103 protein-coding genes and 1 pseudogene (2 of these 104 running past the window's edge) are annotated in these 113,529 nt (G+C 71.4%); 52 read left to right on the top strand and 52 right to left on the bottom strand.

The genetic code is table 11. The features are described 5' to 3' along the window. From ACZ6NZ_RS08900 to ACZ6NZ_RS08915, 4 genes are all read right to left on the bottom strand, one after another. Positions 1–606: the 5' portion of an RNA polymerase sigma factor gene (locus ACZ6NZ_RS08900; RefSeq protein ID WP_465857196.1), read on the bottom strand. It extends 318 nt beyond the left edge of the window; the window shows 606 of its 924 coding nt (coding positions 1–606); it begins with the start codon at positions 604–606; its stop codon lies off the left edge, out of view. Positions 607–645: 39 nt separating this feature from the next. Next, on the bottom strand, positions 646–1,278 hold the full coding sequence (locus tag ACZ6NZ_RS08905; RefSeq protein WP_465857198.1) for a TetR/AcrR family transcriptional regulator: 633 nt from the start codon (positions 1,276–1,278) through the stop codon (positions 646–648). A gap of 144 nt (positions 1,279–1,422) precedes the next feature. Then, positions 1,423–2,916: a DHA2 family efflux MFS transporter permease subunit gene (locus ACZ6NZ_RS08910; RefSeq protein ID WP_465857200.1), complete on the bottom strand. Its 1,494-nt coding sequence runs from the start codon at positions 2,914–2,916 to the stop codon at positions 1,423–1,425. Between the two features lie 37 nt (positions 2,917–2,953). Beyond that, the gene (locus ACZ6NZ_RS08915) at positions 2,954–3,718 is read right to left on the bottom strand and encodes an SDR family NAD(P)-dependent oxidoreductase (RefSeq protein WP_465857202.1); all 765 of its coding nucleotides are present in this window, start codon (positions 3,716–3,718) and stop codon (positions 2,954–2,956) included. A gap of 467 nt (positions 3,719–4,185) precedes the next feature. Here ACZ6NZ_RS08915 and ACZ6NZ_RS08920 point away from each other — a divergent pair, with 467 nt between their 5' ends. Continuing rightward, positions 4,186–5,340 (top strand): winged helix DNA-binding domain-containing protein, encoded by a 1,155-nt coding sequence (locus tag ACZ6NZ_RS08920; RefSeq protein ID WP_465857204.1) that lies wholly within the window; start codon positions 4,186–4,188, stop codon positions 5,338–5,340. 100 nt (positions 5,341–5,440) lie between these two features. Here the strand turns inward: ACZ6NZ_RS08920 and ACZ6NZ_RS08925 are convergent, their stop codons facing one another. After that, positions 5,441–6,418, bottom strand: a complete 978-nt coding sequence (locus ACZ6NZ_RS08925) for an aldo/keto reductase (protein ID WP_465857206.1) — start codon at positions 6,416–6,418, stop codon at positions 5,441–5,443. 172 nt (positions 6,419–6,590) lie between these two features. Between ACZ6NZ_RS08925 and ACZ6NZ_RS08930 the strand changes: the two genes are divergently transcribed. The 10 genes from ACZ6NZ_RS08930 to ACZ6NZ_RS08975 all read left to right on the top strand — a co-directional run bounded on the left by ACZ6NZ_RS08930 (position 6,591) and on the right by ACZ6NZ_RS08975 (position 18,187). After that, entirely contained in the window at positions 6,591–6,950 is a 360-nt protein-coding gene (locus tag ACZ6NZ_RS08930; protein WP_465857208.1) for a hypothetical protein, read from the top strand. A 31-nt stretch (positions 6,951–6,981) separates the two neighbouring features. Then, positions 6,982–7,542 carry a carboxymuconolactone decarboxylase family protein gene (locus ACZ6NZ_RS08935; protein WP_465857210.1) on the top strand — a complete coding sequence of 187 codons (561 nt, stop codon included), beginning with the start codon at positions 6,982–6,984 and terminating at the stop codon, positions 7,540–7,542. Between the two features lie 4 nt (positions 7,543–7,546). Continuing rightward, positions 7,547–8,113, top strand: a complete 567-nt coding sequence (locus tag ACZ6NZ_RS08940; protein WP_465857212.1) for a TetR/AcrR family transcriptional regulator — start codon at positions 7,547–7,549, stop codon at positions 8,111–8,113. Between the two features lie 133 nt (positions 8,114–8,246). Further along, positions 8,247–8,849, top strand: coding sequence for a dihydrofolate reductase family protein (locus ACZ6NZ_RS08945; protein ID WP_465857214.1), 603 nt, complete (start codon positions 8,247–8,249; stop codon positions 8,847–8,849). Positions 8,850–9,003: 154 nt separating this feature from the next. Beyond that, positions 9,004–10,371, top strand: coding sequence for a cellulase family glycosylhydrolase (locus ACZ6NZ_RS08950; RefSeq protein ID WP_465857216.1), 1,368 nt, complete (start codon positions 9,004–9,006; stop codon positions 10,369–10,371). 210 nt (positions 10,372–10,581) lie between these two features. Further along, positions 10,582–13,251, top strand: a complete 2,670-nt coding sequence (locus ACZ6NZ_RS08955; RefSeq protein WP_465857218.1) for a glutamate--cysteine ligase — start codon at positions 10,582–10,584, stop codon at positions 13,249–13,251. A gap of 97 nt (positions 13,252–13,348) precedes the next feature. Next, on the top strand, positions 13,349–15,127 hold the full coding sequence (locus tag ACZ6NZ_RS08960; RefSeq protein WP_465857220.1) for an N-acetylglutaminylglutamine amidotransferase: 1,779 nt from the start codon (positions 13,349–13,351) through the stop codon (positions 15,125–15,127). Next, entirely contained in the window at positions 15,128–16,975 is a 1,848-nt protein-coding gene (locus ACZ6NZ_RS08965) for a S9 family peptidase (protein ID WP_465857222.1), read from the top strand. A gap of 17 nt (positions 16,976–16,992) precedes the next feature. Then, positions 16,993–17,559 carry a hypothetical protein gene (locus tag ACZ6NZ_RS08970; RefSeq protein WP_465857224.1) on the top strand — a complete coding sequence of 189 codons (567 nt, stop codon included), beginning with the start codon at positions 16,993–16,995 and terminating at the stop codon, positions 17,557–17,559. A gap of 73 nt (positions 17,560–17,632) precedes the next feature. Beyond that, positions 17,633–18,187, top strand: coding sequence for a dihydrofolate reductase family protein (locus ACZ6NZ_RS08975; RefSeq protein ID WP_465857226.1), 555 nt, complete (start codon positions 17,633–17,635; stop codon positions 18,185–18,187). A gap of 4 nt (positions 18,188–18,191) precedes the next feature. Here ACZ6NZ_RS08975 and ACZ6NZ_RS08980 read toward each other — a convergent pair whose 3' ends face one another. Beyond that, the gene (locus tag ACZ6NZ_RS08980) at positions 18,192–21,269 is read right to left on the bottom strand and encodes an AfsR/SARP family transcriptional regulator (protein WP_465857228.1); all 3,078 of its coding nucleotides are present in this window, start codon (positions 21,267–21,269) and stop codon (positions 18,192–18,194) included. Between the two features lie 392 nt (positions 21,270–21,661). Between ACZ6NZ_RS08980 and ACZ6NZ_RS08985 the strand changes: the two genes are divergently transcribed. The 5 genes from ACZ6NZ_RS08985 (at position 21,662) to ACZ6NZ_RS09005 (ending at position 26,024) form a co-directional block, all read left to right on the top strand. Then, complete coding sequence (locus tag ACZ6NZ_RS08985; protein ID WP_366606424.1) at positions 21,662–21,934, top strand: GlsB/YeaQ/YmgE family stress response membrane protein; 273 nt, start codon at positions 21,662–21,664, stop codon at positions 21,932–21,934. A gap of 532 nt (positions 21,935–22,466) precedes the next feature. After that, the gene (locus ACZ6NZ_RS08990; RefSeq protein ID WP_465857408.1) at positions 22,467–24,260 is read left to right on the top strand and encodes an adenylyl cyclase; all 1,794 of its coding nucleotides are present in this window, start codon (positions 22,467–22,469) and stop codon (positions 24,258–24,260) included. Positions 24,261–24,419: 159 nt separating this feature from the next. Beyond that, positions 24,420–24,500, top strand: coding sequence for a putative leader peptide (locus tag ACZ6NZ_RS08995; RefSeq protein ID WP_465857410.1), 81 nt, complete (start codon positions 24,420–24,422; stop codon positions 24,498–24,500). A gap of 175 nt (positions 24,501–24,675) precedes the next feature. Then, positions 24,676–24,822: a hypothetical protein gene (locus tag ACZ6NZ_RS09000; RefSeq protein ID WP_465857231.1), complete on the top strand. Its 147-nt coding sequence runs from the start codon at positions 24,676–24,678 to the stop codon at positions 24,820–24,822. Then, positions 24,822–26,024 (top strand): YeiH family protein, encoded by a 1,203-nt coding sequence (locus ACZ6NZ_RS09005; RefSeq protein WP_465857233.1) that lies wholly within the window; start codon positions 24,822–24,824, stop codon positions 26,022–26,024. The genes ACZ6NZ_RS09000 and ACZ6NZ_RS09005 overlap by 1 nt, the downstream gene beginning before the upstream one ends. Positions 26,025–26,089: 65 nt before the next feature. Here ACZ6NZ_RS09005 and ACZ6NZ_RS09010 read toward each other — a convergent pair whose 3' ends face one another. The 6 genes from ACZ6NZ_RS09010 to ACZ6NZ_RS09035 all read right to left on the bottom strand — a co-directional run bounded on the left by ACZ6NZ_RS09010 (position 26,090) and on the right by ACZ6NZ_RS09035 (position 31,962). After that, positions 26,090–27,565 (bottom strand): acyltransferase family protein, encoded by a 1,476-nt coding sequence (locus ACZ6NZ_RS09010; RefSeq protein WP_465857235.1) that lies wholly within the window; start codon positions 27,563–27,565, stop codon positions 26,090–26,092. 128 nt (positions 27,566–27,693) lie between these two features. Beyond that, positions 27,694–28,854, bottom strand: a complete 1,161-nt coding sequence (wecB, locus tag ACZ6NZ_RS09015; protein ID WP_465857237.1) for a non-hydrolyzing UDP-N-acetylglucosamine 2-epimerase — start codon at positions 28,852–28,854, stop codon at positions 27,694–27,696. A gap of 6 nt (positions 28,855–28,860) precedes the next feature. After that, positions 28,861–29,724, bottom strand: a complete 864-nt coding sequence (locus ACZ6NZ_RS09020; RefSeq protein ID WP_465857239.1) for a choice-of-anchor P family protein — start codon at positions 29,722–29,724, stop codon at positions 28,861–28,863. 6 nt (positions 29,725–29,730) lie between these two features. Next, positions 29,731–31,284: a glycosyltransferase gene (locus ACZ6NZ_RS09025; protein WP_465857241.1), complete on the bottom strand. Its 1,554-nt coding sequence runs from the start codon at positions 31,282–31,284 to the stop codon at positions 29,731–29,733. After that, complete coding sequence (locus ACZ6NZ_RS09030) at positions 31,274–31,816, bottom strand: hypothetical protein (protein WP_465857243.1); 543 nt, start codon at positions 31,814–31,816, stop codon at positions 31,274–31,276. Before ACZ6NZ_RS09030 ends, ACZ6NZ_RS09025 begins: the two co-directional genes overlap by 11 nt. Beyond that, complete coding sequence (locus tag ACZ6NZ_RS09035; protein WP_088989215.1) at positions 31,813–31,962, bottom strand: peptidase; 150 nt, start codon at positions 31,960–31,962, stop codon at positions 31,813–31,815. Before ACZ6NZ_RS09035 ends, ACZ6NZ_RS09030 begins: the two co-directional genes overlap by 4 nt. A 189-nt stretch (positions 31,963–32,151) precedes the next feature. Here ACZ6NZ_RS09035 and ACZ6NZ_RS09040 point away from each other — a divergent pair, with 189 nt between their 5' ends. Beyond that, positions 32,152–33,198: an LCP family protein gene (locus tag ACZ6NZ_RS09040; protein WP_465857245.1), complete on the top strand. Its 1,047-nt coding sequence runs from the start codon at positions 32,152–32,154 to the stop codon at positions 33,196–33,198. A 60-nt stretch (positions 33,199–33,258) separates the two neighbouring features. Here ACZ6NZ_RS09040 and ACZ6NZ_RS09045 read toward each other — a convergent pair whose 3' ends face one another. The 11 genes from ACZ6NZ_RS09045 to ACZ6NZ_RS09095 all read right to left on the bottom strand — a co-directional run bounded on the left by ACZ6NZ_RS09045 (position 33,259) and on the right by ACZ6NZ_RS09095 (position 46,459). Continuing rightward, positions 33,259–34,122, bottom strand: a complete 864-nt coding sequence (locus tag ACZ6NZ_RS09045; protein WP_366606439.1) for a TylF/MycF family methyltransferase — start codon at positions 34,120–34,122, stop codon at positions 33,259–33,261. 87 nt (positions 34,123–34,209) lie between these two features. Then, entirely contained in the window at positions 34,210–36,219 is a 2,010-nt protein-coding gene (locus ACZ6NZ_RS09050; RefSeq protein ID WP_465857247.1) for a hypothetical protein, read from the bottom strand. After that, complete coding sequence (locus tag ACZ6NZ_RS09055; protein WP_465857249.1) at positions 36,219–37,418, bottom strand: glycosyltransferase family 4 protein; 1,200 nt, start codon at positions 37,416–37,418, stop codon at positions 36,219–36,221. Before ACZ6NZ_RS09055 ends, ACZ6NZ_RS09050 begins: the two co-directional genes overlap by 1 nt. Next, entirely contained in the window at positions 37,418–38,365 is a 948-nt protein-coding gene (locus ACZ6NZ_RS09060) for a glycosyltransferase family 2 protein (protein ID WP_465857250.1), read from the bottom strand. The genes ACZ6NZ_RS09055 and ACZ6NZ_RS09060 overlap by 1 nt, the downstream gene beginning before the upstream one ends. Then, entirely contained in the window at positions 38,362–39,678 is a 1,317-nt protein-coding gene (locus tag ACZ6NZ_RS09065) for an O-antigen ligase family protein (protein WP_465857252.1), read from the bottom strand. The genes ACZ6NZ_RS09060 and ACZ6NZ_RS09065 overlap by 4 nt, the downstream gene beginning before the upstream one ends. Further along, positions 39,675–40,841 (bottom strand): glycosyltransferase, encoded by a 1,167-nt coding sequence (locus ACZ6NZ_RS09070; RefSeq protein ID WP_465857254.1) that lies wholly within the window; start codon positions 40,839–40,841, stop codon positions 39,675–39,677. The genes ACZ6NZ_RS09065 and ACZ6NZ_RS09070 overlap by 4 nt, the downstream gene beginning before the upstream one ends. Further along, positions 40,834–42,141, bottom strand: a complete 1,308-nt coding sequence (locus ACZ6NZ_RS09075; protein WP_465857256.1) for a glycosyltransferase family 2 protein — start codon at positions 42,139–42,141, stop codon at positions 40,834–40,836. The genes ACZ6NZ_RS09070 and ACZ6NZ_RS09075 overlap by 8 nt, the downstream gene beginning before the upstream one ends. Continuing rightward, positions 42,141–42,992, bottom strand: coding sequence for a class I SAM-dependent methyltransferase (locus tag ACZ6NZ_RS09080; protein ID WP_465857258.1), 852 nt, complete (start codon positions 42,990–42,992; stop codon positions 42,141–42,143). Before ACZ6NZ_RS09080 ends, ACZ6NZ_RS09075 begins: the two co-directional genes overlap by 1 nt. Continuing rightward, positions 42,992–43,840, bottom strand: a complete 849-nt coding sequence (locus ACZ6NZ_RS09085) for a class I SAM-dependent methyltransferase (protein ID WP_465857260.1) — start codon at positions 43,838–43,840, stop codon at positions 42,992–42,994. Before ACZ6NZ_RS09085 ends, ACZ6NZ_RS09080 begins: the two co-directional genes overlap by 1 nt. Continuing rightward, positions 43,837–45,402 carry a lipopolysaccharide biosynthesis protein gene (locus ACZ6NZ_RS09090; RefSeq protein WP_465857262.1) on the bottom strand — a complete coding sequence of 522 codons (1,566 nt, stop codon included), beginning with the start codon at positions 45,400–45,402 and terminating at the stop codon, positions 43,837–43,839. The genes ACZ6NZ_RS09085 and ACZ6NZ_RS09090 overlap by 4 nt, the downstream gene beginning before the upstream one ends. After that, positions 45,395–46,459, bottom strand: coding sequence for a sugar transferase (locus ACZ6NZ_RS09095; protein WP_465857264.1), 1,065 nt, complete (start codon positions 46,457–46,459; stop codon positions 45,395–45,397). The genes ACZ6NZ_RS09090 and ACZ6NZ_RS09095 overlap by 8 nt, the downstream gene beginning before the upstream one ends. Positions 46,460–46,729: 270 nt before the next feature. Here ACZ6NZ_RS09095 and ACZ6NZ_RS09100 point away from each other — a divergent pair, with 270 nt between their 5' ends. From ACZ6NZ_RS09100 to ACZ6NZ_RS09110, 3 genes are all read left to right on the top strand, one after another. Next, positions 46,730–47,782: a GDP-mannose 4,6-dehydratase gene (locus tag ACZ6NZ_RS09100; protein ID WP_465857266.1), complete on the top strand. Its 1,053-nt coding sequence runs from the start codon at positions 46,730–46,732 to the stop codon at positions 47,780–47,782. A 124-nt stretch (positions 47,783–47,906) separates the two neighbouring features. After that, a complete protein-coding gene (locus tag ACZ6NZ_RS09105; protein ID WP_465857268.1) occupies positions 47,907–50,294 on the top strand; it encodes a galactose-binding domain-containing protein in 2,388 nt (795 codons plus the stop codon). A 95-nt stretch (positions 50,295–50,389) separates the two neighbouring features. Beyond that, on the top strand, positions 50,390–51,136 hold the full coding sequence (locus ACZ6NZ_RS09110; RefSeq protein ID WP_465857270.1) for a DUF6193 family natural product biosynthesis protein: 747 nt from the start codon (positions 50,390–50,392) through the stop codon (positions 51,134–51,136). A 136-nt stretch (positions 51,137–51,272) separates the two neighbouring features. Here ACZ6NZ_RS09110 and ACZ6NZ_RS09115 read toward each other — a convergent pair whose 3' ends face one another. Continuing rightward, positions 51,273–52,139, bottom strand: coding sequence for a metallophosphoesterase family protein (locus tag ACZ6NZ_RS09115; RefSeq protein WP_465857272.1), 867 nt, complete (start codon positions 52,137–52,139; stop codon positions 51,273–51,275). Between the two features lie 139 nt (positions 52,140–52,278). Here ACZ6NZ_RS09115 and ACZ6NZ_RS09120 point away from each other — a divergent pair, with 139 nt between their 5' ends. Next, a complete protein-coding gene (locus tag ACZ6NZ_RS09120) occupies positions 52,279–53,130 on the top strand; it encodes an alpha/beta fold hydrolase (RefSeq protein ID WP_465857274.1) in 852 nt (283 codons plus the stop codon). 95 nt (positions 53,131–53,225) lie between these two features. On the opposite strand, the gene ACZ6NZ_RS09125 is transcribed toward ACZ6NZ_RS09120, so the two are convergent. Genes ACZ6NZ_RS09125 through ACZ6NZ_RS09150 form a run of 6 tightly spaced genes read right to left on the bottom strand, consistent with a single transcriptional unit; the run spans position 53,226 to position 58,846 of the window. Then, positions 53,226–54,242: a methyltransferase gene (locus ACZ6NZ_RS09125; RefSeq protein WP_465857276.1), complete on the bottom strand. Its 1,017-nt coding sequence runs from the start codon at positions 54,240–54,242 to the stop codon at positions 53,226–53,228. Between the two features lie 42 nt (positions 54,243–54,284). After that, the gene (locus ACZ6NZ_RS09130; RefSeq protein ID WP_465857278.1) at positions 54,285–54,914 is read right to left on the bottom strand and encodes a hypothetical protein; all 630 of its coding nucleotides are present in this window, start codon (positions 54,912–54,914) and stop codon (positions 54,285–54,287) included. Further along, on the bottom strand, positions 54,911–56,317 hold the full coding sequence (locus ACZ6NZ_RS09135) for a selenium-binding family protein (RefSeq protein WP_465857280.1): 1,407 nt from the start codon (positions 56,315–56,317) through the stop codon (positions 54,911–54,913). Before ACZ6NZ_RS09135 ends, ACZ6NZ_RS09130 begins: the two co-directional genes overlap by 4 nt. A 14-nt stretch (positions 56,318–56,331) precedes the next feature. Continuing rightward, positions 56,332–57,063 carry an ABC transporter ATP-binding protein gene (locus ACZ6NZ_RS09140; protein ID WP_465857282.1) on the bottom strand — a complete coding sequence of 244 codons (732 nt, stop codon included), beginning with the start codon at positions 57,061–57,063 and terminating at the stop codon, positions 56,332–56,334. Further along, a complete protein-coding gene (locus ACZ6NZ_RS09145; RefSeq protein ID WP_465857284.1) occupies positions 57,036–57,869 on the bottom strand; it encodes an ABC transporter permease in 834 nt (277 codons plus the stop codon). Before ACZ6NZ_RS09145 ends, ACZ6NZ_RS09140 begins: the two co-directional genes overlap by 28 nt. Continuing rightward, complete coding sequence (locus ACZ6NZ_RS09150) at positions 57,866–58,846, bottom strand: aliphatic sulfonate ABC transporter substrate-binding protein (RefSeq protein WP_465857286.1); 981 nt, start codon at positions 58,844–58,846, stop codon at positions 57,866–57,868. Before ACZ6NZ_RS09150 ends, ACZ6NZ_RS09145 begins: the two co-directional genes overlap by 4 nt. Positions 58,847–59,022: 176 nt before the next feature. Here ACZ6NZ_RS09150 and ACZ6NZ_RS09155 point away from each other — a divergent pair, with 176 nt between their 5' ends. Beyond that, entirely contained in the window at positions 59,023–60,198 is a 1,176-nt protein-coding gene (locus tag ACZ6NZ_RS09155) for an LLM class flavin-dependent oxidoreductase (protein WP_465857288.1), read from the top strand. Between the two features lie 34 nt (positions 60,199–60,232). Here ACZ6NZ_RS09155 and ACZ6NZ_RS09160 read toward each other — a convergent pair whose 3' ends face one another. Then, on the bottom strand, positions 60,233–60,778 hold the full coding sequence (locus tag ACZ6NZ_RS09160; protein WP_465857290.1) for a GNAT family N-acetyltransferase: 546 nt from the start codon (positions 60,776–60,778) through the stop codon (positions 60,233–60,235). 95 nt (positions 60,779–60,873) lie between these two features. After that, positions 60,874–61,227 carry a hypothetical protein gene (locus ACZ6NZ_RS09165; protein WP_465857292.1) on the bottom strand — a complete coding sequence of 118 codons (354 nt, stop codon included), beginning with the start codon at positions 61,225–61,227 and terminating at the stop codon, positions 60,874–60,876. Positions 61,228–61,538: 311 nt separating this feature from the next. On the opposite strand from ACZ6NZ_RS09165, the gene ACZ6NZ_RS09170 reads away from it, so the two are divergent. The 7 genes from ACZ6NZ_RS09170 (at position 61,539) to ACZ6NZ_RS09200 (ending at position 67,684) form a co-directional block, all read left to right on the top strand. Then, positions 61,539–61,841, top strand: a complete 303-nt coding sequence (locus tag ACZ6NZ_RS09170; RefSeq protein ID WP_030335444.1) for an urease subunit gamma — start codon at positions 61,539–61,541, stop codon at positions 61,839–61,841. Further along, a complete protein-coding gene (locus ACZ6NZ_RS09175; protein WP_465857294.1) occupies positions 61,838–62,185 on the top strand; it encodes an urease subunit beta in 348 nt (115 codons plus the stop codon). Before ACZ6NZ_RS09170 ends, ACZ6NZ_RS09175 begins: the two co-directional genes overlap by 4 nt. Further along, positions 62,182–63,885, top strand: coding sequence for an urease subunit alpha (locus tag ACZ6NZ_RS09180; protein ID WP_465857296.1), 1,704 nt, complete (start codon positions 62,182–62,184; stop codon positions 63,883–63,885). The genes ACZ6NZ_RS09175 and ACZ6NZ_RS09180 overlap by 4 nt, the downstream gene beginning before the upstream one ends. Further along, positions 63,885–64,574, top strand: coding sequence for an urease accessory protein UreF (locus ACZ6NZ_RS09185; protein WP_366606488.1), 690 nt, complete (start codon positions 63,885–63,887; stop codon positions 64,572–64,574). The genes ACZ6NZ_RS09180 and ACZ6NZ_RS09185 overlap by 1 nt, the downstream gene beginning before the upstream one ends. Further along, positions 64,564–65,364 carry an urease accessory protein UreG gene (ureG, locus tag ACZ6NZ_RS09190; protein WP_465857299.1) on the top strand — a complete coding sequence of 267 codons (801 nt, stop codon included), beginning with the start codon at positions 64,564–64,566 and terminating at the stop codon, positions 65,362–65,364. Before ACZ6NZ_RS09185 ends, ureG begins: the two co-directional genes overlap by 11 nt. Next, entirely contained in the window at positions 65,364–66,080 is a 717-nt protein-coding gene (locus ACZ6NZ_RS09195; protein ID WP_465857301.1) for an urease accessory protein UreD, read from the top strand. The genes ureG and ACZ6NZ_RS09195 overlap by 1 nt, the downstream gene beginning before the upstream one ends. 656 nt (positions 66,081–66,736) lie before the next feature. Further along, positions 66,737–67,684, top strand: a complete 948-nt coding sequence (locus tag ACZ6NZ_RS09200; RefSeq protein ID WP_465857303.1) for a DUF6879 family protein — start codon at positions 66,737–66,739, stop codon at positions 67,682–67,684. 105 nt (positions 67,685–67,789) lie between these two features. Here ACZ6NZ_RS09200 and ACZ6NZ_RS09205 read toward each other — a convergent pair whose 3' ends face one another. Further along, positions 67,790–68,569, bottom strand: coding sequence for an SCO2525 family SAM-dependent methyltransferase (locus ACZ6NZ_RS09205; RefSeq protein WP_465857305.1), 780 nt, complete (start codon positions 68,567–68,569; stop codon positions 67,790–67,792). A gap of 156 nt (positions 68,570–68,725) precedes the next feature. On the opposite strand from ACZ6NZ_RS09205, the gene ACZ6NZ_RS09210 reads away from it, so the two are divergent. After that, the gene (locus tag ACZ6NZ_RS09210) at positions 68,726–69,622 is read left to right on the top strand and encodes an SCO2523 family variant P-loop protein (protein ID WP_465857307.1); all 897 of its coding nucleotides are present in this window, start codon (positions 68,726–68,728) and stop codon (positions 69,620–69,622) included. Then, entirely contained in the window at positions 69,619–70,587 is a 969-nt protein-coding gene (locus ACZ6NZ_RS09215) for an SCO2522 family protein (RefSeq protein WP_465857309.1), read from the top strand. The genes ACZ6NZ_RS09210 and ACZ6NZ_RS09215 overlap by 4 nt, the downstream gene beginning before the upstream one ends. Here the strand turns inward: ACZ6NZ_RS09215 and ACZ6NZ_RS09220 are convergent. Continuing rightward, on the bottom strand, positions 70,566–71,510 hold the full coding sequence (locus ACZ6NZ_RS09220; protein WP_465857311.1) for an SCO2521 family protein: 945 nt from the start codon (positions 71,508–71,510) through the stop codon (positions 70,566–70,568). The genes ACZ6NZ_RS09215 and ACZ6NZ_RS09220 overlap by 22 nt on opposite strands. 122 nt (positions 71,511–71,632) lie before the next feature. Further along, on the bottom strand, positions 71,633–72,214 hold the full coding sequence (locus tag ACZ6NZ_RS09225) for a MarR family winged helix-turn-helix transcriptional regulator (protein ID WP_465857313.1): 582 nt from the start codon (positions 72,212–72,214) through the stop codon (positions 71,633–71,635). Positions 72,215–72,310: 96 nt separating this feature from the next. Between ACZ6NZ_RS09225 and ACZ6NZ_RS09230 the strand changes: the two genes are divergently transcribed. The 6 genes from ACZ6NZ_RS09230 to urtE all read left to right on the top strand — a co-directional run bounded on the left by ACZ6NZ_RS09230 (position 72,311) and on the right by urtE (position 78,722). Beyond that, positions 72,311–73,393, top strand: a complete 1,083-nt coding sequence (locus tag ACZ6NZ_RS09230) for a substrate-binding domain-containing protein (RefSeq protein ID WP_465857315.1) — start codon at positions 72,311–72,313, stop codon at positions 73,391–73,393. A gap of 418 nt (positions 73,394–73,811) precedes the next feature. Then, on the top strand, positions 73,812–75,056 hold the full coding sequence (gene urtA, locus ACZ6NZ_RS09235; protein WP_366606498.1) for an urea ABC transporter substrate-binding protein: 1,245 nt from the start codon (positions 73,812–73,814) through the stop codon (positions 75,054–75,056). A gap of 75 nt (positions 75,057–75,131) precedes the next feature. After that, positions 75,132–76,019 carry an urea ABC transporter permease subunit UrtB gene (gene urtB, locus ACZ6NZ_RS09240; RefSeq protein ID WP_465857317.1) on the top strand — a complete coding sequence of 296 codons (888 nt, stop codon included), beginning with the start codon at positions 75,132–75,134 and terminating at the stop codon, positions 76,017–76,019. Next, entirely contained in the window at positions 76,016–77,200 is a 1,185-nt protein-coding gene (gene urtC, locus ACZ6NZ_RS09245) for an urea ABC transporter permease subunit UrtC (protein WP_465857319.1), read from the top strand. The genes urtB and urtC overlap by 4 nt, the downstream gene beginning before the upstream one ends. Further along, positions 77,197–78,030: an urea ABC transporter ATP-binding protein UrtD gene (gene urtD, locus ACZ6NZ_RS09250; RefSeq protein WP_366606502.1), complete on the top strand. Its 834-nt coding sequence runs from the start codon at positions 77,197–77,199 to the stop codon at positions 78,028–78,030. The genes urtC and urtD overlap by 4 nt, the downstream gene beginning before the upstream one ends. Beyond that, a complete protein-coding gene (gene urtE / locus ACZ6NZ_RS09255) occupies positions 78,030–78,722 on the top strand; it encodes an urea ABC transporter ATP-binding subunit UrtE (RefSeq protein ID WP_465857322.1) in 693 nt (230 codons plus the stop codon). Before urtD ends, urtE begins: the two co-directional genes overlap by 1 nt. Before the next feature lie 15 nt (positions 78,723–78,737). Here the strand turns inward: urtE and ACZ6NZ_RS09260 are convergent, their stop codons facing one another. Then, positions 78,738–79,772, bottom strand: coding sequence for a LacI family DNA-binding transcriptional regulator (locus ACZ6NZ_RS09260; protein WP_465857324.1), 1,035 nt, complete (start codon positions 79,770–79,772; stop codon positions 78,738–78,740). Between the two features lie 133 nt (positions 79,773–79,905). On the opposite strand from ACZ6NZ_RS09260, the gene ACZ6NZ_RS09265 reads away from it, so the two are divergent. Together ACZ6NZ_RS09265 and ACZ6NZ_RS09270 are read left to right on the top strand one after the other, a co-directional pair. Beyond that, positions 79,906–80,853 (top strand): LamG-like jellyroll fold domain-containing protein, encoded by a 948-nt coding sequence (locus tag ACZ6NZ_RS09265; protein WP_465857326.1) that lies wholly within the window; start codon positions 79,906–79,908, stop codon positions 80,851–80,853. Positions 80,854–80,890: 37 nt separating this feature from the next. After that, positions 80,891–82,993 (top strand): PQQ-dependent sugar dehydrogenase, encoded by a 2,103-nt coding sequence (locus ACZ6NZ_RS09270; RefSeq protein WP_465857328.1) that lies wholly within the window; start codon positions 80,891–80,893, stop codon positions 82,991–82,993. A gap of 98 nt (positions 82,994–83,091) precedes the next feature. Here the strand turns inward: ACZ6NZ_RS09270 and ACZ6NZ_RS09275 are convergent, their stop codons facing one another. From ACZ6NZ_RS09275 to trpB, 3 genes are read right to left on the bottom strand one after another with little or no spacing between them, the layout of a single operon-like run. After that, complete coding sequence (locus tag ACZ6NZ_RS09275; RefSeq protein WP_465857330.1) at positions 83,092–83,823, bottom strand: GntR family transcriptional regulator; 732 nt, start codon at positions 83,821–83,823, stop codon at positions 83,092–83,094. A gap of 57 nt (positions 83,824–83,880) precedes the next feature. Further along, positions 83,881–84,591, bottom strand: coding sequence for a tryptophan synthase subunit alpha (gene trpA, locus ACZ6NZ_RS09280; protein WP_465857332.1), 711 nt, complete (start codon positions 84,589–84,591; stop codon positions 83,881–83,883). An 8-nt stretch (positions 84,592–84,599) separates the two neighbouring features. After that, complete coding sequence (gene trpB, locus ACZ6NZ_RS09285; RefSeq protein WP_465857412.1) at positions 84,600–85,772, bottom strand: tryptophan synthase subunit beta; 1,173 nt, start codon at positions 85,770–85,772, stop codon at positions 84,600–84,602. 110 nt (positions 85,773–85,882) lie between these two features. On the opposite strand from trpB, the gene ACZ6NZ_RS09290 reads away from it, so the two are divergent. Continuing rightward, a complete protein-coding gene (locus tag ACZ6NZ_RS09290; RefSeq protein ID WP_465857334.1) occupies positions 85,883–86,353 on the top strand; it encodes a molybdenum cofactor biosysynthesis protein in 471 nt (156 codons plus the stop codon). A gap of 14 nt (positions 86,354–86,367) precedes the next feature. Here the strand turns inward: ACZ6NZ_RS09290 and ACZ6NZ_RS09295 are convergent, their stop codons facing one another. The 4 genes from ACZ6NZ_RS09295 to ACZ6NZ_RS09310 all read right to left on the bottom strand — a co-directional run bounded on the left by ACZ6NZ_RS09295 (position 86,368) and on the right by ACZ6NZ_RS09310 (position 88,762). Next, positions 86,368–86,745, bottom strand: a complete 378-nt coding sequence (locus ACZ6NZ_RS09295) for a nuclear transport factor 2 family protein (RefSeq protein WP_366606517.1) — start codon at positions 86,743–86,745, stop codon at positions 86,368–86,370. Between the two features lie 105 nt (positions 86,746–86,850). Continuing rightward, positions 86,851–87,270, bottom strand: coding sequence for an ATP-binding protein (locus tag ACZ6NZ_RS09300; protein WP_366606518.1), 420 nt, complete (start codon positions 87,268–87,270; stop codon positions 86,851–86,853). Positions 87,271–87,559: 289 nt separating this feature from the next. Beyond that, positions 87,560–88,396: an oxidoreductase gene (locus tag ACZ6NZ_RS09305; RefSeq protein WP_366606520.1), complete on the bottom strand. Its 837-nt coding sequence runs from the start codon at positions 88,394–88,396 to the stop codon at positions 87,560–87,562. Between the two features lie 33 nt (positions 88,397–88,429). Continuing rightward, entirely contained in the window at positions 88,430–88,762 is a 333-nt protein-coding gene (locus tag ACZ6NZ_RS09310) for a nuclear transport factor 2 family protein (RefSeq protein WP_366606521.1), read from the bottom strand. 181 nt (positions 88,763–88,943) lie between these two features. Here ACZ6NZ_RS09310 and ACZ6NZ_RS09315 point away from each other — a divergent pair, with 181 nt between their 5' ends. The 5 genes from ACZ6NZ_RS09315 (at position 88,944) to ACZ6NZ_RS09335 (ending at position 92,755) form a co-directional block, all read left to right on the top strand. Beyond that, positions 88,944–89,330: a DUF2267 domain-containing protein gene (locus ACZ6NZ_RS09315; protein ID WP_088989254.1), complete on the top strand. Its 387-nt coding sequence runs from the start codon at positions 88,944–88,946 to the stop codon at positions 89,328–89,330. Between the two features lie 267 nt (positions 89,331–89,597). Further along, on the top strand, positions 89,598–90,011 hold the full coding sequence (locus tag ACZ6NZ_RS09320; protein ID WP_465857337.1) for a TOBE domain-containing protein: 414 nt from the start codon (positions 89,598–89,600) through the stop codon (positions 90,009–90,011). Further along, positions 90,008–90,808, top strand: coding sequence for a molybdate ABC transporter substrate-binding protein (gene modA, locus ACZ6NZ_RS09325; protein ID WP_465857338.1), 801 nt, complete (start codon positions 90,008–90,010; stop codon positions 90,806–90,808). Before ACZ6NZ_RS09320 ends, modA begins: the two co-directional genes overlap by 4 nt. 31 nt (positions 90,809–90,839) lie before the next feature. Continuing rightward, positions 90,840–91,664, top strand: a complete 825-nt coding sequence (locus ACZ6NZ_RS09330; protein WP_465857414.1) for an ABC transporter permease — start codon at positions 90,840–90,842, stop codon at positions 91,662–91,664. Continuing rightward, complete coding sequence (locus tag ACZ6NZ_RS09335; RefSeq protein ID WP_465857340.1) at positions 91,661–92,755, top strand: ABC transporter ATP-binding protein; 1,095 nt, start codon at positions 91,661–91,663, stop codon at positions 92,753–92,755. The genes ACZ6NZ_RS09330 and ACZ6NZ_RS09335 overlap by 4 nt, the downstream gene beginning before the upstream one ends. 33 nt (positions 92,756–92,788) lie before the next feature. Here the strand turns inward: ACZ6NZ_RS09335 and ACZ6NZ_RS09340 are convergent, their stop codons facing one another. Continuing rightward, positions 92,789–95,194: a ricin-type beta-trefoil lectin domain protein gene (locus ACZ6NZ_RS09340; protein ID WP_465857342.1), complete on the bottom strand. Its 2,406-nt coding sequence runs from the start codon at positions 95,192–95,194 to the stop codon at positions 92,789–92,791. A 382-nt stretch (positions 95,195–95,576) separates the two neighbouring features. Here ACZ6NZ_RS09340 and ACZ6NZ_RS09345 point away from each other — a divergent pair, with 382 nt between their 5' ends. Further along, complete coding sequence (locus ACZ6NZ_RS09345; protein WP_465857344.1) at positions 95,577–96,095, top strand: hypothetical protein; 519 nt, start codon at positions 95,577–95,579, stop codon at positions 96,093–96,095. 36 nt (positions 96,096–96,131) lie between these two features. Here the strand turns inward: ACZ6NZ_RS09345 and ACZ6NZ_RS09350 are convergent, their stop codons facing one another. Then, positions 96,132–96,977, bottom strand: coding sequence for a copper resistance CopC family protein (locus tag ACZ6NZ_RS09350; RefSeq protein ID WP_465857346.1), 846 nt, complete (start codon positions 96,975–96,977; stop codon positions 96,132–96,134). 103 nt (positions 96,978–97,080) lie between these two features. On the opposite strand from ACZ6NZ_RS09350, the gene ACZ6NZ_RS09355 reads away from it, so the two are divergent. From ACZ6NZ_RS09355 to ACZ6NZ_RS09365, 3 genes are read left to right on the top strand one after another with little or no spacing between them, the layout of a single operon-like run. Continuing rightward, the gene (locus tag ACZ6NZ_RS09355; protein ID WP_465857348.1) at positions 97,081–97,557 is read left to right on the top strand and encodes a cupredoxin domain-containing protein; all 477 of its coding nucleotides are present in this window, start codon (positions 97,081–97,083) and stop codon (positions 97,555–97,557) included. A 5-nt stretch (positions 97,558–97,562) separates the two neighbouring features. Continuing rightward, complete coding sequence (locus ACZ6NZ_RS09360; RefSeq protein WP_465857350.1) at positions 97,563–98,903, top strand: hypothetical protein; 1,341 nt, start codon at positions 97,563–97,565, stop codon at positions 98,901–98,903. Positions 98,904–98,939: 36 nt separating this feature from the next. Beyond that, a complete protein-coding gene (locus ACZ6NZ_RS09365) occupies positions 98,940–99,707 on the top strand; it encodes a nucleotidyltransferase domain-containing protein (RefSeq protein WP_465857352.1) in 768 nt (255 codons plus the stop codon). Positions 99,708–99,742: 35 nt separating this feature from the next. Here ACZ6NZ_RS09365 and ACZ6NZ_RS09370 read toward each other — a convergent pair whose 3' ends face one another. From ACZ6NZ_RS09370 to ACZ6NZ_RS09380, 3 genes and pseudogenes are all read right to left on the bottom strand, one after another. Further along, positions 99,743–101,137 (bottom strand): dihydrolipoyl dehydrogenase family protein, encoded by a 1,395-nt coding sequence (locus ACZ6NZ_RS09370; RefSeq protein WP_465857354.1) that lies wholly within the window; start codon positions 101,135–101,137, stop codon positions 99,743–99,745. Positions 101,138–101,717: 580 nt separating this feature from the next. Further along, positions 101,718–103,142, bottom strand: a pseudogene (locus ACZ6NZ_RS09375) (coiled-coil domain-containing protein); the annotation flags it as partial. A 267-nt stretch (positions 103,143–103,409) separates the two neighbouring features. Next, positions 103,410–104,984, bottom strand: a complete 1,575-nt coding sequence (locus ACZ6NZ_RS09380) for a methyltransferase domain-containing protein (protein ID WP_465857356.1) — start codon at positions 104,982–104,984, stop codon at positions 103,410–103,412. 77 nt (positions 104,985–105,061) lie between these two features. Here ACZ6NZ_RS09380 and ACZ6NZ_RS09385 point away from each other — a divergent pair, with 77 nt between their 5' ends. Then, positions 105,062–105,658 carry a helix-turn-helix domain-containing protein gene (locus tag ACZ6NZ_RS09385; protein ID WP_366606544.1) on the top strand — a complete coding sequence of 199 codons (597 nt, stop codon included), beginning with the start codon at positions 105,062–105,064 and terminating at the stop codon, positions 105,656–105,658. 13 nt (positions 105,659–105,671) lie between these two features. Here the strand turns inward: ACZ6NZ_RS09385 and ACZ6NZ_RS09390 are convergent, their stop codons facing one another. Genes ACZ6NZ_RS09390 through ACZ6NZ_RS09405 form a run of 4 tightly spaced genes read right to left on the bottom strand, consistent with a single transcriptional unit; the run spans position 105,672 to position 110,219 of the window. Beyond that, the gene (locus ACZ6NZ_RS09390; RefSeq protein ID WP_465857358.1) at positions 105,672–107,114 is read right to left on the bottom strand and encodes a class I adenylate-forming enzyme family protein; all 1,443 of its coding nucleotides are present in this window, start codon (positions 107,112–107,114) and stop codon (positions 105,672–105,674) included. Next, positions 107,104–107,922: a TauD/TfdA dioxygenase family protein gene (locus ACZ6NZ_RS09395; protein ID WP_465857360.1), complete on the bottom strand. Its 819-nt coding sequence runs from the start codon at positions 107,920–107,922 to the stop codon at positions 107,104–107,106. Before ACZ6NZ_RS09395 ends, ACZ6NZ_RS09390 begins: the two co-directional genes overlap by 11 nt. A gap of 58 nt (positions 107,923–107,980) precedes the next feature. Beyond that, the gene (locus ACZ6NZ_RS09400; protein WP_465857362.1) at positions 107,981–109,408 is read right to left on the bottom strand and encodes an asparagine synthase-related protein; all 1,428 of its coding nucleotides are present in this window, start codon (positions 109,406–109,408) and stop codon (positions 107,981–107,983) included. Positions 109,409–109,442: 34 nt separating this feature from the next. After that, positions 109,443–110,219, bottom strand: coding sequence for an enoyl-CoA hydratase/isomerase family protein (locus ACZ6NZ_RS09405; protein ID WP_465857364.1), 777 nt, complete (start codon positions 110,217–110,219; stop codon positions 109,443–109,445). A gap of 872 nt (positions 110,220–111,091) precedes the next feature. Here ACZ6NZ_RS09405 and argH point away from each other — a divergent pair. Both argH and ACZ6NZ_RS09415 read left to right on the top strand, forming a co-directional pair. Beyond that, complete coding sequence (argH, locus tag ACZ6NZ_RS09410) at positions 111,092–112,645, top strand: argininosuccinate lyase (protein WP_465857366.1); 1,554 nt, start codon at positions 111,092–111,094, stop codon at positions 112,643–112,645. After that, positions 112,642–113,529, top strand: the 5' portion of a protein-coding gene (locus ACZ6NZ_RS09415) for an argininosuccinate synthase (protein WP_465857368.1). 294 nt of this gene lie beyond the right edge of the window; 888 of the gene's 1,182 nt are visible here — the first part of the coding sequence; its start codon is at positions 112,642–112,644; its stop codon lies beyond the right edge, outside the window. The genes argH and ACZ6NZ_RS09415 overlap by 4 nt, the downstream gene beginning before the upstream one ends.

Genomic DNA, 113,529 nt, shown 5'->3' on the forward strand with positions numbered 1-113,529 from the left:
GATCATGTCGAGGCCCTCCCGCCAGCGTGCGTCGTTCGAGGCGGCGACGTCCGTGTGTGCGGCGTCCGCCGCCGTTCGCAGGCCGCCGGCGAGCGCCCGGCGGGCGTGGCTGAGGCGGCTGCGGACGGTGCCGACCGGCACGCCGCACACGGTCGCGATCTGCTCGTACGAGGACGCGTCGCTGAAGTACCGCAGCAGGGTGACGAGCCGGTCGGGTTCGGACAACTGCCCGACGGAGTGCCACAACCAGTCGCGCATCGCGGCCCGGTCCAGCGCCTCCTCCGGGGTGGGTGTGTCGGCGGGGTGGGTGAACCACTCGGGTTCGGCGACCGGGACGGCTCTGGGCGCGCGCAACGCCATCCGGCTGTTGTTGCGGACGATGGCTCGCAACCAGGGGCCGACGGCGCTCGGGTCGCGGACCTCGCCGATGCGACGCAGGGCGACGACCATGGCGTCCTGGACCGCGTCCTCGGCGTCCGGCCCGTAACCGAGGACGCTCAGCGCGACGGCCCGCATCCCGGCCTCGTGCCGGGCCAGCAGCGCCCCCAGCGCAGCCGCGTCGCCGGCCTGCGCGAGCACCACCAGCTCCGCGTCCCTCTGCGTCACGCGTACGTCCCCCTGTAGGTGCCCGGGTAGGTGAGTGGATCATGCCCCTTGCGGGCGGACCTGCGGTGCCGGCCCTTGGAGCGGAGTGCGTCCGGGGGCGCGCATGCCGTCGAGCAGGACCATGATGACTCGACGCCACCCGTCGGGCCCAGCGTCGACGCCGAGGCAGTGGTCGGTGTCCAGCGCCGCGCGTGAGCAGAGCAGGACGTCCTGCCAGGTTACGTCGGCGCGGAGATCACCCGCCGCGTGTGCTCGCTCAGTCAGTTGGGTGATGGCCTCCTGCAACGCGACGGTGCGCTGCGCGAGTTCGGTTGTCGGCGGCCTTTCGCAGGCCGCGGTGACCTCGGCCAGGCCGCGGCTGTCCCGGTGGGCCCCGGCCAGCTCCAGCACGAACTCCGTCATTCCGTCCCACGGATCCGGGCGCTCCAGGCAGGCTCGCGCGATGTCGCACAACTCGTCGTACAGGCCGAGCACCGCGTAGTCGAGCAGCGCTTCCTTGGTGCCGAAGCGCCGGTACAGCGTGCCCACCCCCACGCCGGCCGCTGTCGCGATGTCCAGAGCCGAGACGTCGAGCCCGCGGGCGGCGATTGCCTCCCTGGTTGCGATGATCAGCTGGCGTCGGTTCTGTCGGGCGTCCGCGCGGACGCCCGACGCCGGATCCAGATCAGGCATCCGGAAAGCGTAGCACAAGCGGACGTAGCTCGTCCGATTGTCGTCCGCAGCGGGCGGCCGAACGGACGCGGGTCAGCTCCCGCTCCCAGGAGAGTCGGGAGCTGACGCGGCGGCTACCCTGCGATCGCCCGGACAGGCCGTCGCTCAGTGGGCGGGCACCGGGACGTCGACCGGCGCGCTGTCGTCCGACGTCGAGGTCGGCACAGGTTCCGGTGCGCCCGCATTGACCAGGATCGCGGAGGTCAGCGCCGCGGCCACGACGAAGATGGTGGCCAGCCAGTACGCGGCCGAGTAGCCGTGCATCAGCGCCTGGTTCTGGACGTGGACGGGGGCCGCCGTACCGCCGTGGGTGAGCAGGTAGGAGGCGGTTGAACTGGTCGCGACTGTGTTGAGCAGCGCGACGCCTATCGACCCCCCGACCTGTTGCGACGAACTGATCATCGCGGAGGCGACACCGACGTCCGTGGGCGCGACGCCGTGGGTGGAGATGCTCATCGCGGGCATGAACGCGGCGCCGATGCCGATGCCGACCACCGCCTCGGCGATCGCGATCTCCAAGAAGCTGCTGTCGGCGTCGAGGAGGGCGAGCAGGACGAGGCCGGCCGCGCTGACGAGGTAGCCGCCGACCATGATCGGCCGTGGAGCGATCCGGTGCGCGAGTCGGGCACCGATCTGCGTGGCCCCGACAGCCTGCAGCACCGCCATCGGCATGAACGCCAGGCCGGCCATGACCGGGGACCAGCCCTTGACCTGCTGGAAGTAGTAGCTGAGCAGGAGGAACATTCCAAACATGCTGACAATGGCGAGACCCACCGACAGGTAGGCGGCTGCCCGATTGCGTTCGCTCAGGACTCGCAGTGGGAGCAGCGGAGCCTTCACCCGTGACTGCACCACGATGAAGGCCGCCAGAAGCAGCACGCCGACGACGAAGGATCCGACGGTCGTACCCGCCGACCAACCGTGGCTCTCCGCGGCGCTGAAACCGTAGACCAGACCGACGAGGCCGAGGCTGGCCAGCAGCACGCCGGGGATGTCGAGCCGGTAGCGGTGTCGTTCACCGTCGTCGTTCACCGTGGAGATGGCGCCCACGATTCCGACGACCGCGATCGGAACCAGAATGAACATCGCGAAACGCCAGTTCAGGTACTGGGTGAGCAGACCGCCGGCGATGAGACCGACGGCGCCACCGGCGATCGAGACCGCGGCGAACACGCCGAAGGCCTTCGCTCGTTCCCGCGGCTGTGTGAACAACAGGGAGATCAGCGAGAGCGCGGCCGGAGCGAGCAGCGCCGCGAACGCTCCCTGCAGCGCCCGAGCGATCAGCAGCATCGCCGCGTTGACCGCAAGGCCGCCGATCGCCGAGGCGATCGCGAAGCCCGCCAGGGCGAGCAGGAAGACGCGCTTGCGCCCCACCATGTCACCGATCCGGCCGCCGACCAGCAGGAGACCACCGAAAGCGAGGCCGTACGCGGTGACCACCCACTGACGACTGCCGTCGGTGAAGTGCAGCGCCTGCTGCGCCGAGGGGAGGGCGATGTTCATGACGGCGCCGTCGAGAACGACCATCAGTTGGGCGATCGAGATGAAGAACAGGGCTCTCCATCGCCGCGAGTTCGGTGCGGTGTGACGAGTGGGCATCGTTGTTTCCCTCAGGGGACGTGATGGCAGTGGGCCGTCAGGCGGCGGTCAGGCCGCCATCGATCGCGAGAGCGGCGCCGGTGATGAACGGGGCTTCGTCGCTCAGCAGGAAGGCCGCGAGTGCGGCGATCTCGTCGGGCCGCCCGATCCGGCCCACGGGGTGCATGGCGTTGCCCATCTGGAGGGCCTCATCCGGGTTCGGGCCCAGGTTTCGCCGCAGCAGAGGGGTGTCGACGCCGCCGGTGACGAGTGCGTTGATCCGTACACCCGTGGTGGCCACCTCAAGCGCCGCCGACCGGGTGAGCCCCACGACGCCGTGCTTGGCAGCGCTGTAGGAGGCCAGACCGGCGGACCCGGTGACGCCGCTGACGGAGGCGTTGTTCACGATCGAGCCGCCGCCGGAGGCCTGTAGCGCCGGGATCTGGTACCTGAGCCCGAAGAAGACGCTGCTCAGGTTGAGCGCCATCTCGGCGTCCCACGCGTCCGGGCCGATCTCGGTGATCGGACCGAGCGCGGTGGCCGCGCCCACGTTGTTGAACACGCCGTCGAGCCGGCCGTAGTGGTCGACCGCCCGCTGCACCAGCGTCGCCATCTCGGCTCCGACCGTCACATCTGTCGGCACGAAGATCGCGTCCGCGCCGGCCGAGTGCAGCGTGGCGGCGAGTGCCTGGCCGGCTTCCTTGCCACGTGCCGCCAGGACGACCTTCGCGCCTTCGGCGGCGACTCGCTCGACCAGGGCCTGCCCCATGCCGGAGGTGGCACCGGTGACCAGAATGACCTTGTTTGCGAAGCGTTCGGACATGGTTGATCCTTCTCTGGGCGTAGAGGCTGGGGTGTCTGCGCGAGTGAGCGCGGGCCGGCCGCGAATCAGCGGTAGGGCTCGGGCGGCAGGCAGCGCTTCGGGGCACTGTCGAGTGGCCGCTTTCCGGCCACCCCCATGCGGACGACCATCGTCCGCATCAGCGAAGTTAGCCCAAGGGGACGAGCATCGTCCACTTCCGCTGGCGGTCGGCGGAGTGACCCTGACCATCCCCGTACCAGGAACAAAACTGGCCCGCCACCACCCGGGACGCCTCGCCGGAAGGGTGCGCGCGTCCGGAGGGCCGTCGGCGTGGCCGAGGTCGAGCCCGGGCCGACCGGCCCCGGGGCCAACGACGGTCGCCGGAACGTGACACACGTCGGTCGTAGCGTGGCCGCCATGACAACCTGCGCTGTCGAAGCCCTCCGATCGTGCGCGGTCGGCGCCCGCGCGTTCGACGGGAGCCGGCGATGACCGACCTGAGCTGGGCCCAGGTGTCCGCTCGGCGTCTCGCGCGGCACAGGCTCTCGGCGTCGACGTCGAGCGCGGCGGACGCCGGAAGCGTCGCCGAGGTGGTGTCGGCGATCAGCGGCGCGCACGCCCAGATCGCGTCGGCCGCCGAGCTGTCCGTCGGGCTGCGGGTGCCGGGCGCGACCCGCGCCCTGGTACGCCGGGCACTGTGGACCGACCGCACCCTGGTCAAGACCCGTGGGCCACGCGGGACCGTACACCTGCTCGCCGCGGCGGACCTGCCGATGTGGGTCGGCGCACTGACCGCGTTGCCGGCGCCGTCCTGGGATCAGAATTCGTCCCTGCTGACGCCCTCGCAGACCGAGCAGGTCCTCGCGGCCATCGCCGAGGCGGTCGCCGAGGCCGACCTGACCACCGCCGAGCTGACCGAGGAGGTCGTCGCCCGTACCGGCCCGTGGGCGGGTGACCTGGTCATGGAGGCGTTCCAGGACAAATGGCCCCGGTGGGTCGCGGCGATGACCGCCGCCACCCGGGGTGGGGTGGTCTGCTTCGGCCCGAATCGCGGTCGCGCCAGCACGTACACCAGCCCGAACCGGTGGCTGCCCGAATTCGCGCCGATGCCCGGCCCCGCCGCCCTGGCCGCCCTCGTCCGCGGCTACCTGCACGCGTACGGGCCGGCCACCCCGGCACAGTTCGCTCGGTGGGTGGCGGTGCCCCCGGCGTGGGCGACGTTGCTGTTCGACTCGCTCGATCTGACCGAGGTGACAGTCGAGGGCACCCGGGCCTGGGTGGCCGCCGGCGACACCGAATTCCCCGACGACCGGCCGTCCGGGTTGCGGCTCCTGCCGTACTTCGACGCGTACGCGGTCGGCTGTCACCCCCGCGAACGGCTCTTCCCCGGTGCCGCCGCCGGACGGGCGCTCGCCGGCGGCCAGGCCGGCAACTATCCGGTGCTGCTGATCGACGGCGTGGTCGCCGGCGTGTGGCACCAACGCCGCTCCGGCCGCTCGATCCGGGTCACCGTCGAGCCGCTGCGGACGCTCGATGCCGCTCAGCGACGGGCGTTGGGGGAGGAGGTCGAGCGGATCGGCGAGATCCTGGAGGGCGAGGCGTCGCTGACCATCGGCACCGTCAGCGTCGGTCCGCACGCCTGACATCACGCCGACTCACCGCCTGGGCCACGGCACCTCTGGTCGTCGATGCGGTTGGATCGCGACGGCGACCGTCGCACCCACCGCCGGAGCGGCAGGACACCTAGTAGCGGCCACCCTCGGGCGCGGGCAGCGCGTCCAGGTCGGCCAGGTCCTCGGCGCTGAGCCGCACGTCGGCGGCGGCGCAGTTGTCCACCAGGTACTGCGGGGTCTTGGTGCCGGGAATCGGAACAACCCGGTCACCCTGGGCGACCACCCACGCGAGGGCGATCTGCGCGGGGCTGACGCCGGCCCGGTCGGCGATCTCCCGGACCCGGGCGACGATGGCGAGGTTGGCGCGCAGCGCGTCCTGCTGGAAGCGCGGCAGGCCACGCCGGAAGTCGTCGGCGGGCAGGTCGTCGAACGAGGTGAACCGCCCGGCGAGGAAACCCCGACCGAGCGGGGAGAACGGCAGGAAGGCGATGCCCTGCTCGCGGCAGTACGGCAACACCTCGGTCAACGGGTCGCGGGTCCACAGCGACAGCTCGGACTGCACCGACGCCACCGGGTGCACCGCCTGGGCCCGCGCGATCTGCGCGACGCTCACCTCGGACAACCCGAGCTGCCGAGCCTTGCCCGCCGCCACGATCTCGGCCATCGCGCCCCAGGATTCCTCGATGGGCACCTCCGGGTCGACCCGGTGCAGTTGGTAGAGGTCGACGTGATCGGTGCCGAGCCGGCGCAGGCTCTCGTCGATCGCCGCCCGGATGTGCTCCGGGCGGCCGTTGTTGCCGATCTTCGGTGAGTTGCCGGGGCCGCCGCTGGGGGACGTGGCCACCAGGCCGACCTTCGTGGCCAGCACGGCCCGCTCCCGGTGCCCGCCGGCCAGCGCCCGACCGACCAGCTCCTCATTGGTGTACGGCCCGTACACGTCGGACGTGTCGATCAGCGTCGCGCCCAGCTCCAGAGCCTGCCGGATGACGGAGATCGACGTGTCGTCGTCGCGGGGGCCGGTGATGTCGTAGCCGTGGCTCATGCCCATGCAGCCGAGGCCGATGACGCCGACCTCGGGTCCGGTGCTGCCCAGCGTGGTGGTTCGCATGCGCCCACGCTACGACCGGAGCGGCGGACCCGCACCCGCCGTGGCCGGCGCAGCCGTTCCCTCGGGAGTACGTGACGACACTCACCGGAAGCGGACTCGGGAGTCCGGTACGGTGGTCGTTAAGCGGACCCGCGAGTCCGGATGTGTCCCACGGTGACCCACGAGGAGCCCCATGAAACCGGTACGGATCAGCGACGCCCTGCGCGCGGTGGTCTTCGAGCCGACGCGCGACCTGACCGAGGCGCTCGACGAGTTCTACGCCCCCGACTACACGCATCGCAGCGACGGCGAGACCCTCGACCGGGCCGGATTCGCCGAGATGGTGACCCGGGTACGGGGTCAGATCGTCAGCGGCACCGTGCGGGTCCTCGACGAGCTGCGCGACGGTGTTCGCTACGCCGAACGACACGTCTACGAGATCACCCTGGCCGACGGGTCGACCGCCCGGCGGGAGATCGCCATCTTCGGCACGTACGCCGAGGACGGCCGCTTCCGTCACCTCAGCGAGACGGGTTTCGACCTGCCCGCCTGAACCGCCTCGACGACCAACGCAGGAGAGAGCCATGCCCCGCCTTGCCGACCCCGACCCGAACGCGATTCCGGCCGACGTCCGCGACGTCCTGTCCGCCCTGCCGCCCGACCCGATGGTCAGGATGCTGACCCACTCGGTCGGCACGGTGAACCTCTTCATCCAGCTCGCGAGGGCGCAGTTCACCTCGTTGGAGCTGCCCGCCCGCTCGCGGGAGTTGGTCATCCTGACGGTGGCCGAGTACACCGGGTGCGAGTTCGTGGCGGCCCAGCACCGCCCGATGTCCGCGGCGGCCGGCGTCGACCAGCGCACTCGCGAGATCATCAGCAGCCGGGACATCGACAACCCGGACCTTCCGGCCCACGACCGGACGCTCATCCGGTTCGCCGCCGAGGTGGTGCGCTCACCCCGGGTTCCCGACGACCTCTTCGACCAGGTGCGGCACATCCTCAGCGAGCGCGAGATCGTCGAGGTGCTCCAGGTGATCGGCTACTACTGGTCGTTCGGCCGGGTCGCCACGGTGCTCAACGTCGAACTCACCACCGTGTACGGCGACGAGCCGCTGCTGACCGACGAGACCGAGCGGGCAGACTGAAGCCATGACACCGTCGACGCCGAGCGCCCCGGATGCTCCCCATCGGCGTCTGGACGCCCGTCGCAACCAGGAGCGGGTCATCACCGCCGCCCGGGAACTCTTCAGCGAGCAGGGCCTCCAGGTGACGGTGCCGCAGGTGGCTGAGCGGGCCGGAGTGGGACGCGCGACCGTGTACCGCAGCTATCCCAGCAAGGACGACCTGATCGTCGCGGTCGTCCAGCGGCAGTTCGAGGAGTTGGAGCAGCGCATCCGGGCGGCGCTCGACGGCGCTGACGCGTACCGGGAGTGGTGTTCCTTCGTGCCCGACCTGTTCGGACGCCTCGCCCGCGACCGGGTCCTCGCCGACGCGTTCTTCGAGGGCAGGCTGGTGCCCGCCGCGCGTATCCTGGCCCTGATCGGGCAGCTGGTGGCGGCAGCCCGAGCGTCCGGCGGGATCCGCCCGGACGCCGGGGAGCTGGACATCCGGGTCATCCTCTGCGGAGCGGTCCGGCAGCTCATCGTGCTCGACGAGCGCGACCCGGCGGTGTGGCGCCGCTACGCCGAGCTCGTGCTCAACGCGCTGCGCCCCTGACGCCGACAGCTGACACTGGGAGCGGTCGTTGAGCGTGTCGGGACTGTCGCGCCAGCTTCGACCACGGGGTGACGGACCGGACGCACCCGGTTCCGCCGATGAGCCGACCCGGCACGGACCAAGGGGTGGATCGATGACGAAGGTGACGACCTGGGCGACGATGTCGTTGGACGGCTACATCGCGGACGCGTCCCACGGTGGCTTCGAGTACCTCTTCCAGTGGTACGAGAACGGCGACGTCGAGACGCCGACGGTCGACCCCGAGCTGACCTTTCGGACGTCCGCCACGAGTGCCCGGCATCTGCGGGCGATCACCGAGCGGACCGGAGCGCTCGTCGTCGGCCGCCGGCTCTTCGACATCACCAGCGGGTGGGGTGGCCGGCATCCGCTGGACGTGCCCGTCGTGGTGGTCACGCACAGCGTGCCGGAGGGGTGGGCGCCGGAGAGTGACTCCTTCGTCTTCGTCACCGAGGGCATCGAGAGCGCCGTCGACCGGGCGAAGGCGATCGCCGGCGACAAGGAGGTCGGTGTCAACGGCGGCACCATCGCGGCCCAGGTCGTCGAGGCCGGCCTGCTCGACGAGGTGCACGTCGACCTCGTTCCGGTCCTACTCGGTGCCGGCATCCCGCTCTTCGCCGACCTGAAGATCGCCCCACTTCAGCTGGACGGCCCGTTCAGCGTGGTCGAGGGCGACGGCGTCACCCACCTGGCCTACCGGGTACGCCGAGCCTCCTGAGCGCCCGCGGGGGACCGGCCTGATCGGGGCCGGGCGCCGGTGCTGAGCCCTCCGGCCAGAGCCTCCACCTTGCTCCCATAGGCAATGATCGATATCCTGCGCCCAGGCGCCGCCCCGCCTCAGACCACCACCGTCGATCCGAAGCGGGTTCCGCATGCGCACACCGAGACTTGTCACGACTCTGGCCGTCGCCGGCCTGCTCGCCGGTGGGGTGGCGCTGGCCGCCGCCACACCGGCCAGCGCGGCGAGCGCCGTGTTCTCCGTGACCAACAACTGGGGCAACGGCTACCAGGGGCAGGTCACCGTCACCAACAACACCTCCGCCCAGATCACCAGTTGGCGGGTCGAGTTCGACCTGCCGTCCTCCTCGACCGTCAGCCAGTCGTGGAACGCGCAGCAGACGACCTCGGGCAGCCACTACACCTTCGCCAACATGTCCTGGAACGGCACCCTCGCCGCCGGCGCCTCCACCTCGTTCGGCTTCCTCGTCAACGGCACCGGCACCCCCCTCAACTGCACGGTGAACGGCGCGTCCTGCGCCGGCGGTCCGCCCCCGACCACCCCGCCACCCACCACGCCGCCACCCACCACGCCGCCACCGACCACCCCGCCCCCGACCACCGGCACGCCGGTCGAGCGGCACGGGCAACTGCGGGTCTGCGGCACGACGATGTGCGACAAGAACGGCGCGCGGGTGCAGTTGCGCGGTATCAGCAGCATGTGGCTCAACTGGGAAACCGCCCCGTACGCCGAGAACCTCTCCGCGCTGCGCTGGATGCGGGACAACTGGAACCTCCAGGTGATCCGCGCGGCCATGGGGGTGGAGCCGGCGGGGGCGTACCTGAGCGACCCGAACAAGGCCCGCGCGCAGGTGGAGACCATCATCAACAACGCGGTCACCGCCGGGGTCTACGTGATCGTCGACTGGCACGCGCACGAGGCGCAGAACAACCAGTCGCAGGCGGTGGCGTTCTTCGGCGACCTGGCCCGCCGGTACGGCCACCTGCCCAACGTCATCTGGGAGCCCTACAACGAGCCACTCCAGGTCAGCTGGACCAACGTCATCAAGCCGTACCACCAGGCCGTGGTGTCCGCGATCCGCGCCGCCGACCCGGACAACATCGTCGTGCTCGGCACCCCAACCTGGTCACAGGACGTGGACGTCGCGGCGGCCAGCCCGGTCACCGGCACCAACCTGATGTACACCCTGCACTTCTACTCCTGCACGCACGGGGCGTCGCTGCGGGCCAAGGGCGACGCGGCGATCCGCGCGGGTCTGGCGCTGTTCGTCACGGAGTGGGGAGCCAGCAACGCCGACGGCGGTCTCGACGGCCGGGCCTGTCTGCCGGAGGCGCAGTCCTGGATCGACTGGATGAAGGCGAACGGCATCTCCTGGACGGCCTGGAAGCTCGACGTCGGCACCGACACCACCAACCTGCTCAGCCCGGGAGCACCGGTCACCGGTGGGTGGACCAACTACCTGCACGGCCACGCGCCGTTCGTGGTGGCCAACATGAGGTGACCCCGGCGGCTCCTTGACCGGGATTGATCGAATCGAGACTGTTGATGTCGGGGTGTCCAGGCCGGTGGGACACCCCGACATCACGTGCCGCCCCCTGAGCAGCGCGGGCGGAACGGGCGCGTCACCTTAACGCGCCCGAAACACCCCCGGTACCAACCCTGGGAACGCTCGTCGGACAGCCAGACCACCGACACGCGAACCGGGGTGACCATGGCCGACAACACCACGAACGCGCCGACGTACGACGAGCCGGTCAGCCGGTCCGGCAACGGCCGGACGCCGCCCGCCCCCCGTACCAATCCGGTCCTGTCGCTGGACGACGGTGACCCGGCGGACCTGGCCACGATCGGGGTGGAGGAGGAGTTCCACGTCGTCGACCTGCACACCCGGGAGTTGGTGCCCCGCGCCGGGGAGTTGCTCGACCGCTTGCCGGCGGCCTCGTTCACCGCCGAGTTGCACCGCAGCGTGGTGGAGACCAACACCGCGGTCTGCCGCACCCTGGACGAGATCCGCGCCGAGCTGACCCGGCTGCGTCAGGCGGCCGTCCAGGTCGCCGACCGGGCCGGTCTGGGCATCGTGGCGGCCGGTACGGTGCCGCTGCGCGCCGACGGCGACCCGAGCGTCACCCCCACCTCCCGCTACCGCCGGATGCTCGACGAGTACCAGATGCTCGCCCGGGAGCAGTTGATCTGCGGAGCGCAGGTGCACGTCGGCGTCTCCGACCGGGACCTGGCGGTGGCGGTCACCCGTCGGGTCCAGCCGTGGCTGCCGGTGCTGCTGGCCCTCTCCACCAGCTCGCCGTACTGGATGGGTCAGGACAGCGGCTACGCCAGCGTGCGGTCCCTGGTCTGGCAGCGGTGGCCCACCGCCGGTGACCCGGGCGAGGTGACCAGCGCCGCGGACCACGAGGCGCTGGTCGCCGAGCTGATCTCCTCCGAGACAATCACCGACCCCGCCATGATCTATTTCGACGTCCGGCCGTCGGCGCACGTGCCCACTGTGGAGCTGCGGATCACCGACGCCAACGCCGACGTGGAGATCATCGTCCTGCTCACCGGTCTGTTCCGGGCGCTCGTCCGACGGGAGGTCGCCGCCCTGCGCGCCGGGGTGGAGCGCACGGCCGTCCGACCCCCGGTGCTGCGCGCCGCCCTGTGGCGGGCGGCCCGCTCCGGGTTGGAAGGGGACCTGCTCGACCTGCCCCGGTCGGCCCGACCGGTGCCGGCCGCCCAGGCGGTCCGCCGCCTGGTCAGCGACCTGCGCCCACAGTTGGAGGCGACCGGGGACTGGGAGCAGGTCAGCGAGCTGACCCGGCACGCGCTGGAACGCGGCAGCTCCGCCGCCCGGCAGCGGCGGGCGTACGAGCGACGGGGCCGGTTGGCCGACGTGGTCGACCTGCTGCTCGACGAGACCCGGGGCCGGGTCCGCGGTCCGCTGCCGGGTGCGCCGACACCGCCGGCGCTGCCCACGTACGCCGACGCCGGCGACGAGGTCTTCGGCCCGGCCGGACCGCAACCGGCGTACGCCCCGATACTCGCGACCCTGCGCCAACTCGGTGCCGGGGCGCTGCGTCGACGCGAACACGACCGGGACGAGGAGCAGCGGGCCCGGGGCGTGACGTTCAGCGTGGCCGGCGAGGCGAGCACCCGGCTCTTCCCGGTCGACCTGGTGCCCCGGGTGGTGCCCGCCGCCGACTGGCGGACCCTGCGTACCGGCCTGGTGCAACGCGCCCGCGCCCTCGACGCCTTCCTGCGCGACGTCTACGCCGACCGGGCGGTGGTGGCCGACGGCGTGGTGCCGGCGTGGGTGGTGGAGTCCTCACCCGGCCTGCGCCCGACCGGGGCGCTGATGGGCCGGCGGGGCACCCGCGCCCAGGTGTCCGGCACCGACCTCGTCCGGGACCCGGACGGCGGCTGGTACGTGCTGGAGGACAACCTGCGGGTGCCCTCCGGGATCGGCTACGCGGTGCAGAACCGTCGGCTGACCCGGGCGGTGCTGCCGGAGCTGCCGGTGCCGGCGGATCTGCTGCCCGCCGACGAGACGCCGGCGATGCTGTACCGGGCGTTGGTCGCCGCCGCCCCTGCCGCGGCCGACGACCCCGCCGTGGTGGTGCTCAGCAGCGGCCCCGGTGATCCGGCGTGGTTCGAGCACCGGCTGCTGGCCGACGAGATGGGCGTGCCGCTGACCGAGACCAGCGACCTGCTGGTGGAGGAGGGGCGGGTTCGGCTGGTCCGCGAGGGCTGCCGCCGCGAGGTCGACGTGATCTACCTGCGGATGGACGAGGAGGCGCTGCTGCACGCGCCCGGCGCGGACGGGGTGCCGCTGGGCTGGCCGCTGCTCGCCGCCGTGCACGCCGGGCGGCTCACCCTGGCCAACGCGCTGGGCAACGGCGTCGGTGACGACAAGGCGCTGTACGCGTACGTGCCCCGGCTGATCGAGTACTACCTGGGCGAGAAGCCGCTGCTCGGGGACGTGCCGACGTACCTGTGCGGGCTGCCCGAGCAGCGGGCCGAGGTGCTGGGCCGGCTCGACGAGCTGGTCCTCAAGCCGGTCGACGGGTACGGCGGTGACCGGGTCGTGATCGGCCCCCGCGCCGAGGCGGAGGAGTTGGACGCCGTCCGGGAGCAGATCCTCGCGGCCCCGCACCGGTGGATCGCCCAGGAGATGATCGCGCTGACCACCCACCCGGTCTTCGACGGCACCGCGCTGGCTCCCCGCCACGTCGACCTGCGGGCGTTCGTGTTCCTCGGTGACACCGCCGAGGTCGCGCCGGTGGCGCTGACCCGGGTGGCGCCGGCCGGCAGCATGATCGTCAACTCGTCGCGCGGCGGCGGTTCGAAGGACACCTGGCTGCTCGGTGGAGCCGACGAACCGTCGGCGTAACCGACGCTTGACCCACCCGTCATCGGGACGCAACCCGGTCCGCCAAGCCTGGACCGGTCAGCGCCCCAGCGGATCGAGCCGATGAGAGGTGTGAGCCATGTGCGGTATCGGAGGCGAGTTCCGCCTCGACGGGGCGTCGCCGGACCTGGCCGCCGTCGAGCGGATGCTCCCCGCCCTGGCCTCCCGGGGCCCGGACGGCGAGGGTCGGTGGCAGCAGGGTCCGGTGGCCCTGGTCCACCGCCGACTGCGCATCATCGACCTGTCCGACGCGGGCGCCCAGCCGATGGTCGACCACGAGCTGGGCCTGGCGGTGGTCTTCAACGGCTGTGTCTACAACTACCGGGAGCTGCGCGACGAGCTGACCGCCGCCGGCTATTCCTTCCGGTCCACCTCGGACACCGAGGTGATCATCAAGGCGTACCACCGGTGGGGGACGGCCTGCGTCGAACGGTTCTACGGGATGTTCGCGTTCGCCCTGGTCGAGCTGGCCACGCACACCCTGGTGCTGGCCCGGGACCGGCTCGGCATCAAGCCGCTCTACCTGGCCGAGGGGCCGGGCCGGCTGCGCTTCGCCTCGACCCTGCCGGCGCTGCTCGCCGCCGGTGACGTGGACACCGACCTCGACCCGGTGGCGCTGCACCACTACATGAGCTTCCACTCGGTGGTGCCGGCACCGCGCACGATCCTTGCCGGGGTCCGCAAGCTGCCGCCGGCCACCGTCCGGGTGATCACCGCAGACGGCCGGAGCAGCGACACCACCTACTGGCGGCCGGAGTTCAACCGGGCCGCCGCCCCCGCCATGTCCGCCGACGAGTGGCAGGAACGGCTCATGGCGGCGTTGCGCACCGCCGTACGACGGCGGATGGTCGCCGACGTGCCGGTCGGCGTGCTGCTCTCCGGCGGTCTCGACTCCAGCCTGATCGTCGCCCTGCTGGCCGAGCAGGGCCAGACCGGCCTGGCCACCTTCAGCATCGGCTTCGAGGCGGCGGCGGGGGAGAGCGGCGACGAGTTCCACTACTCCGACCTGATGGCCCGCCACTTCGACACCGACCACCAGCAGATCCGCATCGACGCGAAGCGGTTCGTGCCCGCCGTGCACCAGGCCATCGGGGCGATGAGCGAACCGATGGTCAGCCACGACTGCGTCGCATTTCACCTGCTCTCCGAGGAGGTCTCCCAGCGCATCACCGTCGTGCAGTCCGGGCAGGGCGCCGACGAGATCCTCGCCGGCTACGACTGGTACCCGCCGATGGCCAACGTGGCCCGCGAAGACGCCGTCGAGGCGTACGCCCGGGTGTTCTTCGATCGTCGCCACGACGCGCTCGGCGGGCACCTGGCGCCCGAGTGGATGCTCGACCACGACGCCAGCCTGGAGTTCGTCGCCACGCACTTCGGCGCGCCCGGCGCGGACACCGCGCTGGACGCGGCGCTGCGCCTGGACAGCCTGGTGATGCTCGTCGACGACCCGGTCAAGCGGGTCGACAACATGACGATGGCCTGGGGGCTGGAGGCCCGCGTGCCGTTCCTCGACCACGAGGTGGTCGAGCTGGCCGCCGCCTGCCCACCGACCATGAAGCTGGCGCAGGGCGGCAAGGGGGTGCTGAAGGCCGCGAGCCGGGGCATCGTCCCGGACGAGGTGATCGACCGGCCGAAGGGCTACTTCCCGGTGCCCGCCATCCGGCACCTCTCCGGTCCACTGCTCGACGACGTGCGGGACGCGCTGACCGCCCGGCCGGCGCGCGAGCGGGGTCTGTTCCGCAAGGACTACCTGGAGGAGTTGCTGGACGCGCCGAACGCCCGGCGGACCACGCTGGGCTCCAACGCGCTCTGGCAGCTGGGGCTGCTGGAGCTCTGGTTGCAGCGGATCGGGGTTTAGATGAGCGTACGGATTGAGCCGCCGCGCACCAGCCGGCGGGCCCGACCCGCGAGCCACCGGACGGTGTCGCCCTCGGTGCCGATCAGCGAGGACTTCGCCCCCGCACCGTCCCCCGACGGCCGCCGGGTGGCGTTCCTCTCCGACCGGGCCGGGACGCCCGGCGTCTGGGTCTGCCAGGTCGACGCGGGGGCGCCCGTCGCGCTGCCCGTCGGCGACGAACCGGTTCTCGCGCTGAGCTGGTCCCCGGACGGTCAGTGGCTGGCCTGTGTCGTCGCCCCCGGCGGCGCGCCCCGCACCGAGCTGTGGGTGCTGCGCCCGGACGGCACGGCACGCCACCAGGTTGCCGGTTTCGGCCGCCGCAGCGCCGCGCTGGCCGGCTGGCTGCCGCACGGCGCGGTGCTGGCGGTCACCGAGTCCGACGATCACGGGCAGGCCCTGCTCGTCGACGCGGCCACCGGGCACCGGCGGGTGCTCGCCCAGGGCGACCTGCTCACCCTCCTGGACGTGACCCCGGACGCGGGCACCGCGCTGTTGCGCCGCGGCCCCCGGAACGCCCGCTGGCTGGAGGTGATCGACGTGGCCACCGGCGTCCGGCGGCGGCTCCTGCCGGACACCGGGAGGGGCAGCACGGACCAGGGTTGGTTCGGCCCGGACGGTACGAGCGTGCTGGCCCGCACCGACGCGTACTCCGAACTCGCCACGCTGGTACGGGTCGACCTGACCCGACCGGAGCAGCCGCCGACCCGGCTCGCCGGACGACCGGACGCCGAGCTGGAACACGTCACGCCCAGCGCGGACGGGCAGCGTGGCGCGTTGCTGTGGAACACCTACGGCGGGCGCAGCGAGCTCAGCCTGCTCGACTTCGCCAGCGGTGTGCAGCGGGCCGTCGCCGCCCCCGGCGAGGTGCTCGGCGACACCGTATTCGCCGCCGACGGTGGCCTGCTCTGCGTCACCGCGCAGGGGCCGGTGCAGCCGCGGGAGGTGTGGCTGGTCGACCCGTCGACCGGGGCGCCGCGCCCGCTGCGGCCGGACACCGGCGTCCCGCGTACGGACAACGCCGGCGTCGCACCGCAACTTCTCGACCTGCGCGCCCGCGACGGGTTGCCGCTCTCCGGCTGGCTCTACCGTCCGGCCGGGCCGGGCCCCTGGCCGACCGCGATCAGCCTGCACGGTGGCCCGGAGGCACAGGAGCGTCCCGGCTGGAACCCGCTGTTCCAGGCCCTGGTGGCGCAGGGCATCGCGGTCTTCGCGCCCAACGTCCGTGGGTCGTCCGGGTTCGGCCGTTCGTTCGTCGCCGCCGACAACCTCGCCGGCCGCTACGGCGCGATCGCCGACGTGGCGGCCTGCGCCGAGTTCCTCGTCGACGCCGGCGTCGCCCGGCCCGGCCAGCTCGGCGTCCTGGGCCGCTCCTACGGCGGTTACCTGGTCCTCGCGGTACTGGTGAACTTCCCCGGTCTGTTCGCCGCCGGGGTCGCCGAGTGCGGCATCTCCGACTTCCGGACCTTCTTCGCCGGCACCGAGCCGTGGATCGCCGCCGCCGCCGTCAGCAAGTACGGCGACCCGCACCGCGACGCCGACCTGCTGCGCGAGCTCTCCCCGCTGACCCACATCGACCGGCTGGACGTGCCGGTGCTGCTGATCCACGGCGCCAACGACACCAACGTGCCGGCGGGCGAGTCGGCCCAGGTCGCCCAGGCCCTCGCCGACCGGGGGGTGCCGCACGGACACCTGGCGCTCGCCGGCGAGGGGCACGATTTCCTGTCGCGGGCCAACGCCGAGGCGGCCCGCACGGCCACCACCGGCTGGCTGACCCGGTACCTCGCCGCGACCGCGACCGTCCTCGGCTGAGGCGTTATCCTGCGCCGGTGGAGGTGGCGGCGCAGGACGAGCGGTTGGCCGCGGACCTCGGTCGCTGGCTGGCCGAGGTCACCTTCGTCGACCTGGACACCGACGAGGTCACCGCGCTGGTGATCGATTCGGTGGTGCGGTGGGCCGAGGCCCAGGGCTGGCGGGTCTACCGGCGTGCGCCCAGCGTGCTGCCGTTGCCACCGCCGCTGGAGCAGCGGCACTCGGTGCTCGACGTGGCGTGTGCCCGTCCGGACGCTCCGCCCGTCGTGGTGGAGGTCGACCACACCGACCGGGCCCGTACGGTGCAGAAGCTGCGCGCGGAGGCGGACGCCGGCCGGATCCCGATCTGGGTGCGGTGGGGCGTCGGGCGTTTCAGCGCGCCGCCACCGCCGGTGCGGATGGTGACCGTCGAGGTGACCCGGCGGGCCGGTCCGGCCGGGCGCGGACGGCTGCACAGCCGCGGCGGTGACCGCCCCGCTCCGGCCCACTCGAGCGGCGGCGGCACGGTGACCCCGCAGGCGCTGCCGATCCCGTTGACCGAACGGCCGCCGGGCCCGCTCGACGACACCGGTAAGAGCACCTGAAGCGAACCGTAAGCGGGCTCCGGCAGAGTTCTGGGTGTCACCGGAGAGCACGACAGACACCCAGGAGATCCCGATGCGCAAGCTCGTCAACTCGACCTACATCACCCTCGACGGCGTCATCGAAAACCCGATGTGGACCATGCCGTACTTCGACGAGGAGGCGGCCAGCCTCGCCGGTGCGCAGACCGAGGAGGCCGACGCGATGCTGATGGGCCGGGCCACCTACGACGGCATGTCCGCCGCCTGGCCGACCCGGGACGAGAGCGACCCGAGCACGGGCGCCGCGTACTTCAACAACGTCAAGAAGTACGTCGCCTCGACCACCCTGACCGACCCCACCTGGAACAACACCGAGGTGCTCCAGGGTGACCTGGTCGAGGCGGTCACCGCGCTCAAGGCCCAGGAGGGCAAGAACATCATCCAGTACGGCTTCGGCTCGGTCACCGCCCAGTTGATCCGGGCGGGCCTGGTGGACGAGGTCCGGTTCTGGATCCACCCGGTGCTGGAGGGCGGCCCCAGCCTCACCACGCCGCTGGCCGACGTCAAGGCGTCGTTCGACCTGATCGACACCCGGGTGCACAAGAGCGGCGTGATCGTCGCCTCGTACCAGCCGAAGGTGACTCCCTGACCGGTCAGAGCTGGGCCCGGGCCTCGCCCGGGCTCAGCCGCGCGCCCTCGGCCAGCAGCGCGTCGAAGCGTTCCGGCCCGAGTTCGGCCCGCAGGCGTGCGGTCACCCGGTCGGTGTCGTCGCGTTCGGCCGGCGCGGCGGGGGACCGCGTCGCGATCCGGGCGGCGGCCGCCGCGCCCAGCAGCCGGACGGCGACCTCGGGGGAGCGCACCGCCGCCGCCATCCCCTCCAGCGGGCCGATCGCGTCGCGCATGGTCGCCATCGCCTCGGCGACCTCGAACGCCTCGATGTGCAGGGCCAGGGCGGCGTCCGGGTCGCCGCCCTGCTCGACCGCGTAGCCCAGCTCCACCAGCACCATCGGCAGGTAGAGCGCGGGTTGGCTCTCTGCCCGGCCCAGGTCGGCGAGGTGGCCGAGGTGGGTGACGGCCAGGTCGAGCTTGCCGTCACGGCGGGCGGCCAGCCCGAGGCTCATCTCCGCGAAGATCAGCGCGCCGGGCGAGCCCTGCTCCACCGCCAGGTCGTAGGCGCGTTCGGCCAGCTCCCGACCCTGGGCGTAGTCGCGGGTCTGCACGGCGAGCCAGGCCAGCCAGGACAGCTCGGCGCAGACCTGCGGCCACAGCGCCAACTCCTCGGCCCAGCGCAGCCCCTCCCGGTGCAGCGCGGCGGCGCGCTCGTGCTCGCCGCGCATGTCCGCCAGCCCACCCACCCACTCGGTCGCCCGGAGCCGACCCCACCGGTCGCCGAGGCCGGCGAAGAGCGCGGCGGCGCGGGTCGCGGTGCGCTCCAGGGTGGCCTGGTCACCGTTGGCGTGGGCGATGTGGGCCAGGGAGGTCAGCACCGCCGCCTCGGTCCACGGGTCGGTGGTGGCGGTGGGTAGCAGCTCCGAGACCAGGGCCAGGTCGCCCTGTTCGATCACCGCATTGGCCGCGAACCACGCGGCGTGGCTGTCCGGGTCGGCGGCCACGGCGGCGCGCACGTCGTCGGCGGCGATCACCTCGCCCTGCGACAGGGCGAAGCCGACCCGCCAGGGTGCCGCGCGGGCCTCCTGCTCCGCGTCGCCGGGCACGGCCAGCGCCCGCCGTGCCTCGCTGAGCCGGCCGCGCAGGAACCAGTACCAGCTCAGTGCGACCGCCAGGCGCAGCCCACCACCGTGCGCCAGCGCCGACCGCAGGTTCGCCAGCTCGGTGTCGAGCAGCGCCAGCCATTGCCGCTGGTCGGCTCCGCGCAGCCCGGGGTCGGCGCGTTCGGCCAGCTCGGTGTAGTAGGAGGCGTGCCGCCCGCGTACCTCGTCGGCGTCGCCGAGGCGTTCCAGACAGAACGCGGCCACCGATTCGAGCAGCCGGTAGCGGGGGGCCGCGCCGGAGTCGTCGAGCACCACCAGCGACCGGTCCACCAGCCGGGCGAGAGCGTCCAGGTCGGTTCGGCAGACCTCTTCGGCGGCCTCCGGGGTGCAGCCGTCCGGGAACACCGCCAGTTGGGCGAGCACCACCCGGTCGGACTCGTCCAGGAGGTCCCAACTCCAACCGATCACCGCGGTGAGCGTCCGCTGCCGGGGTGGCACGTCCCGCTGCGCGGAGGTGAGCAGCCGGAACCGGTCGTCGAGCCGGTCCACCACCCCGCGTACTCCCAGCGCCCGGACCCGGGTCGCGGCCAGCTCCAACGCCAGCGGCAGCCCGTCGAGGCGGCGGCACAGTTGGGCCACCGCCGTCGCGGTCGGCCCGTCGAGGCGGAAACCGCGCTGCTGCGCGGCGGCCCGGGCGACGAACAACCGGGCCGCCGCCGAACGCCGGACCGCGTCCAGGCCACCGTCGTCGGGCACCGGCAGTGGGGGTACCTCCCAGAGCCGCTCACCGGTCAGCCCGAGAGGCTCCCGGCTGGTGGCCAGCACGCTCACCCCGGGCACGTCGCGCAGCAGCCGGGCGACCAGCTCGGCGACCGGTTCGATGACGTGTTCGCAGTTGTCCAGCACGAGCAGCAACTGCCGGTGCCGCAGGGCCGTGACCACCCGGTCGGCGGGCGACTGGGTCGCTCCGGCGGCCTCGTGTGCGGCCAGAGCGCCGAGCACCTGGTCGGCGATGCGGGCGTCACCGGCCGGGAGCGGGGCCAGCTCGACCAGTCGGACGCCGTCCGGGTAGGACGACGCGCGAGCCGTTTCGGTGGCCAGCCGGGTCTTGCCGACGCCGCCCGGGCCGACCAGCGTGACCAGCCGCTGCCGGGGCAGCAGCGCTCGCAGTTCGGCCAGCGCCTCGTCCCGCCCGATCAACTCGTCGAGCGGGGCCGGCAGGTTGCCCCGGACGGCGTTGGTGTCGTCGGCGTGGCTGGCGGCGTGCCCGATCGCTGCCTTTGTCGGGGCGTTCAGGCCGGCGTCCTGTTCGAGGATCCTGCGGTGCAGGGCGACCAGCTCCGGGCCGGGGTCGAGGCCCAACTCCTCGGCGAGGCGGGCCCGTAGCTCCGCGTAGCTCTCCAACGCCTCGGACTGGCGGCCGGCCGCATACAACGCGCGTAGCTGCACCGCCCGCAGGCCCTCGCGCAGCGGATGCCGCGCGACCAGCTCAGCCAGGTCAGCGGCTACCAGGTCATGCTCGCCCCGGGCCAGCCGGGCCTGCGCCAACCGCTCCTGAACGACGAGGCGCTGCTCGGCGAGGCGGGCCGCCTCGGCCCGCACGAACTCGGCGTCGGCCACGTCGGCGTACGCCTCACCGCGCCACAACGCGAGGGCCTCGGTCAGCCGGTCGACATCGGCGCGGCGGGCCAGCTCGTCGAAGCGGTCGACGTCGACCGCGTCGACCCGCAGCAGGTAGCCGGGTGGCCGGGACTCGACCAGCTCGCGGGCGCCGGGCTCGGCGTCGTTGAGCGCCTTGCGCAGCTGCGACACCCGCACCTGGAGTGCCCCGGTCGGATTGGCGGGGGCGTCGTCACCCCACAGGTCGTCGATGAGGCGGTCCGCCGAGACCACCTGGTTGCGGTTGACCAGCAGGTCGGCCAGCAACGCCCGGACCTTCGTGCCGGGCACCACCACCGGCTCGCCGGCGTCCGTGCTCACGGCGAGCGGCCCGAGCACCCCGAACTGCACGGCGGTCATCCTAGCCCCGGTCGAGGCAACCCAAAGCCCACCACAACGCCCCACCAACCACTCCGTCGGCCCCGCCAGCCCCCCCCCGCGGCCCCCCACCGCCCCCGCCCCGCCAGCCCCCGCCCCGCCCCGCACCCCCCGCTCCGTCGATCATGGACTTATGGTGGCCGTTTTAGCCGCGAAAAACCGTTCTACACCCCACCACAACTCCATGATCGACACAGCGGAGGGTTGGCCCGGGACCCAGCCCTCCGCGATCTTGCACTTTCTGCGGTGACGTAGTTCGCGAAAGCCGCATTACGGCAGCACAAAGTGCAAGATCGCGTGGGGGCGGGTTTGGGGGTTGGTTGCTTTGGGCAATTAAGTCGTTGACTGCACCTCTCTTTCGAAGGACGGCTTCCGTGGAGATTTCCGGCTTCTTCGCCGCCATCATCATCGGCCTGGTCATCGGCGCGCTGGGCCGCCTGGTCGTACCGGGCAAGCAGAACATCCCCATCTGGCTGACACTGCTCATCGGTGTGGTCGCAGCGCTCCTCGGCACCCTCGTCGCCGGTGCCCTCGGCGTCGACGAGACCAGCGGAATCGACTGGATCGAGCTGCTACTGCAGGTCGCCTTCGCCGCCGTCGGCGTGGCGATCGTCGCCGGTGCCCGCGGCCGCCGCCGGGTGCGCTGACCTCCCACAGCATCGCGCCTCTCGCGCCATCGCGCCATCGCGCCATCGCGCCATCGTGTCGGCCCGCCCTCCGCAGGAGGGTGGGCCGGCGCTGCGTCAGGGGTTCGGATGGGCTGACCGACCGGCGACGGGTCTGCCGCTGGCTGATGAACACGCCCCGGCCTGATCCACGTCTCAGCGGGAACGGGGCTGAGCGGCTCAGCGCCGGCCGCCATCACCCGGCCCTCCCGGGCGTGCTCGGATGAGTGTCGGCTGACTGACAGCGAGCCGGCTCGTATCACCGCCATGTCGACGTTTCGCCCGTCCGTGGTCATGGCGCGCGGCCGGTTCAGGGGGTAGAAACATGTCAACCCTTCGGTACGACCTCACTCTCGGCCGCAGGGTTCAGAGAGCGCTCTCACCGCCCCCAGCTGCGCCGGAAGTACGCCGGCCAGCGGAGAGGACGAACCACGTGACAACCCTGTCCCGACGCGTGCGCCGGAGATCCGGTCGTACCCTCCTGCTTGCGCTGGTGTTGACCACCGCCACCACGATGACCAGCACGGTGGCCAGCGCCGGCCGCCCGACTCACGGCGCACCGGACTTCGGCCCGAACGTGACGATCTTCGACCCGTCGATGCCGGTCGGCGAGATCCAGCAGACCCTGGACGCGGCGCACGCCCGGCAGGTCGACAACGAGATGGGCACCGAGCGGCACGCCTACCTCTTCAAGCCCGGCACGTACGGCACGGCCGCGCAGCCGTTGCAGGCCAAGGTCGGCTACTACACCGAGGTGTCCGGCCTGGGCGCCTCGCCCACCGACGTCACCGTCAACGGCAAGCTGGAGGTCTACAACCGCTGCCTCGCCGACGGCGGCACCGGCAACTGCCTCGCGCTGGTCAACTTCTGGCGCACCCTGTCCAACCTCTCGCTCACCATCAACGCGGCCGGCCAGGACGACTGCCGGTCGTCGGCGAACTTCTGGGCGGTCTCCCAGGCGGTGTCGATGCGCCGCCTGAACATCGGCGGCGGTGGTCTGTCGCTGATGGACTACTGCACCGCCGGCCCGCAGTACGCCAGCGGCGGGTTCATCGCCGACTCGCGGCTGCCGGCCACGACGAACGGTTCACAGCAGCAGTGGTTGACCCGCAACAGCGAGGTCGGCAGTTGGTCCAACGCGGTGTGGAACCAGGTGTTCGCGGGGGTCGAGGGCGCGCCGGACGACGCCACGTTCCCCGACCCGCCGTACACCACCCTGGAGACCACTCCGCTGAGCCGGGAGAAGCCGTACCTCTTCGTCGACGGCAAGGGTCGCTACCAGGTACGGGTGCCCGCCGCGCAGCGCGACAGCCGGGGCGTCTCCTGGGCTGACGGCATCACGCCGGGGCGCACCATCGGGATCGGCGACTTCTTCATCGCCAAGCCGTCGGACTCGGTACGCGTCATCAACAGCCAGTTGGCGCGCGGCAAGCACCTGCTGCTCACGCCCGGCACGTACGACATCGCGCGCAGCATCGAGGTTCGGCGTCCGAACACCGTGGTGCTGGGGATCGGGCATGCCACGCTGACCGCGGTGAACGGCGCGATCCCGCTGGACGTGGCCGGTGTTCCCGGGGTGATCGTCGCCGGTGTCACGATCGACGCCGGCCTCGTCGAGTCCCCGGTCCTGCTGCGGGTCGGCGCCGAGCACGGCCGCAACGCGAGCAGCCCGCACAACCCGACCACGCTCTCCGACGTGTACTTCCGGGTCGGCGGCCCGCACATCGGGCGGACGGACACCGCGCTGGAGGTCAACAGCGACAACGTGCTCATCGACCACACCTGGGTGTGGCGTGGTGATCACGGTGTCGAGGGCTTCACCGAGGGCGTCAACGGTGACACCGACCGCTGGCGTACCAACACCGGCCGTTACGGCGCCGTCATCAACGGCGACCACGTGACGGCGACGGGCCTGTTCGTCGAGCACTTCCAGCGCTACAACACGGTCTGGAACGGCGAGCACGGCACCACGATCCTCTACCAGAACGAGCTGCCGTACGACCCGCCGACGCAGGCCGACTGGATGAATGGCGCGGTCGAGGGCTGGGCCGGGTACAAGGTTGGTGACCGGGTGCGTCACCACACCCTGTACGGGGGTGGGGTGTACGTGTTCAACCAGAACAACCCGTCGATCCACACGGAGAACGGCTTCGAGGTCCCGAACCGGCCCGGGGTACGGCTGCACCACATCATGACCGTCAACCTCAGCGCCGGGACGATCGACCATGTGGTCAACGGCGTCGGGGACGCCGCCGACATGACGAAGGTCGGCGCTCCGGTCTACCTGACCCGGTATCCGACTCCGTAGCGGGGATCGGGCGTACCGACGGGGCCGGAGCCGGCGATGGCTCCGGCCCCGCTGTGCTGGTGTGTCCGGGCCCGCCGCCCGCCGCCCGCCGTCGACGGCTGGTGGGAAATCTCCGCTCACGGTCTTGAATTCCTATCGAGTCGATAGGAAAATGGGCCAATGCCGGCTGGTCCGTTCCTCACCTCGCGTCGGGCCGTCGACCTGATGCGGGTCGCCTCCGAGCTCTGTCCGGGTCACTGACCACCGACCGGCTGGCACCACCCGCACCGTTCCTCGGCCCCGCTGCCGAATCACGCGCCGCCCCGTGGCCCAACCGGCCCGGCGGCCTCCGCGCGGTCACCGAGACCCCGTCCTGCCTGCTCACCCCTGAACCGATCCGGCCACGGCCGGATCGGGCCATGTCTGGAGGTCCGTCATGACCACCGATCCGTCACCGCCCAGTCCGGAGACCGCCGCGGATTCCCGGCTCGCGTTCAACGAGGACTGGGCGGCGACCATTCTCGGTCTGGCCCTGCTCGCCCTGGTCCTGTTCGGTGCCATCCCCGCCGGGCTGGTGCCCTGATGACCGCCGACGTGACCCGCACCGACAACGAGCCCGGCACCTCCGCCGACGAACCGCCCACCGCAAGCGAGCGCGACACGTCGTCGACCGCAGTCGGCCCAGCCGAGCCGACCAGTGTGGCGCGTGACGGGGCGTTCTGGGCGTGGACGGCGATCGGCCTGCTGATCGTGGTCGGTCTCGCCGCGCTCACCCGCTACCTGGAGCAGAACGTTCCGGCCTGGGCCGAGGGCACCGCCGTCGAGGACATCGGAGCGGCGATCGAGTACCCGGTGTACGCGATCCTGCTCGGCCTGCTCGGCAACGTCGCCGTCACGCTGCTCGGGTGGCGGGACCGGATCGCCGCCGCGTTCCGGACCGAGTTCTTCATCAAGACCGGTCTGGTGTTGCTCGGTGCGTCGATCAACCTGGCCGTCATCGCCAGCGCCGCCGGACCGGCGATCGCCCAGGCGATTCTGCTGATCAGCGGGGTGTTCCTGTTCACCTGGTGGTTGGCCGGCAGGTTCGGCCTCGACGACAAGCTGCGGGCGCTGCTCGCGTCGGCGGTGTCGATCTGCGGGGTCAGCGCGGCGATCGCCGCCGCCGGGGCCGTGCGGGCGCGCCGCGAGCAGTTGGCCTACACGGCGAGTCTGGTCATCGTCTTCGCGTTGCCGTCCATCTTCATCCTGCCCTGGTTGGCCGACGTGTTCGGGCTCTCCGACGCGGTGGCCGGCGCCTGGATCGGTGGCAACATCGACACCACGGCGGCGGTCACCGCGGCGGGAGCGCTCGCCGGTGAGGAGGCGCTCCAGATCGCCAGCATCGTCAAGGTCACCCAGAATGCCCTGATGGGCGTGGTGGCGGTCGCGCTCACCGCGTACTTCACACTGCGGGTGGAACGACGGCCCGGCGCGGCCCGGCCGGGCCTCGCCGAGCTGTGGACGCGGTTCCCGAAGTTCGTCCTCGGCTTCATCGCGGCCTCGGTCATCGCCACCTGGTACCTCGACGCGGCTGGCGCGGACGGCAAGGCCACCATCGCCGTCGTCAACGACCTGCGCGTGTGGTTCCTGATCCTGGCCTTCGTCAGCATCGGCCTGGAGGTCCGGGTCGCGTCGCTGCGGGAGGCGGGTTGGCGACCGGTGGCGGTTTTCGCCAGTGCCACGGTGTTCAACCTGGCGTTGGCGCTCGCCCTGGCGTCCCTGCTGTTCCGCGACTTCTCGGGCTGAGTCAGCCGGCTGCCCTGGCGCATGGTGACGGGGCCGGAGCCAGCTTGGCTCCGGCCCCGTCGTGATCAGCGGGGCGGTGTCGTCGGGGTGGTCGGCGCGCGGTGTGACCGACCCGACCGGGTGTGCGAGGTGGGCGTCTTGACCGGGTCGAACGGAAGGTCCTTCCTGGTCCGTACGGGTACCGCCAGGAACGACGGCGCCGTTGCGGTGAGCCGCTTGGCGCGGCGCGGGGTGGCCGCCGTGGCGGGGGCGTTCTTCGACGACCGGCTGTGCCGGGCACCCGCCTTGTGCCGGCCCGCGGCGGTGCGGGTCTCGGCGCCCTTGACGGTGACCGGGCTGGGGATCAGCACGGCCCGAGGGCTGGCGGTGCGGCCCGCGCGCCGGTGCCGTGCACGCCCGCTGCCGGTCTTGAACCCGAGGGCGGGCCGTTCCACCAGGTGCCAGGAGAGGGCGGCGAACAGGAAGGCACCGAGCAGGCTCAGCACGATGTACCCGAGCATCCCGAACCGGGCCCCGCCGAGCAGGGCGATCATCTGCTGCACCGGGAATCCGTAGATGTAGATGCCGTAGGTGTAGTCGTGCCGGCGGCTGATTCCGGACAGCCGCTTCGGCAGCGCGACGGCGGCGAAGAGCACCAGGTAGGCGAACGCCGGCAGGCCCACCGCGAAGAACCCGCCCAGCCACAGCGAGCCGACCAACGCGACGCCGGCCAGCAGGGCCAGTTCCCTGGTCATCGGGATCCGGTGCGCGTACAGGCGGGCGGCCGCACCGAGCAGGAACAGGAAGCCGAGCATCAGCGTCCAGTCGGCGGCGAACGCGCCGAGCAGCGGGAACGGCCCGATCGCCCCGTGTTGCGGCGGGCGGGAGCTCCAGGTCGGCGCGGTGAAGAAGTCGCGCAGGATCAGGGCGTAGCAGACGCCGGTCAGGACGAGCACGGCACGAGGCGCCCGGTGTAGCACCGAGGTGACCACCAGGATGCCGACGATCCCGTAGAACGCCAGGTCGTAGCGGAGTGTCCACAGTGAGCCGTCGAACGCGCTGGGTCCGCCGACGATCAGTCCGTACGGTGTCTCGGCCAGCAGCCCGGAGATGGGGAACTGCTCCATCGAGGCGAGAATGTTCGTGGTGACGTAGTCGAAGGGTCCCTCCGGGTGCCCCCAGAACCCGTCCAGGGTGCCGTTCTCGTAGAGCGCCGCGAGCGGCGCGAAGACGAACGCGGTGACCAGCAGGCAGGCCCACAGCCCGGGAAAGACCCGCAGCAGGCGGGCGCGGACGTACTGGCGCAGCGTGGAGCGCAGCGCGCTGTCGGTGATGAGGAATCCGGAAATCAGGAAGAACCCGTACAGGCACAGGGTGCCGAGGTCGCTCTGCCGGCCGAAGGTGGCCGCGCCGAGATTGTGCTGGCCGAAGCCGAGCGGGCCGGCGTGCGCGATGATCACGCCACACGCCAACGCCAGGCGAAGGACGCCGAAGGCGTTGTGCTGGGCGGAGTATCTGCCCTGCAGCGTCGCGGAACGCTGCTCGTCCAACTTCGGCTGCACCTGACGACTCCTCTGATCACTGAGCTGTTCGGAACGACGGATCGGAGCGCTGCCGATCGATGTGCCAATTATCAGTGGGCAAAGGAGGTTTGTCCGGATTTTTGAGTGATTGTCCAGATCGGTGGAGGTCAGGTGACGGCAGCGGCGGTGCGACGACGCTGTTCGACCCGACGGGCCGGTACGTTCAGCAGCCCCGCCATGGCGACCACGGAGCGGTCACTCGCCCGCCCGTCACCGAATGGCGAGCCGACGACGGTGGCCCGCCCTGCCGCGAGGTGGCGGAGACCGGCCGCCAGCAGCCGGTCGGGGTCGGTGCCCACCAACTCGCCACGGCCCGGCGTCAACGCCTCCGGACGTTCCGTGGTGTCCCTGGTGACCAGCAACGGCACCCCCAGGGTGGCGGCCTCCTCCTGGAGCCCACCCGAGTCGGTCACCACCAGATCCGCAGCCCGCAGCAGCCCGACCATCTGCGGATAGGGCAGTGGTGGCGTGACCCGGGCGTTGGTGATGCCCGACAGGCCCGCGGTGACCTCCGCGCTGAGCTGCGGATTGGGGTGGGAGACCAGCACGATCTGGACGTCCGGGCACCGCCGCGCCAAGCGGCGTAGTCCGTCCAATGTGGCGGCCACCCCGTGGCCCCAGTTCTCCCGGCGGTGCACGGTGGCCACCACCAGCTTGCGCGTCGGGTCGATCCAGTCCGGTGCCTGCGCAGTGCCGCGTGCGACGAGATCCTGGAGGGCGTCCACGACGGTGTTGCCGGTCACCACGATCGCATCGGAGCGAATGCCCTCACCGATGAGGTTCGTCCTGGCCGCCTGGGTCGGCGCCAGGTGCAACGCCGCGATTCGGGCGAGCATGGCCCGGTTGGCCTCCTCCGGGAACGGCCGGTCCAGGTCGTTGGTCCGCAGTCCAGCCTCCAGGTGGACGACCGGGACGTGCCGCCAGAACGCGGCGGTCCCGCCGGCCAGGGCGGTCGTGGTGTCCCCTTGCACCACGACCGCCGCTGGACGGTGGTGTGTGAGCAGCTCGTCGATGCCCGTGATCAGTGCCGCCGCCAGTTCGGCGAGCGAGCCGGTACGCCGTTGCGGGCGCAGGCTCACCTCCGGGCGGAGACCGAACGGGGCGAGTGCCTCGGCGACGCGTCCCGGCTGTTGACCGGTATCCGCCACCCGTACCGTGAACCTCGGATCATCGAGGAGACGGTGGATCAGAGGCGCGGTCTTCACTCCTTCCGGCCTGGTGCCGGCGAGGATCAGGACCTCTCGCGGTGTCGAGCTGCTGGCACACATGTCGGGTCAGCTCCGGGCAGCCGCGCGGCGACGCCGGTAGAGCGAGAACCCGCCGGTGGTGCCGGCAACGAGCGCGCCGAGACCGAGCGCGAGCGGTGCCCCGGCGAGCGGGATCACCGGAATGGGGGGAGCGACCGCGTTGGCCCCGCAGCTCGACGTGCCGATGGTGACGCCGGCCAGCGCTCCACCGAGCGCGGTCAGGTTCAGCGCCGTGACGGTGAGCTGACCCACGCCCGAGCTGGACTGGCCGTTGAGGGTCAGGTCGATCAGCCCCGGGATGCTCAGCCCGGTGTTCGGCGCCGGGTTGATCGGAAGGTTGAGCAGTGTCGTCTCGATACCCAGCAGCGTCGAGACGATCCGGGCGTTGGCCAGGGTCGCGGTGCCGGTCGCGGACGGGCTGCTGGTGGCGGTGCACGACGAGTAGATGGCGTCGGCGACGAGGGAGATCGTGGCGAGGCCACTGGTGCCGAGGGTCAGCGTCACCGCCGCGCCGGGCGTGACGAGGCACGATCCGCCGGGACCGATGGTGATCGAGCCGCCGGTGCCGAGCACGCCGGCGCAGGCCGCCGAGGTTCCGTCGTTGAAGGCCCGGACGTTCTGGGCGAGCACCCCGGCGGTGATGACGGTCTGCGCGCCGAGCACGGCCAGCGGGGGATTCTGGTTACCGGAGATCGACTCGGTGGTGCCGTCGTTGGTGGCCGACGCCGTGCCGGAGCTGGCGAGGCCACCACCGAGCAGGCTGATCTGAAGCGCCGAGGCGGAGGACTGGGAGGTGTCGGCCATCGCCGGAGAGGCCGCCAGGACGACCATGGCGAGACCACCGGCCAGCACCGCGGCGGTGCGGGCGAGACCGGATCTAACTCGTGGCATAGATGTCTACTTTCTGATGTGGGCGATTGCGGGGCGGTCTGTGGTGGGGGTGGTGGTGAGGTGTGTGAGGTGGCTGAGGTGCCGGGGCGGTCGGATCGACCGTGGCCCGTCGTTGCGGCCCGACCGGCGGGCCGGTTGGGCCCGGCGCGGCTGGGCCGGCACGGCGGCCCGGCCCACGGCCGCCTGGCCGACGGCCACTCGACCCACGGCCCGAGCCGGAGCCGGCTGCGGATCGGCGGCGCGGGCGGTCTTCTGCCAGTCCGTGCGGGCCGTCACCATGCGGGCGAAGGCCAACCAGACCGCCAGTGACTGGGCGTAGCTGTAGAGCCAGTGGCAGACGCCGAGCAGCAGGGCCTTGGGAACCGACAGCTGCGGCTCACAACGGATCCGGTAGACGATGCCCCACAGGGCGAACGGTCCGATGCCGAAGACGAGCACCAACGGGGGTACGCCCCAGCCGCCACTGCTCCACCAGCCGCGCAGTCCACCCATCGTGTTGTCGATGTAGTACGACATCACCACCAGGCAGGCGATGTAGATCGGCGTGCCGAGCAGTTGGGTCCACGGCGCGGCCAGGAAGTGGGCGATCTCCAGGGTGGCCGAGTTGCGGATTCGTGGCGAGCGCAGCACCCGGCCGAGGTAGCGGCCACACTGCATCGACCCCTGGGCCCAGCGGGTGCGTTGCCGCACCAGCGGGCGGATCCGGGTCAGCGCCTCCTGGGCCACCCAGCTCTCCGGGCAGTACTCGGTGCGACCCCCGGCCAGCAGGATGTGCAGGCCCAGTTCGAAGTCCTCCAGGAGGGCGCCGTGCCACGGTGTGCCGTGTTGGTCGGCGATCTCGTTGAGCAGGGACAGTCGGGTGAACTGCCCGTTGCCGCCCATCGCCACGCTGCCGGTGCGTCGCCGTAGCGACTGCATGGCGGCGATCGGGGCGCGGAACTCCATGTCCTGGAGCCGGATCAGCAGCCGTCCCCAGCGGCTGACCTCGGCCGGCTCGGCGTACCGGCGGGGCGCGCACTGGAGCATCCGCACCTCGACCTGTACCGCTCCGACCTGCGCCGAGCCGAAGTACTGACGGCCGGAGAGGGCCACCGGACCCTGGGGGTCGAGTCGGCTGTCCGCGTCCAGGACGCCGACGATCACCCGGGTGCGGTCCGCGTTGGCGGGCAACGACTGCTCGATGCGTCGCCAGGCGGCGTTGAGCGCGGCGCCCTTGCCCTGTCGTGCGTCCGGTAGCTGACGCTGGACGACGTGCACCCGCGGTTGGTCGGTGAAGGCCGCCAGTTCGGCCAGCGTGCCGTCGTCGGAGGCGTCGTCGACGCACCAGACGGTCGCCTGCGGGAAGTCGCCGAGCAGACGCCGCACGGTGTCGCCGATGACCGACGCCTCGTTGCGGCACGGCACGATGATGTGCCAGTCGAAGCCGTCCGGGCTGCCGCCGCGACTACGTGCGCTCTTCAGGTGGAACACCAGGATGCTCAGCACGTACGCGCAGAAGCTGACGCACAGCAGGAACGCCGCGGTGTTGAGCAGGGCGAGCGACTGCGTCTCAGTGGACACCGGCGACCGTCCCGGAGATCCGCTTGGTCCGGCTGACCAGGACCACGAAGAGGATCGTGACGGCGATCAGACCGGCGGTCGTGATCACCGAGCCGATCAGCACGTGGCTGCGTTCGTAGCCCAGTTTGAAGCCCCAGGTCTGCATCGAGACCACCACCGCGCCGAGTCGGATCTGGTTCACCGTGACCAGCAGCGCGACGGCCATCGCCAGGGCGTTGAGTCCACGCGTCAGGGTGATGCGGCGGAACCCGACCAACGTCGACGCGAGCACGATCGGCGGGATCAGCAACATCGCGACCGAGCAGCCGCTGGAGACCATGAAGCCGACCCAGCGCTCGTCCAGTGGGAAGATCACGGCCGCGCCGATGGATTTGGTGTCCGCCAACCCCACGGCGTTGACGAGATGCGCGTTCAGCCACGCCTCCGCGCTGGCGATGTCGTGCCACCGCCAGAGCATGGCGACGGCGGCGGCGACTCCGATCAGGCCACCCGCGCTGGCGCGCAGCCATGACCCGCGTCGGGAACCTGTCACCGCTCGCGGCCCAACATGGCGACGAGCCACAGCGCCAGACCCAGCACGACCAGCCCGACGCCGACCAGCAACCAGGACTGAACGGCAACTCCGGTGGCGGCGAGGCCACCTCCGATGTGTGGCCCCTTGGTAGGTACTCCGTACATGCCAACTCCCTCGCTAACTCGAAGGTCAGAATGGCATCACAGAATCGGGCAAAGGGGATAAAGGGGCATAGAGACCCTAAAGAGTGATTAAATGCTTCATGAGTGTGGCGGGTACGTGTCCCGGAAGGGCTGCATCCCTTGCCACACAACAGGTTCACCGTCCCGATAGTTCGTGCAGAGGTGGTCAACATGGTGACCGGTATCCCCGGACGCACGGCCACGCCGGCGCCGTCGAGGTGGCGGGCGATGGCCGGCTGGAAGAAGGCGGGCCTCGCCCTGCTCCTGATGTTCGGCGTGCTCTGCGCGGGCCTCGTCACCGTCGGCTTCGGCCTGAAGCATCGGTACGAGAGTCGGGTCCAGCGCGAGGACATCCTCGGCCAGGGCACCCGCGACGACCGCCGGTGGGAGTCGGGGCCGCTCAATCTCCTGCTGCTCGGGTCGGACTCCCGCGACGGCGAGCCGGACCAGGCCCTCTACCCCGGGCAGCGGTCGGACACCATCATGCTGGTGCACGTCAACGCCGCGCGGGAGGCCGCCACCGTCGTCTCCATCCCCCGGGACAGTTACGTCGACGTGCCCGCGGCGGGGCAGACCTGGGCCGGCGGTCCCAACAAGATCAACGCCGCGTTCGCGTTCGGCGGTGCCGCGCTGGCCGCCGAGACGGTCGCCAAGCTCACCGGGCTACCACTCGACGGCGTGCTGGTGGCCAATTTCGCCGCCGTCCGCAAGCTGGTGGACGCGGTGGAGGGGATCAACGTGTGCCTGCCGTACACCGTCACGTCCTCGGACACCGGCACCACCTGGCCCGCCGGCTGCCACGACCTGGACGGCAAGGCGGCCGACGACCTGATGCGGCAGCGGCACGGTGTGCCCGGCGGAGACTTCGGCCGCATCCACGACCAGCAGCTCGTGGTCCGCGCCCTGGCCGAGCGGGTCACGGCGACGAATCTGCTCACCAGCCCGACCCGACTCGACCGGGTGCTCACCACCGCGGCCGAATCGCTTGTCGTCGACCGCGACCTGAACCTCACCGACCTCGCCCTCGTGCTGCGCAAGGTGAAGCCGGAGACCGTCCAGTTCGTCACCGTCCCGTTCAGCGACGCGAACCTGCAGACCCCGGCCGGGTCCGCGGTGCGGCTGGACGAGGTCCGAGCCCCGGCGCTCTTCGCCGCCCTGCGCGAGGACCGGGTGGCGCAGTGGGTCGCGGCCAACCCGCAGACGCCGCCGGCCAACTGAGTACGGGCACGAAAGACGGCGGGTGGGAGGTCTCCGGACCTCCCACCCGCCGTCGTCGGGTCAGCGCGACCGCCGCCAGTAGCGGCAGGTCCAGTCCACCTGGTGCAGCTCGTCCTCGATGCCGTGTTCGGCGCGGAAGTCGTCGACGGCCTGCTTGCAGCCGCGTACCGCGTGGTAGTCGTCGATGATCACGTAGCCTCCGACGGAGAGCTTCGGGTAGAGCGAGCGCAGCGCCACCATCGTCGAGTCGTAGAGGTCCCCGTCGAGACGCATCACCGAGATCTGCTCCACCGGCGCGGTCGGCAGGGTGTCCGAGAACCAGCCCTTGAGGAACCGGACCTGGCCGTCGAGGAGCCCGTACCGCTCGAAGTTCGCCTTCACCTGCTCCAACGACACGGCCAGGAAGGGCACCTGCCAGAGCGCGTCCTCGACGTCCTCGACCCGGTGCGGCGCCGGCTTCGGCAGGCCGCGGAACGAGTCCGCGACCCACACCGTCCGGTCCCGGTCGCCGTAGGCGCGCAGCATCCCGCGCATGAAGATGACTGCCCCGCCCCGCCACACCCCGGTCTCGATCAGGTCACCGGGCACACCCCGCTCCAACACGTCCTTGACGCATCGCTCCAGGTTGTCCAGCCGCCGCAGCCCGATCATGGTCTCGGCCTCCGGCGGCCAGTCCCGGCCGGTGGCCCGCGCCTCCGCGTCGAACGGGAACTGGAGCACCAGCTCCAGGCCCTTACGTCGCAGCAGGTGCCGGCCGTGCTGAAGGATCTTGCCGTGCAGGGAGCCCTGACGTGGGTGGTAGGGCATCCACGTCTCGCGGAAGACGTAGCGGGTCAGCGCCTTCTTGAGCAGATCGCAGTAGAGGGCGCGGGGGTCGTCCAGCGACGGCTCGGACGCCTGGGTGGGGATCAACATCTCACTCATCGGCCTATCTCCTTGTCGGTGTCGTTCCTAGCCAGTTGGGCGGGCCGCCGGTCACGGGCGGGCCGCCGACCGTTGCTCCGGCCGTTGTCAGCCCCAGCGATCGGCGTCGCCGACGGCTACCGCCCGTCGCAGCACGATGGGCCCGGTGGAGGGTCGTTCCGCGCTCGGCCGCCCGGCGGCCAGCAACTCCTGCCCGAAGGCCGGCCAGTGGTCCGTCTGGTTGGCCACCCGGGCACCCGGGGAAGGCTCCGGCAGCGCCGCCTCCGCCGCCGGTGATCGCCAGACCGACTCGGGCCGGGCCAACGGTCGGCCGAGCACACCCGCCACGGCGGGGGAGCCACCCCAGGCCGGGGCCGCGGGCTCGGTCTCGGCGGTGGGCGTCGGCACCTGCTCGGGCCGGTCCGGGGCATCCGTCACCACCGGATTCGGCTGAGTGACGGCATCCTCGATCCGGGTCGGCTCGGCCGGCGCCTCCGAGGGCGCCACCACGCCACCCCCGGTGCTCTCGACCGGCTGGCGCTCGACCGGCACGCTCCCAGCCGTCGCACTCGTCACCCGCTCGCGGTCGACGGGCTTGCGCTCGACCGTCGTGCCCTCGACCGTCCTACCCTCGACGGTCCTGCCGACCGGGGCGGACTCGCCCGAGCTTTGGCGGCGGTGCCGTCCGGGTGGCCCGGACTTCTCCTCGACCAGGGCGCTGACCAACTCACGGATGACCGCGCCCTGGGCGCCCACCTTCGTCGCCGGCAGCGCCAGGGCATCCGGGGTCGCGCCCGGCACCAGGGCCGGTTGCTCGCTGCTCGGCCGGTGGTCCGGTCGGGGCACCGCCCCGATCACCACGACACCGGCCAGCGGCAGCCCGAGCTGTTGCACGAGCCGGGCCGCCCGGGTGCTGTCGTCCAGGTTCGTCCGGCCGGCGCGGACGACCAGCAGCACGCCGTCCGCGTGCTGGGCGAACGCCGAGATCTCCCGTCCGGCCAGGATCGGCGGCGCGTGGACGATCACGCAGTCCTCGTCCTCGCCCAGCGCGTTGAGCAGGCCGCCCAGCTCGTGCAGGGCCTCCGTGTCGGCGCCCTCGCGGGGCTCGGCCGGCAGCACGGTCAGGGTGGGGAAGTCGACCAGGCGCACCGGAGGGCACTTCTGGGCCAGCACCTGCTGCCAGGTGTGCGGCGCCTCCGGGAAGTGTCCCGACAGCACCGGGTCCCGTACCGCGCCGTCCACCAGCGTGGCCCGACAGTGCTCATCGGCCATGCCCAGACCGAGCAGGGCGGTCACCAACGCCTTGCCGTCGTCGTCGTGCGCGCTGGTCACCAGCAGCCGACGACGGGGCAGGGGAGCGGTGAGCACACTGAGCGTCGAGATGGTGGCGCGCACCGCGTCGGCGACGTTGGTGCGGGCGTACAGCGCGGCGGCGTGATGGCGGGCGAAGCGGCGCGGCAGCTTCGGCAGCACCCCGACCACCGGCAGGCCCAGGCGTGCCTCGATCTGGCCGATGTCGCGCAGCCGGCTGTCGAACCGGTCGCGCAGCATGGTCGCGCCCCAACCGGCCAGCAGCCCGGCCAGGGCCCCGAGCACACCGTTCAGCAGCGGCTTTGGGAAGGCCGGCCGAGCCGGCGGGCTGGCGGTGTCGAGAACCCGGGCGTTGATGCTGGTGGAACCGCCCATGTCCAGTCGGCCCAGTTGTTGACTGACGGCGCGGGAAGCGGCGTTCGCGATCGCGGCGGCCTGCGTGCCGGTGCCGGCGCTCGCGTGCACGGTGATGATCTGGAGGCCCAGTTCGTACTCGCCGCTGACGTGACCGAGCACGGCCCGCTCGGGCAGTTGCAGTGAACGCGCCGCCTCCAGCGCGACCTCCCGGGACCCGACCAGTCGGGCGATTGTGGGCGTGAGGTTCTGCGCGAGGGCCAGATCCACCGGTCTGTCCTCGTCGGTCTGCTCGGCGCTGACCAGCACCGAGGCCTCCGCCTCGTAGCGTGCCGGGAGGAGCTGGGTGACTCCCTGGGCGGCGGCCAGGCCCGCGCACAGGCCGAGCAGCGGTACGCCCACCCGGCGCCAGGAGGCACCGAGCAAGCCTTTGACATCTATCGACGCGCTCATCAGGCGATCGCCTCTCTGGTTGGGTGCCCGGTTTCAGCGGGCGATGTGCGCAGCGACCGGGCCGGGGACCGCAGTCCGCGCCAGGTCGTGCAGAGGGTCTCGGCGATCCGGTCCCAGCCGAACTCGGCACCGGCGCGGGCCAACCCACGGTTGGCCAACTGACCGGAGAGCGCCGGGTCGTCGCGCAGCCGCGCGAGGCGGGCGGCGAGCGCGGAGACGTCACCGGCGGGAAAGACGAGACCGGCGTCGCCCACCACGTAGGGGATCTCACCGACGTCGCTGCCCACGACGGGTACGCCACAGGCCATCGCCTCGACCAGCACCCGGCCGAACTGCTCGCGCAGCGGGATACCGATCCACGGCAGGGTGTTGCGCTGCACCACCTCGATCGATGGCATCGCCAACACGTCCATGTCGTTGAGCAGCGTGGGCAGCTCGGCGTGCCCGGCCCAGCCGTGCCGGTGCACCCGACCCGGTCGGCGCGCGGCGGCCCGTTCGATCTCGGCGTCGAGACTGCCGTCCCCGACCAGCGACACGTCGCAGTCGATCAGCTCGGCGGCTCGCAGCAGGTCGACCACACCCTTGTGCGGCTCGAACCGCCCGACGAACCCGACGGTGAACGGGCGCGCGGCGGGATCGGTGGGCAGCGGCCGGAACACCCGGGTGTCCACGCCGAGCGGCACGATCGTGGCCGGGCCCCGGTAACCCTTGATCCGCAGCACGTTCAGCGCCGCGGGTGTGATCGGGAAGGCGTGGTCGACGGAGAGGTAGGACTGTCGCTCGATCCGGGGGAACGGCGCCGGAAAGCGGGTGACCACGTTCTGCGCGGCGTACAACGTGGTGGGCACCCCGGCCCAGCAGCGTTGACGCAGCCGCAGCGCCTGCCAGGTGGTGAGGTACGCGGCCTCGCCGATGACGTGCAGGATGTCCGGGCGGGCGGTGGTCACGTCGTGCTGGCCGGGCAGCCGGAACAGCACCGAGGCCATGTGCCCGGTCAGCGACTCGCCGAGCAGGTGCGGAACGACGTGGTACCGCAGCCGGTGGTGTCGACGGGCCAGCCGGGCCAGTTCGCGTCGGGTCGCCGGGGACACGTCCGCGGCGAGCACCGTGAGGGTGACGTCCGGCTGTTCGCACAGGACGTCGAACAGGTCCGTCCAGTGTTCGGTGCGCTTGCCGACGACCGTTGTCAGGACGTGCATCACGCTCCTCCTCTCGTTTCAGGTCGGGTGACAGCGATCCGGCCGACGCGGGTCCAGGCGCGCAGCCGGGCCGTCCCGGCGCGGGGTTGCACTGGCATCCGCGCCCCGGCCAGTCCGATGCCGATCAGCGCGCGCAGCAGCACCACGCCACGTACCGCGCGCAGGGTGCCGGCGCGGTGGCGGGCGAAGAACCGCAGCATGCTGCGGTACAGGTGGGGCCAGATCCAGGCCGGATCGGAGCTGCTCGCCCCGCCGGTGTGCACGGCGGTCACCGAGGGCACGTAGAGCACCTGGGCACCGTGCCGGGCCGCCTGGAGGCACAACTCCTCGTCCTCGTAGTACAGGAAGTAGCCCTCGTCGAGGCCGCCGATCGCCACGAACAGGTCGCGACGCACCGCCAGGCAGGCACCGGAGAGCCAGTCCACGGCCACCGGCTGCGCCCCGCGCACACAGGCGTCGTACGCGGCCCGGCGCTGCCGACCACTGAGCAACCGTCGCAGCGAGACCGGCACCAGCGACCCACCGAACCGGCTGGCCAGCACCGTGCCGAGGGATTCGAACCGGTGGGCGCTGATCGCGACCCGGCCGTGCGCGTCGGTGAGCCGTGGTCCCGCGATGCCCACCGACGGTCGGTCGCGCAGCACCCGGACCAGTTCCGCCACCGCGCCGGGGGTGACCACGCAGTCCGGGTTGACCAGGAGCACGACGTCGGTGTCGACCCCGGCCGCGGCCCGGTTCACGGCGGTGGCGAATCCGGTGTTGGTGGGGCTGGCGAGGACCGTCACCTCGGGGAAGTGGCGTCGGACGAGGTCGACAGTGCCGTCGGTGGAGGCGTTGTCGACCAACCGCACCGGCACCTGCGCCTGCCGCAACGCGCTCAGGGCGGCGACGATCTGTCCCGCCGAGTTGTGGGTGACCACCACCGCGGTGGCGTCGGCCGCGCTCACGCCGCCACACCCGTTCGGGTCAGGACGCCGCGCAGCAGCGGCGGTCGGGCGGTTCGCCGCAGCCGCGCCCCCTCGTGGTGTGCCGTGAGGAGGGTCAGCGCCGGCAACAGGCCCAGCTCCCAGTGCCCGTCGGTCGGCGCCGCGAAGAGGGCGGCGGCCAGGAAACCGCAACACAGCGCCGCGAACGGCAGCGCGATCCCGTCCCGGCTGCGCAGGCCGACGCGGATGCTGCGCAGGATCGGCCAGAGGACCAGCAGGAGGCCGACCAGCCCGAGGTTGGCCAGCACCGTGACGTAGAAGGCGTGGTACACCGGCCCGACGTCGGTGAAGGTGAAGCCGGACAGGTAGATGTCCGGGGTGGTCTGTCCGAGGCCGGCCCCGACCAACGGCTGGTCGGCGAAGACGCCGAGGCCCACCTCGGACTCCACCCCCCGGTAACCGGCGGACTGCTCGAACCCCTTGGTGATCTCCGTGGCGCGCTCCCGTACCCCTGGTTGCAGGGCGAGGATCGCGGCCACCGCAACCGCCGCAGCGGCGGTCGCGGCCAGGCCGGTGCGGACCGTGCGACCGCCGCGGACCAGCATGATCAGTCCGGTCAGCGCCGCGGCGAGCCAGATCCCCCGGTACGACGCGAGGAGCACGTCGACGGCGAAGAACCCGCCGAGCAGGAGGGCGCCGGCCCGACGCCAACCCCGCACCCGACCCGCGACCCAGATCAGCGCGGGGATGGCCATCAGGGTGATGAGCCCGCCGTGCCGCCCCGGTGCCGTCACCGAGATGGCGGTGAAGGCCCCCGCCAGCACCACGTACAGGATGCCGGCGGCCAGGATCCGACGGGACGTGGTGAGGGTGTGGGTGGCGACGAAGAAGTACACCGGGATCGTGGCCACCTGGTACGCCGCGACCAGCACTTCCGCCGGGAGGTTGCCGACGGCCAGGCCGTAGGTGGCCGCCACCACTGTCAACCCGACCAGGACCAGCATCCCCGCGTCGGCGGCGGTACGCCGGATACCCCGCTCCGCCCGGACCCAGTGGCGGGTGGCCAGCGCGGCGCCACCGGCGGCCAGCAGCAGCACCTTCACCGCGATGTAGCCGCGCACGTCACCGCCGCTGAGCACCGCACCGACCACGGCCCCGCCGATGATGCCCACCGGCAGCACGGCCCAGGGCCAGAGCAGGAACACGCCGAAGCACAGCACTCCGATGGCGGCGGCCAGGCCGACCGGCCCGGGCAGCAGGGTGACCACTGTCACCACGGCGCCCAGCGCGGCTCCGGCGAGCACCACACCGGGCGCGACGATCGGCACTCTCATCGCGGCAACCCCGCCAACAGGGAGCGCAGCTGGACGCCCCGGGCCGACCAGCTGTTGCGGGTGGCGACCTCTCGGCGTCGGGCGGCGTCGTCGGGCGCGCCGGCGCGGTCCAGCGCCTCGTTCAGCGCCGCGGCGAAGCTCGCCGGATCGGCGGCGAGCGCGATGGCGTCACCCAGGGACCGCAGCGCCGGCAGCGGTGTCGCGACGACGGGTTTGCCGAGGGCCAGGTATTCGTAGCACTTCTTCGGGTGCACGTAGTCGATCAGGCCACCCACCCGGTAGGGGATCATGGTGACGTCGCAGGCCCGCAGGATGCCCGGCACGTCAGCGAAGCGGACGGCGTCGACGAGCACCACGTTGGACAGTCCGGCGAGCGGGGCGCGGCCGGCCCGGGTGGACGGGCCGACCAGGACGAACGTCCACTCCGGGTGGGCGCGCGCCACCGAGGCGACCAGGTCCGCGTCGAAGGCCCGGGTGTCGACCGCCCCGCTGTAGCCGATCAGTGGTCGGCGCAGGCTGAGCAACCAGGGTGCGACCGGGCCGTCCGGCGAGAAGCGGTCCGGGTCGCATCCGTTCGCCAGGACCACCGGTGCCGGGTCGGAGGTGGGCAGCCGGTCGGGTAGCGCGGTGGACGAGGCGAGGACGAGGTCGGCGGCGCCGACGGCGGAGCGCAGCGCGCGGCGCAGATGCCAACGGTTCCAGGGGCGGGTGAACGTCCAGTCCAGGTCGGTGGCGTCGTAGACGACGGCGGACGCGTCCATCCGGGCGGCGACCGGCGCGGCCAGGTCCTCGTCCAGCCAGAGCAGCCGTACGGATGCCTCCCGCCGCCGCAACCACCGGCGCAACACCCGCGCGGCGAACCAGCGGTTGACCCGGTTGACCGGCGGCAGGTGCCTACCGAACGGCAGCAGCGCCGGCCCGGCGCACTGCCACAGACCGTCGCCCACCTCCCGGACCTGGACCCGCCAGCGGGGGCGGTGCCCGGCCGGGTCGACGAAGAGCACCCGGTGGTCGACGGTCAGCTCGCGGGCCAGCGCGTGCTGCCGGTGGGCCCCGTTCGCCCACGGCGTGCCGCTGAAGATGACCACCCAGTCGCGGTCGCCGTCGGTGGGCGGCACGACCGCCGCGGCCGCCGGTTGCAGGGTGCTGGTGTGCTCAGCCACGGCCCGACCGTTCCATCGGCCGTGGCGCTCCGGCGGGCAGCAACTCGTCCTCGCCGAGGCGGCCGAGCACCGGGCGGGCGCGCTCGTCGTCGAGTCGCAGCAGTCGCGCGCCGGCGTGCCGGTCCAGCCAGCCGCGCAGCGCGCCGGCCGCGACCCGCCGGTTGACCCAGTTGAGAAGCGGCACCGCGTCACCCAGCGGCAGCGCGGTCGGCGCGACGGCGTGCCAGGCCGCCGCGCCGATCGGTGTCACCTCGCACCGCCAGCGCGGCCGGCGTCCCGGCGGGTCGACGAAGAGCAACCGTTGCCCGGGCGCCAGCTGCCCCAGCACCGCCGAGTGTCCGTCGACGGACCATCGGGTGCGGCTGAACAGCACCACCCAGTCGCGGGTGTCGCCGTCGGGCAGCGGACCGACATCGCCGCGCAGCGCGGCGAGCAGGTCGCCCAGGCCCAGCTGTACGGATCGACCGAAGAGCCGCTTGACCAGATGGTCGGCGAGCAGCGCGGCCCGGAACACGGGTAACCGGTACCGGGGCTGGGTCAGCCGCAGATACCCGACCAGACTGCCCAGCAGGTGTCGGAAGCGGATGGTCGGCCCGAGCAGCCGGCAGGACGCGCCCCGGCTGTGCGTCACCACGGCGTCCGGGAGCATCCACAACTGGTGCCCGGCCTGGTCGAGCTGCCGCGCGAGGACCGCGTCGTTCCAGTAGACGGGGAACGCCTCGTCGAAGATGGTCTGTTGTCCGAGCACCGAGCGGCGCAGCAGCATGCAGCTGCCCGAGGCGAGCTGCCGGGGACGGCTGAAGTCCTCGCCGCGCATCTGGAAGCGGTGCAGCGCCTGGCGGAACCCGGGCAGCCGGCGCAGCGCGGTCACCAGCGCGATGGTGGCGGTGAAGCTGGGCTGTTGGACGTAGTGCTGCTGGAAGGTGCCGTCCGGGTTGAGGTACAGCGGGCTGACCCCGGCCACGTCCGGCCGCTCCCGCAGGTGGTCGATCATCCGCGACAGCGCGCCCGGGTGGAACCGGATGTCGCTGTTGAGCAGCAGGATCAACTCTCCGTTCGCCCGGCGGTACGCCTGGTTGACGGCGGCGGCGAACCCGGTGTTGTGCTTGTTGCGGATCAGCCGGACCCGGGGTTGGTCGGCGAGCATCTCCGCCGAGCCGTCGGACGAGCCGTTGTCGACGGCCACCACCTCGTAGTCCAGGTCGGGGTCGACGGTCGAGGCCAGCGACTCCAGGCACTCCCGGGTCTGCTCGCGGGTGTTCCAGCTGATCAGGAGCACCGACAGCAGCGGGGCGCCCATCAGGACACCGCCCGGTCGTCGCGGCGGGCGAAGATCCGCAGCAGGTCGCCGAGGTGAGGGTGCGTCACCCGGGGCGACCGGCTGGCGGCGACGTCGGCGATCAGCAGATCACGGGCGTTGCGCAGCCGTGCCGCCGGTTGCCAGTAGAACCGGGAGAAGACCGTGTCGTGCGAGATCACCCGGAACCCGGACTCCACCAGCATCCGGCTCAGCGTGTCCGGGGTGAAGTGCCAGCGGTGGTACGCGGGGGCGATGGCGGGCCAGTCGGTGCCGAGTCGGTGGGCGGCGGCGGAGGCGATGTTGGGTACTTCGAGGGCGAGCCAGCCGCCGGGGGTGAGGGCGGTGTGTGCGGCGTGGAGGAAGGCGCGGGGGTCTTCGACGTGTTCGAGGACGTGGAAGGCGCAGACGACGTCGGCGGTGAGGGTGGGTGCGATGGTTTCGAAGTAGCCCTGGCGTACGGGCATGTGGAGGTGGTCGCGGGCGAAGCTGGCGGCGGCGTGGCTGACTTCGATGCCGCTGGCGGTGATTCCGGCCTGGTGGGCGGCTTCGAGGAAGTAACCCCCGGCGCAGCCGGCTTCGAGCAGCACGGTGGGCCGGACGGCCGAGAGCAGCCAGCGCAACCGTCGGCTCGCCTCGAACCGACGCTGACCGGCGGAGGCGAAGTAGTCCTGGTACCCGTCCGTCGTGTAGTAGGCCTCGTCGTACAGCTCCTCGGGGGCCGGGGCGCTGCCCGCGGTCCAGACGAAGCCGCAGTCCGGGCAGCTCCACAGCAGCTCGCCGAGGGCCGGCGAGTGCCCGCCGGCGCGGCCGCAGAGCTGGCAGCGGACCAGCTCGATCCCATCGAGTTTCATCAGGTGCTCCGTCCGGTTCGTGGCGCCCGGGCGATCACCCGGAGCAGGTCGCCGAGGCGTGGGTGGGTCAGCCGCGGTGAGCGGAGCCCGAGCACGTCGGCCGGGAGTAGGTGTCGTGCGTGCCGCAGCCGGTAGGCGAGTGGCATGTAGTAGCGGAAGACGGTGGTGTCCTGCCGGACCACCTCGAAGCCGAGGTCGGTCACCAGCCGGACCAGGGTGTCCGGGGTGAAGTGCCAGCGGTGCCAGCGCGGTTGCAGGCCCGGCCAGTCGGTGCCGAGTCGGTGGGCGGCGGCGGAGGCGATGTTGGGTACTTCGAGGGCGAGCCAGCCGCCGGGGGTGAGGGCGGTGTGTGCGGCGTGGAGGAAGGCGCGAGGGTCTTCGACGTGTTCGAGGACGTGGAAGGCGCAGACGACGTCGGCGGTGAGGGTGGGTGCGATGGTTTCGAAGTAGCCCTGGCGTACGGGCATGTGGAGGTGGTCGCGGGCGAAGCTGGCGGCGGCGTGGCTGACTTCGATGCCGCTGGCGGTGATTCCGGCCTGGTGGGCGGCTTCGAGGAAGTAACCCCCGGCGGGACCGGCTTCGAGAAGGACTGTGGGGCGGACGGTGGAGAGCAACCAGCGCAGCCGCCGCCGTGCCTCGAACCGGCGTGGCGCGGCCCGGAAGTAGTCGTCGTAACCGCCCTCGGCGAAGTAGTCCTCGTCGTATCGCCCGTCCTCGGTGGCCTGCTCCTGCGCGGTCCAGCTGAAGCCGCAGCCTTCGCAGCGGCGCAGCAGCCCGCCGAGTCGGGGCAGGTGGGCCTGCCGTGGCCCACACAGCACGCACCGCGCGGTGCGGTGGCCGACGCTCATCGCGGACCGCCCGTGCTCGGCGACAGCACCGCCGTCGGCGCGCGCAGCAGCCGGTGCAGTCGCATCCGGTCGCCCGCGCCCAGGTGCCCGCCGGCGATCAGCAGCGCGCCGGCGACGAGCACTGTCAGACCCGCCCGGGACGACACGGCGAGGGCGGCGTCGAGGCGTCCCGGACCGTCCGGCAGGAACTGGCTGGCCCCCGCCGTGACCAACCCGGCCGCGACAGCCGCGGCGAGCGGCGGCCAGATCGTCCGCGCCAGCGGGGCCAGCGGGCGGGCCGTGGCGCTGTGGAAGTAGACCAGGAAGTATCCGGTGCTCAGCACCACCGCCAGCGCTGTCGACAGCGGTACGCCGAGCGGCCCGCACAGCAGCAGCATCGGCACGGTCAGGACCAGGTTGAGGACGACGGAGAGCAGCACGTACCGCGTCTCCAACCCGGGCCGGCCCTCGGCGCGGGCCGCGATCGTCGCCGCCCCGGTGATCAGGTTGAGGGCGTACGCGGGCGCGAGGATCATGATGTTCGCGGCGGCCCAGGGGACCTGGTGGCCCAGCCAGAGCCGGACCAGCGGATCGGCGCTGACCATCAGCGCGGCGGTGGCCGGGGCCAGGAACAGCGCGAGGTACCGGGTGGCGGTCAGGTAGAACCGGTCCAGCCAGCCGGTGCCGCGGGACACCGTGCGGGCGACCGCCGCGGGGAACAGCACGATGAGGGCGAAACCCGGGGGCAGGCGGAGCAGGTTGAGCAGGCGACTGCCCAGGTCGAAACCGCCGGCCACGGCGGGGCCGAAGGCGCCACCGAGGACGAGGCGGTCCAGTTCCACGTTGACCATGCCGGCGCCACTGGAGACCTGCACCCGCAGGCCGTAGCCGCCGATGCGGCGGATGTCGGCCAGGTCCGTTCGCCCCCACCGTGGGGACAGGTCCGGGCACTGGCGGTGGGTCGTCGCGGCGAGCAGGAGGGTACGGACCGCCCCGGTCGCGGCGGCCGAGGCGGCCAACGCCACCAGGCCGCCGCCGAGGCGTACCACCAGGATGGCGAGGGCGGCCCCGAGGATCGCGGTGCCGGCGCTGATCGCGGCGAGTGAGCCGTACCGTTGGCCACCTTCGAGTACGGCCCGCCACGGCAGCTCCACGGCGCCGGCCACCAGGGCGACGACCAGCCAGACGGTGGCCTGCCACGCCTCGTCGGCCAGGTCACCGAGGCGCAGCAGCCCGGCGAGCCACGGCCAGCCGGCACCGAGCGCCCCCAGGGTGAGCAGGCCCAGCAGCAGGGCCCAGCCCAACCCCAGCCCGAGCAGCCGACGTACCAGGTCCCGGTCGGCCGCGCTCTCGGCGCGGGCGACCTCCCGGACCAGTGCGGAGCCGAGGCCGAGGTCGATCAGGGCGGCCATCGCCAGCAGCCCGGCGAGCACGACCCAGATCCCGAACTCCCGCGGCCCGAGCCGCTGGTAGATGACGGGCACCGAGACCAGCCCGGACACCGCCATGATCACCCGTGCGGCCAACATGCTGGCCGTGTTGCGGGTGACCCGGGTTTCGACGGCGTGGGTCGTGTCAGCCACGGGGGAACCCCCGGAACAGCTCGACCACCGTCAGCAGGAGCAGGGTGAGGTCGACCCGCATGGAGCGGCAGTTGAGGTACAGCAGGTCACACCGGAGCTTCTCCTCCACGGTGGCCGCGTATCCGCCGGTGAGCTGCGCGATGCCGGTCAGCCCTGGCCGGATCAGGTGCCGCAGGTCGTAGTCGGGCAACCGGGCGAAGCCGGCGATGAACTCCGGTCGTTCCGGGCGAGGCCCGACGAGGCTCATCTCGCCGCGCAGCACGTTCCAGAGCTGGGGCAACTCGTCCAGCCGGGACCGTCGTAGCCAGCGACCCAGTCGGGTGATCCGGACGTCGTCCGGCAGGGCCAGCACCGGGCCGGTGGTCTGCTCGGCGCCGACCCGCATGGTCCGGAACTTGACCACCCGGAAGAGCCGGCCACCGGTGCCGACGCGTTGCTGGAGGTAGAACGGTGGGCCGCCGGTGAACGACACCACGGCGGCGATCATTGCGATCAGTGGGATCACCACGACGGCACTGAGCAGGATCACGCCGAGGTCGAAGAACCGCTTGAGCCGCTCGCCTCGGGGTCGGCCTGCGCCACCCGGCCCCAGCCGGATCCAAGGCAGCCCACCGAATCGCGCCATCGCGGGTGCCCGCAGCAGGCCGTAGACGGGACGGGCCAGCACCATGATCTCGACGCCGGCGCTCAGGCAACTGGTGACGATGCGGTCGTCGATGCTCTCCAGGGAGTGCTTGAGCAACAGGAGTCGAGGGCGGACGCCGGCCAGCACCCGGGCGAACTCCTCGGCGCAGACCGGCACCGGGAGTCGGACGGCCACGTCGAACTCCTCGTCCAGACGGTCGATCGGGGTGGCCGCGTCGTTCGCCTCGAGCACCACCACGCGGGCCCGCCGTCTGTGCTGGTCGGAGCGGTTGGCCTGCTCGTAGCGGGCGAACATCTCCTGAAGCTGCAGCGGGATCTCCGGGCGTTGTCGCGTCTCGGCACCGGGTGCCGCGGCGAGGTCGTCGGAGGTCGCGGTGTCGTTGCCCGGCAACGGAGCTGAGTCCGCGGTCACGGGTCCCGGGGTCTTTCTCAACGCGCCGACCTCCTTCTCCGTCAGGTGCTTCGAGGGCATGGGGGGCGAGCACCCCGGAAGTAAGCTACTAGTCACAAATGCCCCATTAGTCCCGGATAGGCAAAAACAGGACTTCTCGCCTTGAACGTCGCATATCTCCCCAAAGCATTGGTCGAAACATCCCTTTCGTGGGTAATTCATGGGTTACGGTCGTGCCGGTCGTCCGTTGCCACTGAGGGCCGACAACCCCGTCGTTCCAAGGAGTTCCACATGGACCAGCCAGTTGTTGCCGTCGGTGTCGACCCGCCGACAGACCTGATCCCCGGACGCGTGCTGGTGACCGGAGGGGCCGGCTTCATCGGCAGCCACGTGGTCGCCCGGCTGATGTTGATGGGCAGTCAGGTCCGGGTACTCGACAACTTCTCCACCGGCCGGATCGAGAACCTGGCCGATGCCGCGTACGGCGGACTGACCGAGGCCGACGTCGTCTCGGGAGACATCCGTACGCCGGAGGGTGTCGAGGCCATCCACCAGTGGCAGCCGGACGTGGTGGTGCACCTCGCCGCGCAGCCCAGCGTTCCCGCGGCCCGTCGGTCGCCCCTGTACGACGCCGACGTGAACGTCTTCGGCACCGTCAACGTGCTGGACGCCTGCGCACGTGCGGGCGTACGGCTGGTGATCAACGCCTCCAGCAGCGCCATCTTCGGCAGCGTCGCCGCCCACGATCTGCCGGTCCGGGAGGATCATCCGATCGCCCCGGTGAGCCCGTACGGCGTCAGCAAGGCCGCCGGCACCCACTACCTCGACTGGTACGGGCGTCAGCACGGCCTGCCGTACACCTCGATGGTGTTCGGCAATGTCTACGGACCCCGGCAGGAGGGCAGCGACTGCGGCGTGGTCTCCCTGATGGCCGACGCGCTGCTCGGTGGCCGGCAGGTGGTGATCTACGACGACGGTACGCAGACCCGGGACTTCATCCATGTCAGCGACGTCGCCGAGGCGATCGCCGTCGCCTGTCACCACCCCGGGGTGGGTCTGGTCAACATCGCCTCGGGTCGGCAGACGAGCGTCAACGAGGTCTACGACACGGTCCGGGAGGCGTCCGGCGTCGGTAGCGCGGCCCGGTACGAGCCACTGCCCTGGCCGGGCGAGGTGCGCAACATGGCGTTGGACACCCGGAAGGCGCGCGAGCTGCTCGGGTGGTACCCGAAGATCAGCTTTACCGAGGGCGTACGGATGACAGTGCGTGACGCCCGTCGCCGCCAAGCCGGCAGCCAGATCCTGTCCCCGGTGCGAGCGTTGGAGCGCGCCGTCAGCCACTAAGGGCTCAGCGCGTAATTCCCTTCATCTGATCGATATTTTCATCGAACAGTCTAACTCTTGCGGGTCGGCATCCACTGCTGCCACGATGGCCGTCAATGCCTTCCGTCCCGAAGGAGTGGTCGTCATGGCGGTCTCCCGCCGTAGGTTCGTCACATCGGTACTGGCCGGGTCCGCCCTCGCCACCGCCTCCACCACCGAGCTGCTCACCAGCCTGTCCAGCCCCGCGCACGCCGCCAGTCCCCCCGGGGACGTGGTCGGCAAGGTGACCGTCGGCTACCAGGGCTGGTTCAGCGCGCCCGGCGACGGGGCACCGATCGGCGGCTGGTGGCACTGGAGCCGTGACCGGTTCCAGCCGCCCTCACCCGCCAACACCACGATCGTCTCCTGGCCGGACATGCGCGAGTACACCCGCACCTACCCCACCGCGTACCCCAACCTGGGCAACGGTCAGCCGGCCACCCTCTTCTCCTCCTACGACCAGCAGACGGTCGACACCCACTTCCGGTGGATGCAGGAGAACGGCTGCGACACCGCCGCCCTGCAACGGTTCAACCCGATGGGCGACGAGGGCCCGACCCGCGACGCGATGACCCAGAAGGTGCGCTCCGCCGCCGAGCGCTACAACCGCAAGTTCTACATCATGTACGACGTCACCGACTGGCTGACCTTCCAATCGGAGATCAAGACCGACTGGACGACGAAGATGGCCGCGTACACCGCGTCGTCGGCGTACGCCCGGCAGAACGGCAAGCCGGTCGTCTGCATCTGGGGCTTCGGCTTCAGCGAGCCCAGCCGCCCCTTCACCCCCGGGCCCTGCCTGGAGGTCATCAACTGGTTCAAGGCCCAGGGCTGCTACGTCATCGGTGGCGTGCCCACCTGGTGGCGGCAGGGCATCGAGGACTCCCGCCCCGGCTTCCTCGACGTCTACCACGCGTTCCACGCGATCTCACCGTGGATGGTCTACCGGGCCAGGACCGTGGAGGAGCTGGACTCGTACTACAACAACGTCAACGTCGGCGACATGGCCGACTGCGCGGCGCGCGGCATCGACTACCTGCCCTGCGTGATGCCCGGCGATCTCGCCGGGGGCCACCGCAAACACGGCGACTTCTACTGGCGGCACATCTACAACATGGTCCGGCTCGGCTCCCAGGGCCTCTACGTGTCCATGTTCGACGAGTACAACGAGGGCAACCAGATCGCCAAGACGTCCGAGACCCAGGCCACCACCCCGGCCGGCGCGAACATCCGTGCCCTCGACGAGGACGGCGTGGCCTGCTCCTCCGACTACTACCTGCGGATCACCGCGGACGGCGGCCGGATGCTCAAGGGGCAACTCGCGCTCACCCCGGTCCGCCCCACCCCGCCGATGGTCGGCACCCCGCCCCCCACCGGCGGTGACCTCGCGGCCGGCCGGTCCACCTCGGCCAGCAGCCAGAACGGCCCGTTCCCGGCGTCGAACGCGGTGGACTCCGACGCCGGCAGCTACTGGGAGAGCGGCGGCGGCGCCTTCCCACACTGGTGGCAGGTCGACCTCGGCGCCAGCCACCAGGTCAACAAGCTCGTCGTACGGCTGCCCGCCGGCTGGGGCGCGCGCACCCAGACCATCACCGTGCAGGGCAGCGTCAACGGCAGCACCTTCTCGACCATCGCGGCGGCCTCCGCGTTCACCTTCGACCCGGCGACCGGCAACACCGTCACCCGCACGCTCACGACCACCACGGCCCGCTACGTCCGGCTGAGCATCGCCGGCAACACCGGCTGGCCGGCGGGCCAGCTCGCCAAGGTCGAGGTGTACGCGGGCAGCACCACCCCGGACAACCCGCCGACCGCCCCGAGCGGCCTCGCGGTCACCGGCAAGACGTCGACGAGCGTGTCACTGGCCTGGACGGCCTCCACCGACGACACCGGGGTCACCGGTTACCAGGTACGCCAGGGCGGCACCGTCGTCGCCACCGTCACGGGCACCACGGCGACGGTGAGCGGGCTCAGCCCGTCCACCGCGTACACCTTCACTGTCGTCGCCCGCGACGCCGCCGGCAACACCTCCAGCGCGTCCTCGGCTGTCACCGTGACCACTGACGCGGCGGCCAACGCGGACCTGGCCCGGGGCCGGTCCACGTCGGAGAGCAGTCACGTGCAGAGCTACGGGTCGGGCAACGTGGTCGACGGTGACGCGAACAGTTACTGGGAGAGCAACAACAACGCGTTCCCGCAGTGGGTGCAGGTCGACCTGGGCGCGACGCGCACGGTCGGGCGGGTGGTGCTGAAGCTGCCGCCGTCGTCGGCGTGGGGTGCTCGGACGCAGACACTGTCCGTGCAGGGCAGCACTGACGGGAGCAGCTTCGGCACGCTCGTCGGTTCGGCGGGGCGGGTCTTCGACCCGGCCAGCGGCAATCAGGTGTCGCTCACCTTCAGCGCTGCTCAGGCGCGTTACGTGCGGATCACCGTCACGGGCAACACCGGCTGGCCCGCCGGCCAGTTGTCGACAGTGGAGGTCTACGCCAGCTGACGGGTTCGGGCGGCCGCCGGGGGAGCGGCGGCCGCCCGAGCCGGAGCAGCACACCTCAGTCCTGTGCGTCAGTTCGTTTGGCAGAATTGTGAGCCGTGCCGACCTACCCCGATCCGGTTGCCCTGTATCCGGAGGTTGCCGCCGAGGGCAGCCTTGCGGCGGCGTTGCGAGCCGTCGCCGTTCGAGAAGGGCTGTCCATTCCCGCGTCGGCTACGGCGTCCGGTTCGTGGCATGACGCTGTCGTTCCGGCCATCCTCCCGCACCGCAAAGAGTTGAGGGTGTCTGCCAGCCACGTGGAGCGACGGTGGTTCATCCGCGGTTGCGAGCGTGACCAGGGTCTGGCCCTGATTGAAGGGGACACGGTTTACCTCGCTCAGGTGGTGCGAGTCGCGCAGGCGTGGCATGACGGAGTGCCCCTGACCGAGATCCACCAGGCTGCGTCATTCGTGAAACTGACCGGACGGTTCGAGGTCCCAGATCGTGACCCGGCGGGGCTGGTCGAGTCGGAGTGGCGGCACCTGCGTACGGAGGCAGCGGAGGTGGACTGGCCCGAGTACCACGCGCTCATCGAGGCCGCGTACGCCGAGCCGAGGCTGCGGCGGCTCTACCCCTTCACCAGCCACTGGTCTCTGCGATTCTCCACCAGCACCCGGCCCAGCCTCTCCCGCGATGTCCTGGTGTGTCTGCATCCCAGGCGGGGCAGGGACTACATCGTCACGATGGGCTTCACGGGACAGGAACTCGGCGAGACCACCACAGCGGCACAGGCCGTGTCATTGGCTGCGCTCAACCTGCCCGCCGATCTCGACGCGGTGAGGTACGGCGCAGCCGGGCCGAGCTAGTACCTGTCCTTCGACGGTCGGGTCGAGTTCCGTAGATCTTGGACACTTTCCGTTCAGAAATGACGGAATCTGTCCAAGATCTCGCGTTATGCGGACGGCGCGAGCCGGAGTTGGCAGTCGACAGGCGGTCTCCAGCTCACCGGTTGACGGACGAGCGCCGGCGTACGTCGTCCGCCGGGTTGATGGTGCGCACCGGGGCGGGCACCGACCCCCGGGGCTGCCACTCGCGGGGGTAGCCAAGGGAGACCTCCTCGAAACGCACCCCGTCGTGGAACGTGGTGCGGGGGATGTGCAGGTGCCCGTACACGACGGTGGCCGCGCCGAAGCGCAGGTGCCAGTCGCTGGTGCGGACGGTGCCGCACCACTGGGCGAAGACCGGGTAGCGCAGGACGTCGGTGGGTTCGCGCACCAGCGGGTAGTGGTTGACCAGCACCGTCGGCAGCGCCGGGTCGCGTTCGGCCAGCCGGTCTTCGGTCTCGGCGACCCGGGCCGCGCACCACGCCTCCCGGCTCGGGTACGGGTCGGGGTGCAGCAGCGCCTCGTCGGTGCAGACCACCCCGGCCTGGTACGCCAGGGCCAGTGACTCCTGCTGGGTGCGCGCCTGGGGCACCCGGAACGTGTAGTCGTAGAGCAGGAAGAGCGGGGCGATGGTGGCGGGGCCGCCGTCGCCGTCCCACACCGGGTACGGATCCTCCGGGGTGACCACCCCCAACCGCTGGCACATCCGCACCAGCGCGCGGTAGCGCTCCTCGCCGCGCAGCGTGACCGGGTCGCGCGGTGGCGTCCACAGCTCGTGGTTGCCCGGCGCCCAGACGACCCGGGCGAACCGGCTGCTCAGCAGCCCGAGCGCCCACTCGATGTCGGCGAACCGGTCGGCGACGTCCCCGGCGACGAGCAGCCAGTCGCCGGCATTGTCCGGGTGCAGCTCCTGGACGAACGCGCGGTTCTGCGGGTGCCCGACGTGCAGGTCACTGACGGCCCGCAGCCGGGGCGGAAGTTTCACCCCCCGAGATTAGGACGGTGGATGAGGGTCGGGGAACCCCTGTTCCTGCTGTTCGGCCCGGTCTGACGGGCCGCATATCCGCCGGCCGGGCGGGAAAGCGCGGGGCGTCCGACAGCCCAAACCGGAGCAGGAGTGAAACATGCCTTTCATTACCGTGGGGACGGAAAACTCCGCGCCCATCGACCTGTACTACGAGGACCACGGTTCCGGTAAGCCGGTGGTGCTCATCCACGGCTTCCCGTTCAACGGTGCGACCTGGGAGAAGGAGACCACCGCGCTGCTCAACGCCGGATACCGGACGATCACCATTGATCGGCGCGGTTACGGTAACTCCGCCCAGCCGGCGTTCGGGTACGACTACAACACGTTCGCGGCGGACCTGGACGTGTTGATGACCGAGCTGAACCTGAACGAGGTGACCCTGATCGGTCACTCGATGGGCACCGGCGAGGTGGTCCGCTACCTGGGTAACTACGGTTCGCAACGGGTGAGCCGCGCCGTGCTGCTCAGCCCGCTGCAACCGATGCTGGCCAAGGCGAGCGACAACCCGGAGGGTGTCGACCGGGGCCTCTTCAAGGGCTTCCAGGACGCCATCATCAAGGACCGCTTCGCCTACCTGACGTCCTTCTGTGACGCGTTCTTCAACCCGGACCAGAACATGGGTAAGCGGGTCAGCGAGGAGGCGTACCGGGCGCACTGGCAGATCGGTGCGATGGCCTCCGGCAAGGCCACCCACGACAGCGTGGACGCCTGGCAGGAAGACTTCCGCCCGGATCTGCCGAAGATCAACATTCCGGTGTTGATCGTCCAGGGTGACCAGGACCGGGTGCTTCCCTACCCGGTGACCGGCCAGCGGCTCGCGCCGATGATGCCGACCGCCCAGCTCATCACGCTCAAGGGCGCGCCGCACGGCATCCCGTGGACCCACGCCGACGAGGTCAACAAGGCGATCATGGACTTCATGAAGCAGCCGGCCAAGGCTCGCGCCTGACCCGTACCGGTAGCCGATCGGACGCCAGCGCCAACCGGCGCTGCGACACCCGGCCCGCGGTTTCGCACCCGGGGCCGGGTGTCGTCCGTCCGCGTTCAGGCCCGGCGGGCCACCACCGCGCCGTTGGCGCCCGGCGCGTCGAACGGCACCGTACGCACGTCGACGAAGCCGGCGTCGGTGAGCCAGGTCGCGTACTCGGCGCCCGAGTAGTTCCGGCCACCCTCGGTCTCGACCAGCATGTTCATCCCCATCAGGGCCGCCTCCGGCGGCCCGGTGCGCTCGTCGTTGAGCAGCAGTTCGCAGACCACGATCGCGCCACCGGGCGGCAACGCCGCGTGGCACCGGGCCAGCAGCGCCCGGTTCGTCGGCTCGTCCCAGTCGTGCAGGATCATGCTGAGCAGGATGACGTCGTGCCCGCCCGGCAGCGCCGGGTCGGCGAGGAAGTCACCGGCCACCGCGTCGATCCGCCCGGTCAGGCCGGCCTCCGCGATCCGCTCCCGGGCCCGCACGCAGACGTGCGGCAGATCCAGGACGGTGGCCCGCAGGTCGGGCAGGTGGCGGCAGAACTCGATCGGGAACGCGCCGGCACCGCCGCCCACGTCGAGCAGCCGGCGGTGCGCGGAGAAGTCGTACGCGTCGGCCAGCGCGCTGGCGGTGAAGCTGGACGTGGAGAACATCGCGTCCCAGAACTGCGCCAGCATCTCCGGATCGGCGGTGTCGAACATCGACTGTTGGGCCTCCGGGTCCCAGGTCAATGGCCGATCCGTGCGCAGGGCCTCGCCGATGCGGTGCCACGGCAGGTAGGTGCGCAGGTCCGAGTAGCGAACCTGTGCGCCGAAGTAGTAAGGGCGGCCCTCGACCAGGAACTGCTCGGCCAACTCCGAGTTGCGGTAACCGTCGCCCGCCTTCTCCAGCAGGCCGAGTGACGCGCTTGCGGCCAGCAGCAGATCCGCGGGCCGGTCGGGCAACCCGAACTCGGCGGCGGCCTGCTCGACGGTCATCGTCCGCCCGCCGGCCAACCGGGTGAACAGACCGAGCTCGACGCCGGCCGCGAGGGTCTTGAACCCCCACACACCGGCCACCAGCTGCATGAGGGGAGTGGGAGTGATCACCACGACATGAGATCACACATCACATGTTTCCAACATGGACGGTCAGGCCCGGATCAGCGTCACCAACCCCGCGGCCACCAGCACCCCGGCCCAGAGCCGGTCCACGTTGAACCAGGCCCGACGCAGCACACCGACCCCGAGCACCTGGTAGACCAGCAGCGCTACGGCCAGAGCGACGCCGAACATGGCCACGGTGTGCACCCCGGCCGCCGTGAGGCCGGACAGCGCGCCGACCGGCGCGGTGGCCAGGTGCCCGGAGTGACCCCCGGACACCGGCTCGGCCACCAGCACCGGCACCAGCATGAGCCCCGCCCCGTGCGCCGACGACATGAGGAACGACCAGGCGGCGAGCTGTGCTGCCGACAGCCGCATCCCCGCCCACCGGAAGTGCCGCTCGGAGAGCAGCCGCCACAGCCCGAAGGCCACCAGCACCACACCGCCGACCACCGCGAGGGTGCTGCTCGCCGTCACCGATCGGGTCGCGGTGACCAGCGCGGCGACGATGGCCACCGAGGCGAGATGCCCCGCCGCGATCGGCGGTAGGGCGTGCAGCAGCGCCAGCCGGCTGCGTTCCTGAAGGCCCCGAGCCACGGCGAACAGCCACCCCATCGCCGGGTTCAGACCATGGAACGCGCCGAGCGCGGCGAGCGTCGCGAGGGTGGTGACGGTCACGGATAGCAGTACGAGTCGGAGGAGGCGTCCCCGCCCTGCAACCGCGTCTGGTGCACCCGCAGGCCCCGGAACTCCTCCCCGTGCGGAAAGAACCGCTCATCCGGGGCGAGCCCGCCGGCGTCCACGTCGACGTCGAGCTTGGCCAGCCAGGCACCCACCCCGTCGGGGTAGAACTGGTCGTCCCACGCGCCGTAGAGCGAGTTGCTGACGTAGACCCGTCGGCCGTCCCGGCTGACCTCCACCATCTGCGGGCCACCCGCGAGGGCCTCGTCGGGTGCGGACGGGTGCGCGGTGCGGCGGACGATCCCGCCGAGGTGCACCGAGCCCGTCTGGACCGGGTGCAGCGGGTCGCTGACGTCGTACTGACGCAGTTCCCCGGTGCCCCAGCAGGAGACGTAGAGGAACCTGTCGTCGACTGACAGGTCGATGTCGGTCACCAGCGGCGGCACCGCCCCGAACGGCTTGAGCAGGTCGGGCAGGTGCGCGGGGTCGGACGGCTCGGCCGGGATGTCGATGACCCTGGTGACCGCCCAGGCGTCCCCGTCGCGGTGCCAGAGCCAGATCGAGGCGGACAGGTCCTCGACGCTGATCACCACGCCGACGAAACCGTACGACTTCGTCGGATCGTGCGCCGGCCGCAGCTCCAGCGGCATCTGGTACTGGTCGCCGAGATCGACCCGTTGCACGTGCCGGCGTTTCGCCAGATCCCAGAAGTGAATGGCGTGCCCGTAGCGTCGACCCAACAGCAGCTCACCGATAATGCCGTCCTCGATCATCGGCGGGGTGCCCCACTCGCTGGTGACCAGCACGTCCTGGGTCAGGTGCCACCACACGTCGTACGCCAGGAACTGCGGCCCCCGGTCGGCCTCCCACGCCCCGCGGACCTCGAACGTGGTGTGGTCGAGGATGGCGATGCCACCGGGGCCCTCCTCGCCGTCCGCGCCGCCGAGCGCGGAGAGGTAGATGCCGTCCGGGCCGCAGTGCACGGTGTGCGGCCGTGAGTACCCGGCCCGCTTCGCCAGCTCGTCGGCCCCGATCACCTTGACGACCTGCGGCTGGCGCGGATCCGGCTGGGTGTCGAGCACGTGGATGCGCGACGACCGCAGGCCGGGGACGATCAGGTAGCGCCGCTCGACGTGCGGGTGCGGGGCGGTCGGGCAGAGCGCGCTGCTGCACGCGTTCCAGCCGAAGTGGTGCAGCTCGTCACCCACGTACGGCAGGTCGGTCCAGCCGACGACCCGGCCGTAGTCGGGGGAGTCGGGGTCGGTGTCCAGCACCACGATGGCGTCCGGACGGGTGGCCGTCCGGTCGAAGGCCGCCACGTAGGCGAGCTTCTCCGCCGGTGCGGTGACCGCCTCGCGGGGCGAGGGGTAGAACGTGGGGTCGGGGGTCCAGCGGGTCATCGCAGCTCCGCTCGTCAGGTGATGGGAACGCCGAGTCGGTCGAGCAGGTGGCGGCGCAGCGCGCCGAAGGCCGGGTCGTCCGGCGTGCGGGTGGGGCCGAGATCGACGGGCAGTTCCGCGGCGATGCGGCCCTCGTCGAGGAGCAGGATCCGGTCGGCGAGCAGCAACGCCTCCTCCACGTCGTGGGTGACCAGCAGGGCGGCGAAGCCGTGCTCGGCGCGCAGCCGGCGCAGCAGAATCTGCATCCGCAGGCGGGTCAGCGCGTCCAGGGCGCCGAACGGCTCGTCGAGCAGCAGCAGGTCCGGCTCGCGGACCAGGGCCCGCGCCACCGCCACCCGCTGCGCCTGCCCGCCGGACAACTCCGCCGGCCAGGCGCGGTCCCGGTCGGCGAGACCGACCTCGGCCAGCGCCCGCCGGATCCGCCCCGGGCCGTCCGCGCCGGACAGGCCGAGCCCCACGTTCTCCGCCACGCGTTTCCATGGCAGCAACCGGTGCTCCTGGAAGACCACCGCGGCGGTCCCGTGCACGACGCTCGTGCCGCTGGCCTCGCCGTCCAGTCCGGCGAGAATCCTCAGCAGCGTGCTCTTGCCGGACCCGCTGCCGCCCAGCAGGGCCACCACCTCGCCGCGGGCGATGGTCAGGTCGACACCGGCCAGCACGACCGTCGGCCCGAACGCCCGGCGCACCGCGTGCGCGGTGAGCACCGGCTCGGTGCCGTTCAGGTGGCCCGCAGTCCGCGACGCCATGTCAACATCCTCCTCTCCAAAACGCGCAACGCAAGGTCGGATATCAGCCCGAGCAGCGCGTAGACGAGCAGGCCGAGCACCACCACGTCGGTCTGGCTGAACTCCCGCGCCTCCATCATCAGAAAGCCGATCCCGGTCTGGGCGTTGACCTGCTCGCCGACGACCAGGCTGAGCCAGGCCGCCCCGATCGCCAGTCGCAGACCGAGGAAGAGCGAGGGCAACGCGCCGGGCAGCACCACGTGTCGCAGTCGGGCGGCCTGTCCCAGACCGCAGGTGCGGGCCGCCTCCACCAGCCGCTCGTCGATGTCCCGGATGCCGGCGTAGGTGTTGAAGTAGATGGGGAAGAACGCGCCCAGAGCCACCAGGCTGATCTTGAGTGATTCACCGATGCCGACCCAGATGATCAGCAACGGGACCAGCCCGAGGTGCGGCAGCATCCGGGCCATCTGCACCGGCGGGTCGACCAGGTCGTCACCGAGCCGCAGCAGCCCGGCCACGGTGCCCAGGGCCAGGGCCAGGAGACCGCCGATCAGCAGGCCGGCCCCGGCCCGGGTCAGGGAGTCCAGCAGGTGGATTCCGAGCGTCCCGTCCCGGCTCAGCCGCGCGCCGGTGGCCAGCACGTCGCTGGGCCCGGGCAGCTTCTCGGCCGCCAGCAGCCCGGTCCGTGCGGCCAACTCCCACCCCAGGACCAGCACCACCGGGCTCACCACCCGCCGCCAGCGCCGGGCCGACCGCTGACGACGGGGTACGACAGGTGCCGCTGCGGCGACCTCTTCGGGCGTCTCGACGAGCGTCGCCCGACTCACTGGAACACCTCGTTGAACCGGCCGTCGACCCGGGATCGGAGGTCGACCGGCCCCGGGATGAGTTCCAGGGCGATGAAGCTGTCGGTGATCGCCTGAAGTTCGTCGCCGATGGCCGGGGTCACCGGGGCGAGGGGCTTGGCGCTGCGGGCCAGGGCCCGGCTGGTGACGTCCTGAGGGATCTTCAGCTCCGGCGCGAGGGTGCTGGCGCGCTCCTCGGGGTGGGCGATGCCCCAGTCGGTCACCTCGCGGTAGCGCTGGAGGAAAGCGCGGATCTCGTCCGTCCGCTTGTCGACCGCCCGGGGCGAGGCCAGGACGTACTCGCGGTTGCTGGCCAGCCCGGTCGCGTCGGCGAGCACCTGGACCCCCGGTTGCTCGGCCAGCGCGAAGTACGGGTCCCAGATCACCCAGGCGTCGATCTGCCCGCCGTCGAACGCGGGCCGCCCCTCGGCGGGCTTGAGGTACTTGACCTGGATGTCCTTCAACGTCATGTTGTTCGCCTCCAGCAGCCGCACCAGCAGCCAGTGCACGTTGGACCCCTTGTTGAGGGCCACCGTCCGGCCCTTGAGGTCGGCGAAGCTGCGGTAGCCCCGGTCGGCCTTGACCAGCACGGCCTCCCCCTGCGGAATCGGTGCCGAGGTGCCGATGACGGAGAACGGGATCTTCCCGGCGGCGGCGAAGACCGGCGGGGCCTCGCCGACCTGTCCGATGTCGATGGAACCGGCCTTGAGCGCCTCGGTGAGCGCGGGACCGCTCTCGAACAGTGACCACTCCACATCCGGCGCGGCGCCGCGCGCCTTGACCAGGCTCAGCCCGCCGAAGCGCTGGTAGCCGATCCGGAGCTTCTGCCCGTTGCCGCCGTCCGCGTCGGCGGACCCGCCGCACGCGCTTACCGCCACGGTGGCGAGCAGCGCCACCGTGGTGATCGCCGCCGTCAGGAGGCGGCGGTGCGGGGGACGACTCGTCGACGGGGTGGGCATGGCGGCTCCTCAGGTCGGGGCAGGCGGACGTCGGCGCATCGACAGGTGTCGGCGTCGGCAGTAGCCTACTAACCCGATAGGTTTTATGGGTAGGCTGTCGGCGGGATCGTCCCACCCCTCAGGAGGTGCCCGCCTCGCCGCGTGCGCCGACCGCCCCCGCTGGAGGAAAGAGCCCGATGACCCTCACCTTCCACTGGTTCCTGCCCACCAACGGCGACAGCCGGGACATCGTCGGCGGCGGCCACGGCGTACCGACCGGTGCCGCCGGAGGCGCTCGCCCGGCCAGCGTGGCGTACCTCGGGCAGATCGCCCGCAGCGCCGAGCAACTCGGCTTCGTCGGCGCCCTCACCCCCACCGGCGCCTGGTGCGAGGACGCCTGGCTCAGCACCGCGATGCTCACCGAGGTGACCGAGCGGCTCAAGTTCCTGGTCGCCTTCCGGCCCGGCCTGCTGGCCCCCACGCTGGCCGCCCAGATGGCCTCGACCTTTCAACGGCTGTCCCGGGGCCGGCTGCTGCTCAACGTGGTCACCGGCGGCGAGTCACCGGAGCAGCGGGCCTACGGCGACTTCCTGGACAAGGACGCCCGGTACGCGCGGGCCGACGAGTTCCTGCACGTGGTGCGCGCGCTGTGGCGCGGCGAGACCGTCGATTACGACGGCACCCACGTCCGCGTGGAACAGGCGCGGCTGCACCGACCGCCCGACCCGGTGCCGCCGGTCTACTTCGGTGGGTCCTCGGCCGCCGCACTTCCGGTGGCGGTGCGGCACAGCGACGTCTACCTCACCTGGGGCGAGCCGCCGGCCCTGGTCGCCGACAAGCTGGAGCGGGTCCGGGCGCTGGCCGCCCGCGCCGGGCGGGAGTTGCGCTTCGGCATCCGGTTGCACGTCATCGTGCGGGACACCGCCGAGCAGGCCTGGGCGCAGGCCCAGCGGCTGCTCGACGGGGTGTCCGAGGCCGACATCCGGGCCGTGCAGGAGGGACTGCGCCGCAGCGAGTCCGAGGGGCAGCGCCGCATGCTCGACCTCAACGGTGGCTCCCGCGACGGCCTGGAGGTCGCCCCCAACCTGTGGGCGGGAGTCGGGCTGGTCCGCGGTGGGGCGGGCACCGCGCTGGTGGGCAGCCACGCCGAGGTCGCCGACCGGATCGCCGAATACCACGCGCTCGGCATCGACGAGTTCATCCTCTCCGGCTATCCGCACCTGGAGGAGGCGTACTGGTTCGGGGAGGGCGTGCTGCCGATCCTGCGCGAGCGTGGGCTGTGGCGGCACCCCGACGGCCAGCCAGGGACCGGCCACCACGCCGACGTCCCCTTCGCCGGCGTGCCAGCGCCGCAACCCGCCGCGGCCCGCTGACCGGCCGGTCAGCCGCAACCGGCGCCACGGCCGCTTACAGGTCCATCGCGTAGACCCGGACCTGGCGGCTGGTGTCCGGCTGCACCGTCTCGCGCTCCAGCGACATGCCCAGCTTGACCATCACCCGCGCGGACGCCTCGTTGCCGACGACGTGGATGCTGACCAGCCGCCGCAGGTCGAGCGTGGCACGAGTATGGGCGACAACGGCCTGGGCCGCCTCCGTGGCCAGGCCCCGACCCCAGTACGCGCGGCCGAGCCGCCAGCCGATCTCCACGGCCGGCATGATCTCGGGCAGGAAGGTCGGCGTCCCCAGTCCGGTGAAACCGGCCAGCTCGCCGGTCTCTCTGATCTCCACCGCGTACAGGCCGAAGCCGTGCTCGTCCCAGTGCCGCTGATAGGTAGCCAACCGCTCCGCGGACGCGGCCCGGTCCAGGGGGCGGCCGTCATGGATGTAGCGCATCACCTCGGGCTGCGCGTTGACCGCGGCGAACCCGTCGAGATCATCGCTTCGCCAACGGCGCAACAGCAGCCGCGGAGTCCTGAGGGACGTGGCAGCAAGGGAGCTTGTCGGGTCGGGCACGTCCCCTTCGTAGCATTTCGGCGCCCATCGGGCGATCGCTTATCTCGGGGCGGGTCGGCTGGCCATCCGCCGGCCGACCCGCCGCCCGGCGAGACTCACCACGGTGCTGCCGGCCGCCATCCCGAGCAGCACCAGAACCCCGCCGACCACCCACAACCCGCTGTCGTCGGTCGACGCGGCCCGCCACGACCAGCCGCCGTGAACGCCACGGTCATCACCGGCGCCACCAGCCACGGGCTGAGCCGCGCTCCGGCGAGCACGGCCAGCAGCACGAGCGTCAACACGCAGCCAATCACCTGCCACGGCTCGTACGGGCCGCTGCTCGCGCCGGTCTGCGCGTCGACCGTGTACTCGGTGTCCCAGCCCAGCCAGAGGATCCACGTCCCGACCGTGGCCGCCGCCAGGAACAGAACACCGAGCAGTACGCGGGTATCCCTCGTCGCCGTCATCCAGTGATCATCCCTCGCTCGCCGCCGCACCGGAACACAGACCGGCACCCGGCTCGATCCCCAGTGGACTGTTGCCTCGGTCGGTGGCGATCCTCTACGGTCTGGTCAGCGGTGGGCGGTGCGGTCCGCATCCGACCCGACACCGCCGGTTGCCCGTCGTGCGGGCCGGGATGGTGGAGTCCCGGGTCGACCCGTCGGCGGTGACCCGGCGGTCGTGTGACTCCAGCTCGTACCCCGGGTGTTGCTGCCCGGCGCGGCTCCCTGCGGAGCCGTCGGCGAGCCGGGGCACGCCGACCCACCGGGAGAGCCCCGTGTTCCTAAGCCCGCACGAGCAGGATCGCCTGCTCGTCCACGTCGCGGCCGATGTCGCCCGCGCCCGCCGCGAACGCGGCCTGCGCCTCAACTACCCCGAAGCCGTCGCCGTGATCACCGCGTTCCTCCTCGAAGGGGCCCGCGACGGGCGGTCGGTGGTCGACCTGATGTCGGCCGGCCGGGCGGTGCTGGGCCGCGACGACGTCCAGGACGGCATCCCCGAGCTGCTGAGGGAGGTGCAGGTGGAGGCGACGTTCCCGGACGGCACCAAGCTCGTGACGGTGCACCACCCGATCCCGTGATCCCCGGGGAGATCCTGCCGGCGGCCGACCCGGTCGAGATCAACGTGGGTCGTCCGGTGACCACGGTGCTCGTGGTCAACACCGCCGACCGTCCGGTACAGGTCGGCTCGCACTACCACTTCGCCGAAGCCAACCCGGCGCTGTCGTTCGACCGTGGCGCGGCCTGGGGGCAGCGGCTCGCCGTTCCGGCCGGCACCTCCGTCCGGTTCGAGCCGGGCGTCAACCGCAGCGTCGAACTCGTACCCCTCGGCGGCGCACGCGTCGTGCCGGGCCTGCGCGCAGAGTGCGCGGGACCGCTGGACCCCTCGCCGCACTCGGTCACGACCGACGGGTCGCCGCAGTGAGCGCCGTGCGGCGGGACCGCTACATCGACCTGTACGGGCCGACGACCGGTGACCGGATCCGACTGGCCGACACGAACCTGCTGATCGAAGTGGAGACCGACCACTGCGTGGGCGGCGACGAGGCGGTCTTCGGCGGCGGGAAGGTGATCCGCGAGTCGATGGGGCAGTCCCGGGCGACCCGCGCCGAGGGGGCACTGGACACCGTCATCACCGGCGCGGTGGTGCTCGACCACTGGGGCGTGGTCAAGGCCGACGTGGGGCTGCGCGACGGGCGCATCGTGGCGCTCGGCCGGGCCGGCAACCCGGACACCATGCCCGGTGTGCACCCCGACCTGGTGATCGGCCCGTCGACCGAGGTGATCGCGGGCAACGGGCGGATCCTCACCGCCGGCGCGGTCGACACCCACGTGCACTTCATCTGCCCGCAGATCGTCACCGAGGCGCTGGCCAGTGGCATCACCACGATGGTCGGCGGCGGCACCGGGCCGGCCGAGGGGACCCGCGCGACAACTGTCACCCCGAACGCCTGGCACCTGGCCCGGATGCACGAGGCGCTGGACACCATGCCGGTCAACGTGCTGCTGCTCGGCAAGGGCAACACCGTCTCCAGCGAGGCGCTGTGGGAGCAGTTGCGGGCCGGTGCGGGCGGTTTCAAGCTGCACGAGGACTGGGGCACCACACCAGCGGCGATCGACGCCTGCCTGCGGGTGGCGGACGCGTCCGGGGTCCAGGTGTCGATTCACACCGACACGCTCAACGAGGCCGGATTCGTCGCCGACACCCTGCGGGCGATCGGTGGACGGGCGATCCACTCGTACCACACCGAGGGAGCCGGTGGCGGGCACGCACCGGACATCATCACCGTGGCCAGCGAACCGAACGTGCTGCCGTCGTCGACCAACCCGACCCGGCCGTACACCGCGAACACCCTGGCCGAGCACCTGGACATGCTGATGGTCTGCCACCATCTGAACCCGTCCGTGCCGGAGGACCTCGCCTTCGCCGAGAGCCGGATCCGACCGTCCACGATGGCCGCCGAGGACCTGCTGCACGACCTCGGCGCCATCTCGATCATCGGCTCCGACGCGCAGGCCATGGGTCGGGTCGGTGAGGTGATCATGCGGACCTGGCAGAGCGCCCACGTGATGAAGGACCGGGTCGGCGCCCTACCGGGTGACGGGCCCGCCGACAATCACCGGGCCCGACGGTACGTCGCGAAATACACCATCTGCGCGGCGATGGCCAACGGCCTGGAACAGGAGATCGGCTCGGTCGAACCGGGCAAGCTCGCCGACCTGGTGCTCTGGGACCCGGCGTTCTTCGGGGTCCGGCCACACCTGGTGCTCAAGGGCGGCATGATCGCGTACGCCCAGATGGGCGACGCCAACGCCTCGATCCCGACACCGCAGCCGATGCTGCCGAGGCCGATGTTCGGGGCGTACGGCGCGGCGGCGGCCGCCACCAGCCTGGCCTTCGTGGCCCCGGCGGCCCTGGACGCCGGGCTCCGCCTGAACGTGCGTCGCCGGGTGGTGCCGGTCAACGACGTACGGTCGCGGGGCAAGGCCGACCTGCCGGAGAACAACGCGATGCCGCGCATCGAGGTGGACCCGGACACCTTCACGGTGCGCATCGACGGGCAGGTGGTGGAGCCGGACCCGGTGACCCGGCTGCCGATGGCCCAGCGGTACTTCCTGTTCTGATGGCGACGCCGAGCCTGCTGTTGCTGTTGGCCGACGGACGCTTCCCGGCCGGGGCGCACGCGCACTCCGGTGGTCTGGAGGCGGCCGTCGCCGCCGGCCGGGTCACCGACCTGGCCTCGTTGGAGGCGTTCCTGACCGGACGATTGGCCACCGCCGGTCTGGTCGGCGCGGCGTTCGCCGCAGCCGCACACCGGGCGGCGGTGGCCGAGACCGCCGCCCGGTCGGACGCGCTGGCTCGGCTCGACGCGGAGTTGGACGCGCGTACCGCCGCACCGGCGTTGCGGGCGGTCTCGCGTCGACAGGGCCGGGCGCTGCTGCGGGCCGGTCGGGCCATCTGGTCCGACGCCCCGTTCGCCGACCTGCCCGCGACGCCCGGCGGCGCACACCAGCCGCTGGTACTCGGGCTGCTCTGCGCCGCAGCCGGGATGTCCCGCGTCGAGACCGCCACGATCGCCGCGTACGGAACGCTGACCGGGGCGGCCAGCGCCGGCGTACGTCTGCTCGGACTCGACCCGTACCGGGTCCAAGCGCTGCTGGTCGGCCTGGCCGACGCCTGCGACGGAACGGCCGCCGACGCGGCGCGTGCCGCCGATGATCCACCGGAGCGGCTGCCCGCCGCCGCCGCCCCACTCGCCGACATCCATGCCGAGATCCATGCCACCTGGGAGGTGCGTCTCTTTGCGTCCTGACACCGTTGTGCCGAGCGCTGTGCCCGCCATCGAACCGATCACGCCGCCGCCGGGCACGCCGACGGCGGCCAGCCCACCCCACGACGAGACCATTCCGCACACCCATCCGGAGCCGGGGGTGGACCCCCATCCGCCGTTGGCCCGTGCCGGCCGTGCCCTGCGGGTCGGCATCGGCGGCCCGGTAGGTTCCGGAAAGACGGCCCTGGTGGCCGCGCTCTGCCGTGCCTTCGCCGACGAGTTGCGGCTCGGCGTGGTGACCAACGACATCTACACGACCGAGGACGCCGACTTTCTCCGGCGGGCCGGGGTGCTGGACCCGGCGCGGATCCGCGCGGTCGAGACCGGCTGCTGCCCGCACACGGCGATCCGCGACGACATCGGCGCCAACCTCGACGCCGTCGACGAACTGGCCGAGGCGGTCGGCCCGTTGGACCTCGTCCTCGTCGAGAGCGGTGGGGACAATCTGACGGCGACCTTCAGTCGGGGATTGGTCGACCGACAGATCTTCGTGGTCGACGTGGCGGGCGGGGACAAGGTCCCCCGCAAGGGCGGCCCGGGGGTCACCGCCGCCGACCTCCTCGTCATCAACAAGACCGACCTGGCCCCGATGGTGGGCGCCGATCTCGCCGTCATGGATCGTGACGCGCGGGCCCGGCGCGGGGACCTCCCGACCCTCTTCCTGTCCATCGTGGGGAACCCCACCGCGACGTCGGTCGCGGACTGGATCCGGCACGAGTTGGCCCACCACGCCGCCCTGCACCCGCTCGCCGTACCGGCGGAAACGGCCTGATGCGAGCGCTCGCCCGGCTGGTCGCCCGGGCCGACGGGCGGGGTGGCACGACCCTTGTCGAGTTGCACGGCGAAACGCCGTTGCTGCTGCGCCAGACCCCGACCGACGGTGGTGTCGCCACTGTTCACCTCGTCGGCGGGGCGGCCGGGCCGCTGGCCGGCGACGATCTGCGCCTGGAGATCGAGGTCGGGCCGGGCGCGGCCGTACGGGTGCACAGCGTCGCCGCGTCGATCGCCCTACCGGGCCGTGTGGGTGCCGTCTCACGGATGGCGGTGCGGGCGGTGGTGCGCGCCGGGGCCACGCTGCACTGGCTTCCGGAACAGTTGGTAGCGGCGGCTGGTTGCGCGCACCTCGCCGAGTCCCGGATCGAGTTGGCCGCCGGCGCGAGCCTGCGGTGGCGCGACGAGCTGATCTGCGGACGGTACGGCGAGGCACCCGGCTGCGCCGTCGTGCACACCCAGGTCGACTACGCGGGTCGACCACTGCTGCGGCAGTCGCTCGCGGTGGGACCGCACGCGCCGGGCTGGGCCGGCCCGGCGGTGCTCGGCGGCGCCCCGGCCACGGGATCGCTTCTGGTGGTCGACCCGTCGCAACCCGCCGAACCTCCATCGGCCGAGGGCAGTGTCGCCCGGCTGCCGTTGGCCGGCGGCCCGGCGACCCTGTGGACGGCCACCGCTCCCGACGCGCACACCCTGCGCGCCCACCTCACCAGCTAAGGGCCTGTGTCAGAGTCCTCGGCCGAGCCGAGGTGGAGTCCCGGACGTCGCCTGGGCCCGCCGTAGGCCGGCCAGGGGCCTTGACGCATGCCTGAGAGGCCCAGTCGGTCCGCCTGCCCCGGGGCCGTTCTGGAGGCGGACTCTGCGGAGGGCGTGATGTCGGTGAGTCATCACGATGACTCACCGACATCACGCCCTCCGGCGGGTGGCCGCGGGTGGCCGGGCAGCGTTCGCGGGACCAGGGGCACCTATGGTCGACGGCGCCCTACCTGAGCGGATTGCCGCGGCGCGGTGGTAGCCCGCACGAGCGCGGCTGAGGCGCCGCTCGGGGGCACCGCTGCCGCGCTGGCGTCTGTCGGAAGTCGTCAACAAGCACGTCTCGCGATCTGGGTCGGCATGGTGCCGTCGACCGCCGGCCTTTCGCTGGTGGAGCCGCTCGTCGCAACTCGATCGACCGATCGACAAGAAGCCGTCCGAGATTGTGAAGATCGATTTTCCAGGGCCGCGCTGAGACATGGATGAGGCGGTGACTACTAGTCAAACCAGTGGTTGCACTCCCGCAAGCAATGCGCTGCAATTTACGTGTGGTGGCGGACGAACAGGAACGACGGGGCTCTCGTACGGGCGTCGGCGCACCGAGCGATGAGGCGGCAACCGTGGTCGCCGCGCCGTCCAGCGTCACGCGCAAGATGGCCGTCACCACAGCGACGGGTGCTGCCACCTTCTTAATCACCAATGCGTTGAAGCAGCCAATGGTGACGAGCATCACTCTGTCCATTCTCATCGGTGGAATCACACTACTGGTGCGTTTCCTCGTGGACTTCGAGCGGCGGTTGGCCGTTGTGGAGGCCTCCTCACGCAACGGTCAGGTGCGCATGGAGAGGCTGGTTGGTGACGCCTTTGCGAAGATCAATGACGCGACCCGGTTGTTCGGGTCGATCGAGGCGTCAGCCGTGCAGACCGACCTGGTGACCCAGTTCGTGCAGAATTCGACCGGGATCAGCCCCGATGCGCCTCCGCTGATCTACAACTTCGTGCGTACCCAGATCCGCGACATGTCCGACTTCATCAAGGAGATGGCGGAGGGCGGCGACGTCACCTACTACGGCGAGGACCGCGACTGGCTGCTGGGGCTGACCCGGCACGTGTGCGAGTCGATCGACGTGGTCAGCCTCGCCTCGGTGGACGGTGGGCTCTGGCGTAGTGAGTTCGGCCAGCGCTATCTGGATGCGCAACGGCAGGCGGTCGAGGAGAACAACGCCCGCATCCGGCGGATCTTCATCGTGGACGACCGCAAGGACCTGGCACATCCGGACATGCAGCGCGCCTGCCGGCAGCAGGAGGAGTTCGGCATTCAGGTGCGGGTGCTCGACCGGGAACGAACCCCGCCCGTGCTGCGGCCGCAGGTCGTCGACTTCATCGTCTTCGACGAAGTGTTGTCCTACGAGACCACCCCGGCCTCCTCGCTGGTCAACGACGACATGCCGGTCATCGCGGAGACGCGCCTGGTGCTGCGCACGCCCCGGGTGATGGAGCGGGTGCAGGTCTTCCGGGCGCTCTGGGCCGCGGCCTACCCCATCGGCGAGGAAGGACCGCCGCAGTAGGTGCAGGCGGCCCGGCCGGCTGGGCAGCTCTCGACCGGCCGCGGCATCCGGGGGCGCGGTGATGGGTTGGCGCGGCCTGCTCTCCCGGGATTCCGCAGACGAGCTCTAGCTCTTCGTCGAGGCGCCCCGCGAATGTCCGAGCGCGAGGACCATGCCGACGTTCGGGCACAAGGGGTGCTCGGAGTCGATCGGGACCACCTTGACGTCGGTGGCCAGCGGCTGCAGTGTCTGCTCGACGATCACCGCGTCGACCGGAACGGCCGGAAAGCGCACGCCGTTGACGTCGTAACCGTCGGAGTCGGTCATGAAGGCCGCCGCGAACGGCGCGTCGGGCCGCAGGGCGCGGCTGAAGCAGCGTACGGCTCGGTTGAACTCGTCACGGTCGGCCGACAGGGAACACGCAACGAAGAACATGGTGCCGATGTCCCATCGCTGCTCTGGCAGGTCGAAGATGCTGCCCTGCGTGACCGTCGCCTTTGCCCGAAACTCCGCGAGCGGGCGACGGCCGCGCATCGCCGTGGCGTAGCGGTCGCGCTCGCCGTAGAGCTGCCAGAATTCGTCCCACCCGTGATCGAAGCGCCGCCACCAACTCTGCTGGGACCGCAGCCACCGGACGTTGGCCGGCGAGTGCTCGACGAGGTCGACATGGTCGCAGAGAGGAATCATGGCGAAGGCGGGATAGAGGTTGGCGCCGGCCCCCACGTCGAGGCCGCGGGCGGGCCGCGAGGACAGGTTCGCTGTGGCGAAGAAGTCTCTGGTGGCACGGACGATCTGAAGGTCGTCGGGACGCACTGAACGGTAGTTGCGAGCGTGATAGGCGCGTGGCTGGAACGCGTTCCAGTCGACGTCGTTGTTTCGGGTCGGCATTGGCTGCACCTCGTACACCTCGGCCTCCAAAGCACCGGTCCGTTCCAGAGAACCACGACAAGGCGCAGTCGTAGCTCGAACGCCACAGACTTCGTGCAATTCGCAGGAGCGGACATTCACCACTGCCGTTGGGGCAGTGTGGCCGGGTTAGCCTGTGCCGGGGAAGGGGTGACTGTGTTCATCTTCGCAACCTCCGGCAAGGGCGGGGCCGGCCGCTCGGTGGTCGGCGCCAATGTGGCCTATCGCAGCGCCCTGACCGGGCGGGACACGTGCTACCTCGATTTGAGCTTCGCGTCGCCAACCGCCGGCACCGTCCTCGACGTGCCCGCTGTCGCGGGTGGCACGTCGCGTGGGGGGATACAGTCGTACCTGCTCTCCGAGACCAGTGAGCCCGAGCGTGTCGACGTGTGGACCGGATCTGACCACAGGGCCCTGCGCCGTCGACCGCCGGGCGCTGGTCAGCTCGTCCTGCTCCCCGGTGACCGCAGCGGTTCGGAGTTCGCCACCACGCCCACGATCGTTGATCGGTGCGCCTCACTGCTCCTGCATCTCGACGAGGAGTTCCAGGTGGTGATCGTCGATCTGAGTGCGGGCCGTTCGTTCGCCGTCGACATGGTCCTGACCGCCACGGCGATGCCGGTGGTCCGCGAGGTCCCGGCGCGGTGGCTCGTGTTCCACAAGTGGACCCGCGACCACGTGGCGGCCGCCACCGACCTCGTCCACGGCGATCACGGCCTGCTCAGGGTGGCTCGCGAGCGCGGCCACGACGCCGGGGCCTTCGAGGAGGGTCTGCACTTCGTACGGACCGCGGTGGTCGATCCGTACTCCGAGGTGGCGCCACTCGGCCAGGCGCAGGCCGAGTTCCTGCGGGCCTGTGACCGTGATCTGACAAGGCTCGCCGGCGGCATGGGCGCCGATCGGACGACCGTGCCGTTCGACGCACTGCTGCACGCGCGTGAGCAGTTGATCTGCGACGACGACCAGCACGAGCGGAAGCTCGCCGGAGCCGGCACTGTCGCCTCTTTCGAGCGGCTCCTGATGATCGTGGTCGACGGCGAGGAGGCCGGATGATGGGTGTGGATGTCACGTTCGCCGAGGCGACGGCCGGGCGGCGTACGGAGTCCGTTCCGCTCTCGCACCTGTCCGTTGAGGTGGGTCATCTGTACGCGGAAGGCTTCGTTCCCGACGACGGCGAGATGCTGCGGCATCTCGCTCGGAGCGAGCCGTGGCTCCGGGCGGCGGGCGAGTCCTGCCGCCGCCGTTTACCGCCCCGTGTCCGACCCCGTGTCAGCACCTGCATCCTCGTCGACGACTACGGGGACGAGATCCCGCCGCCGGACGAGGTGATCAAGCAGCTGAACTTCGCCTGCGAGCAGACGGGAGTCGTCATCGACTACCTCGCTCGCGAATCAGCGTGCGCCGAGGCGGACGGGGTCAGGCTCGCCCGGCTCGTCGCCGACCGCCTGGTGCCCGACCCGGCTCCACGGGTCACCGGCGCCGGCTCGGTGACCGCCGAGACAGGCTGGCTCTGCAACGGACGGCGCTCTCCGGACGAGATCCGGTCGGCCATGCGCCCGCCCGTGGCCTGGGCGCCGCCCGTGGAGAGCGGCGCCCCACGGCACAGCATCTTCGTCGACGTCGAGCTGTGGTCGCAGGACGCCGGGGTGCCGACGTGGTCGTGCGCCCTGTTGGCCTCGGTCTGGCAGTTGGTGCGGCTCGGGCTGCTGCGCCGCCACGGCGCCGTGGTGGCCCGTCCGCAGCGGTTCGATCCGGCCGCGACGCTGCCGCCCGACTGGACCACGATGCCATCGGTTCTGCAGCTCAACCCCGACGCCGAACCGTTCGCCGCCTATCAGACGTGCTCGGTGCTCCGGTCGCAGTTGCTGCCGGTGGAGCACGCGGTGCGGACGATTCTGAGCCAGATCGCCGTGGACGCTGACCTCTTGGACGAATTACGACACCGGAGTGCGGCGGAGCACATCGAGCTGCCGGAGCGGATCGTGGATCGGATCGCCTACATCTTCGTCAACGACTGAACGGCGGCCGCGGCGGCGAGCTGGTCGCGGATCCACTGCACGCAGGCCGTCCACTGGCGGGTGAGGCCCGCCTGCCGATCCAGCTCTTGCGCCAGGGCACTCATCGAGGCGGGTACCCGGGCACCGGGCATCCACAGGCGCGTGAGGTGTTCGACGAGCAGGCTGAGCCGCTGGACCCGGACCGGCGGCGGCCACGAGGCGGCGGCGAGGTCGTCCACCACCGAGGACACCGTGGTCACCAGCCAGTCGTGCAGGGCCAGATCCTCGCAGAGGAGCCGGGCCGCGACCGGGTCGTGGCGGCCCAGCGTCACCTCAAGGGTGCGTGCCTGCCCGACCCCGACCGTGAAGCTCGCCCGGTCGTCCACCGATGACCGGTCGTCCGTCGTGACCGACCAGCGCAGGGTCGTGCGCGGGGCCCGTAGCGGTGGCCGCCGGTCGAGCAGGTCGCCACGCTGCACCCGGCCGAGCAGCTGCATCGCCACGGCATCCAGGTCAAGGCTCGTTGGCGGAATTTCAGAGCGGCCAGCGCCGCCGCGCAGGTGCCCGTCGACCACGGCCGGCGCACTCACCTTGCCGATCGCGTCCAGCTGCCCGGGCCGGCCGAGGTAGCTGTGCCACGGCAGGCGAGTGCTGGTTGCGGCCCGTTGCAGTCGGGCATCCACGGAGGACTGCACGATGCGGCCACCGGTGAGGATCGCCCGGCCGATGATGGTGCCGACGACCCGTGCGCGACGTCCGGTGCCGCTGGGCGCGTCACAGTCGACGCCGGTGAGAATCTCGGACGAGGTCGTGCAGGCCACCGGTCGGCGAACCGACACCACCGCTGCGCCCTCGACAATGTCGAGGAGTTCGGCCGCGCGGTCGACCGACAGCGCCCCGGAGTGCTGCACAAGACCGGTGTGGACCGCGCCGAAAGCCAGCATGTGTCCATTGTGCCGCTCGATTGGACCCGCCGGCGGGAAGCGTGGCGGACCACGGTGCCCTGCCGCGACGGCGTCGCAGGTCATGCCGCGCCGACGCTGGGCTGGCCACGAGGCTCCGGTATTCAGGCTTTCCTGGTCGCTGACCAGCGGTGCGGGCCACCGGCGGCACCGGCGTCGACGCGGTCATCGCGGCGGGCGGCATCGACGCGCTGGTTGGGGTCGAGGCGGCCGATGAGGTGGTCGAGCTGACCCACCAGGTCGGCGGCCGGTGGCAGACCCGGCTGGCCGGTCTCCGCGCCGCCCAGCCCCGCGTCGCCCAGCCCCCCGCGGGCCAGCTCGACGACGCCCAGTTCGGCGACGCTGGCTCGGACCCGCTCGTCCAGGCGGGCGTGCTCGCGGCGGCCCCGGGCGGTCAGGTACGCCCGAATCCGCCGGCGGTCGATCGGGTCGATCCGGCGGAAGACGAGGTTGCGGTCGACGAGTTGGTCGACCAGCTTGGTGAGGGTGCCCGGCGGCAGCGACGCCTCGACGGACACCTCGCTCATCGGGTGACCCTGGCCGTCGGCGAGCAGGCAGAGCACCCTCCACGCCTCGATGCTGATCGCGTCGTCGGCCAGGACGGCGCCCAGCCGGCGGGAGAGCAGCCGTTCGGCGCGGGTGAGCGAGCGCAGCAGGTCGGCTGGCGCCCCGGGCACGTCTGACATGAAACTCCCTGGTCCGGTGGCCCTGTCATGGTAGCGAGTCGTCCCGGTCAGTGGTGAGCACTGGTCTTCCGTCGTGGGCCGGGCAATCATGTGCTCATGTCCGCGCCGGCACCGCCGTGGCTGACCGTCGACCGCGCCGTGGTCAGCATCGCGCTGGTCTATCCGATGCGCGGGCCGGCCGGCATGTTCGGCCCCACCTGTGAGCTCTGCGCGCAGCTCGCGGTCGAGGAGATCAATAGGTGCGGTGGCGTGCTGGGCCGGGAGGTCCGCCTGGTGCCTGTCGACGGTGGCGCACCGCCGGCCGAGGTGGCCGCCGAGGTCGAGGCGTTGGTGTCGGTGGGTGCCGTGCAGGGGGTGACGGGGTGGCACATCTCCTCGGTGCGCCAGGCCTTGGCACCCCGAGTCGCACACCGGGTGCCCTACGTCTACACCGCACTCTACGAGGGCGGCGAGCGCACCGAGGGGGTCTTCCTGACCAGCGAGACGCCCGACGCCCAGTTGTGGCCCGCGATGCGGATGCTCGCCGCGGAGCAGGGGGTGCGCCGCTGGTTCGTGGTGGGCAACGACTACGTGTGGCCGCGCCGCACGTCGCGGGCGGCCCAGCGGTACGCATTGCGCGGCGGTGGGCAGGTGGTGGGCCGGCACTTCCTGCCGTTGGACGCGCACGACTTCACCGAGGTGTTACGCCGCATCGAGCACAGTGACGCGGACGCGGTGTTGATGCTGCTGGTCGGTGCGGACGCGGTGCGGTTCAACCGGGCGTTCGCCCGATCCGGCCTGGATCAGCGTTGTCTGCGGCTGAGCACCCTGATGGACGAGAACATGCTGTTGGCCAGTGGCGCTGGCGCGACTCGAAGGCTCTACAGCACCGCGGGTTTCTTCGCCGGTCTGGTCACCCAGGAAAATCTCGACTTCCACGGTGAGTTCGCACGGCGCTTCGGGGTGGAGGCGCCGCCGTTGGGCAGCCTGGGGGAGTCCTGCTACGAGGGCGTCATGCTGCTCGCCGCGCTGATCGGCCAGGCCCGCACCCTCGACGTACGGGCCATCGAGACGGCCGCCGACACGGTCGCCTACCACGGGCCTCGTGGGCGGTTGCGGCTGCGTCAGCGGCACGTCCGGCAGCGCATCTATCTGGCCGAGGCCGACGGGCTCGACTTCACTGTGCTTGCTCAGCTCTGACCGGGTGTGACGGTCGGCCCATCCGACCCTTGACACGGCCACCCGCTGCCGTCCTAAGATGCTTCCTGCGTGAAGTATCTGGCCACGGGGCCAGATCTCACATTGCGTGCCCACCGTCGGCGGATTGGTCCGTCGACCAATGTGGTGGCATTTATCCTGCGTCTTTCCGAACGGCCGACACCGTTTCCTCCCCAACGGTGTCGGCCGCTTTTCGTGTGCGGCTCGTCGATCTCTCGGAAACAGTCAATTAAGGACTGGGAAACACGCGCGCAATCATGCCGGTCAACGCTTTCCCTGCCCATATTCGAGCCGGTTCCCTGCGCGGCGTCCACCCGTCGACCTCGGCACCGCCCACGTCAGCTCCATCGGACCGCACCGACCGTCCTTTCGCCACTTGAGTGCACCGCAGGGAGAGTAGATGTCATTATTCCGGGGCCGCCGCATCCTGGCGGGTGCCATGACCCTGGTCGCCGCGGCCGCGATGACCGCGTGCGGCAGCAAGACCACCGACTCCGGTGGCGCGACCGGCGTCACCGCCGACGTCTCCGGCGACACCGTCAAGGTGGGCCTGCTCAACTCGCTCTCCGGGACCATGGCGATCAGCGAGGTGACCGTCCGCGACTCCATCATGCTCGCCATCGACGAGATCAACGCGGCCGGCGGTGTCCTCGGCAAGAAGATCCAGCCGGTCGGTGAGGATGGCGCCTCGGACTGGCCCACCTTCGCGGAGAAGGCCGAGAAGCTCATCTCCGAGGACCGGGTTGCGGCTGTCTTCGGCTGTTGGACGTCGGCCAGCCGCAAGGCGGTCAAGCCGGTGTTCGAGAAGAACAAGGCGTTGCTGTTCTACCCGGTGCAGTACGAGGGACTCGAGCAGTCGCCCTACATCTTCTACACCGGAGCGACGACCAACCAGCAGATCGTTCCCGGGCTGGACTATCTCAAGTCGCAGGGGGCGAAGTCGGTCTATCTGGTCGGTAGCGACTACGTGTTTCCTCGGACCGCCAACAAAATCATCAAGGCGTACGCGGCCGCGAACGGGATGACCGTGCTGGGTGAGGATTACGCGCCACTGGGCTCCACCGAGTTCGGCACCATCGTGAACAAGGTCAAATCGTCCGGCGCGGACGCGGTGTTCAACACGCTCAACGGTGACAGCAACGTGGCCTTCTTCAAGGAGTACAAGTCGGCGGGTCTGACCGCCGCCGCGATGCCCGTGGTGTCGGTGTCGATCGCCGAGGAAGAGGTCAAGGGCATCGGCACCCAGTACCTGGAGGGCCAGCTGACGGCCTGGAACTACTACCAGACCACCCCGGGCGCGGCGAACTCGAAGTTCGTGGCCGCGTACAAGGCGAAGTTCGGCGCGGACAAGCCGACCAGCGACCCGATGGAAGCCGCGTACGTCGGCGTGCACCTGTGGAAGGCGATGGTCGAGAAGGCCGGCGCCTTCGACGTGGAGAAGGTCCGCTCCGCCTCGGACGGGATCACCTTCGACGCGCCGGAGGGTCTGGTCACCGTCGACGGCAAGACCCAGCACATCGCGAAGACCGCCCGGATCGGCAAGATCGGCGCGGACGGCCTGATCACCGAGGTGTGGAACTCCGGCAAGCCGGTCGCGCCGGACCCGTACCTCAAGACCTACCCGTGGGCGAGCGGCCTGAGCTGACGACGCCGGCCCGGGCGGAACGCGTTGCCGCGCGCTCCGCCCGGGCCACCCGACCAGCAGTTCGGAGTACCCACCGTGACAGTCCTCTTCGGTCAACTCTTCACCGGCATCAGCATCGGCGCGGTGCTGCTGCTCATCGCGCTCGGCCTCGCGCTGACCTTCGGCCAGATGAACGTGATCAACATGGCGCACGGTGAGTTCATCATGGCCGGCGCGTACACCACCTATGTTCTGCAACAGAGCATCACCGGCGCCGGCCTGTCACTGGCGGTCGCGCTGCCGGTGGCGTTCGTGGTCGCCGGCAGCATGGGTGTCCTGCTGGAGGTGCTGCTCATCCGCCGGCTCTACGCCCGCCCACTGGACACCCTGCTGGTCACCTGGGGTGTGTCACTGATCCTGCAACAACTGGCCCGGGACATCTTCGGCAGCCCGAACGTGCAGACCCGCGCGCCGGAGCTGCTCACCGGCAACGTGGCGCTGCCCGGCGGGCTGACCATCGCCAACAACCGGCTGTTCATCCTGGCCCTGGCTCTGGCGGCCGTCGCGGCGCTCACCCTGGCGCTGCGACTCACCCCGCTCGGACGTCGTATTCGCGCGGTGGTGCAGAACCGCGACCTTGCCGCCGTCTCCGGCGTCGCCACCTCCCGGGTCGACCGGACGACCTTCTTCCTCGGCTCCGGCCTGGCCGGGCTCGCCGGGGTGGCCCTCACCCTGCTCGGCCCGATCGGCCCCACCATGGGCACCAATCTGATCATCGACGCCTTCCTGGTCGTCGTGGTGGGTGGGATCGGCCAGCTCAAGGGCAGTGTGATCGTCGCCTTCGCCCTCGGCGTGCTCCAGGCCACCGGGGAATACCTGACCACCCTCAGCGTCGCCAAGGTGATCGTGTTCGTGGCGATCGTCGCGTTCCTCCAGTGGCGGCCACAGGGCCTGTTCACCCTGCGGACCAGGAGCCTCGCATGACCGCCGTCACCCCCGCGCCGCCCAGCACCGCCGTCCGCCCGGCGCCCGCCGGGGCCGTACCGCCGAACCGTCCCGGGCGCTCCCGGCTACGGACCCTGGCCGGCTTCGCCTTCGGCGCGGCGCTGCTGTTCGCCGTCGCCCCGCTGGTGTTGTCGGACTTCCGGCTGGCCCTGCTGTCCAAATACCTCTGCGTCGCCATGGTCGCGGTCGGCATCGGGATCGCCTGGGGCCGGGGCGGGATGCTCACCCTGGGCCAGGGCGTCTTCTTCGGTCTCGGCGGCTACGCGATGGCCATGCACCTCAAGCTCGCCGACGCGGGCCCGGGTGGGATGCCCGACTTCATGCAGCTGTACGGGCAACTCGACGAGCTGCCGCTGTGGTGGCGGCCGTTCGCCAGCCCGTGGTTCGCGTTGCCCGCCACGGTGCTGCTGCCGATGGCTGTCGCCTTCGGGCTCGGCTCGCTGGTCTTTCGCCGCCGGGTCCGCGGCGCGTACTTCGCCATCCTCAGCCAGGCGCTCGCCGCCGCCATGGTGATCCTGCTGATCGGCCAGCAGGGCACCACGGGTGGCACCAACGGGCTCACCGACATCAAGGGCTTCTTCGGGTACGACCTGGACGACCCGGTCAACCAGCGGATGGTGTACTTCATCATCGCCGGCACGCTGCTGGCGCTGCTCGCGCTGACCCGTCAGCTCATCCACAGCCGTTACGGCGAACTGTTGGTGGCGGTGCGCGACGGCGAGGAACGGGTCCGCTTCCTGGGCTACGACCCGGCGTCGGTCAAGCTCGTGGCGTACGTGGTGGCGGCGGGCATGGCCGGGCTGGCCGGCGCGCTGTTCGTGCCGGCGGTGGGCATCATCTCGCCCGCGCTGATCGGCATCGTCCCGTCGATCGAATTCGTCATCGGCGTCGCGGTGGGCGGCCGGGCGACACTGCTCGGGCCGGTGCTCGGCGCGGTGGCGGTGGCCTGGGCGCGTACCGCCCTCTCCGAGCGTTTCCCGGGCACCTGGACGTACCTTCAGGGGTTGCTCTTCGTGGTCGTGGTGGCGTTCCTTCCCGGCGGACTGGCGTCGCTGTGGGCGTTGGCCCGCCGCCGCGACGTCGCCGCGCGGCCGCAGCGGCGCGGCTGGCTGTCACTGGGTCGACGACGCGCCGAACGGACGGAGGTGCCGGCGGCATGAGCGAACGCACCGAGCGAAGCGAGGGCCGTGAGCGCATGCCCAGCCAGCACGGCATGAGCGGCGAGCGCTTGGACGGGTTGTCCGTCCGTGACGTACGGGTCAGCTTCGACGGTTTCACCGCCGTGGACGGCGTCTCGTTGGAGGTGCCCGCCGGCGACATCCGGTTCCTGATCGGGCCGAACGGCGCCGGCAAGACCACCCTGGTCGACGCGATCACCGGTCTGGTCAGGGCCAGCGGCTCGGTCCGCTTCGGTGAGCAGGAACTGCTCGGCCGGCCGGTGCACCGGATCAGCCGGCTCGGCATCGGGCGGACCTTCCAGACCTCGACGGTGTTCGAGGAGCTGTCGGTGTTGCAGAACCTCGACATCGCGGCGGGCGCGCGGCGCAGCTGGGCGACCCTGGCCCGCCGCCGACGAGGCGTGCCGGACGAGATCGCCGCCGCGCTGGAGACGATCGGTCTGGCCGAGCGGGCCGCGGACCTCGCCGGGACGCTCGCGCACGGCCAGAAGCAGTGGCTGGAGATCGGCATGCTGCTGGTGCAGGACGCGCGGCTGTTGCTGCTCGACGAGCCGGTCGCCGGGATGAGCCATGAGGAACGCGACGCCACCGGGGCCCTGTTGGAGACGGTGAGCCGGGATCGCACTGTCGTCGTGATCGAGCACGACATGGACTTCCTGCGTCGGTTCGCGCGCAGCGTCACAGTGCTGCACGCCGGACGGGTGCTCAGCGAGGGCACGGTCGCGCAGGTCCAGGCGGACCCGCGCGTGCAGGAGGTCTACCTTGGCCACCCGGTCGACGCCGGGTCGGCCCGCACCGGCCGGGAGGCATGATGCTGACGCTGCGTGGGGTGCACGCCGGGTACGGGCGGTCCCGGGTGCTGCACGGGGTCGACCTGGCCGTCCCGCCCGACGGGGTGGCCTCCGTGCTCGGGCACAACGGTGCCGGCAAGAGCACCCTGCTGCGGGTCGCGGCGGGGCTGCTACGCCCGAGTGCCGGCACCGTGGAGTTGGACGGCGAGGACGTCACCCGCGCCGGGCCGCACGAGCGGGTGGCGCGGGGGATGGCGTACGTGCCGCAGGGTCAGCAGTGCTTTCCGCACCTGACCGCTGCGGAGAACCTGCGGCTGGTCGCCGACGGCCGGCGCGACGGGGCGGTGGCCACGGCGGAGGTGCTGGATCTGTTCCCGGCGTTGCGCCCGCTGCTGCGGCGGCGGGCCGGGCTGCTCTCCGGCGGTCAGCGTCAGCAGTTGGCCATCGCCCGCGCCCTGATCACCCGGCCGCGGCTGCTGATGCTCGACGAGCCGACCGAGGGCATCCAGCCGTCGGTGGTCGCGGAGATCCAGGAGCGGATCGTCGAGTTGACCCGGCAGTCCGGGTTCAGTGTGCTCCTCGTCGAGCAGCATCTGGGTTTCGCCCTGCGGGTGGCGGACCGCTACCACGTGCTGGAGTCCGGTCGGGTCACCTCGTCCGGCGACGGGGGTGTCGCGGCGGAGCGGGACGTCCGGGCGGCATTGGCCGTCTGATCGGGGTGTCGTCGGTCAGCTTTCCGGCGCGGGCCCGGTCGAGTCGCGGACGACCAGCAGGTGCCCGGTGGGGCGGCGGCGCGGGCGCGTGGTGCGCGGCTTGAGCGCGAGGGTGAGTGCCGTGCGACCCATCTCGGTCAGCGGCAGGCGGATGGTGGTCAGGCTGGGCGCCAGGTCGGCCGCCACGGAGACGTCGTCGAAGCCGACCACGGACATCCGCGCGGGCACCGGCACGCGGCGGGACCGCAGCGTCGACAGCACACCCATGGCCATCGCGTCGTTGAGCGCGATGATCGCCGTCGTCTCGGGATGCTCGTTGAGGATCTGCTCGGCGGCGGCGCGCCCCCCGCCGCGGGTGAAGTCGCTGTGCACGACGGCGAGGTCGGCGGGGGAGCGCCCGCGCTGCCGCAGGGCCGACGACACACCGGCCAGCCGGTCGGCGACCGTGGTGAGGCCGGCGCTGCCCGCGGCGACGGCGATCCGCCGGTGACCGAGATCCATCAGGTGCTGGGCGAGGGCGTGACCGCCGGCCTCGTTGTCCGGTAGGACGGCGTCGACGCCGAGCGCGTGGCGTCCGATGGCAGCGGCCCGTCCGCCGTGGTCCTGGAACGCGGCCAACTCGGCCCGTGCCGCGCTCTCCATCCGGGGGTCGTCGTAGCCGGAACCACTGATCAGGACGATGCCGACCCGCTGGGCGATCAGGTGGCGCAGCTGTTGCAGCTCGTAGCCGGGGTCGCGGCCGGACTGGCAGATCTGCACCAGCAACCCCTGCTCGGCGGCGAGTTGGATGACCCCGGCGGCGATCTCGGAGAAGTACGGGTCGTCGATCTGGTGGACGATCAACCCGACCGTGGAGGTGGCCCCGCTGGCCAGGGTACGGGCGTACGGGTTGGCGACATAGCCGAGCTCACCGGCGATCTGCCGGATCCGGTCGGCGACCTCGGCGCTGACCCCGTCGCGGCCGGCGAGCGCTCGGGAGGCCGTCGCCAGCGAGACGGCGGCGTGTTCGGCGACGTCCACGAGGCGCGGCCGTTGGCTGGCCCTGGGCATCGGCAACCCTCCGGAGACATCCATGTCACCCGATCTGTTGCGAGCGACACCGATCGAAGCCTAGGGTACGTAAGCGCTTTCGTAAGCGCTTACGTGACCGGCATCCGTCATGCCGCGAAACGAGGTGACAGCCATGTCCAGGGCTCGACGAGCGGCCGTCTCCCTCCTGGCGATCGGCGCACTGACCGGCGCCGGCGCGCCACCGGCGCAGGCCGATCGCGGCATCCCGTCCGCCGTCCACCCGGCGCTGCGCGCGCACCTGGTCGCCGCGTACGACTTCGACCACCCGGTGCCCGGCGACCCCGCACTCGAACGCGACCAGGGGCGGTCCGGCACCGAGATCGAGCTGATCAACGGCGGTGCCGCCATGCGGGTGCCGGAGGGCGCCTACCGGGGCAGCCGCAACGCGGTGCAGACCCGGCAGGTCGACCCCGCCGTCGCCGGCAACGACGACTGGAAGGCCGGCACCTGGTCGGCCAGCGGGGTGCGGACACTGCGTGCCTTCAGCGCCACCGCCGGCACCACGGTCATGGGCTGGTTCAAGCTGAACATGGACCGCCCGCTACCCAACTCCACCACCGCCGACCCGGACGACAGGTACAACGCGATCGGGCTGGCCGGAGTGCTGACCGGAGACTCCGACGGCCACGGCGTCCGCGCGCTGCTGGAGCTGATCGACGTCGACGGGGAGTTGCGTCTCGTCGCGCTCGGCCGGCGGCTCGACGGCGGCAACTCACAGACCTTCGCCGCCAGCCGGGACTGGCGTGAGCTGCTGCCGATGGGGGAGTGGGTGCACCTGGCCGCCACCTTCGACTTCGCGACCGGCGCGCTCGCCCTCTACCGCAACGGTGAACCGGTGGACGGCTTCTACACCCGTGCCGACGACCCGTGGCTGGTCTCCGGGCCGGGCCCGCACGTGACCACGGCGTCCGACCCCCGGGGCATCAAGATCGGCGGCAGCTTCCCCCAGGACAACCTGGAACGCAACCCGTGCGACTGCCGGATGGACGGCCTGATGTTCCTCGACAGTGTGGTCTCCGCGAACGACGTGCGGAGGCAGTACCGCCACCTTGCCCGCTGACCACCCTCGGCACCGTCCCACCGAGAAGGAGACACGCGTGCGCACCCTGCACCGCCGCGCCGGCGCCGTCCGCCGGCCCACACTGAGGGCTGGCCTCACCGCCCTCGTGCTGATCCTGTCCACACTGGTCGCCACCCCCGCGCGAGCCGCCGACGCGGTCGACGACCCGATCCCCGACATGCCGGTCCAGTCCCGACTCGGGCTGGTCCTCAGCGAGTACGCCAGCTTCCCGCAGTCGTACCCGACTCCGGCGCCGACCGACGCGCGGCTCATGCGTACCGCGCGGATCAACACCATCATGGAGGTGCCCGACGGTTCCGGCCGGCGGGCGGTGCCCGACCTCAACGGGCGCCTCTACCTGGTCGAGGGCGGCGTGCCGCACGTGTACCTGGACGTGGCCGCGACGTTCGCGCCGCGGTTCTTCTCCGGTCGTGGGCTCGGCCAGGGCTTCGGGTACGTCGCGTTCCACCCGGAGTTCGGGGTGAACGGCCGGTTCTACACCATCCACACCGAGTTGGCGTTGACGACGACCACCATCCCGGACTACGCCCAACCCAACACGCTCTTCCACGGTGTCATCACCGAGTGGACGGCGACGGATCCGGCCGCTGCCACCTTCGCCGGTACGCACCGGGAGGTGCTGCGCATCGGCTTCGGCGGCCAGGTGCACGGCATCCAGGAGATCAACTTCAACCCCACGGCCAAGCGCCACGACCGCGACTACGGGCTGCTGTACCTGGCTGTCGGCGACGGTGGCCAGGGTGCCCGCAACACCGATCCGCAGAACCTGGCCCTGCCGCACGGCAAGCTGCTCCGGATCGACCCCCAGGGCACCAACTCCGCGAACGGGCGCTACGGCATCCCGGCCGGGAACCCGTTCGTCGGCCGGGCCGGCGCGCTCGGCGAGCTCTACGCGGTGGGTTTCCGGGACCCGCACCGGTTCAGCTGGGACCGGGCGACCGGCCGGATGTACCTCGGGCACATCGGCGAACACGCCGTCGAGGCGATCTACGAAGTCCGTGCCGGGGACAACTTTGGTTGGAGCGAGCGCGAAGGCTCCTTCGTCTTCGACAAGGCGGCCCCGAACCCCTGCGACCGGCTGCTACCGCTGCCCGCCGACGACGACAGCTACGGCTACACCTACCCGGTCGCCGCGTACGACCACGACCCCGCCGCCGGTTGGAACTGCACCGACGACGTCGGTGTCGCGGTGGCCGGCGGCTTCGTCTACCGGGGGCGGGCGCTGCCAGCGCTGCGCGGCAAGTACGTCTTCGGCGACCTGGTCGACGGTCGGGTGCTCTACACCGAGGCCAACGAGATGCGCCGGGGCCGGGAACTGGCCAGGATCCACCAGCTCGCGCTCTTCGACGAGGCGGGCACCCCGGTCCGGATGCGCGACCTGTCCGCACCGGGCGCGCCCGGTGACCCCAACCGGGTGGACCTGCGCTTCGGCACCGACGCCGCCGGTGAGCTCTACGTCGTCGCGAAGGCCAACGGAAAGGTCTGGAAGGTGACCGGCACCCGGGAGTTCGCCAGCGGTGACGTCGGGGAGGTCACCCTCCGCCGTACCACCGGAGCCGCGAACTGGGCACCGGTGACACCGGCGAAGTGGCAGTTCACCCACGACCAGGTCATCCTGGCCGAGGCCGGGGAGAGCCGGCCGGGCCCGCGCCGGCCCTTCGAGTACGCCGTGCTGACCAACGGACCGGCGTGGTCGTCGGTGCGGGTCGATGCCCAGGTACGACTCGACACCCCGGTGGAGGTCACCAACCGGGACGTGATCATCGTCTTCGGCTGGCGCTCGGACACCGAGTTCTACTACGCCCACCTCTCGACCGACAACACGATCTATCCGCACAACGGCATCTTCAAGGTGGACAACGCCGACCGGGAGCGCATCGACCACCAGTGGAACGGCCGCTCGCGCGGCGCCAACCCGGCGATCACCGACGCCAGGTGGCACCGCGTGCGGGTGGTGCACCTGCCGGCGACCGGCGAGATCGCCGTCTACGTCGACGGGCACCGGGACCCGCTGCTGACCGCGAAGGACACCACGTTCGGCTCGGGGCGGGTCGGCTTCGGCTCGTTCGACAACGTGGGCCGACTGCGCAACCTGACCGTCACCGGCGCGCCGGCCTGAACCGGGTCACGGTGGGGGCGGTGACGACTCACGTCGCCGTCCCCACCGGGCAACCGTCGCGCCGTGCGAGATCAACAGCGAGGAGCGCGCCGGGCCGGCTAGACAGCTCCGTAGTGGAGGGACAACCCGGTGGCGGCCCGGTCGGCGGTGATCTGCATCATGCTGCCCAGCATCGTGGCCCGATCGGTCACCAGGGCCGTCCCGTCGGGCGCGTACGTGATCCGGTCACTGATCAGCACCGGTGCTCCCTCGGCCTCGTCCAGATGCCGGGCCACGTCCGCGTTCAGCACCTCCGGTCGGATCGTCTCGGCCGCCCGGGCCACCACCACCCCCAGGTCGGCCAGGGCCGCGTACAACGAGGTGTCGGTGAAGTCCACGTCGTGCAACCGGGTCGCGTGCGGCTCGCGTACCCAGGAGATCTGATGAATGGCGCGGCGGCCGGCGAACGCGCGGACCCGCTCCAGGCGCAGGCCCGTCTCGGCCTCGCGGACCCGCAGCCGGGCCGCGACGCGCGAGGGCACGCGGCGCTGCGCGCGGGAGATCACCGTCGTGTGGACCTCGTGGCCCTGCTCGCGCAGGTCGTCGCCGAAGCTCCGCAACGATCCGAGCTGGTACGCGGCATGAGCAGGTGCGACATAGGTGCCCTTGCCCGGCCGCTGGACGATCAGGCCCTCGGCGCTCAGTTCGCGCAGGGCCTGCCGCAGCGTCATCAGAGTGACCCCGTACGCCGTGCTCAGCTCGCGCTGCGCGGGCAACGCCTCACCCGGCACGTAACGACCGTCGCGGATCTTGGCGGCGAGGTCGGCGGCGATGGCCCGGTAGCGTGCCACTGTTCTGTCTCCCGATGCGTCGACTGTCCGCTCCCCGTCATCGACGGCCACCGCCGATCATCGCACGGTAGCCATCTGGGACACCGCGGCCCGCAGCGACGCCACGAAGACGCCGACCTCGGTCGGACCCACCCCGTCGAGGATGCGCCGCATGACGGCCGCGCCGACGATGACTCCGTCGGCGACCGCCGCCGCCTCGCCCGCCTGTTGCGGGGTGGAGATGCCGAAGCCCAGCAGGACGGGTAGGTCCGTGACCTGCTTGAGCCGGGCGGCCAGAGTGACGGCCGACGGGGCGAGCCGGTCACGTTCGCCGGTCGTGCCCATGATCGAGATGGCGTACACGAAACCCTGACTGCGTCGGCCGATCTCGGCGAGCCGGTCGTCCGGCGTGGCGGGGGAGGCGAGCAGGCTCACCTGGACACCCGGCACGTCCAGCCCGGCCACCTCGTCGAGGGGCAGGTCGGGCACGATCAGCCCGGTCACCCCGGCTGCCGTCAGCGCGTCGCCGAACCCGGGCCGTAGCGCGATGTTGGCGTACGTGCTGGCGACGAGGGGGATGCCTGGCCGCGCTGTGGCGAGGTCTTCCAGGACCGAGGCGGGCGTCGTGCCTCGGGCGAGCGCCGCGTCCGAGGCCTCCTGAATGGTGCGGCCGTCGACTGTCGGGTCGGAGAACGGGAGCCCGACCTCGACCATGTCGGCTCCGGCGTCCTCGAAGGCGCTCAGGTACGCCGTCCAGCCGGGCACGATCCCGCCCGTGATGTAGGGCATCAGTAGCTTCATGCGAGCCCCGCTTCCGCGATCAGGGTGGTGATGTCCTTGTCGCCGCGCCCCGAGAGGGTGACCAGCACTGTCGATCCTCGGGGCAGCTCCGGCGTGCCGGCGGCGCGGACGACCCAGGCGAGCGCGTGGGCCGACTCGATGGCGGGCAGCACGCCCTCCGACCGCGCGAGCCGGACCGCGGCCGCGACCGCCTCCCCGTCGGAGACGGTGACGTACCGGGCGCGCCCCAGATCGCGCAGGTACGCGTGCTCGGGGCCGACGCCGGGGTAGTCCAGCCCGGCGGCGATCGAGTGCGCCTCCTTGATCTGCCCGTGGTCGTCCTGGAGGAACAGCGACTGGAACCCGTGCAGGACGCCGACCTCCCCGTTCGCCGCGCCGGAGCCGCCCTCGGCTTCCACCCCGACGAGCTTCGCCGAGGTCTCGACGAACCCGGCGAACGTTCCCGCCGCGTTGCTGCCCCCGCCGACGCAGGCGACCACGTAGTCGGGGGTGGCGGCGGGCAGCTCGGCCGCGCACTGCCGCCGGGCCTCGTCACCGATGACGCGCTGGAACTCGCGGACCATCATCGGATAGGGGTGCGGACCGATGACGGAGCCCACGCAGTAGTACGCCTCGTCGACGTCCGTCACCCAGTGGCGCATGGCCTCGCTGGTGGCGTCCTTCAGCGTCCGACTGCCGGTGGTCACCGGAACGACCTCCGCGCCCAGCAGCCGCATGCGGAAGACGTTGTGCGCCTGGCGTTCCACGTCGCGTTCGCCCATGAACACCGTCACCGGTAAGCCCAGCAGAGCGCCGGCGGTCGCCGTCGCGACGCCGTGCATGCCCGCCCCGGTCTCGGCGATCAGACGCGTACGCCCCATGCGTCGGGCCAGCAACGCCTGCCCGAGCACATTGTTGATCTTGTGTGATCCGGTGTGCGTCAGATCCTCCCGCTTGAGCAGCACCGTCACGCCGAGTTCGGTCGACAGTCGCACGGCCGGCGTCAGCGGTGTCGGGCGTCCCACGTGGGCCGACAGCAGTGCGGCGAGACTGCCGCGGAACCCGGGGTCGGCCCACGCCTGCGAGAAGGCCTCGGCGACCGCCTCGCAGGCGGGGATCAGAGACTCCGGCACGTACCGCCCGCCGTACCTCCCGTATCGCCCCGGAGCCGCTGCCGCCCGTACTGTTATAGAACTCATGCAACAGTTATAGAACAGCGGGAGTCGTCTGGCAAGGGAGGCGGCACGGCGCATCCCTCGACCTGCCCCGGCGGCCCGGTCCGGTTCGTAGAATTCCTGCCATGCCGGAGATCGTCGAGTTGCTGGCCTCGCCCGTGCACCGCTTCCTGGGCCGGCCCGCCGACGGCCCTGCCCCGGCCCCGCCCGGTGAGCTGGTCGACGCCGTCCGGATCCGGGCCGGTCTCGGTATCGTCGGCGACCGCTACTTCGGTCAGCAGGCACACCGCGACGCCAGCGTCACGGTCATCGCCCAGGAGTCGCTGCCGGTCGGCATCGGCCTGGCCGAGGTGCGGCGCAACATCCTCACCACCGGGATCGCCGTGGACGAGCTGATCGGCAGGGTGCTGGTGCTGGACTCCGGCGACGGCCCGGTCAGCCTGCGGGTCAACCGGGCGGCCCGACCGTGTGCCTGGATGGACGTCACGGTCGGACCGGGGGCGTGGAAGGCGCTGCGCACCACCGGCGGCATCCGCTGCACACCCCTCACCGACGGCACCCTGCGCGTCGGCGCGATCGAGGCCGTCGTGACCTGAGGACGGCAGCCGGGTCAGACCGGGCTGATATGTGCGGCCAGCACCCGCCAGCCGTGCGGGTCGTCGTGGACCCACGTCCGGGTGTACCGCAGCCGCGCGGCGAACGGCGCTCCCTCGAATTCGCCGGACACCCGGCCCAGGAAGAACGTCACCCCCGTCGATCCGACCACGAGCAGGTCCAGCTCCTCCTCCACCAACTCCTCGACGACCGAGCGGCGGTCCCGGTGAGCGGTCAGGTCATCCTGCTTGCTGTGGGTACGCCCGTCCGGGCCGACGGCGATCAGCTGGTCGATCAGCAGCTGATCGAGGGCGGCGACGTCCCCGGCCCGTTGGGCGGCCTGCAGGGTGCGCTCGGCGTCGAGCAGCTCAGCCTCGCGTGCGCTGTCCGGCATCGGGGCGTCCTCCCGTTCGGGTCCGACCCGGTGCCACTGTCGGCCCGGGTTGTCCGCATTGTGGCAGCCAACCTGGCTCAGGTGGGTGGGGATCGCCGCCGAGGTTCACAGACTCAGGCGAATCCGTACGACGGTCTCCCCGGGACTGGTGAGCACGGCGACCTCGTCACAGATCTGCTCCACGATCGCCAGCCCGCGACCTCGTACCGAGTCGGTGGCCGGCATGCTTCGGCCGAGCGCCCGCGTCGGCCCGTGGTCGACGACGTCGCAGATCAGCTGACCCGGCTCGGCCCAGAGTCGCACCCAGCCACCGCCGGTGGTGTGCTGCAACGTGTTGGTGGCCAACTCGCTGACGGCCAGCGTCAACAGCTCCGTCCCCTCGTCCGACAGGCCACGGGCCAGCGCCCCGGCGCTGACGAACGCGCGCAGCGCCCGTATGTCCGTCGCGACCTGGTACGCCATGGTGTCCGCGGCGTGGGTGGGGACACTCTGCTCGGCCACGGTCTCCCGTCGCTCGCCCGGCATCAGCCCGCCCGATGCGGCTGCCCGGCCAGCGGCACCGCGTTCCGCGCGGATGTCGTGGGCGTGCGAGCCGCAGAGTGCGTCATCGGGCTGCCGGGACCCTTCTCGTAGCTGTTGTCGCCACATCATGTCACCCGCCGCCCTCCTGGCTGTCTCGTCCGTTCGGCGGTTGATCACGTGCGGGGCGGCCTGACCGGCCTCGCCGGTCCGGCCGCTGGCGATGCCCTTCGGCGATGAGCCGGCGGCACCGAGATGAGCCCGGCGGCCTGGCCGCTCTGGCAGCGCGGTCGAGTCAGGGCGTTGCGTCGAAGGCGATCGATTCGCTCAACTCCCGCCACCGCGCGTCCGACGCCGCGAGGGCCTCGGCGGCCGCGTGGGCGGCGGCCACGGCGTCGGCGCCGAGCAGCAACCGCAGCGGCGGGTCGTCGACCCGGGTGATCCGGATGATCGCCTGGGCGGCGCGGGCCGGGTCGCCCGGCTGGGCGCCGTTGGCCTGGCGCAGCCGCTGCACGGCCGGGTCGATGACCGGCCGGTACGGTTCGCTGATCGACAGGGCGCTCATCGACGAGCCGGCCCAGTCGGTGCGCAGCCCGCCCGGCTCGACGCTGGTGATGCGGATCCCGAATGCCTCGACCTCTCTGGCGAGCACCCCGGAGAAGCCGCTGACCGCCCACTTGGCGGACTGGTACGCGCCCAGACCCGTGCTCGCGACCCGGCTGCCGACACTGGAGATCTGCACGATGTGCCCGCGTCCCTGCTCGCGCATCACGGGCAGGGCGGCCCGGGACAGGTTGACCACGCCGAAGAAGTTCGCCTCGACCTGCGCCCGGAAGTCGTCCTCCGACATGTCCTCGATCGCGGCGACGTCGGCGTACCCGGCGTTGTTGACCAGGATGTCCAGTTGCCCGAACGTGTCCACCGCGGTGCGGACGGCGGCACGGGCGGCGGCGGGGTCGTTGACGTCGAGGGCCACCGCGCGGACCTGGTCACCGTGCCGGTCGACCAGGTCCGCGAGCTGTGCCGGGTTGCGGGCGGTCGCCACCAGGTGGTCGCCGTCGGCCAGGACGGCCTCGGCGAGGGCGCGGCCGAGACCGCGTGAACAGCCGGTGATGAGCCAGACTCGGGGCACGGTGTTCCTCTCGTGTCGGTGGACCGTTCGCCGTCAGGGGCGGATGTCCAGGGCGCCGATCAGCCCGTCGCGCAGCGTGAACCGGTACCGCAACTCGACCGGGCTGCCGGGAAAGTCACCGGACACCCGGGTGAGAGCCAGGTATGAGTCGCCCGCCTGGGCGTCGACCCGGACCGGCTCGGCGGTGTACGCGTAGGCGTCCATCGTCTTCTGGCGCCAGGCGCGGATCGAGGCCCGTCCGTCGTACAGTCGGTCCTCGTCGGCGACGCTCGCGGTGTCCGCGAAGCAGGCGACGAAGGCGTCCAGGTCCCGGTCGTTGACGGCCCGGAAGTACCGGTCGATCACGTCGGGCAGGTCGAGGGCCATCTGCTCCTCCTGCGGCACGGGCCGCCGTCGGGCAGCCGTCGGGTTCCCGGTCCGACCTCACCGTACGAGAAGCCGACGTCACCGCGCGCAGCAACCAGCAGAACCATCCCCGCCGCGGCTGCCGGGTTTGCTGCCCGTGGGCCCGGGTAGCCACGCGTCTCCGAAAGCGAAGGGCGGGGGCATGGCCGAGCTGGCATTCGTCGACAAGGTTGCGGCACGGGCGGGTCTCCCGCCGGAGCAGGCGCGCCCGCTCACCGAGGCGGTCCTGCGGACCCTCACCGAGCGGCTCAGCGGCGGCGAGGCGGGCGCGTTGGCCCCCCACCTGGCCGACGAGTTGAGCCCACTGCTGGTCAAGGCCGCCGAGCCGCCGGAGACGTTCGGCTACGACGAGTTCCTGAGCCGGGTCGCCGACCGCGCCGGGATCGACCGTCCGGCCGCCGAGCGGGGCACCCGGGCGGTGCTCCAGACGATGCACCGGGTGGTCGGGCACCGGGAGTTCGAGGACGCCCTGGCTCAACTCCCGGCGGACCTGCGGGCACTGGCGCAGCCGCTGCCGCACGGCCCCTGACCGAAGCGCGCCTCGTGCGTCGCGCGCCGTGCAGGACGACCACGACGGTGACCGCGCCCGTGGGCAGGGCGGCGGCGAGATGGTCGAGTGCCCCGCACCAACGGCGGCTCTGCTCGTCGGTCAGAGCGTGCCACGCCGGGACGGGAACCGCTTCACCAGGCATCTGCCCCCGTCATGCAGTTGCGGACCCATGTCGCTATCTGCGGCAGCGGATGCGAGACGATAGGGCACTTTTCCTGGGCAGGTGCCGCCCGCTAACGTGTCCGCGTGACGATGTTTCGGATCGGCGAGGCCGCCGAACTGCTCGGGGTCAGCGTGGACACGCTGCGGCGATGGATCGACGCCGGGCGCATAGCGGCCACCCGAGGCGAGCACGGCCACCGGCTGATCGACGGGGTCGCGCTCGCCGAGTTCCTTCAGGCGCAGGCCGCCGATCCGGAGAACCGCGCGGACGAGTCGTCGGCCCGTAATCGACTGCGCGGCATCGTCACCGCCGTCGTCAAGGACACCGTGATGGCGCAGGTGGACATCCAGGCTGGACCGTTCCGGCTGGTGTCCCTGATGAGCCGGGAAGCCGTCGACGACCTCGGCCTGGAGGTCGGCTCGCTGGCGATCGCGGTGATCAAGTCGACCACGGTCGTGGTGGAGAAGACCGCCGGTAGCAGAGGAAGCAGTTTGTGACAGCACGACGATTCCGTACCGTGCTGGCCGCGTTCGCCGCGCTGGCCGTGGTGGGGCTGACCGGTTGTGGTGGCGCCGACGACGCCGACCCGGGTGCGGCGAGCAGCGGCGGCCCGGGCGTCACCGGGACGGTGACGGTGTTCGCGGCGGCGTCACTGACCGAGTCGTTCACCTCCGTCGGCAAGGACTTCGAGGCCGCGAACCCGGGCGTGAAGGTCACGTTCAGCTTCGCCGGCAGCTCCGCGCTGGCGACACAGATCAACCAGGGCGCGCCCGCCGACGTCTTCGCCTCCGCCGCGTCGGCGAACATGAAGACCGTCACCGACGCCGGCAACGGCGAGGGCGCCCCGACCACGTTCGTCCGCAATCAGCTCATCATCGTCGTACCGAAGGGCAACCCCACCGGGGTGACCGGGCTGACCGACCTGACCAAGCCCGATGCCAAGGTCGCGCTCTGCGCGGAGCAGGTGCCGTGCGGCGCGGCGGCGAAGGAAGTCCTCGACGCAGCCGGCGTGAAGCTGACCCCTGTCACCCTCGAACAGGACGTGAAGGCCGCGCTGTCGAAGGTGAAACTCGGCGAGGTCGACGCCGCGTTGGTCTACCGCACCGACGCGAAGGCCGCCGCGGCCGACGTGGACGGCGTCGAGTTCCCCGAGTCGGCCGCAGCGATCAACGACTACCCGATCACCGTGCTCAGGAACGCCCCCAACAAGAGCGCCGCCCAAGCGTTCGTGACCTACGTGCTGTCCGACACCGGCAAGAGTGTCCTCACCCGAGCCGGCTTCCAGGCCCCCTGACGACGTGTCTCTCATCGAGGAGCAGGACCCGATGGCGCGGCCCGGGTGGGCCGCTCCATCGCGTCGGCGCGGCCGTACCGGCCGGATCCCGATAGCGCTGCTCGTCCCGGCCGCCCTGGGCCTGTTCTTCCTGGTGCTGCCGCTGGCCGGGCTGCTGGTCCGCGCCCCATGGGCCACGCTGCCGGGTCGGCTCGCCGAACCGGGCGTGCTCACCGCGCTGCTGCTCTCCCTGCAGACGGCCACCCTCGCCACGCTGGTTTGTCTCGCCCTTGGGGTGCCGCTGGCGTGGCTGCTGGCCCGAGTCGAGTTCCCGGGCCGCCGGATCGTACGCGCCCTGGTCACCGTGCCGCTCGTGCTGCCGCCGGTGGTCGGCGGCGTCGCCCTGCTGCTGGTCTTCGGCCGGCGGGGACTGCTCGGCGGCTGGCTCGACTCCACGTTCGGCATCACGCTTCCGTTCACCACGACCGGCGTGGTGGTCGCCGAGGCGTTCGTCGCGATGCCATTCCTGATCATCGCCGTGGAGGGGGCGCTGCGCGGTGCCGACACGCGATACGAGGAGGCGGCCGCCACCCTCGGTGCCGGCCGGTGGACCACCTTCACCCACGTCACGCTGCCGCTGGTCGCCCCCGGAGTCGCTGCCGGGGCGGTGCTCTGTTGGGCCCGGGCGCTCGGCGAGTTCGGCGCCACCATCACCTTCGCCGGCAACTTCCCCGGCCGTACCCAGACCATGCCGCTGGCCGTCTACCTCGCGCTGGAGACCGACCTGGAGGCCGCGATCGTGCTCAGCCTCATCCTGCTCACCGTCTCCGTGGGAATCCTCGCCAGCCTCCGCGACCGCTGGATCACCAGCCCATGAGCGCACCCGACGAACCTGCCGCCGGCGCGCCCATGCTCGACGCCCGCCTCGTGGTGGACCGAGGCGGATTCCGACTCGACATCGCACTGCGGGTCGGCGCCGGTGAAGTCGTCGCGCTGCTCGGCCCCAACGGCGCGGGCAAGACCACCGCCCTGCGCTCCCTCGCCGGCCTGACCCCGCTGCACGCCGGACACATCACCCTGAACAGCCTGGACCTCGACCGGCCGAAGACGAAACGGTTGATCCCGCCCGAGCGGCGCTCGATCGGGGTTGTCTTCCAGGACTATCTGCTCTTTCCCCACCTGACCGTCCTGGACAACGTCTCGTTCGGACCCCGCCGCCACGGCCTCGGCCGCCAGCGCGCCCGCGAGGTCGCCGCCGGCTGGCTCGAGAGGATGGGGTTGGCCGAACACGCCCACCGCAAGCCGCGGCAGCTCTCGGGCGGGCAGGCCCAACGGGTGGCTCTCGCCCGCGCCCTCGCGGTGGACCCGACGCTGCTGCTCCTCGACGAACCACTGGCCGCCCTCGACGCCCGGACCCGCCTCGACACCCGCGCCCAGCTGCAACACCACCTGGGCGAGCATCCCGGCGCCACGCTGCTGGTCACCCACGACCCGCTCGACGCGCTGGTCCTCGCCGATCGGCTCGTCATCGTCGAACACGGCCGGGTCGTCCAGGAGGGCGACGCCGCCACCATCACGGCGCAACCCCGTACCGACTACGTCGCCCGGCTCGTCGGGCTCAACCTGCACCGAGGTCACGCCGACGGCCACACGGTACGAATCGGCGCCGACTTCGCCCTCACCACCGCCGACCGTCATCAGGGCGAGGTCTTCGTGGCGTACCCGCCCTCCGCCGTCGCCCTCCACCCGCGGCGCCCCGACGGCAGCCCGCGCAACGTCTGGCCCGCGACGATCGCCGGCATCCAACGCCACGGCGACAACCTGCGGATCCAGCTCGACGGCCCGGTCGACGTGGCCGCCGACATCACCCCGGCCGCCGCCACCCAACTCGAACTCACTCCGGGCCGGCCACTATGGGCAGCGGTGAAGGCGACCGAGACCCGCGTCTACCCGCGGGGCGTGGCCTGACCCGCCGGTCAGACCACGCCCCTTCGTCCTGGATCAGCCGGTTACCCCGCTACTGACCACCCACTTCTGGTGCGCGCCGCCCGCGTACGTGCCGAGCTGGATCTGGGTGCGGTCGGCGCTGCTACCGCCGGCGGCCTCCAGGACCTTGCCCGACTGCGGGTTGCGGATCGACCCGTCGGCCTGCGGCTGCCAGACCTGCGCTGCGGTGCCGTTGCAGGTCCAGAGCTGAACCTTCGTGCCGTTGGCGGTGCCGCCGTTGTCCACGTCCAGGCACTTGCCCAGCACCCGGTACGTGTCGCCGACCTTCGTCCACGACTGGGCGGCGGTGTTGTTGCAGGTCCAGAGCTGGATCTTCGTGCCGTCGGCGGTGCCCGAGTTGTCGACGTCCAGGCACTTGCCGCCGACGCCGGTGATGGTGCCTCCGGTGGGCGGTGGCGGGCTGCCCGGGATCGAGTTCAGCGTGTACCACGCCTCGGTGCTCCACAGTGACTGGCCGCTGGTGGAGGTGAACGGGCGCGGCGAGCGCAGGTGCACCACCCGACCGGCCTTGCGGCCAGCCACCACGAGGCTGACCTTCTTGCCGTCCGCCGACAGGGTGGCCGAGGTGACGGTCAACGTCTCCTCGTCGACCTTCGGCCCGCCGTAGGCCGAGGTGGCCACGTACCGCCACTGCTTGAGCTTGTAGCGCGCGGCCAACTCGGCGGCTGTCGCCGTCGACACCGGCTCGGTGTACTCCACCTCGAAGCCGGTCGTGGTGGCGCGCATCGCGAGCATCTCGAACGTGCTGGCGGTGTTCGGGGTGAGCTTCTGCAGGCCGTACGAGAGCTTGCCGGTCTGGCCCCAGTTGCCGCCCGCGCCGAGCCCGCCGACGTAGATCGCGCCGTCGGGGCCGACGTTGACCTCGGAGACGCCCGCCTCCAGGCCCTGGGTGAGCCGGAACAAAGCGCCCTGGTACTCGCCGTTGACCTTCTCCACATTCGCCCGTTGCAGGCCGCCGTAGGTCACGTCGCCGATGACGAACTGGCCGGCGTAGCGGCCGCTGGTCAGGTAGAGCGGCGTGCTGGGGGAGTTGGCGATCTCGTTCTGCGGCATCCAGAGCACCGGCTGCGTGACCGGCGCGGTGTCGAACGGACCCGCCGGGTTCATGAAGTGGTTGAAGAACCGGCCCTGCTTGATGTGCACCAGTTTCGACGAGGGCAGCCAGCCGCCCTGGTTGTCGGTGACGAAGATGCCGCCCTCGGGGCCCCAACCGATGCCGTGTGGGGTCCGCAGGCCGCCGGCGACGTAGCTGACCGCGCCGGTGTCCTTGTTGACCTTGAGGGTGGTGCCGCGGTTGGTGGCGGGTTGCGGGTTGGTGGTCGCGCCGCCGGAGTTGATCGACACCGACAGGTTCAGATAGAAGAACCCGTCGGCGTAGAGCAGGCCGAACGCGAACTCGTGGAAGTTGCCGCCGTACGGCCAGGTGGCGACGGTTTCCAGGCGCTCGGCCGCCTCGTCACCGCCGGTGTTCACCAGCCGGGTCAACCGCTGCTTCTCGGTCACGTAGACCACCCCGTCGACGACCTTGAGCCCCATCGGTTCCTTGAGGCCGCCGGCGATCTTCTTGGTGGTCACGTTGCCCGGGCTCGTGGATCCGCCGGTGTTGCCGAGGATCCAGACCTCGCCGTCCTGGGAGGTGCCGGACTGGTCGCTGCCGCCCCAGGTGCTGATGACCAGCCGGCCGTCGGCCAGCCAGTCCATGCCGGTGACCTTCGGCTGGAAGCCGCTGGGCCGCAGGTTGGTCAGGGTGTAGCCGGGGTGCACGCCGGTCAGCGGCAGGCCGTCACCGGGGGTGTCGGAGACGCCCTCGCACTCCTTGCGTCCGGGTGCGGTCACCCGGACCACACCGGCGTCGGTGCTCAGCGCCGAGTTCGGCACGACCACGAAGGTCGACGAACCGGGCGTCTTCCACTCCAGGGTGATCTGCTGCCCACCCCCACGCTCGAAGTGGTCGATGCGCAGCGCGTGCAGGCCGGCGGTGAGGGTGACGGTGCCCTCCTTGGGCGGGGTCGCGCCGTGCAGGCCGTCGTGGTTGATCACGACGGAGTTGTCGATCGACAGCTTGGAGCCGTCGTCGCTGCTGAGCCGGAAGGTGTAGCTGCCGGCCTGGGTGGTGGTGATGTTGCCGAGGACCTGCGAGACGAAGTTGTCCTCGAAGCCGAAGTCGGCCGCCGAGGTCCAGTTGATGGTGGACATCAGCTTGTCCACGTTCGGGGTCTGGGCGGGCTTGAGGGTGCACAACTCGGACAGCGGCACCTGCACGTCGAAGACGCGCAGCGTGACGCCCGGTTCCTGTGCGGGGGCTGCGTTGGCGGGGACGGCCCAGAGGCCGGCGGCGAGGACGAGTGCCAGCGCACCCAGGACGGGATGGTGGAGTCGGCGTAGCAGGCGTGTGCCCATCGTTCCTCCAGGAGGCAGTGGAGTGTCCGACGGCCGGCGTGGAGCAGCGGTGAGGATGACCGTCGGCCCGGCTCCGTAACGTCCTCGACGCCGACGAGTGACGTTGCGAAAACACCGGGTGGATGGCTCGGAACATTAAGGCGTTTCGATTGGACTGTCCATGGCTTCGCTTCGATGCATCAAAAGTTACCGATGTCCATGCGAAAGTTCGCCATGTTACGCGAAGAATGTCTGGCCGATCGGGCCTGCCGCCGGGCCGGTCAGCGGTGCCGCCGACCGCCCGCGGTCAGCCGTCGGCAGAGCCGTCCACGTCCTTCTTCTCCGTTGACGACGAGGCCGGAGATCATCGATGCTCGGAGTCGACGGTCACCACGGAGGTGTCATGGCGTTGCTGGAAACCGCTGTCACGACGCTTGGCGGCGCGCTCTCGGCGACCGTCGGCGTTGTCGTCGGCGGGATACTCACCCGCAGTGCGCAGGACCGACACTGGCTACGGGACCGGCAACTCGTGGCCTACCAGGACCTCCTGCGGGAGTACGCCACGTTCTCGATGATCCTGCGGCGCGCTCACCTGGGACGCGCGGCGTGGGACTACGACTGGGGAGTGTGGAGCGCCGCACTGATGTCGGCCAGCCTTGTCGCCCCGAGCGCCGTCGCCGCCGAGATAGACGCCTTCGGCCACGCGGTACAGCGGCTCCTGGATGTCGCCACGGGAGTGGACACGACGACCGCTCCGCTGTCCCAGGATCAGTTCGAGCAGGCGATGGTGGCCCCGAACCGGGCGCAGCTGGCCCTGGTCAATGCCATGCGCCGATCCGTGGGACGGCACCAGGGGTCGCTGTCGACGTGGTTGGGCGGGGCAGGTGGCCGCCCGGCGCACTGGGAGACGGCTCGGCCCTGACAGCCACTGCCGCGTGTGCCGGACCGGGCCGCCGGCCTACCGCCGTCCACGGCGGGCTGGGCCGCCGGATCGATCGCCGGGCCTGCGGGCCGGCGTGCCGCCCCTGCCTGCCGTGCCGGCCGGCCGGCCGCTTCGCGTGGTGGCTCCCGGCGTGGCGGGCCGACGGCGCGCCGCCACCAGCACGAGTACGGCGACCGTAACGACGATCAGGCCCGGGACCAACCAGGCCGGGAACCCACCGTCCCCCTGCTCCTTCGTGGTGCCGGCCGGGTCGCCCGTCGCAGCGCCGGTAGGGGCGATCGGGCTGCCGGTGGCCCCGGAGCTGGTCGAGCCCTCGCCCTCGGCCTGGGCCAGCAGCGCCGGATCCGGACCCGCGGTCGGCGCCGACCAGCCGGCCGGTGCCGCCGTGCCCCGGCCCTGGTAGTCGAAGGTCACCTCGCCCCGCACCGCCTCACCGTCGGAAGCGACCGAGAGGTAGCTCGCGGTGTAGCGGCCCTTCGCCGGCCAGTGCGCGACGGTGACCATGGCCGGGAATCCGGTGTGGTAGAGCCGCGGCTCGAACACACCGTTGACCATGAAGTACTCGGTGACCGGCTTGTCCAGTCGCTTCGGCTCACCGTAGGACCACCCGTTGTCCACCCGCGACCCGTCCGGGCCGCTGATGGCGAAGTGCGCGTTGGACGCCGGCTTCTCGGTGAAGTACAACGCCAACTGGGTCAGCGGCTCGCGGACGACGGTGCCCTTCAGAGGCGTGGAGGTCGCCAGCTGGCCGTGCGCGGACGCCGGGGCGACCGGCAGCAGCAGCGACACCACCAGGGTCGCCGCCAGCGCCGCCGCGACACGGCTGAAGACCCTACGCACAGTGACGAGCTTCGATCGCATTCGTTCATCATGGTCATTTCCCCGGCACCGAACAAGACGTAGAGTTCTCCTCCCCGACGATCAACCCGACACCCGTCCCCCTCGCGTCGTTCGGAGTCCGCCCGTGTTCGTCCGTACCCCCGCTGCCCGGACCGCCGCCGCTCTCGCCGCCGCCACCCTCGGCGCCCTGCTCCTCGCCGGTTGCGGGCAGGACGACGACCCCTCCGTGGCCACCCCCTCGGTGGCACCCACGTCCGCCGCCCCGTCGAGCGCCACCCCCACCGGGCCGACCCCGACGGCGGCCACCTCGCCCAGCGCCTCCGCCAGCACCGCGGCGGTGGACCAGCAGATCACCGTCACGATCGCGAAGAAGCGGGTCGACCCGCCGACCGGACGGGTCACCGTCAGTAAGGGGCAGTCGGTCCGGATCACCGTCACCTCCGACGTGGCCGACGAGCTGCACGTGCACGGCTACGACCTGGGCGCCCGGCTGCCGGCCGGCACGCCCGGCTCGGTGGAGTTCCGCGCCGACAAGACCGGGCTGTTCGAGGTGGAGACGCACGAGTCCGAGCTGGTGCTCTTCCAGCTCGTCGTCCGCTGAACGACATGACGGCCGCCCCCACACTGCTGGCACACGGCGTCGGTGGCCGCCAGGATCTGCCGATCACCCTGCCGCAGCTCGTCGCCGCCGCCGCGCTGACCCTCGTCGTCACGTTCGTGGCGTTGGGCCTGCTCTGGCGCGAACCCCGGCTCGACCGGGACGCCACCGGCGGTCGCCCGGTGCCACGCTGGCTCACCCGACTCGTCGACGCGCCCGGGTTCCGGTGGGCGCTGCGCGGGTTCGGCCTGCTGGCCGCCGCCTGGTTCTGCCTCGGCCTGCTGGGCGGGCCGGACACCGCCGACAACCCGACCGCCGGCGTGCTCTACGTGCTGCTCTGGGTCGGGCTGGCCCCGCTGTCGCTGCTGCTCGGCCCGATCTGGCGGGCGGTCAACCCGCTGCGCACCGTGCACCTGCTGGCGGCGCTGGCGGCGCGGCGCGACCCGAACCGTGGCCTCCGTGAGCTGCCCGACAGCGTCGGTTGGTGGCCGGCAGCCGCCACCCTGTTCGGGTTCGTCTGGCTGGAACTGGTCGCCCCCGACCGGGCCACCCTGCCGGTCATCACCGCCTGGCTGACCGGGTACGCGGTGGTCCTGCTGGCCGGTGCCGTGCTGTTCGGCGCCGGCTGGTTCGATCACGCCGACCCGTTCGAGGCGTACAGCACCCTGATCGGTCACCTCGCCCCGCTCGGCCGGGCCGCCGACGGCGTGCTGGTCTGGCGTAACCCGCTCGACGGGATAGCCGGCCTGCTACCCCGCCCCGGGCTGGTCGCCGTGGTGATCGTGCTGCTCGGCTCGACCATGTACGACAGCCTCTCCAACGCGCCGGGCTGGTTGCGCTTCAGCCAGGAGAACGGCCTGCACCCGGCGGTCACCGGCAGCGCCGGCCTGAGCCTCGTCATCACCGCCGTCGCGGTGGCGTACCTCGCCGCCACCGGCGCCGCGGCGCGCATCGGTCGCTTCGGCGCGACCGATGCCCGTCAGGTGCCGGGCGAGATCGCCCACTCCATCGTGCCGATCGCGGTGGGGTACGTGGTGGCGCACTACTACTCGCTGCTGATCCTGGAGGGTCAGCGCACCGTCGCGTTGCTCTCCGACCCCCTGGGCACCGGCGCCAACTGGCTCGGCACCGCCGGCTGGGAGCCCCGGACCGCGCTGATCACGCCCTCCGGGGTGGCGAGCGTCCAGATCACCGTCATCATCCTCGGGCACCTGCTCGGTACGCTGCTCGCCCACGACCGTGCCCTGTACCTGTTCCCCCGGGCGCGGGCGGTGGCCGGCCAACTACCCCTGCTGGCGCTGATGGTCGCCTACACCGTCGCCGGTCTGCTGCTGCTCTACGCGGGGTAGCCCGACCGGGCTCCGACCCGTGGGTCATGATGGCCCGTGGACTCCGATCTTCAGCGCTACCTCGACGACCTCGTCCGCACCGCCCGGGACGTGCTCGGCGCCGACCTGATCGGCGCGTACGCGGCCGGCTCGGTGGGGCTCGGGGCGTACCAGCCCGGCCGCAGCGACGTGGACGTGGCGCTGCTCAGCGCCGGGCCGCTCACCGACACCGCCAAGCGGACGTTGGTCGCCCGGCTGCGGCACGACGCGCTGCCCTGTCCCGCACGCGGGCTGGAGTTGGTCGTCTACGACCGGGCGGTGGCCGCCTCCGGCACCCCCGACCCCGGCTTCGAGGTCGAACTGAACACCGGGTCCGCCATGCCGTTCCGCCGCACCCTCGACCCCGCCGACCGCCCGGTCACCGACGGCCGATTCTGGTACGGACTCGACCGCAGCATCCTGCACCAGAGTGGACTCTCACTGCTCGGACCACCGGCGGGGGAGGCCTTCGCCGACCTCGCCCCGGCCGACCTGCGCCGGCTGCTCATCGAGGCGCTGTCCTGGTGGCTCGCCCTGCCCACCCCGCCGGCCGACCAACCCGCGCCCGGCACCGAGGACGCCGTACTCGGCGCCTGCCGGTCACTGGTACGCCACCGCGACGGCATCTGGTTGGCGAAGGTGGCCGCCGGCCAGCGGCTGATCGACGCCGGCGACCGGGCCGAGGTGATCCGCCGGGCGGTCGCCGCACGCCACGGCGGGCCCCCACCCACCGGGGCGCAGGCCCGCGCCTTCCAACAACGGGTACGCGACGAGATCGCCGGGTAGCGGTAGCGCGGTGGCCGGGTGGGGCCCCGCGGCGTTCAGCGGACCGGGCTGGACACCAGTGAGGCGAAGAGCAGGTTGAGACCCTCGGTCATGGTCGGGTGGGTGATGACCGCGTCCCGCAGTGCGGTCCACGGCATCCCGGCGAGCATGGCCAGCTGCACCGAGGTGATCACCTCACCGGCCTCGGCGCCGAGCAACGACGCACCGAGGATCCGGTCGTTGCTGGTGTCGATGACCGCCTTCCACATGCCCTGGGTCTGGCGCAGGGTGCGGGCCCGGGGGATGGCGGCGACCGGCAGGTGGGCGACCTGGATGTCGTACCCGGCGCGGCGCGCCTCGGTCTCGGTCAGCCCCACCCGCGCCAGCTCCGGGGTGGTGAAGACGGTGTACGGGATCAGCCGGTCGGCGGTGCTGCGCCGGCCTTCCGCGAGGTTCGCCCGGATGATCCGGTAGTCGTCCAACGAGACGTGGGTGAACTGCGGGCTCCCGGCGACGTCCCCGGCCGCCCAGGTGCGCTCGGCGCTGGTACGCAGGTGCTCGTCGACCTCCACGAAGCCCCGCTCGCTGAGCCGTACGCCGGCCACGTCCAGACCGAGCCCGTCGGTGACCGGTTCCCGCCCGGCCGCCACCAGCACGTCGTCCCCGATCACCACGCTGCCGTCGTCCAGAGTCACCCGGAGCGAGCCGTCGGCCTCCCGGTCGACGCGCGCGACCGCCACACCCACCCGTACGTCGATGCCATCATCGAGGAAGACGCGCATCACCGCGTCGCTGACGTCGGGGTCCTCGCGGGTGAGCAGCCGTGGACCACCCTCGACCAGGGTCACCGCGCTGCCGAACAACGCGAACATCTGCGCGAACTCCACCCCGACGGTGCCGCCGCCGAGCACCACCAGCCGGGCCGGCAGCCGGTCCAGGCGCAGCAACTCGTCGCTGGTGAGCACCCCGGCCTCGGCCATCCCGGGCACCGACGGCAGATGGGGGCGGGTGCCCGTGTTGATCACCACATCGCTGCCGCGCAGCAGTCGCTCACCGCCGTCGGCGAGCGCCACCCGCACGGTTCGCGGGCCGACGAACCGGGCCTCACCGATCACCAGGTGCAGACCGGAGTCGAGGAACTGCTGCCGGTTGGCGGCGACCATCCCCTCCACCACGTCCTGCTTGTGCGCGCGCAACAGGTCGATGTCGACCCGGCCACCCTCCACCGTCAGGCCGAGCGCCGACGCGTCCCGCAGTTGGCGGGCGGCCCGCGCGCTGGTCACCAGCGCCTTCGTCGGGATGCACGCGACGTTGATGCAGCTGCCGCCGATCATCGCGCGCTCGACCATGGCGACCCGCTGACCGGATCGGGCCACGTCCATGCTCAACGTCTTGCCGGCCTTGCCGCCACCGACGACGAGCAGGTCGAACTCCTCCGGTTGATCGGCCACCGGGCGCTCCTCTCGGTCACCGGCCGGGCCGGCGGCCACCGCTGGTGCGCGACGGCCAGCCCAGCCTGCCAGCTCCGACCTGCGAGGCGACCCGGTTCCGCGCAGAATTCGCCCGAGCCGTCACCCGTTCTTGATCAGGCGATGAAAAGTAGGTCGCAGGAGGTTCGGAGACCTACTTTTCATCACCTGATCACTGCTGGTCAGTCATCGTCGTCGACCGACCGGACGCTCGGCCCGGGCCCGTGCGGATTCGCTCCGGGCCCGGGTGCGACCGCGGCTGAGGTCAGTGCCGGACGGCGCCGTTCTCGCTGACCGGCTGCCCGAAGGCCAGGAATGGCACGGGCGTCGGTGCGTCGGTGCCGATGTGCCGAGGGAAAGTCCGCTCGGCGTCGTCGGCGCTGACCTCCCGGGCCGCCGTACCTTCGGACGTCGTCGACTCCTCCGCGACCGCCGGAGCGCCAGCATGCGCGTCGTCTGCCTGCTCCACCGGTGCCCGGTCGCCGTTCGCGTGCTCGGCCGGGGCCTGGTCGCCACCGGCCTGTTCCACCGGGGTCAGGTCGGCGTAGCTGTTCTCGGCCGAGCCCTGATCGGCAGGTGTGGCGTTGATCGGGGCGCGATCGGTGTCCGCATTGTCCACTGTGGTTCGGTCTGCGGAGTACCGGTCGACGCGGTCGACGGTGAGCCGCTCGACGCCGACCCGCTCCGGGGCGGGTCGGTCGGCGCCGGAGCGGGAACCCACCATCGGGTACTCGGCGGTCTCCGTACCGCCGGCTGCCGCGGCCATGACGGCGGCGGCGGCGAGGTCGGCCACCCGCTTCGCCTCCCGCTGCACCCGGGCGCGGACGTCCTTGGCGTGCCGCTCGGCGGAGTCCCCGGCCCGGCGGGCCTCGTCCAACCGCGCACTCTCGGCGGTCAGGTCCCGGCGGACCTCACTGAGTCGCTGCTGCGTCCGGGACAGCTCGTTCTCCAGCGTCTCGCCCTCCTGGCGGATCTCGGCGAGTTGCTGACGGCCGGTGTCCAGCTCCGCGTTCAGGTCGGCGGCCTCCTGCCGGCGCTCCTCAAGCTCCTTCTGCAGAGCGGCGAGCTGCTGCTGATGGCTGGCGGCCTGCTCGTCGGCGCGGTTGCGCAGCTCGGTCACGTGCTGCTGCGCCTCGGCGAGCAGCGCGGCGATCTGCTGCTCGGTCGCGCTGCGCTGCCCGGCGAGCTCCTGCTCGGCGGCGGCCTGCTGGTCAGCGATGTCCTGCTCGGCGGCGGTACGCCGCTCGTTGACCTCTCGCTCCACGGTGGCCTGCCACTGGGCCATCTCCTGCTGGTGCTTGGAGCGGGTCGACTGCAGTTCCTGCTGGATCTGGGTACGGGCCGACTTCATCAGCGCGTCGGCGGCCACCCGGGTCTGGTTGAGCTGCTGTGCGCTCTGCTCGGTGATCCGCTTGGCCTCGTGCTGTGCGCGCTCGTGCGCGGCCTCACCGTCGGCCCGCAACTGCTCGGCGTGCTCGCGGATCGCTGTCAACTCGGCCTCGGCCAGGGTGCGCCGCTCCTCGTGCGCCTGCTCCTGCTCGGCCCGTCGGGCGGCCAGCTCCTCGGCCAGGTCCTGACGTGCCTGCGCGGACCGCTCACGGGTGTCGGCGAGGATCCGCTCGGCCTCGCCGCGCAGCTCGTTGGCCCGGTCGGTGGCCGACTCGGTGATGATGCCAGCCTGCTTCTCGGCGAGCGCCATGATCTCGCCGACCATCGGGCCCAGATCGTGGAACGAAGCGCGGTCCACCTGCACGGGCTGCTCCTGAAGCTCGGCCAGTTCGGCACGCAGCCGCTGCACCTCGGCGGTCAACTCACGGACGCGGACGGCGGACTGTCCATGCTCGCGGCTCAACATCGCGATCTGACTGTCGAGCTGCTCCAGGTGCCGATCCACCTGGCGTTTGTCGTAGCCGCGAAGGGCAAGCTCGAAGCTCGGCCGGGAGGCCGCATCGTCGCGTGCTGCGTGCGGCTCAGCGCCGATGGACATGCACCATCCTCCGTACGATCGGGGCGTCAGGGTCGGCGGTCGCCTGCCCCACGGGCCGTCAGTGTGGCGCAACGCTACCGCTGACCGGACCACATGCGAAGTCCTGCCCCACCACCTCTCACGTTGCCGTCCCGCGTTGCCCCGTTCCCGCGCCGACCATGGACTCGTGCTGCCGGAAAGGTGGTGCTCCACCACCTTTGTCACCCAGCAGCAATCCATGATCGACGCAGGTCGACGTGGTGACCGCGCGACGACGCGCGCGCGGGGTCAGCGTCGGCGGGCGACCAGGACCGCGTCGTGGAGGGTGATGTCCTCACCGTTCTGGTTGGTGGCGAGACGGGAGCGCTCCTCGGCCGCCAGCACCTCCCAGCGGGCCGGTTCCAGGTCGGCGGCCACGTCCTGCGCGGTGTACATCATGTCCGGCATGTGCATCCGGTGCGCCGACCCCCACAGATCCGACGGGTGGTGCCCGACGATCAGCAGGACGCCGCCGGGTGCCACCGCCGCGGCCAGCCGGCCGAACAACTCCCGCCGCTGCTCCGGTGGCAGGTGCATGAACTGCGCGGACACCAGGTCGTACCCCTCCTCGGTGGGCGGCTTGTCCCGCAGGTCGGCGTGGGTGAACTCGATCCGGTCGCCCACGCCCGCGGTCTCAGCGTGCGCGGCGGCCCGGCTCAACGCCGTGGTCGAGATGTCCACCGCCGTCACCTGCCAGCCGCGCCCGGCCAACCACACCGCGTCGGCGCCCTCGCCGCTGCCGACGTCGAGGGCGCGCCCGGGGGTCAGGTCGGTGACCTCGGCGACCAGTTGCGGGTTCGGCCGGCCACTCCAGACCGAGGGGCGGGACTGGTAGCGCTCCTCCCACGCCGGTTCCTCGAACGTCGTGGCCACCAACTGCCGGTACGCGGCCACCGCGTCGCGGGTCTCCTCGGCGATGAGGTCGGCGTTGATCGCCGCCGCCGCGGTCAGGCCGGCCCCGGCGGACGTGATCACCTGACCACGGATGTCGGATACGTTGCCCGCCACCCAGACGCCGGGGACGGTGGTCGCGCCGGTGGCGTCGGTCGGGATCTGGGCGCCGATGACGTGCTCACCCATCGTCACCTCCTCCGGGGCCAGACCCAACCCCACCAGCACGTCGGCGCGGGGGGTGAGTCGCGTCGCCACCACGATCGCGTCGAGCGCCACCACCCGGCCGTCGGCGAGCCGTACACCGGTCAGCGTGTCGTCGGTGACCTCCACTGCGGCGACCGGGCCGGGCACCACCGCGATGCTGCGGGCGGCGAGCCGCTCGGCGGTCTCCGCGTCCGGCGCCGGTGCGTCGTGCAGCAGGAGCAGCACGCTGGGGCTCCACTGTCGCCACATCTCGGCCTGGTGCACGCTGAGTGGGCTGGTCGCCAGGACGCCGATCCGGCGGTCCCGAACCTCCCAGCCGTGGCAGTACGGGCAGTGCAGCACGTCGCGACCCCATCGCTGGGCGAGGCCGGGCACGTCGGGCAGCTCGTCGGTCAGACCGGTGGTCACCAGCAGCCGGCGGGCCCGTACCGAGTCCCCGCCGTCCAGGCTCAGCCGGAACCCGTCGTCGTCCCGGGTCGCGGCCTGCACCCGTGCGGTGCGGAACTGCCCGCCGTACCCGGCGACCTCGGCCCGTCCGACGGCGAGCAGCTCGCCCGGCGGCGTCCCCTCCCGGCCCAGGTAGTTGTGCACCCGGTCGGCCGGCGCGTTGCGCGGCTCGCCGGAGTCGATCACCAGTACCGACCGGCGGGCCCGGCTCAGCGCCAGGGCTCCGCTGAGCCCTGCGGCGCCGCCACCCACCACCACCACGTCGTATGTCTCGTCCACCCGGTATCTCCCTCTTGCTTCGTCGGCTGCGCCCACCATCCGTCGCAGTCGGCAAAGTGGCAACTATCCTTGCCGTTATGGCAAACGAGGACAACGCCGCGCTGGCGGCCGTCGGCCCCCGGCTACGTGCCCTGCGTCACCAGCGGGGGACCACGCTGACCCAGCTCGCCGACCTGACCGGCATCTCGGTGAGCACCCTGTCCCGGCTGGAGTCCGGCAGCCGTCGCCCCACCCTGGAGTTGCTGCTCCCGCTGGCGCGGGCCTACCAGGTGGCGCTGGACGAACTGGTCGACGCCCCCGCCACCGGCGACCCCCGGGTACGCCCGAAACCGATCGTCATCCACGGCGTGACGCACCTGCCGCTGACCCGCCGACCGGGCGGCGTCCAGGCGTTCAAGCAGATCTTCCCGCCCGACCCGTCCGCCGGGGGCCGAATTCCGCAGGTCCACGAGGGGTACGAGTGGCTCTACGTGCTCTCCGGCCGGCTCCGCCTACTGCTCGGCGATCGTGATCTGACGCTGACGCCGGGGGAGGTCGCCGAGTTCGACACCCGCGTCCCGCACCTCTTCTTCAACCCCGGCCCCGGCACCGCCGAAGCCCTCAGTCTGTTCGGCCCTCAGGGGGAGCGGTTGCACGTCCGGGCCCGCCCCGCCACCCCCGACAAGCAGCAGTAGTCGAGCCCGAGCTTCAGCCCCACCGTCGCAGGATGGTTGGTTTGTCGAGCTTTCCGACCGGGGTGTGCGGAAGCTCGTCGACCACCCGTACCCGGTCGGCCACACCGTGCTCGCTCAGGAGGCGGCGTACCGCGGCGGCCACATCCGACGCCGGGGTTCCGTCCGCCGGCGTCACCACCACCAGCGGAGCCGCCCCGTCATCCGCCGCTGACGACGGCACGACCGCCGCCTCACGCACCGCCGCGTCGGCTTCCAGCGCGCCTTCGAGCTGAGGTGCGAAGATCGGTCGTCCGGACGTGGTGGCCAGGACGTCGGCGACCCGGCCCAGGACGCGGTACTCGCCGGATGTCGTCTGCTCGCCCACGTCGCCGGTCCGGTACCAGCCGCCCCGGAAGGCACGTGCCGTCTCGACCGGGTTGCCCTCGTATCCGATGCTGGTGTGCGGCGAACGGGCCAGGATCTCACCGAGCGTCGGCGTCTGCGCCGAGAGCGGCTCCAGCGCCACCTCGACCGCCGGCAGCGGATACATGCCGCGCGACTCCTGCTCGACGTCGTCCATGTTGCCCAGGACGATGCCGAACTCGGTGGACCCGTAGATGCGACGGATCCGGATCCCGAGGCGTCGGCGTGCCTGCGTGATCACCTCCGGGCTGAGATAGGCCCCGCCGCAGAGCGGGAGCCGCAGCGACGGCAGAGTTGTCGAGCTGCTGTCGGCCAGCAGCTGATAGTGGCGTGGCAGAGCGCTGAAGATCGTCGTGCCCGATTCGGCGAGAGCGCTCAGCAGCCGGTCCGGCGGCGCGGCAGGGTCGGAGAACACGAGCCGGGCGCCGGCCAGGAGTGCCGGAAACATGTGTACGTCGACACCATGGGCCACATCCAGCGGATGCATGGTCAGGAAGACGTCCTCGGCGGTCACCTTGAGATAGGACAGCCACTGCCGCCGGTCGGCCAGTAGGTCCTCCTGACGCCAGGCGACGAGCTTGGGGACCCCGGTGGATCCGGTGGTCTCCAGCAACCGGAAGACGCCGGCCCGAACCTCGACCGGCAGCGCCTCGACGGTGTGCGGGGCGGGCGCGGGCTCGGCGAGGAGTGTGTCGACGGTGCGGGTGTCGACCGGGGTCTCGGGCAGGTCGTCATGCTGCTCGTGGATCAGGATTCGGACCGGGACCTGGGCCAGCGACCAGCGGAGCCGGTCCCGGTCCGACTGCACACTGATCGGCAGGTGCACCGCGCCGAGCCGAGCCAGGGCGAGAATGGTCGCGACGTACGCGGGGCCGTTGCGCAGACGGGTGGCGACGTGGTGTCCGGGCTGCACCCCGACGCCGAGCAGGCCGACGGACGCCCGGTCGACGAGGTCGCTCAGCTGGGCGTACGTGAACTCCTCGCCGTCGACTGCCTGCACGGCCACCCCGTCCGGGTGGGCCCGAACCACGTCCCGGAACGCCTCATGCAGCATGCAGATCATCCCGGCGTGCCGTGTGCAGAGTGACCTGCCCGCGCAGAAGCAGCCGCACCCCGTCGGCACCGATCGCGGTGCGCCCGTGCAGGGTGCGCTGGTTGTCGATCACGAGGAGGTCGCCCACCTGCCAGCGGTGCTGGTAGAGGAATCGGGGGCGGTGCAGGAAGTCACCGAGCTGGTTGAAGAAGGTGTCGGTGGTGGTCTGGTCGCCGCCTTTGACCCGTACCTGCCAGCCATGGTTGGTGCCGGCGGGGAACGGCAACGTCAGGTTCAGCGACCGGACCCGGCCGTAGTCGCGGACGGTGGGGATCTCGTACCAGTCGTCAGGGACCGTCGGGAAGTAGCCCCGGTCCTCGACCAGATACTCCAGCCCTACGGTCTCGATCGTCTGCCGCAGGTCGTCCGGCATCTCGGCCCATGCGGCCAACTGGTCACAGACCGTCGTCTCGCCGGATCCCGGCTCGTCGCGGAACTCGCTGGCGTAGAGGACGATCAGATCCGTCTGCTCTCCCACCAGGATGCCGTCGGTGTGCAGCGGGAGTGGGCCGCGCCCGGTGACCACTTTCCCCTCGTCCGCCGAGGCGTTCAACTTGAGCAGGTCGGCGCGGCCCTCGCCGAACTTGTGCTCGACGGTGTCGCCGAGCTCATGCACCAGGCGTTGAAAGGCTGGTTCGTCGAGATCGAGCCCTCGTACGAGGGCCGCGCCGGTCCGGGTCGCGGCACTGCGGCAGGCGCTCGCCAGATTGTCCGTGGGGGCGGGGTCGAGGACCTGCCCGAGACCTGACGGGGTGAGGCTCAAGGTCATCTCCTGAGGTGTGGCGTTGGGATGGGTGACGCGGCCGTGTGAGCGGGCTTCGGGGTGGTCAGCGCCGGGCGTCGGCGATGCCGCGCTCGTACACCTGGAGGGGGTCCCAGTCGTCGATCGAGCCGTCCCGCGCCAGGTTCACCAGTTCGCGGAAACAGGCAAGGTAGATCGCGGCCCGGTCGACGCCGGGTGCATCCGTCTCGAGTCGCTTCACGACTCCTCGCTGCAGACCGCCGCCGTGATGAACGGCGATCTTGCGACGCCAGGCGATGTCGTGCGGCACCCGTCGGCTCATGGCCTGGCGAAGGTGGAACTTCTCCCTCCCGTCGCGCACCTTGCAGTCCGGCGCCGTGTCCAGGGCGATCTCGATCACCGGCCATGCCCAGAACGGGTGGTGGACCTCCCGGCCGTACGCCAACGGCAGCCGGCTGCACAACTCGTTGGTGAACCGGGTCTGGTGGATGGCCGCGATCGTCTGATCGATCAGCTCCTCCGGCGTGCTGAACGGACGGTAGAGGCCGGCGTTGATGAGGTCGCTCCCATATCCGGTCAGCAGCACCTCGTCGCGCGGGATCTCAGTCCCGTCGTAGAGCGCCGTCGCGGTCAGCGCGACCTCCACCACCTCGGGCTCCGTGACACCCAGCCCTCGGATGGCCTGCGGGACAGCGGCCAGGATGCGTTCTTCGGACAGCTCGACCCGGCGCACGGAGAGACCCAGGTGATCGCCCAGCTCCGCGGCGTCGTCGAACTCGTCACCCCAGGGAGTGCCGGCGCTGTACGGCGTCAAGGCGAGCCTTTCCGAGGCTGCCAGCAGGGTGACCGTGCCGGAGTCGATGCCGCCGGACAGGAGGGTCGCGAACCGGTCGCGCGGTCGGTCTCGGGCTACCGACCGGATCTGCTCCTGCAGAGCACCGACCTGATCCTCTCCGGCCTGCAGCGCGTCGGTACGCCCGGGACGACGCAGATGCCGCAGGGGATCGTCGGCCAGGGTGGTGCGTACGGTCCATCCGTCGCGCAGCCGCCTGCCCTCCTGCACCGCGCCGAACGGCACCCGGTTGACGTGCAGCAGTGCGGTCTCGTCGCTGCGCGGCTGAGGTCCCTCCGGGCGGACCTCGACGGGCAGGCCGAGCGCGGGCAGGATCAGCGGGGCCAGGAACAGGTCGGTGAAGTAGACGAGCTTGCCCTGAGACCGGTTGAACGCCACATAGATGGCATCCGCGTTCAGTGCGGTGGTCCGCACGACGACCCGGTCCTCGTCGACGAGGATCCGCGCCCTGTCGGACTCGGCCGTGGCGGGTGTGGTGCCGCCGTTCGCGGACCGGACCGACATCGTCCGCACATCGATCTCCCACGGTGTGGTGCGGGGGCTGTCACCCGCCACACCGCTGGTGTGAACTCGCAGGTCACCGACGTGGACAGCGGGTCTTATCCGTTCCAGAGGGGCCAGATCGCAGTTCCCGACCGCCGCCCACCTGCTGGCCGCCATGATGGTGTTCCTTCCGCGTCGATGGTCGGCGACGTCACCGACTGCTGCCGATGACCTGTCGCATGTTGCGCTGCGCCTCACCGGCGGCGAATGCCGCGCGGTGCGCCTGCTTGCCGATGACTCGAAGCCGTTCGAGCCCGTCGACGAATTCCCTGTTGAGGTACGGCTTCGTGCTCCGGAAACCGGCCGTCGGGTAGGCCGCGAAGGACCGGGCCCGCTGCACGGCGGCGGACAGCAGCCGATCCACCGGGACCACGTCGTGGAGCAACCCGTCCCGCAGGCTCCGCTCGGCCGACCAGTCCTCGCTGGACATCAGCATCTGCTGCATGACGCTGCGGCCCACGGACCGCTCAAGCATGTATCCGCCGAAGGTGCAGGCGATGCCCACCTGGAACTCCGGCATCTTCAGCACGCACCGGTCGCTGCCCACCCGGTAGTCCGCGGTGAGCGCGATCTGCAGGCCGATACCGATCGCGAAGCCGTCGATCGCCACCACCAGTGGGCGGTTGAGCTGTAGACAGGCGACGTACAGGTCGGTGATCTGATCGATCCACTCGTCGACCTCGTCACCGCCTCGGAACGTCGACGTCTCGTGGAAGTCGCCTCCCACGCCGAAGGACCTGTCGACGCCGCTGAACAGCACGACCGCGCGGACGTCCGGGGCGTCGAGCTCGCGAACCGTCTCGGTCAGCGCCCGCATCCGGGGCATCGACCACATGTTGTGCCGGTGCCCCTCGGAGAACTCGACCACGGCCACGCCCTCGGAGACGTCGAGGCTGAAATAGGTCTGCGTGCTCAATTCCGCTGACATTCGCTTCCGCTCTTCCGACTGGTTGGTGTCGCTCCCGGTGTATCGGTGCCGCACGACCGGCCGGGGCAGCGCAGGACACGCCGGCGTACGGCGAAGAGCGGCGGGATCGTCAGGCACAGTACGACAGGAGCGCGGCTGTTGGCAATGGTGGGCCATTGGTGCGCCGACCTTGCTCAGATAACCCTCATTTTGGGCATCATCGTGCTCAATGTCAATAGCCGCAATTGGAAGCCCAGTTGTCCGTTCAAAGCCGGCCTCGCCACCGATCGGCGTATGTTTCGGTCAATTTCTACTGACCGTCGGGGTGCTGTCCGCCAGCACATCGAGAATCGCTCCCAGATGGCGAGAAGGGGCACCCGCCGCAACGTCACGTGACATAGTGTGGTCGCACGTGGACGATCAGTGCGGGCCGAGGCATGGGCATATCAGCAGGTCAGGGATGAGAACGACACGCGGGGTGTTTGAAATCGGACAAAGAGTGCTCAGTTCGACGGAAGTGCTGCTTTCGTCGGCGCCATTGCCTGCGCCGGTCCCCACTCGGCCCCGGGGTGTTGGTCGACTGCACGGAGGGTTGGCCCGCCGGATGTCGGCGTTGTGACAAACGGAAATAGGCGGTCGCCGCCGTGAAGCCACGAGCATCCGACGTGACCTCCTCCCGACGTGAGGGGCATTCCCCGGCCGCCCTCGTCGTCGACCTCTGGTAATCACTGCACCAATCCGAATCCGCCGGTGAGCCGACTGCGCCGCCTCAATAGAAAACAATTGTTCGACAATTCTGCGCTCAATTGGCCGCGGAATGGATGACGCCTGCGCGGAACAAGAGCCATGGCGTTGCGACATGAGGTCCCGACGGGCCCGGAAAGGCGTGTCCGATGACCCAGAAGCTCTGGGGCGGTCGCTTCGAGGAAGACATCACACCCGAGGTACTCGACTACACGCTCACCGTTGACATCGACGTCCGGCTGATCCCACACGATCTGTGGCAGAACATCGCGCACGTGCTGCTGCTGGCTCGTCAGGGCATCGTCCCGCAGGACGCGGCGCGATCCATCGTCGCGACGTTGGTCAAGCTGGACCAGCGCCATCGAGACGGCACGCTCACGCTGCGCGCCGAGTACGAGGACGTCCACCTCAACGTCGAGCAGATGGTCATCGAGGAGCTGGGGCTGGACGTCGGTGGCCGGATGCACACGGCCCGGTCCCGCAACGATCAGGTGTCCACCGATGCCCGGATGTACCTCCGCGACGTCCTCCTCGAGGCGATCGACGCCAACCTCGACCTGATCGACCGGCTGACGCAGCTCACCGATGAGGATTTCCGCACGGTGCTGCCGGGGTACACCCACAGCCAGGCCGCCCAGCCGATCAGCGTCGCCTTCTGGCGGACGGCACACGCCAGCGCGCTGCTGCGTGACGTACGACGTCTGCGGGACGCCTTCGGTCGGGTCAACGAGTCACCGCTCGGGGCCTGCGCGCTCGCCGGCACCTCGTTCCCGCTCGACCGCGACGCGACCGCACAGCTCCTGGGCTTCGACCGGGTGCTCAGCCACGCCCTGGACGCCACCAGCGCCCGCGACCACATGATCGAAGCCGCTGCGGCCTTCGCCCTCGGCAGCAACAACCTGTCCCGCATGGCGGAGGAGATCGTCATGTGGAGCGGTCACGAGTACCGGCTCTGCGAGGTGGGGGACGCCTTCACCACGGGCAGTTCCATCATGCCGCAGAAGAAGAACCCGGTGGTCGCCGAGCTGGTACGCGGACGGTCCGGCCGGGCCACCGGAGTGCTGATGCAACTGCTGACAGCGGTCAAGGGTGTCACTCTCGGGTACAGCTGCGACCTGCAGGAGGACAAGCCGTTCCTGTGGCAGAGCATCGACTCGTACCTGTCCACCCTGCGCGTGGTCGAGAGCCAGACCCGTACGCTTCGCTTCGACCCGCAGCGCGGCGAGGAGCTGTGCTGGGACAACTTCTCGACCGCCACCGAGCTGGCCAACCATCTCGTGTCGGCGGCCGGGGTGTCCTTCCGCCAGTCGCATCACATCGTCGGCAAGGTGGTCGGTCAGCTGATCAGCCGGCAGGCGACGCTGCGCGACCTCGAGCTGGTGTCGTCGATGCTGGCCGACGAGGGCCATCCGGTCGCCGTGGACGTGCTCCGTGAGCTGCTGGCGCCACTGAACGCGATGAACGGCTACACCAGTGGTGGTGGCACCTCCACCGCCAGCGTGATGGACGTCGCAGCGGAGCTGCGCACCAGTTCCACCGCACACCGTAGCTGGAGCCGTACCCGTCGCGACGGCCTGGCCGCGGCCCGCGCCGGCACGCTGCGCGGCGCCGACGACGTGGCGGGCGGCGCCCCGATCGACAAGACACTCGCCGCTGTCCTCGACGAACTCGCGCACGACCACCCCGAACAGGAGCAGTCATGAAGATCGTTCTCGCCTACTCCGGTGGCCTGGACACCTCGGTGGCGCTGCACTGGCTGCGAGACCGGTACGACGCCGAGGTGATCGCCTTCTGCGCCGACATCGGGCAGCTCGAATCCGTACCGGACGTGCGCGAGCGCGCCCTGCGGACCGGCGCGTCCGAGGTGCGGGCGGAGCCACTGACCGATCGGTTCCTGACCGACTTCGCGTTGCCCGCCCTGCAGGCACACGCCCGGTACGAGAACCGGTACCTGCTGGCCGCGCCGCTGTCCCGACCCCTGATCGCACAACGGATGGTCGAGATCGCGCACGCCGTGGGCGCGGACGCGGTGGCGCACGGCGCCACGGGTAAGGGCAACGACCAGGTCCGCTTCTTCACCAGTGTGGCGGCGCTCGACCCGTCGCTGAAGGTGCTGGCACCGGTGATCGACTGGGAGTTGAAGACCCGCGAGGACGAGCTGGCCTACGCCGACAAGCACGGCATCCCGGTGCCGGTCGGCAAGGAGAAGCCCTACAGCATCGACACGAACGTCTGGGGGACCAGTATCGAGTGTGGTGAGCTCGACGACGTCGCCCAGCCGCCACCGGCCGACGCGTGGCAGCTGACCGGTGATCCCCGCCAGGCCCCGGACGAGCCGACCCGGGTACGGATCGGCTTCACCGGTGGTGTGCCGGTGAGCCTCGACGGTGAGTCGCTGGGTCTGGGCACTCTGGTCGGCCGCCTCAACGCGCTCGCGGCACCGCACGGCATCGGCCGGATCGACATCACCGAGAGCCGGATCGTCGGGTTCAAGACCCGGGGCATCTACGAGGCGCCGGCGGCAACCGTGCTGATGGCCGCGCACGCGGAGCTGGAGTCGCTGGTGCTGGACCGCGAAACACTGCAC

The sequence above is a fragment of the Micromonospora sp. NPDC047756 genome, assembly GCF_055587245.1.

Bases quoted from the DNA above. Each gene is read 5' to 3' on its own strand.
- ACZ6NZ_RS08950 (WP_465857216.1), top strand. From the start codon at position 9,004: ATGCGCACACCGAGACTTGTCACGACTCTGGCCGTCGCCGGCCTGCTC.
- ACZ6NZ_RS09040 (WP_465857245.1), top strand. From the start codon at position 32,152: ATGGTGACCGGTATCCCCGGACGCACGGCCACGCCGGCGCCGTCGAGG.
- ACZ6NZ_RS09045 (WP_366606439.1), bottom strand. From the start codon at position 34,122: ATGAGTGAGATGTTGATCCCCACCCAGGCGTCCGAGCCGTCGCTGGAC.
- ACZ6NZ_RS08925 (WP_465857206.1), bottom strand. From the start codon at position 6,418: ATGCGAACCACCACGCTGGGCAGCACCGGACCCGAGGTCGGCGTCATC.
- ACZ6NZ_RS08945 (WP_465857214.1), top strand. From the start codon at position 8,247: ATGACGAAGGTGACGACCTGGGCGACGATGTCGTTGGACGGCTACATC.
- ACZ6NZ_RS09385 (WP_366606544.1), top strand. From the start codon at position 105,062: ATGGCAAACGAGGACAACGCCGCGCTGGCGGCCGTCGGCCCCCGGCTA.
- ACZ6NZ_RS08965 (WP_465857222.1), top strand. From the start codon at position 15,128: ATGAGCGTACGGATTGAGCCGCCGCGCACCAGCCGGCGGGCCCGACCC.
- ACZ6NZ_RS09020 (WP_465857239.1), bottom strand. From the start codon at position 29,724: ATGCCACGAGTTAGATCCGGTCTCGCCCGCACCGCCGCGGTGCTGGCC.
- ACZ6NZ_RS09395 (WP_465857360.1), bottom strand. From the start codon at position 107,922: ATGACCTTGAGCCTCACCCCGTCAGGTCTCGGGCAGGTCCTCGACCCC.
- urtE (WP_465857322.1), top strand. From the start codon at position 78,030: ATGCTGACGCTGCGTGGGGTGCACGCCGGGTACGGGCGGTCCCGGGTG.
- ACZ6NZ_RS09340 (WP_465857342.1), bottom strand. From the start codon at position 95,194: ATGGGCACACGCCTGCTACGCCGACTCCACCATCCCGTCCTGGGTGCG.
- ACZ6NZ_RS09135 (WP_465857280.1), bottom strand. From the start codon at position 56,317: ATGACCCGCTGGACCCCCGACCCCACGTTCTACCCCTCGCCCCGCGAG.
- ACZ6NZ_RS09055 (WP_465857249.1), bottom strand. From the start codon at position 37,418: ATGCACGTCCTGACAACGGTCGTCGGCAAGCGCACCGAACACTGGACG.
- ACZ6NZ_RS09290 (WP_465857334.1), top strand. From the start codon at position 85,883: ATGCCGGAGATCGTCGAGTTGCTGGCCTCGCCCGTGCACCGCTTCCTG.
- ACZ6NZ_RS09315 (WP_088989254.1), top strand. From the start codon at position 88,944: ATGGCCGAGCTGGCATTCGTCGACAAGGTTGCGGCACGGGCGGGTCTC.
- ACZ6NZ_RS09330 (WP_465857414.1), top strand. From the start codon at position 90,840: ATGGCGCGGCCCGGGTGGGCCGCTCCATCGCGTCGGCGCGGCCGTACC.
- ACZ6NZ_RS08920 (WP_465857204.1), top strand. From the start codon at position 4,186: ATGACCGACCTGAGCTGGGCCCAGGTGTCCGCTCGGCGTCTCGCGCGG.
- ACZ6NZ_RS08940 (WP_465857212.1), top strand. From the start codon at position 7,547: ATGACACCGTCGACGCCGAGCGCCCCGGATGCTCCCCATCGGCGTCTG.
- wecB (WP_465857237.1), bottom strand. From the start codon at position 28,854: ATGTGTGCCAGCAGCTCGACACCGCGAGAGGTCCTGATCCTCGCCGGC.
- trpA (WP_465857332.1), bottom strand. From the start codon at position 84,591: ATGCCCTACATCACGGGCGGGATCGTGCCCGGCTGGACGGCGTACCTG.
- ACZ6NZ_RS09360 (WP_465857350.1), top strand. From the start codon at position 97,563: ATGACGGCCGCCCCCACACTGCTGGCACACGGCGTCGGTGGCCGCCAG.
- ACZ6NZ_RS08915 (WP_465857202.1), bottom strand. From the start codon at position 3,718: ATGTCCGAACGCTTCGCAAACAAGGTCATTCTGGTCACCGGTGCCACC.
- argH (WP_465857366.1), top strand. From the start codon at position 111,092: ATGACCCAGAAGCTCTGGGGCGGTCGCTTCGAGGAAGACATCACACCC.
- ACZ6NZ_RS09345 (WP_465857344.1), top strand. From the start codon at position 95,577: ATGGCGTTGCTGGAAACCGCTGTCACGACGCTTGGCGGCGCGCTCTCG.
- urtC (WP_465857319.1), top strand. From the start codon at position 76,016: ATGACCGCCGTCACCCCCGCGCCGCCCAGCACCGCCGTCCGCCCGGCG.
- ACZ6NZ_RS08905 (WP_465857198.1), bottom strand. From the start codon at position 1,278: ATGCCTGATCTGGATCCGGCGTCGGGCGTCCGCGCGGACGCCCGACAG.
- ACZ6NZ_RS09220 (WP_465857311.1), bottom strand. From the start codon at position 71,510: ATGCTGGCTTTCGGCGCGGTCCACACCGGTCTTGTGCAGCACTCCGGG.
- ACZ6NZ_RS09230 (WP_465857315.1), top strand. From the start codon at position 72,311: ATGTCCGCGCCGGCACCGCCGTGGCTGACCGTCGACCGCGCCGTGGTC.
- ACZ6NZ_RS09085 (WP_465857260.1), bottom strand. From the start codon at position 43,840: ATGAGCGTCGGCCACCGCACCGCGCGGTGCGTGCTGTGTGGGCCACGG.
- ACZ6NZ_RS09335 (WP_465857340.1), top strand. From the start codon at position 91,661: ATGAGCGCACCCGACGAACCTGCCGCCGGCGCGCCCATGCTCGACGCC.
- ACZ6NZ_RS09150 (WP_465857286.1), bottom strand. From the start codon at position 58,846: ATGCCCACCCCGTCGACGAGTCGTCCCCCGCACCGCCGCCTCCTGACG.
- ACZ6NZ_RS08990 (WP_465857408.1), top strand. From the start codon at position 22,467: ATGACCAGCACGGTGGCCAGCGCCGGCCGCCCGACTCACGGCGCACCG.
- ACZ6NZ_RS09120 (WP_465857274.1), top strand. From the start codon at position 52,279: ATGCCTTTCATTACCGTGGGGACGGAAAACTCCGCGCCCATCGACCTG.
- ACZ6NZ_RS08930 (WP_465857208.1), top strand. From the start codon at position 6,591: ATGAAACCGGTACGGATCAGCGACGCCCTGCGCGCGGTGGTCTTCGAG.
- ACZ6NZ_RS09300 (WP_366606518.1), bottom strand. From the start codon at position 87,270: ATGCCGGGCGAGCGACGGGAGACCGTGGCCGAGCAGAGTGTCCCCACC.
- ACZ6NZ_RS09310 (WP_366606521.1), bottom strand. From the start codon at position 88,762: ATGGCCCTCGACCTGCCCGACGTGATCGACCGGTACTTCCGGGCCGTC.
- ACZ6NZ_RS09215 (WP_465857309.1), top strand. From the start codon at position 69,619: ATGATGGGTGTGGATGTCACGTTCGCCGAGGCGACGGCCGGGCGGCGT.
- ACZ6NZ_RS09075 (WP_465857256.1), bottom strand. From the start codon at position 42,141: ATGGGCGCCCCGCTGCTGTCGGTGCTCCTGATCAGCTGGAACACCCGC.
- ACZ6NZ_RS09065 (WP_465857252.1), bottom strand. From the start codon at position 39,678: ATGAGAGTGCCGATCGTCGCGCCCGGTGTGGTGCTCGCCGGAGCCGCG.
- ACZ6NZ_RS09350 (WP_465857346.1), bottom strand. From the start codon at position 96,977: ATGCGATCGAAGCTCGTCACTGTGCGTAGGGTCTTCAGCCGTGTCGCG.
- ACZ6NZ_RS09105 (WP_465857268.1), top strand. From the start codon at position 47,907: ATGGCGGTCTCCCGCCGTAGGTTCGTCACATCGGTACTGGCCGGGTCC.
- ACZ6NZ_RS09035 (WP_088989215.1), bottom strand. From the start codon at position 31,962: ATGTACGGAGTACCTACCAAGGGGCCACACATCGGAGGTGGCCTCGCC.
- ACZ6NZ_RS09080 (WP_465857258.1), bottom strand. From the start codon at position 42,992: ATGAAACTCGATGGGATCGAGCTGGTCCGCTGCCAGCTCTGCGGCCGC.
- ACZ6NZ_RS08960 (WP_465857220.1), top strand. From the start codon at position 13,349: ATGTGCGGTATCGGAGGCGAGTTCCGCCTCGACGGGGCGTCGCCGGAC.
- ACZ6NZ_RS09405 (WP_465857364.1), bottom strand. From the start codon at position 110,219: ATGTCAGCGGAATTGAGCACGCAGACCTATTTCAGCCTCGACGTCTCC.
- ACZ6NZ_RS08910 (WP_465857200.1), bottom strand. From the start codon at position 2,916: ATGCCCACTCGTCACACCGCACCGAACTCGCGGCGATGGAGAGCCCTG.
- ACZ6NZ_RS08955 (WP_465857218.1), top strand. From the start codon at position 10,582: ATGGCCGACAACACCACGAACGCGCCGACGTACGACGAGCCGGTCAGC.
- ACZ6NZ_RS09400 (WP_465857362.1), bottom strand. From the start codon at position 109,408: ATGGCGGCCAGCAGGTGGGCGGCGGTCGGGAACTGCGATCTGGCCCCT.
- ACZ6NZ_RS09165 (WP_465857292.1), bottom strand. From the start codon at position 61,227: ATGACGGCGACGAGGGATACCCGCGTACTGCTCGGTGTTCTGTTCCTG.
- ACZ6NZ_RS08975 (WP_465857226.1), top strand. From the start codon at position 17,633: ATGCGCAAGCTCGTCAACTCGACCTACATCACCCTCGACGGCGTCATC.
- ACZ6NZ_RS09005 (WP_465857233.1), top strand. From the start codon at position 24,822: ATGACCGCCGACGTGACCCGCACCGACAACGAGCCCGGCACCTCCGCC.
- urtA (WP_366606498.1), top strand. From the start codon at position 73,812: ATGTCATTATTCCGGGGCCGCCGCATCCTGGCGGGTGCCATGACCCTG.
- ACZ6NZ_RS09050 (WP_465857247.1), bottom strand. From the start codon at position 36,219: ATGAGCGCGTCGATAGATGTCAAAGGCTTGCTCGGTGCCTCCTGGCGC.
- ACZ6NZ_RS08995 (WP_465857410.1), top strand. From the start codon at position 24,420: ATGCCGGCTGGTCCGTTCCTCACCTCGCGTCGGGCCGTCGACCTGATG.
- ACZ6NZ_RS09295 (WP_366606517.1), bottom strand. From the start codon at position 86,745: ATGCCGGACAGCGCACGCGAGGCTGAGCTGCTCGACGCCGAGCGCACC.
- ACZ6NZ_RS08980 (WP_465857228.1), bottom strand. From the start codon at position 21,269: ATGACCGCCGTGCAGTTCGGGGTGCTCGGGCCGCTCGCCGTGAGCACG.
- ACZ6NZ_RS09390 (WP_465857358.1), bottom strand. From the start codon at position 107,114: ATGCTGCATGAGGCGTTCCGGGACGTGGTTCGGGCCCACCCGGACGGG.
- ACZ6NZ_RS09000 (WP_465857231.1), top strand. From the start codon at position 24,676: ATGACCACCGATCCGTCACCGCCCAGTCCGGAGACCGCCGCGGATTCC.
- ACZ6NZ_RS09195 (WP_465857301.1), top strand. From the start codon at position 65,364: ATGCGAGCGCTCGCCCGGCTGGTCGCCCGGGCCGACGGGCGGGGTGGC.
- ACZ6NZ_RS09185 (WP_366606488.1), top strand. From the start codon at position 63,885: ATGGCGACGCCGAGCCTGCTGTTGCTGTTGGCCGACGGACGCTTCCCG.
- urtD (WP_366606502.1), top strand. From the start codon at position 77,197: ATGAGCGAACGCACCGAGCGAAGCGAGGGCCGTGAGCGCATGCCCAGC.
- ACZ6NZ_RS09155 (WP_465857288.1), top strand. From the start codon at position 59,023: ATGACCCTCACCTTCCACTGGTTCCTGCCCACCAACGGCGACAGCCGG.
- ACZ6NZ_RS08935 (WP_465857210.1), top strand. From the start codon at position 6,982: ATGCCCCGCCTTGCCGACCCCGACCCGAACGCGATTCCGGCCGACGTC.
- ACZ6NZ_RS09140 (WP_465857282.1), bottom strand. From the start codon at position 57,063: ATGGCGTCGCGGACTGCGGGCCACCTGAACGGCACCGAGCCGGTGCTC.
- ACZ6NZ_RS09100 (WP_465857266.1), top strand. From the start codon at position 46,730: ATGGACCAGCCAGTTGTTGCCGTCGGTGTCGACCCGCCGACAGACCTG.
- ACZ6NZ_RS09225 (WP_465857313.1), bottom strand. From the start codon at position 72,214: ATGTCAGACGTGCCCGGGGCGCCAGCCGACCTGCTGCGCTCGCTCACC.
- ACZ6NZ_RS09265 (WP_465857326.1), top strand. From the start codon at position 79,906: ATGTCCAGGGCTCGACGAGCGGCCGTCTCCCTCCTGGCGATCGGCGCA.
- ACZ6NZ_RS09260 (WP_465857324.1), bottom strand. From the start codon at position 79,772: ATGCCCAGGGCCAGCCAACGGCCGCGCCTCGTGGACGTCGCCGAACAC.